Source organism: Cupriavidus necator N-1, from assembly GCF_000219215.1.
Lineage (GTDB): Bacteria > Pseudomonadota > Gammaproteobacteria > Burkholderiales > Burkholderiaceae > Cupriavidus > Cupriavidus necator.
Map to the genome: position 1 here is coordinate 1,566,922 of NC_015726.1, position 112,297 is coordinate 1,679,218.

Below are 112,297 nucleotides of genomic sequence, written 5' to 3' on the forward strand. Positions count from 1 at the left end.
TCTCGCAGCAGGGCAATATCGACCAGGCCCACGTGGCGCTGCGCTTTGTCGACAACTACGGTGCGGTCACGCAGGCCTATCCGCTCAACCCGAACGGCTCGCCCGACGGCATTACCTCGGTGACCACCGTCGATGGCCGCTTCACCGTGCTGATGCCGCACCCGGAACGCGTGTTCCGTGCCGCGACCATGAGCTGGGCGCCGGATGCGTGGAAGCAGGTTGCCGACGGCGGCAGCCCGTGGATGCGGATGTTCCGCAATGCGCGGAAGTGGGTGGGGTAAGCATCAGCCCAGGGCCTGCGCCCTTCGTCCCAACCATAGCCACCGGCAGCGCCGGTGGCTTTTTAGTTTTTCGGCGATGCAAGCAGCCAAAGCCCGGATGGCGACGGCCATTTCGCTACGCATCTTGGAATCTTCCGCATTTCCTGCCGCTTTCGCACTGTTACTCTCGCGCTGACTCACGATCGGATGCAGGACTGGTTCCCTTGCATCCGGGTCGCTCGAACACGGAACGGTGGATTCGGAGATCCCATCATGAATCAGAAGGTGCAGTCGTCCCCGGCAGTCGATGCAGACTATATGTTTACCCCGGTCCCGCCCGACGCACGCAGGACGACCTGGAAACAGGTGGCGGTATGGGTGGGGTTTAGCTACGTTGCCACCGGCCTGTTCATCGGCGGCACGCTGGCCGGGCCGGCGGGCGGCGCGGGTGTTTCCTTCCCCATGGCCTTGCTGGCCATCGCCATCGGCATGGGCATCCTGTTCGTGCTGACGTCGCTGCTGGGCGTCATCGCGCAACGAACCGGGCTGAGCCTGGCGCTGCTGTGCCGCTATGCCTATGGCGCAAAAGGCATGAACCTGCCGATGCTGACGCTGGGCTGGTTCTCCGCCATCACCGGCATGGTGGGCGACATCTGGGGCGCGTTCATCGGCAATCCGAGCGGCATCACCGTGCTTGACCCGGCCCGCCTGGGATTCGACATCGCGCCGATCACGCTGGAAGTGTTCCTGGCATGCGTGACCTGCGGCCTGCTGTTCACCGCGACCTCGATGTCCGGCATGAAAGGGCTGGAGCGGCTGGCGGTGGCGGTGGCGCCCGTCATCATGCTGATCGCGGTGCTGGTACTGGTGTACCTGCTGTTGCATCCGGTCCTGAACGCGAAAGCGCAGCCGCTGGCGGAGAACGCATCATGAAGAAGGTCTTGCTGAATGAGTTCTCCACGGCCGAACTGGAGGCCATGTTTGCCGCTGGCGGTATAGACAGCGACATCACCGTTTTTGGCAGTTGCGAAAGTCACGGCGGGCACCTGCCGCTCGGGCCGAACCTGTTCGTTCCCGCCGAAGTGGCACGGCTGGCGGCGCAACGGCTTGAACGGACCATTGTGGTCCCCGGCGTGCCGTTCGGCACCTCGATGCACTACAACGCCACCCGATGGCGGTCTCGCTGCGCTTCAAGACGGTGACGGCGCTTGCCGAGGATATCTTCGAGAGCCTGATTGCCTACGATATCCGGTACATCTTTGTGCTGAACGGGCACGACGGCAATATTGCGCCGCTCGAGATCGCCCAGCGCAAGGTTAAGCAGCGCTACCCGAAGGTGGTGTTCGCCTTCCTGCCTGCCTGGTGGTCGGTGATCGGCAGCCGGCTTGGCGACGGCTTCTTCGCCGAGTGGAATGGATTGGGCCACGGCGGCGAAGGTGAAACCTCGATCACCATGGCGGTGTTTCCGTACCTGTGCGACCTGGGCAAGGCCATGCGGCAGATGCCGGTAGACAGCATCCGCATCGGCGAGCGCGTACAGATCATGTGGGATATCGCCAAGGTTTCGGCGACCGGCGCCACCGGTGACCCGACCTGGGCCAGCGCGGAAAAGGGCAGCAAGATGCTGGACGCGCTGGTCGGACTGGTTACCGACAGTATCAGGCAGCTCGATGAAACGGGGTGGCGCTACGACCTGCGCCAGTGAAGGCAAGGTTCAGCCGGCAAGCGGAGGGAGCAGGCGTGAACTCCATGACGCATAGGCGTAGGTCAGCATGCGCCCCGATTCAAAACCCGGAGGCGGCCTGATCTCGCCGCGAGCCTCCCTGTACGCCACCACGGCGTGCAGGATCTTCTCGGGCGCGTAACGGTCACGCAGGGGCAGGTAGGGGTGGAGCTGGCGCCAGCCGGGGGCGGCGCCGTCCAGGGTCGCCCAGGCAAGTGCGCAATAGCACATGCCCCGGGACGAGAGATGCCAGAGTTGCCAGTAACGGCCAGTCGACTCCACGCGCTGCATCCTTGAATCTTGCAGGACCGGCGGGGGGCGACCGGACCGTGCCTTACTGGATCTTGGCCTTGTCCTTGAGTGACTTCATCATGGCCTGGAACTGCTCGCGCTGCCAGTTCTGGTCCCCCATCAGCATCTGCGTCAACTGCGGCTTGACCTCTTCGAACGACGGGATCTTGGCGTCGCGCACGTCGACCAGTTCGATGATATGCCAGCCGAACTGGGTCTTGACCGGCGTATCGGTCAGCTGGCCCTTCTTCAGGCCGGTCATGGCTGCCGAGAACTCAGGCACGTAGCTGCTGCTGTTGGCCCAGTCCAGGTCGCCGCCGTTGGCCGCGGAGCCCGGGTCCTTGGACGAGGCCTTGGCCATGTCCTCAAACTTGGCGCCGCCCTTGATCTTGGTGATGATCGCCTTGGCGTCGGCTTCCTTTTCCACCAGGATATGGCGGGCGTGGTATTCCTTGCCGTTGCCAAACTGCGACTTGATCTTGTCGTACTGCTTGCGCAACTCGGCGTCGCTGGCGCCGTGGGTCTTCACGTAGTCTTCGAACACTGCGCCGGCCAGCACGTTCAGGCGGGCCTGTTCCAGTTGTTCCTGCACGTCGTCGCGCTGGGTCAGGCCGCGCTTGTTGGCTTCCTGCGAGAGCAGTTCGCGGTCGATCAGCATGTTGCGTGCGCGCGAGCGCAGCTCCGGGTTGTCGGGCTGGCCGGTGCCGGCGATCAACTTGTCCAGCTTTGCCGATGAAATGGCCTTGCCATTCACGACGGCGGCATTCTGGGCGATGGCCGGCAGGCTGCCGGCAGCAAGCACAGCCGCCAGGCTGAACGAGAGGACGGTGGTCTTCATGGAATCAGGTCTGAGAGTTGCTGGAAGAATAGTGTGATGATGCGCGGGATTGGTACTCTTGGTCGGTGAACGCAGTCACGGCAAGTGCGTGGATCTGCGCGGGGAACAGACCGCGCAGCGCATCATACACCATGCGGTGTCGTGCAACCCGGCTGTGACCCGTAAAGCGCTCGCTGACGATTGTCACGTGGTAATGTCCGCCGCCGGATGCGGCGCCGGCATGTCCGGCGTGCAGCGCGCTGTCGTCGCGCACGGCCAGGTGGCTGGGGGCGAGCGCTTCGCGCAGCATCGCCTCGATAGTAGCGGGATCGGCTGCCATCAATGGTTTCCTTCGGTTTGGGGGTGCGGGGGCGGGGCCGTCAGTCCTGGCTGTTCTCGGGCATGTGGCGCGACAGCCAGACACTCTGGGCGACGATGAACACCAGCATCATCCCCATGCTGCCGAACAGCTTGAAGTTGACCCAGGTCTCGGTCGAGAACTGGTAGGCCACGTACAGGTTCAGCACGCCCATGGCGGCAAAGAAGCCGGCCCAGGCGGCGTTCAGCCGCGCCCACACCGGGTCGGGCAGGGTCACCTGTTTTTCCATCATGGCGCGGATCAGGTTCTTGCGCCAGCCGATCACCGAGCCCAGCAGCGCCACCGCGAACATCCAGTAGAGCACGGTCGGCTTCCACTTGATGAAGGTCTCGTTGTGCAGCACCAGCGTGGCGCCGCCGAACACCGCGATGATCAGCAGGCTGACCCACTGCATCGGCTCGACCTTGCGGTGGCGGAACCAGACCCAGCCGATCTGCAGCACCGTGGCGCCAATGGCCACGGCGGTGGCGGTGTAGATGTCAGCCAGCTTGAAGGCGGCAAAAAACAGGATGACCGGGAACAGGTCGAACAGGAATTTCATGCGGTACCAGGTTGTGTCCGGCGTGCTTGCCGGAGCGTTCAGCGCTGCGGGTCGCGCCGGGGTTTGTCGCCGCTGCCGGCGGCGTGGGCATCATCCGCCGCACGCTGTGCCGGGTCGCGATCATCGAATTTTAGCGCAGCCGAGTTGATGCAATAGCGCAGACCGGTCGGGGCGGGGCCATCTTCGAAGACATGGCCCAGATGGCTGCCGCATTCCTTGCAGCGTACCTCTACCCGCGTCATGCCGTGGCTGTGGTCGACGTGCTCGGCAATCACCTCGCCGTTGATGGCGCGGAAATAGCTGGGCCAGCCGCAGCCGGCATCGAACTTGGTGGCGGATTCGAACAGCGGCGTGCCGCAGCCCACGCAGTGGTAGATGCCGTTGTCCCAGTGGTCCCAGTAGCGGCCGGTGAACGGGCGCTCGGTGGCGGCCTCGCGGGTCACGCGGTATTCGATGTCGGAGAGTTGTTCACGCCACTCGGCGTCGGTCTTGGTGGTGGTCATGGTTTGTCCTCGCAGGGCTTCCTCGGATGGGTTCCTCAGTTAAGGCATTGGTCGTGCGAACTGCGCGAACCTTACACCGGCTGGCGCCGGCGTACCGGGCGCGGATCACATGGCGTCACGACGAGCAACTGACCTCCAGGCCGGACGCCCAGTCCGGCGGCAGCGCCGCGTAGTGTTCTGCCTCCGGCTGTTCGTCGAAGGGGCGCGATAGCACTGCCAGCAGCCGGTCCACTTCGGTGAAGTCCTTCTCGCCGGCGTGCCGGATCGCGGTTTCGGCCAGGTGGTTGCGCAGCACGTATTTGGGGTTGACCGCCAGCATTTCCAGTTCGCGCGCGGCATCGTGCGACTGCTCGGCGCGCAGGCGCACGCGATAGTCGGCCACCCACGTGTCAAAGGCGGCACGATCCAGGAACAGGTCGCGCACCGGCGCGTCGCGCGCGGCATCGGTGGATGAAATGCCGCACAGCTTGCGCCAGAACAGCGTGTAGTCCACGCGCTGGCCGTGCAACAGCTGGAACAGGCTGGTCAGCAGTGGCTCATCGCTCTTGTCGTCGCCGCCGGCAGGCGGGCGCAGGCCCAGCTTGGCGCGGTAGTGGCGGAAGAACGCCGCGGCATAGCGCTCGCGGAACGGGTCCAGCGCCGCGCGCGCGGCTTCCACGGCGGCGTCGCGCGCGCCTTCCTTGTCGGCATCCTCCGGTGCCAGCCACAGCGGCAGCAGCGCCTGGGCCAGGCAGTGCAGGTTCCAGAACGCCACCTGCGGCTGCTGGCTGTAGGCGTAGCGGCCCTGCGTGTCGGAGTGGTTGCAGATATGGTTGGCGTCGAATGCATCGAGGAAGCCGAACGGGCCGTAGTCGATGGTCAGGCCCAGGATCGACATATTGTCGGTATTCATCACGCCATGGCAGAAGCCCACCGCCTGCCAGTGCGCGATCAGGTCGGCGGTGCGCAGCGAGACCTCGCGCAGCAGCGCCTGGTAGGGCTGGGTGTCGTCGCGGCACGCGGGCATGAAGTTGTCGATGACGAAATCCGCCAGCTTGCGCAGCGCGGCCACGTCGTCGTGCGCGGCGAAATGTTCGAAGTGCCCGAAGCGGATAAAGGTCGGCGACAGCCTGGTCACCACCGCGGCGGTCTCGATGGTCTCGCGGCGCACCGGCGCGTCCGAGCCCATGATCGACAGTGCGCGAGTGGTCGGCACGCCCAGTGCGGCCATGGCTTCGGAGCAGAGGTACTCACGGATCGACGAGCGCAGCACCGCGCGGCCATCGGCCATGCGCGAGTAGGGCGTCAGGCCCGCGCCCTTGAGCTGGACTTCCCACGGGCCGGTGGCGGTCTCGGCCTGCGCCAGGCGGATGGCACGGCCATCGCCGAGCTGGCCGGCCCACACCCCGAACTGGTGCCCGGAATATACGCTGGCGAGCGGGTCGGCCCAGTCCGGCACCTGGTTGCCGACAAAGGTCTCGATAAAGTCCTCGCGGCTGCCGATGTTGGCGTCCCAGCCGAGCAGCGCCGCCGCGGCCGGCGCCACCCCCACCAGGTAGGGTGACGGCAGCGGCGTGGGACGCAGGCGCGTAAAGAACTGCATGCCGAGTTCGGCGAAGCCGGGCGCGGTGCGAAAGGGCACGGACAGCGTGGCCGGCGTGGCTGTGTCGGAGGGCTGCGGAGCTTGTGACTGGGGCGTGTCTGGCATCGCGTAGGGGCGCCTCGGGGCGCAAGGGGCGGTGCGAATTCCGTGCGTTCGTCGATGTGCGGCGAACCGCGTAAAAGGCGGTGCAGCGCGGCATGCCGGGCGCACGAAAATGCGATGGTGGCTAGGGAAAACGACATGTTGAGGTGCAACATGCCACGCAGTATTGTACGTCCTCAACGGCACTCGACCGCTCGACCGAGTGAATGCCGCCATGCACCGCACGGTTATTTTCCTCCTTCAGTGCGCACATGAATCCGGTGCATGGGCTTTTCGCAGAATTGCGGCCCCGAATTCGATGGCAATACCGACGGCAACCCCGACGGCAATACGCAACGACAGTACGGCAGTGCACAACGAGATCGGCCGGATGCCGATTTGGTGCATGGAAACGACCGCCAAAAAATAGTACGGTTGTTCGTTTTCAGGCGAATTACACAAGACATTCAGGAGGCAGGTTCATGGCATTGATGGGTCAAATGATGAGCGCGCCGCTGCTCATTTCCTCCATCATCAAACACGCCGCGCGTTACTACGGCAGCACCGAGATCGTCTCGCGGCGCACGGAGGGCGACCTGCATCGCTATACGTACCGCGATTGCGAACTGCGCGCCCGCAAGCTTGCGCAGGCGCTGGGCGCACTGGGCGTGAAGCAGGGCGAGCGCGTCGGCACGCTGGCCTGGAACGGCTACCGCCACCTGGAGATCTACTACGGCGTGTCCGGCATGGGCGCCGTCTGCCATACCATCAACCCGCGCCTGTTCCCCGAGCAGATTGCCTATATCGTCAACCACGCGGAAGACGGCTATGTCTTCTTCGACCTGACCTTCCTGCCACTGGTGGAAGGCGTTGCGCCGCATTGCCCCAACGTCAAGGGGTGGGTGGCGATGACCGACCGCGCGCATATGCCGGCCGAATCCAAGGTGCCGCTGCTGTGCTACGAGGAGCTGATCGACGCGCAGGACGGCAACTACGAATGGCCGCAGTTCGACGAGAACCAGGCGTCGAGCCTGTGCTATACGTCGGGCACCACCGGCAATCCCAAGGGCGCGCTGTATTCGCACCGCTCGACGGTGCTGCACTCGTATGCGTCGGCACTGCCCGACGCGCTGGGCTGCTCCGCCAGCGACGTGATCCTGCCCGTGGTGCCGATGTTCCACGTCAATGCCTGGGGCCTGCCGTACTCGGTGCCGCTGGTCGGCGCCAAGCTGGTGCTGCCGGGTGCCAAGCTGGACGGGGCCTCGATCTATGAACTGTTCGAGCAGGAGAAGGTGACCTTCTCCGCCGGCGTGCCGACGGTGTGGCTCGGCCTGCTCCAGCACGTGCAGTCGAACAAGCTCAAGTTTTCCACCTTCCGCCGCACCGTGATCGGCGGCTCGGCCGCGCCGCCGGCGATGATCCGCGCGCTCGAGGCGCTGGATGTGGAAGTGATCCACGCTTGGGGCATGACCGAGATGTCGCCGCTGGGCACGTCGTGCAAGCTGCTGGCCAAGCACCAGGACCTGTCCGACGCCGACCGCCACAAGATCCAGGAAAAGCAGGGCCGCGTGATCTTCGGCGTCGACATGAAGATTGTCGATGGCGACGGCAACGAGCTGCCGTGGGACGGCAAGGCCTTCGGCGACCTGATGGTGCGCGGGCCGTGGATCATCGACCGCTACTTCCGCAACGATGCCAATCCGCTGGCCGACGGCTGGTTCCCGACTGGCGACGTCGCCACCATCGACGCCGATGGCTTCATGCAGATCACCGACCGCAGCAAGGACGTGATCAAGTCCGGCGGCGAATGGATCTCGTCGATTGATATCGAGAACGTCGCCGCCGCGCACCCCGCGGTGCATATGGCGGCCTGCATCTCAGCCTACCACCCCAAGTGGGATGAACGCCCGCTGCTGGTTGTGGTGAAGAAGCCCGGCGCCGAAGTCACCCGCGAAGAATTGCTGCAGTTCTTCGAGGGCAAGGTCGCCAAGTGGTGGATCCCGGACGACGTGGCCTTTGTCACCGAGATCCCGCTGACCGCCACCGGCAAGATGCAGAAGCTCAAGCTGCGCGAGCAGTTCAAGGACTACAAGCTGCCGACCGCCTGACGCCGGCACGCGCTTTCCGGTGCGCCTTGCCTGCTTGCGGCATGGCGTGTCCGGGGCCGGCTGCAGGGCGTGGCATGGAGGACGCCGCGCAGCCAGCCAAATACGACGACAAGCCAACGACAAGAGTGAAGGAGACAGGTATGACCAAAATGCGTCCGCTGGTGGCCGGTGTGGCCGTGTTTGCCGCACTGGGTTCTGCGCTGGTTTCAGGTACCGCACTCGCGGATACGGTGAAGATCGCCTTCATTGACCCGCTATCGGGGCTGATGGCTCCCGTTGGGCAGAACCAGCTCAAGAGCTGGCAGTATGTCGCCGACATCGCCAACCAGAAGAACTGGGCCGGCGCGCACAAGTTTGAGGTGGTGGGTTTCGACAACAAGCTGTCGCCGCAGGAAAGCCTGACCATCCTCAAGCAGGCGGTCGACCAGAACATCCGCTATATCGTGCAGGGCAACGGCTCGTCGGTCGGGCTGGCGCTGCAGGACGCGGTGGCCAAGCACAACGAGCGCAACCCCGGCAAGGAGATCGTCTACCTGAACTACGCCGCGGTGGACCCGGACATGACCAATGCCAAATGCAACTACTGGCATTTCCGGCTCGACGCCAACTCGGACATGAAGATGGAGGCGCTGACCACCTTCCTGGCCAAGGACCCGAACGTCAAGAAGGTCTACCTGATCAACCAGAACTACTCGTTCGGCCACCAGGTGGCGCGCGCGGCCAAGGACTACCTGAAGCGCAAGCGCCCGGACATCCAGATCGTCGGTGAAGACCTGCACCCGCTGGCGCAGGTCAAGGACTTTGCCCCGTACGCGGCCAAGATCAAGGCCTCTGGCGCCGATACCGTGATCACCGGCAACTGGGGCAGCGACCTGGCGCTGCTGATCAAGGCGGGCAAGGATGCCGGCCTGACCACCAATTACTACACCTACTACGCCGGCACCACCGGCGTGCCCACGGCGATGGGCGCCACCGGCGCCGAGCACGTCAAGTATGTCGGCTACTACAACCCCAACAACAAGGGGTTCAAGGGAGCGGATGTCATCGAGGGCTTCAAGAAGAAGTACAACGATGACTTCTACGTGATGGCCTCCTACACCGGCATTGCCATGCTGGCCAAGGCCTTCAAGGACACCGGCTCGACCGATCCGATCAAGGTTGCCAAGGCGCTCGAGGGGATCAAGGTCGACAGCATGAACGGCACGGTCGAGATGCGCAACTCGGATCACCAGGCGCAGCAGTCGCTGGTGGTCGCCACCTGGACCAAGGTGGATGGCAAGGAAATTAAGTACGACCAGGAAAACACCGGCTACGGCTGGAAGACCAACGCGCTGATGGACCAGTACGTGTCGGCCCAGCCGACTTCCTGCCAGATGAAGCGGCCGGGCTGATCCTGTTCGTGACGGGCCGGCCACGCTGACAAAGTGGCCGCCCGATCCTGCATACTTTCGGTCTTTTTCGGTCGATACCGGGGAGCGTCCGGGGCGGGCATCCGCCCCCGGAGGGGGACGCTCACCCTCAATCCAACCGGACGGATGCCGGCATGCCCACGCATGGCGGCGCCAGCTTGAAGGACACGCTGTGGAATTCTTCGTCATCTCACTGCTGAATGGCATCAGCTACGGGCTGCTGCTGTTCATGCTGTCATCGGGCCTTACGCTGATCTTCAGCATGATGGGCGTGCTTAATTTCGCCCACGCCAGCTTCTACATGCTGGGCGCCTACTTTGCCTACACCATCGCCAGCAAGGTCGGGTTCTGGCCGGCGCTGATCTTCGCGCCGCTGCTGGTGGCGGGCGCGGGCGCGCTGGTGGAGCGCTTCGGCCTGCGCACGGTGCACAAGTACGGCCACGTGGCCGAGCTGCTGTTCACCTTCGGCCTGGCCTACCTGATGGAAGAGGGCGTCAAGCTGGTGTGGGGCCTGGCGGCGGTGCCGTACCGGATTCCCGCGGAGCTGGACGGGCCGCTGTTCACGGTGTTCACCTCGTCCTTCCCCAAGTACCGCGCCTTCATGATGCTGGTGTCGCTGGGCATGCTGGTGGCGATCTACCTGGTGCTGACGCGTACCCGCATCGGGCTGGTGATCCAGGCCGCGCTGACGCACCCGGAGATGGTCGAGGCGCTGGGCCACAACGTGCCGCGCGTGTTCATGATGGTGTTTGGCGGCGGCGCCGCGCTGGCCGGGCTGGCGGGGGTGATCGGGGGCAATGCCTTTGTCACCGAGCCGTCGATGGCCGCGGCGGTCGGGTCGATCGTGTTCGTGGTGGCGGTGGTGGGCGGCATGGGATCGCTGGTGGGCGCCTTCATTGCGTCGATCCTGATCGGCGTGCTGCAGACCTTCGCGGTCACCATCGACGCCTCGCTGGCGGGCCTGATGACCAGCCTGGGGCTGGCCGTCAGCGAGGCCACGCCGTTCTATTCCTTGTGGAAGCTCACGGTGGCCCAGGTGGCGCCGGTGCTGCCGTACCTGTTGCTGGTGGTGATGCTGATCTTCCGCCCGCGTGGACTGATGGGAACCCGGGAGAGCTGACACCATGGAGCAAGCGATGCAACAACCCCGCGAGCCGGTGGTGACCGGCCGCACCCTGCGCTACAGCCCGCTGAATCTGGCGCGCTGGATCATCTGGAGCCTGACCGTGCTGGCCATGCTGGTGCTGCCGCTGATCTTCACCGGGGGCTTCGCCATCACGCTGATGTCGCAGATGGGCATCATGATCATTTTCGCGCTGTCGTACAACATGCTGCTCGGGCAGACCGGCATGCTGTCGTTCGGCCACGCGGTCTACTCCGGCCTGGGCGCGTTTATCGCCGTGCATGTGCTGAATATGGTCGGGGCGGGCAAGGTCTGGCTGCCGGTGTCGATGCTGCCGCTGGTGGGCGGCCTGGCGGGCGCCTTCTTCGGCGTGATCTTCGGCTACGTCACCACCAAGAAATCCGGCACCACCTTTGCCATGATCACTATGGGCATTGGCGAGATGGTGTTCGCCAGCTCGCTGATGTTCCCGGAGTTCTTCGGCGGCGAGGGCGGCATCTCCACCAACCGCGTGGTCGGTGACCCGTTCCTGGGCATCACCTTCGGGCCGGGGCGCCAGGTGTACTACCTGATCGCGGCGTGGTGCCTGCTGTCGATGGTGGCGATGTACGCCTGGACGCAGACGCCGCTGGGCCGCATCGCCAACGCCGTGCGCGACAACCCCGAGCGGGTCGAGTTCATTGGCTACAACACCCAGCGCGTGCGCTACCTGGTGCTGATCCTGTCGGCATTCTTCGCGGGTATCGCGGGGGCCCTGGGCGCCATCAACTTCGAGATCGTCTCGGCCGAGAATGTCAGCGCGGTGCGCTCCGGCGGCGTGCTGCTGGCGGTGTTCATCGGCGGCGCGGGCGTGTTCTTCGGGCCCATCATCGGCGCGGTGGTGTTCGTGCTGTTCGCGGTGGCGCTGTCGGACCTGACCAAGGCCTGGCTGCTGTACCTGGGCCTGTTCTTCGTGTTGATGGTGATGTTCGTGCCGGGCGGGCTGGCCAGCCTGCTGCTGATGCAGATGCCGCTGCTGGGCAAGGGCAAGCTGGGCCCCATGCTGCCGTCCTACGCGCGTGCCGGCGGCGCCGGCGTGGTGCTGCTGCTGGCCATGATCCTGACGGTCGAGCTGGTCTACAAGGTTCAGGTCGATAGCGCCAACGGCACCGCGATGTCGCTGTTCGGCGTCGGCTTCGATGCCGCAACCTGGACGCCATGGCTGGTGGCGGCGGTGCTGTGGGCGGCTGGCCTGTTCGCGTGGCGCCTGGCGGCGGCGCGGGTGCGCGGTGCGTGGGACAAGGTACAGATGGAAATCGCAGGAGGCAGGGCATGACAGCGGCACTGGAACTGACCGATGTACGCAAGAAGTTCGGCCAGACGGAGATCATCCGCGGCGTGAACCTGAGCATCCCGAAGGGTGAGCGCCATGCGCTGATCGGGCCGAACGGGGCGGGCAAGTCGACCACCTTCAACCTGATCTCGGGGCGCTTTGCGCCGACCAGCGGCACGGTGCGCCTGAACGGCGCGGAGATCGGCGGGCTGCAGCCCTTCGTGATCAACCGCATGGGGCTGTCGCGCAGCTTCCAGATCACCAACATCTTCCATCGGCTGTCGGTGTTCGAGAACCTGCGCTGCGCGGTGCTGTGGTCGCTCGGCTACAAGTATTCGTTCTGGCACCGGCTCAAGGGCCTGCGCGACACGCGCGAGCGCGCGGAGGAGGTGCTGGAGCTGATTGGCATGCAGCACCGCCGCGACAGCCAGGCGGGCCTGCTGACCTATGCCGAGCAGCGTGCGCTGGAGATCGGCATCACCATCGCCGGCGGTGCCGAGGTGATCCTGCTGGACGAGCCCACCGCGGGCATGAGTCGCTCCGAGTCCGATCACGCGGTCGAACTGATCCGCAAGGTTACCGTCGGCAAGACGCTGGTGATGGTGGAGCACGACATGAGCGTGGTGTTCGGCCTGGCCGACCGCATCTCCGTGCTGGTCTACGGCGAAGTGATCGCCACGGATACCCCGCAAGCCATCCGCAATAACCGCAAGGTCAAGGAAGCCTACCTGGGCACCACCCTCGACGAGGAAGCCACCGAAGGAGCGCACTGATGGGCAAGCGCATGCTGAACGTCCAGGGCCTGCACGCCTACTACGGCAAGAGCCATATTCTCCACGGCGTGGACGCGCATATCGACGAAGGCGAGATCGTCGCGCTGCTGGGCCGCAACGGGGTGGGGCGCTCGACCATGGCCAAGGCCATCCTCGGCATGGTCAAGGCCGAGGGCTCGGTGCGGTTTCGCGACGAAGAGATCCTGGGGCGGCGTACCTTCGAAATCGCGCACCTCGGGATTGGCTATGTGCCGGAGAACCGCGACATCTTTCCGACCCTGACGGTGCGGCAGAATTTGCTGCTGGGGGAGAAGCGCAACCCACGGCAGGCCAAGCCGCGCTGGACCGTCGAGGACATGTTCAACATGTTCCCGCGGTTGAAGGAGCGCGAGAACACCTCGGCCGGCGTGCTCTCCGGCGGCGAGCAGCAGATGCTGACGCTGTGCCGCACGCTGATGGGTGACCCCGACCTGGTGTTGATCGACGAACCGACCGAAGGGCTGGCGCCGATGATCGTGGCCTTGGTCGGGGACTACCTGAAGACGCTGAAGGAGCGGGGTATTTCCGTGCTGCTGATCGAGCAGAAGCTGGCGATCGCGCTGGACATTTCCCAGCGCGTCTACGTGATGGGACACGGGCACATCGTGTTCGAAGGCACGCCCGCAGAGCTGAAGGCCAACTCGCAGGTGAGAAAGGAGTGGCTGGAGGTCTGATCCGGCGCTTACCATGGATTTGCGCCGGGTCTGCATCGACCCGGCGCCAAGGCCCAGCCGCGCCCTGCGGCACAGCTTCAGCCGGGCTGAAACATCAGAAGAATCAATAGCTTGTCAGCGCCCTGGCGGTGACGGGAAAGCAACGCCGGGCGGACGCTCCCGCACGCGCCATGCCCGCCCGGTAGCGCGAAGTAGACTAGTCAACTAGCTGCCGTGCACCATCAAAAAGTGGCTATATTGTCACGCAAAAATTGATATATGCAGCCATTTCTGCCGTTTCATGCATTGTATTCGGCACTTTTTATAGTTGAATGCGAATGATTCGTGTTTGTGTTTTGATTTGTATCAATCTATAATCGCCCGCCGTTATGGATGACATGAATCAAAGCTTTCGCGCTGCCTGAACTTGTCTTCATGACCATGAATAGATCGAGTCAAGAAAACTACAAAGGGAAGGTAGATCGTGAAACAACAACAGGACACGTTCCGGCTGAATCCGCTGGCCGGGGCGCTCGCCGGCGCCATGGCAGTGTTTGCCATGCAGGGCGCTGCGGCGCAGGAGAGCCAGCCTGCCGCCGTGGCCGGTGCCGGCACCAAGCCCGTGACGCTGCAGAGCGTGACGGTGACTGGGGCGAAGGAGGACGGCTACAAGGTGGATGAGGCCCAGTCGGCCAAGTTCACCGCGCCGCTGCTGGATACCCCCAAGTCCGTCACCGTGGTGCCGGCACAGGTGGTACAGCAGACTGGTTCCAACTCGCTGCAGGACGCGCTGCGCACCACGCCGGGCATCACCTTCGGCGCCGGCGAAGGCGGCAACCCGATCGGCGACCGTCCGTTTATCCGCGGCTTTGACTCGATGTCGAGCATCTATGTCGACGGCGTGCGCGACACCGCTTCGCAGACACGCGACACCTTCAATATCGAAAGCATCGAAGTCATCAAGGGCCCGAGCTCGGCCTTTGGCGGCAAGGGCTCGGCCGGCGGCATGATCAACATCGTGTCGAAGCTGCCGACCAGTGAGAACTTCGCGCAGGGCTCGGTGGGCGTGGGCACGGACTCTTATTTCCGCGCCACGGCTGACGGCAACTACGTGCTCAACGACAATACTGCCGTGCGCCTGAATGCGCTGGGGTATACCGCCAACGTGCCCGGCCGCAACGAGGTCGACCAGAACTCCTGGGGCTTCGCGCCGTCCGTGACCTTTGGCCTGAATTCGCCCACGCAGGTCACGCTGTCGTACTACCACCTGCAGGGCAACGGCATGCCGGACTACAGCATCCCGTATTCCCGTCCTGCCAGCCAGTCGACCAAGGCCAGTCCGTCGCAGCCGGCCAGTGACGACCGCAACAATTTCTACGGCCTGACCGACCGCGATTTCCAGAAGACGCAGTCCGATATCGCCACGGCCACGGTCAAGCATGACTTCCGCAACGGCCTGGTGTTCAGCAACACCAGCCGCTGGGGCCGCGCCAGCAACAACTACATCGTCACCAACCCTGACGACAGCAAGGGCAACGTGCCGCGCGGCTTTGTCTGGCGCAATACCAAGAGCCGCGATTCGGCGACCGAGACGCTGACCAACCAGACCGACCTGAGCGCCAAGTTCGACACCGGCAGCCTCAAGCACACCGTGCTGTTCGGCTTTGAGTTCAGCCGCGACGATACCAGTAACACCCCATACAACGTGGTCTCGGCCAATCCCGCGGCGGCCGCGGGGATCTGCAATGCGTCGCTGGTGGCCAGCTTCGACTGCGCGCCGCTGGCCAACCCGAACCCGAACGACCCGTGGCGCGGCAGTATCACCAAGATGCCCGTCACCACCACCACGACCACCAACACGCAGTCGGTCTACCTGTTCGACACGGTGGAGATCACCAAGCAGTGGCTGGTCAACGGCGGCGTCCGCTACGACAACTACGACACGCACTCGTTCGCCAACGCGTACAGCAACCCGAACACTGGCGCAGCCGTGGCGCAGCTGGATGTCCGCAACAAGTCGCACTTCTTCAACTACCAGGCGGGCGTGGTCTACAAGCCGGTCGAGTACGGCAGCATCTATGTGTCGTACGGTACTTCGTCGACGCCGCCGGGCTCAACCAATGGCGACGGGGCGGACAACATTACCCTGGCGCAGCGCAACCTGGAGCCGGAAACCTCACGTTCGGTGGAAATTGGCACCAAGTGGGACCTGCTGGCTCGCCGTCTGTCACTGACCGGTGCGATCTTCCAGATCGAGAAGAACAACGCGCGGGTCGCGGTTGACGCCAACACCACGATCAATGCCGGCAAGCAGCGCGTGAAGGGCTTCGAACTGGGCTTCGCCGGCAGCCTGACCGACAAGTGGGGCGTGTTCGGCGGCTATACCTACCTGAACAGCGAGCTGATCGACAACGGTCCGCAGGCAGTCAACGCGGCCAACAACGGCAACCAGTTCCCCAATACGCCGAAGAACAGCTTTAGCCTGTGGACCACCTACCAGGTGCTGCCGGCGCTGACTTTGGGCGCGGGTGCGTACTATGTCGACAAGGTCTATGCCAACCCGGCCAACTCGCTGTATGTGCCGTCGTACTGGCGCTTTGACCTGATGGGCGCCTACAAGGTGAACAAGAACCTGTCGCTGCAGCTCAATATCCAGAACCTGTTCGACAAGACGTACTACACCAAGGCGCACAACCACTACGGCGCGCTGGGGGCGGGGCGCTTTGGCATGCTGACGGCGAACTTCAGGTTCTGAGGGGTACTGCGGCCGGAGTTCGGCAACCTCGGCCTGCGCAATCTGTGTGCTCCCTCTCCCGCTTGCGGGAGAGGGGGGTGAGGGCGGGGCGCCCCTACGAAGTCATGCCGGTGGTATGCCAGTGCCTGCCCTCACCCCCTGCCCCTCTCCCGCAAGCGGGAGAGGGGAGCGAACCGGCGGTTTCGGCAAGTCAAACGGCATATCGTCGTAATCAATCAGCCGTGACTTCTTCACGGCCCGGTAGCCCCACCACAGCGCGAGGAACGCCGGCACGCCGATATAGGTCGCCACGATCTCCGGCCACCGGTTCGGAATATCCGCAAACGCCTGGTAGTTCTGCCCGGCCACGATCACCACGCACAGCATCACGGTAAAGATGGGGCCGAAGGGATAGAGCGGCGAGCGGTACGCCAGCATGCCTACGTCATAGCCCTGGTGCACCAGCCCGCGACGGAAGCGGTAATGGCTGATGGCAATGCCCAGCCAGGCAAAGAAGCCGGTCATGGCCGAAGTGTTGAGCAGCCACAGGTAGGCCGCCTTGTTCCCGAACAGCGAACTGAAGAAACACAGCGCGCCCACGGCGGTGGTGGCCAGCAGCGCATTGAATGGCACGCCGCTCACGGTCAGCTTGCCGAACGCGCGCGGCGCGCGGCCGCTGACGGCCAGGCCGTAGAGGATCCGGGTCGACACGTACATGCTGGAGGTGCCGGCCGAGAGCAGCGCGGTCAGCACCACCGCGTTCATCAGCCCCGCGGCAAAGGCCAGGCCGGCGTGGCGGAACACCAGTGCGAACGGGCTCACGCCCACGTCGGTGACGTCGTTGCGCAGTAGGCTGGGATCGGTATAGGGAATCAGCACCCCGATGATCAGGATCGCGATCACATAGAACAGCAGGATGCGCCAGAAGGTCTGCCGGATCGCGCGCGGGATGGTCCTGGCCGGGTTCTCCGCTTCGCCGGCGGCCACGCCCACCGTTTCCGTGCCCTGGAAGGAGAAGCCCGCGATCATCGCCACGCCGATCATGGCCGGGATGCCGCCGACAAAGGGCGCGTCGTCCATGGTGAAGTTTTGCCAGCCCGACTGCGGGCCACCTTTCATGATGCCGAAGATCATTAACAGGCCCACGCCCAGGAACACGATCACGGTCACCACCTTGATCAGCGCGAACCAGTACTCGGCCTCGCCGAAGCCGCGCACCGAGAACGCATTGAGCCCGAACATCAGCAGCAGGAACGCGGCGCTCCAGACCACGCCGGGCATTTCGGGGAACCAGTACTGCATCACCAGCTGCGCCGCGGTCAGTTCCACGGCGATGGTCACCGCCAGGCTGAACCAGTAGTTCCAGCCCAGCGCGAAGCCGAAGCCTTCGTCGACATAGAGCGCGCTGTAGGTGACAAAGGAGCCGGCCACTGGCATATGCACCGCCAGCTCGCCCAGGCTGGTCATCAGGCAATAGACCATCAGGCCGAGCAGCATGTACATCAGCAGCGCGCCGCCGGGGCCGGCCTGCGCGATCGAGGCGCCCGAGGCCACGAACAGCCCGGTGCCGACCGCGCCGCCGATGGCAATCATGGTCAGGTGGCGGGCCTTGAGCTTGCGCTTGAGGTGGTCGTGCTCGACTACCGGGTGCTGGTGCTCGTGAGCGTGGGAATGTGAGGGGGAAGACATCAGGGTCGCTGGACCTTCCGCCGATCCGCATCTTGTGGAACCCGGACGGCAAAAAACGAAAAGCCGCGAGTCTACCGTGTCGGCCCGCGCGATTTGTCCGTGTCGGTCAAATAAAGTCCGATACTGGTTTAGAGGCGGCACTCAGTCGCACTCTGAAAGTGATCTATCAGGCACGTCATGGCGATTTGGCGCTGGGTTAGGTGCCCCCTCCATGCATCGCGATCAGGGGCGGCATTCGCGCCGCGCATGTCGCCGGAATAGTCCGAAAATTGAAATTGAACGACCGTGCTATTTTGTGTATGCTTGTTTCGCCCAAGCGCCGGAAGGCGTTGCGGGACGCGGGAAAGCGGCAGGTCGGGCGGAGGGTTTACCCGCCCATGACAGTCACCTCCCGCAGCAGTCGCCGGCCGCCGCTGGCCGCGCCGTGCAGTAAAAATTGAATTCGAGAATTCGAATCCCGAGACAACTTTTGACACCAAAGGAACCAGCATGACAGCGCAGTATCAGGTTCAGGACGGCGTAGCCGTCATCACGCTCGACAATCCCCCTGTCAACGGCCTGGGTCACAGCACCCGGCTTGGCATCGTCGAAGGCATGACCCGTGCGCTGGACGATGCCGCCATCAAGGCCATCGTCATCACCGGCGCTGGCAAGGCTTTCTCGGGCGGCGCCGACATCCGTGAATTCAATACGCCCAAGGCCATGCAGGAGCCGACGCTGCACTCGGTGATCCGCGTGCTGGAAGGCTCCTCCAAGCCGGTGGTGGCCGCCGTGCACTCGGTCGCCATGGGTGGCGGCCTGGAACTGGCGCTGGGCTGTAACTACCGCGTGGCGTCCAAGGGCGCGCAGATCGCGCTGCCGGAAGTGAAGCTGGGCCTGCTGCCCGGCGCCGGCGGCACGCAGCGCCTGCCGCGCGTGATCGGCCTGGAGGCCGCGGCAAACATGATTGTGTCGGGCACCCCCGTGCTGTCCGAGAAGTTCGCCGGCACCAAGCTGTTCGACGAGATCGTCGACGGTGACGTGCTGCCCGCGGCGGTCAAGTTCGCGCAGAACGTCGGTGCCGCCGCCGGCCCGCACCCCAAGGTGCGCGACCTGAAGGTGCGCCACGAGAACCCCGAAGGCTACCTGGGCTTTGCCCGCAACACGGTGGCCGCGATGGCAAAGAACTTCCCGGCGCCGCTGAAGTGCCTGGAAGCGGTGGCCGGCTCGCTCAAGCCGTTCGAGCAAGGCCTCAAGGAAGAGCGCGAGGGCTTCTTGTTCCTGGTGACCACGCCGGAATCGCGCGCGCTGCGCCACGCCTTCTTCGGCGAGCGTGCCGCCAGCAAGATCCCCGACGTGCCCGAAGGCACGCCGACCCGCAAGATCGAGAAGGTCGCCGTGATCGGCGCCGGCACCATGGGTGGCGGCATCAGCATGAACTTCCTGAACGCGGGCATCCCGGTCACCATCCTGGAAACCAAGCAGGAAGCGCTGGACCGCGGCGTGGCGACGATCCGCAAGAACTACGAGAACAGCGCCAAGAAGGGCAAGCTGACGCAGGAGAAGGTCGAGCAGCGCATGGGCCTGCTGAGCACCACGCTGTCCTATGACGACCTCAAGGACGCCGACCTGATCATCGAGGCCGTGTTCGAGGAAATGGGCGTCAAGGAGACCGTGTTCAAGAAGCTGGATGAAGTCGCCAAGCAAGGCGCGATCCTGGCCTCGAACACCTCCACGCTGGACGTCAACAAGATCGCCTCGTTCACCAAGCGTCCGCAGGACGTGGTCGGCATGCACTTCTTCAGCCCGGCCAACGTGATGAAGCTGCTGGAAGTGGTGCGCGGCGAGAAGACCGGCAAAGACGTGCTGGCCACGGTCATGCAGATCGGCAAGAAGATCAAGAAGACCGCGGTGGTGTCGGGCGTGTGCGACGGCTTTATCGGCAACCGCATGATCGAGCAGTACAGCCGCCAGGCAGGCTACCTGCTGGACGAAGGCGCGCTGCCGGAACAGGTGGACAAGGCCATCGAGAAGTTCGGCTTTGCCATGGGCCCGTTCCGCATGGGCGACCTGGCCGGCAACGACATCGGCTGGGCCATCCGCAAGCGCCGCGCGGTGGACAAGCCGGACATCCAGTACTCGAAGACCGCCGACCTGCTGTGCGAGATGGGCCGCTTCGGCCAGAAGACCGGCGCGGGCTGGTACGACTACAAGGCGGGCGACCGCAAGCCGTACCCGAACCAGCAGGTCAACGACATGATCGTGCAGCATTCGAAGGACCTGGGTATCACGCGCCGCAAGATTTCTGACGAAGAGATCGTCGAGCGCCTGGTGTTCGCGCTGGTCAACGAAGGCGCCAAGATCCTGGAAGAAGGCATTGCTTCCAAGGCCTCGGATATCGACATGGTGTACCTGACCGGCTACGGCTTCCCGCTCTTCCGCGGCGGCCCGATGCTGTACGCGGACCAGGTCGGCCTGTACAACGTGGCGCTGTCGATGAAGCGCTATGCCAAGGGCTACCACGGTGAAGCCTGGCAGGTCGCGCCGCTGCTGCAGAAGCTGGCGGACGAAGGCAAGGGCTTTAACGGTTAATACAGCCACACGGTTCAGCCTGGAGCTGAGATGAACACCACTATCGGACCGGACGATTGCCTGCTGGTGATCGACGTGCAGAACGACTTCATGCCGGGCGGCGCGCTTGCCGTGCCCCACGGCGATGAGGTGGTGCCCGTCATCAACCGGCTGGCGCGTGCGTTCGGTCATGTGGTGCTGACACAGGACTGGCATCCCGTCAGCCACGTCTCGTTCGCGGCCAACCATGCGGGCACGCAGCCGTTCCAGACGCTGACGCTGCCGTATGGCGAGCAGGTGCTGTGGCCGGTGCATTGCGTGCAGGACACGCCCGGCGCTGCGCTGCATGCGGGCCTGCACGTGCCGCATGCGCGGCTGGTGATCCGCAAGGGCCATCACGCCGATGTGGACAGCTACTCCGCCTTCCTGGAGGCGGACCGCGCCACGCGCACCGGGCTAGCCGGCTACCTGCGCGAGCATGGCGTCAAGCGCGTGTTCTGCGCCGGGCTGGCGACGGACTACTGCGTGGCCTGGAGCGCGCTCGATGCGCGCGCCGCGGGCTTTGCCGCCGCGGTGATCGAGGATGCCTGCCGCGCCATCGACCTGGAAGGGTCGCTGGCCAGGGCATGGCAGGACCTCGGCGCCGCCGGCGTTGCGCGCGTCACGTCCGCTGAACTGCTCAAGGGCCAGGGCTGAACCGAACCACCGAACTGAACGACACAAGAGATTCCGAGGAGCAAGACATGAACGAAGCAGTCATCGTATCCACCGCGCGGACCCCCCTGGCCAAGAGCTGGAAGGGCGCCTTCAACATGACCCACGGCGCCACGCTGGGCGGCCATGCCGTCCAGCACGCCATTGCCCGCGCCAAGATCGAGGCCGCCGAAGTGGAAGACGTGCTGATGGGCTGCGCCAATCCGGAAGGTGCCACCGGCGCCAACATCGCGCGCCAGATCGCACTGCGCGCCGGCTGCCCGGTCACCGTGCCCGGCGCCACCGTCAACCGCTTCTGCTCGTCCGGCCTGCAGACCATTGCCATGGCCGCCCAGCGCGTGATCGCCGATGAGGGCGACATCTTCGTCGCCGGCGGCGTGGAGAGCATCTCGTGCGTGCAGCAGGAGATGAACCGCCATATGGTCCAGGAAAGCTGGCTGCTGAAGAACAAGCCGGAAATCTACTGGAACATGCTGCAGACCGCCGAGAACGTGGCCAAGCGCTACAACATCTCGAAGGAGCGCCAGGATGAGTACGGCGTGCGCAGCCAGCAACGCGCCGCCGCCGGGCAGGAAGCCGACAAGTTCAAGGACGAGATCGTGCCGATGACGGTGCTGGCGGGCGTGGCCGACAAATCGACCGGCCAGCTGGTGACGAAGGAAGTCACCATCTCCGCCGACGAAGGCATCCGCGCCGATACCACGCTGGAAGGCGTGGCCAAGATCCGCAGCGCCGTGCCGGGCGGCGTGATCACCGCCGGCAATGCCTCGCAGTTCTCGGACGGCGCTTCGGCTGCCGTGGTAATGAACGCACGCGTGGCCGAGGCCCGCGGCCTGCAGCCGCTGGGCGTGTTCCGCGGCTTTGCCGTGGCTGGCTGCGAGCCGGACGAGATGGGCATCGGCCCGGTCTTTGCCGTGCCCAAGCTGCTGAAGAAGGCTGGCCTGAAGGTCGACGACATCGGCTTGTGGGAGCTGAACGAAGCCTTCGCCGTGCAGGTGCTGTATTGCGCCGATACGCTGGGCATCCCGATGGACCGCCTGAACGTCAACGGCGGCGCCATCGCCGTGGGCCACCCCTACGGTGTGTCGGGCGCGCGCCTGGTCGGCCATGCGCTGATCGAAGGCAAGCGCCGCGGTGTGAAGTACGTGGTGGTGACCATGTGCATCGGCGGTGGGCAGGGCGCGGCTGGATTGTTCGAAGTGCTCTGAAGCAGGGCACGGTCATGGCGCTGGTCCCATGCTTTGCATGGGACCAGGCAGGGCGCGTATGCGCCTTTTTTTGACCACAGCTTTACACCCGACGCCGGTTTGCTCCCCTCTCCCATTTATGGGAGAGGGGCGGGGGAGAGGGCGGGAGTCTCCACGGAGTGAAGCGTTCCGGCGCTTGCCATACGCCGGCCCTCTCCCCCAGCCCCTCTCCCGCAGGCGGGAGAGGGGAGCAAACCGGCGGTTGGTTAGAAGGCAACAAGAATTCACGGCGCGCCACGCAGTGCGCCGCATGGAGACACCATGTCGATGATCCTTTCCCGCCGCGACCTGAACTTCGTGCTGTACGAATGGCTCAAGGTCGACGAGCTCACGCGCATCCCGCGCTATGCCGATCACTCGCGCGAGACCTTCGATGCCGCGCTGGACACCTGCGAAAAGATCGCCACCGACCTGTTCGCGCCGCACAACAAGAAGAACGACCAGCAAGAGCCGCATTTCGACGGCGAGACCGTCAGCATCATCCCCGAGGTCAGCACCGCGCTGAAAGCCTTCTGCGAGGCCGGGCTGATGGCCGCCGGCCAGGACTATGAACTGGGCGGCATGCAGCTGCCAGTGGTGGTCGAGAAGGCCGGCTTCGCCTACTTCAAGGGTGCCAACGTCGGCACCAGCTCGTACCCCTTCCTGACCATCGGCAACGCCAACCTGCTGCTGACGCACGGCACGCCCGCGCAGGTCGAGACCTTCGTCAAGCCGGAGATGGAAGGGCGCTTCTTCGGCACCATGTGCCTGTCCGAGCCGCAGGCGGGCTCTTCGCTGTCGGACATCACCACGCGCGCCGAGTACGAGGGCGAATCGCCGCTGGGCGCGCAGTACCGGCTGCGCGGCAACAAGATGTGGATCTCGGCCGGCGAGCACGAGCTGTCGGACAATATCGTCCACCTGGTGCTGGCCAAGATCCCCGGCCCGGACGGCAAGCTGATCCCGGGCGTGAAGGGCATCTCGCTCTTCATCGTGCCCAAGTACCTGGTCAACGAAGACGGCTCGCTGGGCGAGCACAACGACGTGGTGCTGGCCGGCCTGAACCACAAGATGGGCTACCGCGGCACCACCAACTGCCTGCTCAACTTCGGCGAAGGCATGAAGTACCAGCCGGGCGGCAAGGCCGGCGCGATCGGCTACCTGGTGGGCGAGCCGCACAAGGGCCTGGCCTGCATGTTCCACATGATGAACGAGGCACGCATCGGCGTGGGCCTGGGCGCGGTGATGCTGGGCTATACCGGCTACCTGCACGCGCTGGACTACGCGCGCAACCGCCCGCAAGGCCGCGCGGTCGGCCCCGGCGGCAAGGATGCGGCCAGCCCGCAGGTGAAGCTGGTCGAGCACGCCGATATCCGCCGCATGCTGCTGGCGCAGAAGAGCTATGTCGAAGGCGGCCTGGCGCTGAACCTGTATTGCGCGCGCCTGGTCGACGAGGAAGAGGCCGCGGCGGCCGCCGGCGACGAGGCCGCGCATGCGCGCCTGGCGCTGCTGCTCGACATCCTGACCCCGATCGCCAAGAGCTGGCCGTCGCAATGGTGCCTGGAGGCCAACAACCTGGCGATCCAGGTGCATGGCGGCTATGGCTACACACGCGAGTACAACGTCGAGCAGTTTTACCGCGACAACCGCCTGAACCCGATCCACGAAGGCACGCACGGCATCCAGGGCCTGGACCTGCTGGGCCGCAAGGTGGTGATGAAGGATGGCGCGGCCTTCAAGCTGCTGGGAGAGCGCGTGCAGGACACCATCGGCGGCGCGCTGGCCGCCGGCGATGCCGAGCTGTCGCAGCAGGCAGGCGCCCTCGGCGCCGCCACCAGACGCCTGGCCGAGGTCACGCAGGCGTTGTGGAGCGCGGGCGACCACAACGTGACGCTGGCCAATGCCTCGGTCTACCTGGAGGCCTTCGGGCACGTGGTGGTGGCGTGGATCTGGCTGGAGCAGGCACTGCTGGCGCAAGCCGCGCTGCCGCGCGCGAACGGCAAGGAAGACGAGGACTTCTACCGCGGGAAGCTGGCCGCGGCGGCTTACTTCTTCCGCTGGGAGCTGCCCAAGGTCGGCCCGCAACTGGCGCTGCTTGAATCGCTCGACCGCACCACGCTCGACATGCAGGACGCGTGGTTCTGAGCGGCGCTCGCCCATCCCCGAACACTACAGAACGAAGGAAGACAATATGCGTACCATCCAGCAACTATTTGACCTGAAGGGCAAGACCGCGCTGATCACCGGCGGCTCGCGCGGGCTTGGCCTGCAGATTGCCGAGGCGCTCGGCGAGCAGGGCGCGCGCGTGGTGCTGTCGGCACGCAAGGCCGATGAGCTGCAGGCGGCGCAGGCGCACCTGAAGTCGCTCGGCATCGAGGCCGACTGGATCGCCGCCGACGGCTCGCAGGAGTCGGAGATCGCGCGCCTGGCGGACGAAGCCATCGCTAAACTGGGCCACGTCGACATCCTGGTCAACAACGCCGGCGCCACCTGGGGCGCACCCGCCGAAGACCACCCGGTCGAGGCCTGGGACAAGGTAATGAACCTGAACATCCGCGGCCTGTTCCTGCTGAGCCAGCGCATCGGCAAGCTGTCGATGATCCCGCGCCGCTATGGCCGCATCATCAACGTGGCGTCGATCGCGGGCCTGGCCGGCAACCCGCCGGGCAGCATGGAGACCATTGCCTACAACACCTCCAAGGGTGCGGTGGTCAATTTCACGCGCACGCTGGCGGCCGAGTGGGGCGAGCACAACATCACCGTCAACGCGCTGGCGCCGGGCTTCTTCCCGTCAAAGATGACCAAGGGCTCGCTCGAGCGCATGGGCGTAGAGGCGATGTGCGCCGGCGTGCCGCTGCACCGCCTGGGCGACGACGAGGACCTGAAGGGCGCGGCTCTGCTGTTTGCCAGCGACGCCGGCAAACACATCACCGGCCAGATCTTGGCGGTGGACGGCGGCGTCAGCGCGGTCTGAGCCGGGCCAGGGGCATTCCGGACATGACGCACGGCGCGGCTTGGCGGAATCCCGGATTGCCCTCAAACTTGGGGCCGGCGCGAGGCCTCGGCCTCGCCGGCACCTAATTCTCGGACTCGCAATTGCCATGAACCAGTTCAAAGGCCCCCTGACCCACATTCCCTTCCTCGCCGACCTCGGCGTGACCTGCAACCTTGCCGAAGGCGGCCGCAGCGAGATCGCGCTGCCGATCGAGAAGCGCCACCAGAACAGCTGGGACATGGCCCACGGCGGCGTGATCATGACGCTGCTCGACGTGGCCATGGCGGTGGCCGGCCGCAGCAGCGACGCGGATGGCCGGGGCGTGGTCACCATCGAGATGAAGACCAGCTTCATGACGCCGGGGCGCGGCGCGCTGACCGCGCGCGGCACCACCGTGCACCGCACCACCACCATGGTGTTCTGCGAAGGCGAGATCGTCGATGCCGACGGCAAGACCGTGGCGCGCGGCTCGGGCACCTTCAAGTACATCCGGCGCATGCCGCCGCAGCGCCCGGGTGAAACCGATACCGGTGCCGACGGCTGAGCGCCGGCACCGATGCAGCAGACGGGGCAGCGCGGCTGTCCCTCCCGACGCAGTATTCAAGCCGTTCCATATTCCTACTGAAAGGAATCGATCATGTCCAAAACGTTCAAGCGCATCGTCCTGGCCTCGCGTCCCGAAGGCGCGGTGACGCCGGCCAATTTCCGCCTGGAAGAAGTGCCCGTGCCGCAGATCGCCGACGGCCAGGTGCTGGTGCGCAACCATTACCTGTCGCTGGACCCGTACATGCGCGGCCGCATGAACGACAGCAAGTCCTATGCCGCGCCGCAGCCGCTCGATGAGGTCATGATCGGCGGCACCGTGGGCGAAGTGGTGGAAAGCAAGAACAGCAAGTTCAAGCCGGGCGACAAGGTGGTCGGCATGTTCGGATGGCAGGAGATGGGCGTCAGCGACGGCACCGGCCTGCAGCCAGTCGACACCACGCATATCCCGCTGTCGGCCTACCTAGGCTCGGTCGGCATGCCGGGCGTGACCGCCTGGTACGGCCTGAACAAGATCATCCTGCCCAAGCCGGGCAAGACCATCGCGGTCAGCGCGGCTTCCGGCGCGGTGGGCAGCGTGGTCGGGCAGCTGGCCAAGCTGGCCGGCTGCCGCGCGGTCGGATTTGCCGGCGGCAAGGACAAGTGCGACTACGTGGTCAATGAGCTGGGCTTCGATGCCTGCATCGACTACAAGGCGGCCAAGGATCCCAAGGAGCTCTACACGATGCTCAAGGAAGCCACCCCGGACGGCATCGACGGCTATTTCGAGAATGTCGGCGGCGATATCCTGGACGCCGTGCTGACGCGCATGAACGCCTTCGGCCGCATCGCCATGTGCGGCATGATCGCGGGCTATGACGGCCAGCCGCTGCCGCTGAAGAACCCGCAGCTGATCCTGGTGTCGCGCCTGACCATCGAAGGCTTTATCGTCTCCGAGCACATGGAAGTCTGGCCGCAGGCGCTGAAGGAACTGGGCACTGCTGTCGCACAGGGCAAGCTCAAGTTCCGCGAAAGCATCGCCGAAGGCCTGGCCAGCGCGCCGGAAGCCTTTATCGGCCTGCTCAAGGGCAAGAATTTCGGCAAGCAGCTGGTCAAGCTGGTCTGATCGGCGCATGCAGGGCCGCGGCGCGCCTGACGGGCGCGCCGCGGGCAACGGATTTCACCAAAAAAACGGAGACACCGATGAATGCCGCGCAAGCCCCGCAAATCCAGAGCGACGACGAGATCGGCGCCGGCCTGCCCGAAGAGGTCAAGGCCCGCTACCGCAACCTGCCGCGCCCGCCGCAGTTCGCCACCGCCGCCGAAGAGCGCCTGCACCGCAAGCAGCGCCTGGCCGCGGCCTTCCGGCTGTTTTCCAGGTTCGGTTTCGATGAAGGCGTGGCCGGCCATATCACCGCGCGCGACCCGGAGTTTCCCGATACCTTCTGGGTCAATCCCTTCGGCGTGCATTTCAGCCAGGTCAAGGTCTCCAACCTGATCCGCTGTGACCACCACGGCGACGTGGTCGAGGGTGACTACCCGGTCAATGCCGCGGCCTTTGCCATCCATTCGCGCGTGCACCAGACCCGCTCCGACGCGGTCGCGGCCGCGCATTCGCACAGCACCTATGGCCGCGCGTGGTCCACGCTGGGCCGCCCGCTCGATCCGCTGACGCAGGACGTGTGCGCGTTCTACCAGGACCATGCGGTCTATGACGATTTCGGCGGCGTGGTGGTGGAACTCGACGAGGGCCAGCGCATCGCCAATGCGCTGGGCCAGAACAAGGCCGCGATCCTGCAGAACCATGGCCTGCTGACGGTCGGCAAGACCGTGGACGAAGCCGCCTGGTGGTTCATCACCATGGAGCGCTCCTGCCACGTCCAGTTGCTGGCCGAAGCCGCCGCGGCGCGCACCCAGGCGCCGCTGAAGCTGATCTCCGATGCGGCCGCGCGCCAGGCCTATTCGATCGTCGGCACGGCGCAGGCGGGCTGGTTCCAGTTCCAGCCGCTCTATGCCCGCATCGTCAAGGAACAGCCGGACCTGCTGGACTGAATTCGCACGGCACCCGCTGGCAAACATGGAGGTGGACCGCATGGCTGACATCATTCTTCACCAGTACGCAACTTCGCCATTCTCCGAGAAGGTCCGCCTGCTGCTGGGCGCCAAGGGACTGGCGTGGCAGGCGGTGGAAATCCCCGCCATCCTGCCCAAGCCTGACCTGCTGGCGCTGACCGGCGGCTACCGCCGCACGCCGGTGATGCAGGTCGGTGCCGATATCTACTGCGATACCGCGCTGATCTGCGAGGTGCTGGACGCGCTGGCGCCCACGCCGGCGCTGTATCCGCCGGCCCAGGCCGCGGCGGCGCGGGTCGCGGCAGCCTGGTTCGATGCGGCGCTGTTCACGGCGTCGGTGACCTATGTGTTCCAGCCAGCCGGCGTTGCCAGCATGCTGGGCCACCTGTCGCCGGCGCAGGTCCAGGCCTTTAGCGCCGACCGCAAGGCCATGCGCGGCGACACCAATGCGCTGCGCATGCCGTTGGCCGAAGCCACCGCGCTGCTGCATGAAACGTTCGGTCAACTGGAAACGCAGTTCGCGGCGGGGATCGAGCATGTGGCCGGGCCGGCGCTGTCGGTTGCCGACTTCTCGCTGTACCACAACCTATGGTTTATCCGCCGCGCCGGCGCGCTGGCGCAGCTGCTGGAGGCTTACCCGCGCCTGCAGGCCTGGTATGCGCGCATGAACACCTTCGGCCATGGGCGGCCGCGCGTGATCGACAGCGAGGACGCGATCGGCGCCGCGCGCAGTGCCGATCCGGTCGTGCTGGATGAGGGTGTCATCGCCGATGCCGGCCTGCAGGCCGGCGACCCCGTCACCGTCACGCCCACCGACTATGCGCGCGACCCGGTGGCCGGCGTGCTGCTGTCGCTGACCGCGCGCCGCGTCACGCTGCGCCGCCAGGACCCGCGCGCCGGTGCGCTCAATGTGCATTTCCCGCGGCAGGGCTACCAGGTGCAGCGCGCCGCCTGAGCGCGCGCACGGCACACGGCCCGCCGTTCCCCAAACGAATCACGCAACAGGACAGACGATATGAAGGATTTCTCCAACAAGGTGGCTGTCATTACCGGCGGTGCCTCGGGTTTCGGCAAGGAGTTTGCCCACATTGCCGCCGACATCGGCATGAAGCTGGTGCTGGCGGATGTGCAGGAAGACGCGCTGGACGCGACCGTAGCGGAATTCAAGGCACGCAATGTGCCGGTGATCGGGCTGCGCACGGACGTCTCGCGTGCCGACCAGGTGCAGGCGCTGGCCGATGCTGCCATCGAGGCCTTCGGCCAGGTCAACCTGCTGTTCAATAACGCTGGCGTGGGCGCGGGCGGCCTGATCTGGGAGAACTCCGAGAAGGACTGGGAGTGGGTGCTGGGCGTCAACCTGTACGGTGTGGTGCACGGCGTGCGCATCTTCACGCCGCTGATGCTGGCCGCGGCAGGGAAGGATCCGGCCTACCAGGGCCATATCGTCAACACGGCGTCGATGGCGGGCTTGCTGAACCCGCCGGCAATGGGCGTGTACAACGTGTCCAAGCACGCGGTGGTGGCTTTGACTGAAACCCTATACCAGGACCTGGGCCTGGTGACGGAGCAGGTGCGCTGCTCGGTGCTGTGCCCGTACTTCGTGCCGACCGGCATCAACCAGTCCCAGCGCAACCGGCCCGCCGACCTGGCCAACCAGGCGCCGCCGACGCGCTCGCAGCTGGTGTCGCAGGCTTTGTCGGACAAGGCCGTCGGCTCCGGCAAGGTGACCGCCGCCGAGGTCGCGCAGCTGACCTTCGATGCCATCCGCGACGAAAGCTTCTATATTTATTCCCACCCCCAGGCGCTCGCCCCCGTGCGCCAACGCTTCGAGGATATCGTCGGGCAGCGCAATCCCGGCGATCCGTTTGCCGACAAGCCCGAGGTCCGCGCGGGCCTCGTTGCCGCGTTGCGCGGCTGACGCCAGCACAACGCCACAACGAGGAGGACCGCATATGGAGAACAACATGGCTGCCCCCGCCGCCGTGATCCGCCACCTGCAGTACGCCACGCTGCCCAACGGCACCCGCCTGCACTACGCCAGCGCGGGCGAGCGCGGCAAGCCGCTGATGCTGTTCGTGCACGGCTTTCCTGAATTCTGGTTCGAATGGGAGGCCCAGCTGGCCGAGTTCGGGCGCACGCATTTTGCCGTGGCGCCGGACCTGCGCGGCTACAACCTGTCGAGCAAGCCCGCCGAGGTCGAGGCCTACCGGCCGCGCCATATCGTCGAAGACCTGGTGCAGCTGGTCAGCGCGCTGGGCTATGACCAGGCCGTGGTGGTGGCGCACGACTGGGGCGGGGCGATCTGCTGGAACCTGGCGATCCAGTTCCCGCGGCTGGTGCGCCAGCTCATCATCGTCAACTCGCCGCATCCGTACCTGTTTGCGCGCGCGCTGGCCACCGATCCCGAGCAGCAGGCCGCTTCCGCGTACATGAACTGGCTGCGCAAGCCGGGCGCGGAAAAGGCACTGGCCGCCAACGACTTCGCGCTGCTGGACCGGATGCTGGCCGATGCCGACGGCAAGCCGGCGGCCTGGTACACGCCCGAGACGCGCGCCAGGTACCACGCGGCATGGTCCCAGCCGGGCGAAGGCCAGGACGCCGGCGTCCATCCGCTCACCGGCGGCGTCAATTTCTACCGCGCCTCGCCCATGCACCCGCCGGGCGAGGGCGAGCCGCCACCCGACATCTCGCGCCTGGATTCGGCCGCCTTTGTGGTCAGGGTGCCCACGCTGGTGATCTGGGGCGAGCGCGACCGCGCGCTGCCGAAATCACTGGTGGACGGGCTGGGTGACTTCGTGCCGGACCTGCGCGTGGAACGCATCCCCGAGGGCACCCACTGGGTGATCCACGAGCAGCCGGAGCGGGTCAACCTGCTGATCCGCAGCGCGCTGCCTGTGTCCTGATCCGGGCAAGACCAGCCCCCGGGGGCTGGTCTTGCCTTCTTCCTCTTCCATTACCATCGCGGCGCCGCCCCCCCATCTCCTCTTCCACCTGGCGAACCAGTCATGCTCCAGCGAGTTTGCCGAAATTGGTTCGTACTGGTCCCTTAGTGATATCTAATTGATGCCAATGGTATTGATTGGCCGAAGGGAAGGCAGCGGCCGCGCCAGACTTGAAAGATAACGACTGCCATTCATGGGAAACCAGAGCTCACCGATGCTGCGTTATCACCGCATTTACCTCGTATTGCGCCAGAAAATCCTCAACGGGGTCTATGACGTGAGCGGCCTGCCGCCCGAATTCGGGCTGATGGAGCAGGACCGGGTGGCGCGCGTGACCGTGCGGCGGGCGCTGGCCGAGCTGCACAAGGAAGGGCTGATTTACCGGCGGCCGGGGCAGGGGACCTTCGTCACGCCGCCGGCGGCATCAAGTCGCTGGGCGGCGCCAGGCTGGAAGCGGTGCTGGGCGATGCCGAGTCACAGCCGGAGATCGGCGCAGCCGAAGTCGAGAAGATGAACGAGGCTGGCGCCAGCGCCGTGGTCGGCGCCTATGCCAGCGCGATATGCCTCGACACCGACGCCATTATCCCGTCGCGGGAAATGAAGCGTGTCTCCAAGCACGGGCTGGCCGAGGGCCTGTTCTCCGGCTGGCGCTACCTGGCGGGAACGGACCGCAGCCTCGATCCCTTGTTCGTGCTGAACCAGCCGGCGTACACCGGGGCGTCGATCCTGCTGGCCGGAAGCGATTTCGGCTGCGGCTCCTCGCGCGAGCATGCGGTGTGGACGCTGAAGGAGTTCGGCATCCGCGCCATCGTCGCGCCTGGCTTCGGTGCCATCTTCCACAACAACTGCGTGCGCAACGGCCTGTTGCCGGTGGTGCTGCCGATGGCAACGGTGCAGGCGCTCGCCGACGACTGCGCCGGAGCGCCGGCCACGCATCACGGCACCGCGATCTTCAACAACGTGGAAGCCAGCTTCAAGTACCAGGTGACGCCGGCATTGCTGATGAGCGTGTGGCCGCGGACTATGCCAGGGGCTGCGGCATCAACGACGCTCCAGGCGCACCGAATGGCGATCTACCAGAAGGCATCGGGGATCGATTGCACCGGCCAGCGCGCGGTGGCCGCGATCAACGGCGTGTGTCCGTCGGCCGATGACAGCCAGGCGGTGTTGCCCGTGGGCCTGCGCCACAAGTTCTGACGCAGGCGGTGCGGATCGCGGGGCACGCCCCGCGATCCGTCTCAGGACAACCGCTCGCGGTACAGGCGGTAGTTCTCGTCGTCGAAGCAGACGAAGGTGACCTGCTCGATCTCCGGCGCCCCGGCCAGCGCCTCGCGCACCGCGGCGATGGCAATGTCCGCCGCGCGCTCGCGCGGGAAGGCGTAGATGCCGGTGCTGATATTGGGAAAGGCCAGCCTGCGCAGGTGGTGCTGCGCCGCCAGCCGGATGCTGTTGCGGTAGGCGTTGGCGAGCAGTTCGTCCTCGCCCTGGTCGCCGCCTTGCCAGACCGGCCCGACCGCATGGATCACGTATGGCGCCGGCAGGTGGCCGCCGGTGGTGATCACCGCCTCGCCGGTGGGGCAGCCGCCCTGCGCGTCGCGGATCGCGCGGCAGGCCTCCTTGATGGCGGAGCCGCCGGCCCCGTGGATGGCCCCGTCTACGCCACCGCCGCCCAACAGGCCGCTATTGGCCGCGTTGACGATGGCATCGACCTCCATCCGGGTGATATCGCCATGGACTACCTGCAAATGCTCGCCGCTCATGTTGTCTCCTGCACTGTGGAGGGGAGGGCCGCCGGACAGCCGCTTGGTCGGTCTGACCGGCGGGAAGCTGCTGTGTGCTACATGGACTGCTCAAGCATACGCCGATAATCCGCGGCGCTGGCGTCTTTCGGGTTGGTCTTGTGGCAGTGATCGACCAGCGCACCGGCAATCACCTTGTCGAACATGTCCTCGGTGACGCCCATCTGGCGCAGCCCGGTGGGCAACCCCAGGCGCGCGGTCATGTCGTGCACGGCCTGCGCGATATCGGCGCCGTCGGGCAGGTGCATGGCGCGGCGCAGGCGTGCGTAGCGGTCGTCGCGCACCACCGTGGGCGCGTCGGCATTGAAGCGCAGCACCGCGGGCATCACTACCGCATTGAGGGTGCCGTGGTGCAGGCCGGTGCGGCCGTCGATCTTCAGCCCGCCCAGCGGGTGCGACAGCGAATGCACGCAGCCCAGCCCCTTCTGAAAGGCCATTGCGCCCTGCATCGATGCGCTCATCATGTTCAGGCGCGCGTCGCGGTCCTGGCCGTCGCGGGTGGCGCGCTCGATATGGCCCCAGCCGCGCTCCAGGCCATCCAGCGCAATGCCGTCCGCGGGCGGGTTGAAGGCGGGGGCCAGGAAGGTCTCGATGCAGTGCGCGATTGCATCCATGCCGGTGGCCGCGGTCAGCCCGGCGGGCAGCCCCAGCGTCAGTTCGGGGTCGCAGACTGCGGACTTGGGCAGCAGGTGCCAGGAATGGAAGCCCAGCTTGCGGCCGTCGTCCAGGATGATGATGGCGCCGCGTGCTACCTCGCTGCCGGTGCCCGAGGTGGTGGGCACCGCGATCAGCGGCGCCGCCTTGTCGGTGATCTTGGCGCTGCCGCCTTCGATGGTGGCATAGGTGGTCAGCTCGCCCTCATGCGTGGCCAGGATGGCGATGCCCTTGGCCAGGTCGATCGACGAGCCGCCGCCCACCGCCACCAGCCCGTCGCAGCCGGCCTCGCGGTACTGCGCGGCGGCCTTGCGCACCATGGCCTCGGTCGGGTTCGACGGGGTTTCATCGAACACTGCAACCTGCAAGCCCTGCATCGCATCAACGGCACGCTGCGCCACGCCGGCGGCGACCACGCCCTTGTCGGTCACCAGCAGCGGGCGGCGGATGCCGATGCGCTCGCATTCGGACTTGAGCAGGCTTACTGCGCCGAAATCCAGGTGGATGTGGGTCAGATAGTAGATAAACGCCATGTTTGCTTGTCTCCTGCCGGGATCTGCCGCGAAATTGTCTTTTGCACGGGCCTGGACCGGATACTCGCCAGGCACGCTGTCTTGGGTTTCAATGGGCCTGCATTGCTGTTTCCGGAGCCCTCGGGATCGCTTCAGCCGATCATCGCCCAAAAACTTGCCGCGTGGCAGGCTGACAGGGATTTTTCGGGGTTATCTCGTACTGCCGGGCACCTGGAACATCTGGCATCATACTAAAATCGAACGATCGTTCACAATTCGAACTTCTCCCGATGCGGGCGACGTGCCAGAGCTTCTGCGCGCCGCTGGCGCCGGGTCCGGATCCGCGTTATTCCCTATGTCCGCCGTACCGTCTTCCAGCCCTGATGCGCCCGCCACGCCCGGCCTGCCGTCCAGCCCGCTCGACCCGCAGGTGGCCGCGCTGCTGGAGCTGATCGCGCGCGCCAAGCGGCCGCCGATCCACGCGATGGCGCCGGAGGACGCCAAGATCGCCTACGAGAAAAGCGCGCCGATCCTGGATATCAACCCGCCGCCCGTGCATATGGCGGAAGACCTGCTGGTGCCGGCGTGCGACGGCCACGCCATTCCGGTCAGGCTTTACACCCCGCGCGAGGCCAGCTGGACTGAACCGCTGCCCTTGCTGGTGTATTTCCACGGCGGCGGCTTCACGGTCGGCAGCGTCAATTCGCACGATCCACTGTGCCGGCTGCTGTGTGGCCAGGCGGACTGCATGGTGCTGTCGGTGGACTACCGGCTCGGGCCGCAATGGCGTTTCCCGACGGCGGCCAACGACGCTTTCGACGTGCTGCACTGGGTCTTCGCCGAAGCCGACCGGCTGGGTGCCGACCCGGCGCGCATCGCGCTGGGAGGCGACAGCGCCGGCGGCACGCTGGCCGCGGCGTGTGCCGTGGAGGCCCGCAATACGGGCCTGGCGCCCGTGCTGCAGTTGCTGATCTATCCCGGCACCTGTGCGCGCCAGGACACGCCGTCGCACCGCGCGCTGGCCGATGGCTACCTGCTGACGGCGGACATGATCCGCTGGTTCTTTGCCCAGTACCTGGACCAGGAAGCCAGCCGCGACGACTGGCGTTTCGCCCCGCTGGACGGCGGCGGCACCGGCGCCGAGGTGCGCGGCACATGCCCTGCCTGGATCGCCGTGGCCGGCTACGACCCGCTGCACGACGAGGGCGTGGCCTACGCAGAGAAGCTGCGCGCCGCCGGCGTGGCCGCCACGCTGGCGGACTACCCCGGCATGATCCATGATTTCTTCAAGCTGGGCCGGTTCGTGCCGGCGGTGGCGCAGGCACATGCCGACGCCGTTGCCGCGCTGCGCGCCGCGTTCGGCACACCGCACAACTAGACCAGCAGCCGCGGTCAGCGCCGCACCGGCCCGGCCTTCCATTTTCAGCAGTGACTTGCAGCACAAGGAGACATAGTCAAATGCAACGCCGCCACTTCATCGCCCGCGCGGGCATCGCCGCCGCCACCGCGGCACTGGGCCTTGCCGCCATGCCCGCCCAGGCACAGGCCGACAAGTTCCCGCAGCGCCCGATCCGCCTGGTGATCGGCTACACCGCCGGCGGCTCCACGGATATCCCGTTCCGCGTGCTGGCCGACAACGCCTCCAAGATCCTGGGCCAGCCCGTGATCGTCGAGAACAAGCCCGGCGCGGGCGGCGTGCTGCCCGCGCAGATGATGCAGGCCACCGCGCCGGACGGCTACACGCTGGCCCAGGTGGCCATGCCGGTCTACCGCCTGCCGTACACCACCAAGATCAACTGGGACCCGGTCAAGGACCTGAGCTACATCATCAACCTCGCCGGCTATTCGTTCGGCCTGGTGGTGCCGGCCGATTCGCCGATCAAGACGATGCAGGAGTACATCGCCTACGCCAAGGCCAACCCGGGCAAGCTGACCTACGGCTCGCCGGGCTCCATGACCACGCTGCACCTGACCATGGAAGAGCTGGCCATGAAGCAGGGCGTGCAGTTCTCGCACATCCCCTACAAGGGCAATTCCGAGTCGATGCAGGCGCTGCTGGGCGGCCACGTGATGTCGGTGGCCGACACGCCGGCGTGGGCACCGTATGTGGAGCAGGGCAAGCTGCGCCTGCTGTCGACCTGGGGCGAGAAGCGCTCGGCGCGCTTCCCCAACGTGCCGACGCTGAAGGAACTGGGCATCGGCATCGTGCAGACCTCGCCGTTCGGCCTGGTCGCGCCCAAGGGTACCGACCCGAAGATCGTGCAGAAGCTGCATGACGCCTTCAAGAAGGCCATGGACATGCCGAACTACCGCGAATCGCTGGCCAAGTTCGACATGGAGCCGTACTACATGAACAGCCAGCAATACGCGCAGTTTGCGGCCGAGACCGTCAAGAAGGAAAAGGCGATCATCGAGAAGCTGGGGCTGGCCAAGGCGCAATAACGGCGATCAGCCTGCCGCCACCATCATCGATTCAGGCCGCCGCGCCTGCCGGCCCTGTCCGGCGGGCCGGCGGCCTGGTGCCTTGACAAGCCACGACAAACAAGGAGACCAAGCCGATGGCCAAAGAGGATTTCCGCCACAGCATCCCCCTGCGCGTGCGCTGGGCCGAAGTCGATCCGCAGTCGATCGTCTTCAACGCGCACTACCTGACGTACTGCGATATCTGCGTGACCGAGTACTGGCGCGCGCTGGGCATCCGCTATCCGGAAGACGTGCTGCACGCGCATGGCGTGGACATCTTCGTGGTCAAGTCCACGCTGGAATACCACGCCTCGGCGCGCTTTGACGACGAGCTGGAAATCCGCGGCCGCATGTCGCGCCTGGGGCGCTCGAGCATGCTGTTCCGGGTGGAGATGTTCCGCGGCGACGAGCACCTGATCACCGGTGAGATCGTCTATGTGTGCGCGGACCCGGCCACGCAGAAATCGGCGGCGATTCCGGGGCAGGTAAGGGAGACGATTGAAGGGTATGAGGTGGTGAAGCCGGCGGTGTGAGGCAAGGCGTCACCGAATGACGCCGCCCGCCTTGCCGGTAGCGCGCCGCCGGATTCCAGGTGCAGCAAGAATTATCGGTGTCCTGCATCAGCTGTCGCGACCTGTAACACAAAGATGTTGGTAAGTAGGGATCGCTTGCCTAGAATCGGTGTGAGCCAGTGCTCAAAGAGGATCTTCGTTGCCGAAGCATTCTTTAGGAAGGCAATGTCGAATCACAAACCATGAGGAGACGGCAATGACCATGCGTAAGCTGCCTGCAGTCGGCTTGACAGTGATGATGGTGCTCGCTTTTACGACGGCGAGCGCCCAGCAGAAACCGGAATCAACAGCCCCGCAAAGCGCGGAATCCGCCCAGATTCCGCCAGCGCCATCGACTACCGCCGAAGCCAAGGCCAAAATCTCCGAGCGTTTCAAGATTGCCGATACCAACCACGACGGGAAGCTAAGCCGCGAAGAAGCCCAGGCAGGCGCGCCGGTAGTCTACAAGCACTTTGACAAGATCGATGTCAAGAAGTCGGGTTACGTCACCGAACGTCAGATCGGTGCGTACTGGACATCGAAGTCCAAGGCACAGCAGCAGAAAGAGGATCCCATCTGGAACTGACGTCTTCGCCTCTGCTTGACCCGATCCCCTTTCCCGCGCACGGGAAAGGGGGCCGGCCCGCGGGAGATGCCAGCATGTCGCGAAGGAAGCCGGCCTGGCTTTACTTGCTCAGCCCCGCATCCTCCATATAAGCCCGAATCACCTCATCAAAGCTCGCATCGCTCTGGAACCCCAGCGACTGCGCACGCTCCGCATTCCACGCCGCCGGCCAGGTCCCGACGATGTTCTCCACGCGCGCTTCGCGCTCCCACGTCACGCGGTCCGCCACGGCATCGCCCGCCACGCGGCGCAGGGCGTCGACCATGCCGGCAGCCGTGACCGACAGGCCCGGCAGGTTCACCACGCGGCGGTTGCCCAGCCGTTCGCCGGCCAGTTCGATGCCATTGACCAGTGCCGCCACCGCTGCGCGCGGCGACAGCAGCCACAGCGGCGTGTCCGGTGCCACCGGGCAATTGGCGCTGACACCCGACAGCGGCTCGCGGATGATGCCGCTGGCGAACGACGAGGCCGCCGCATTGGGCTTGCCCGGGCGCACGCTGATGGTGGGCAGCCGAAGCACGCGGCCGTCGACAAAGCCGCGGCGGCTGTAGTCCGACAGCAGCAGCTCGCCGATGGCCTTCTGCACGCCGTACGACGATTGCGGGCTCAGCGCGGTGTCGTCCTGCACCACCGGCGGCAACTGGCCGCCGTAGACCGCGACCGAGCTGGTGAACAGCACGCGCGGCTGGTGGCCCAGCTCACGGCAGGTTTCCAGCAGCGCGCGCGAGGCGTCCAGGTTGACGCGCATGCCGAGATCGAAATCCGCCTCGGCCTGGCCGCTGACCACGGCCGCCAGGTGGAACACGGCGCCGGTGTCCTTGTCGATGGCCTGGCGCAGCACGGCCGGGTCGGACAGGTCGCCCGTCACCACGCGCACGCGCGCATCGTCCAGGCCTTGCGGCGCTACCACGTCGAGCAGCGTCAGGCGGTCGATGGCGACGGGCTGGCCGTCCAGGTTCAGGGTGCCGCGTTGCAGCAGCAGGCGGGCGAATTGCAGGCCGAGGAAGCCGGCGCCGCCGGTAATCAGTACGTTCATCAGACTTGCTCCGAGAAACCTCGCCCTTCAGGGCGGGGAGTGAAAGGAGTGCTGCCGGCAGCAAGCAATCCCATATTAGAATGACCGGCATGCTTCTGGTCTATCGCTACCGGGTGAAGTCGCTGAACGGCCTGCTCAATCAGCAGAGCCGCGCGGTGAACTACGTCTGGAACTTCTGCAACGACACGCAGAAGCACGCACTCAAGTGGGGCAAGAAATGGCCCACGGGTTTCGATCTGAACGTGTTGACCACCGGCAGCAGCAAGGAACTGCGCATCCATTCCGGCACCGTCAACGCGGTTTGCGAGCAGTACGCCAAGTCGCGTAGCCAGCACCGCCGGCCGTACCTGCGCTATCGCGGCCGCAAGTCGCTTGGCTGGGTGCCGCTCAAGGGCCGGGATCTCAAGCCTCTTTGGGTTTGCGCGAAGGATCAGCGGCCGAGGTAAGGCTTGAGCCAGCCCAGGCCCTCGGAAGTGCCGGCGCGGGGGCGATATTCGCAGCCGATCCAGCCTTCGTAGCCGAGCCCGTCGATGACCTCGAACAGATAGGGGTAGTTCAGTTCGCCCAGGTCCGGTTCATGGCGCTCGGGCACGCCGGCGATCTGGATATGGCCAATGCCGGACATGTCGCGCTTCAGTTTCATCGCGATATCACCCTCGACGATCTGGCAGTGATAGCAGTCGAACTGCACCTTCAGGTTGGCCGCGCCGATCTCCTTGCAGATTGCCTGCGCATCGTCCTGGCGGTTCAGGAAGTAGCCTGGCATGTCGCGCGTGTTGATCGGTTCGAGCACGATGGTGATGCCCTGTGCGGCAGCGGCCTTGGCGGCGAAGGCCACATTCTCCAGGTAGGCGGCGCGGTGGCGGGCGCGGTCGGCACCGGCCGGCACTAGCCCCGCCATCACGTGCACGCGGTCATTGCCGATCACGCCAGCGTATTCCAATGCGCGGCCGACGGCGTCGCGGAACTCCGCCTCGCGCCCCGGCAGCGCAGCCAAGCCGCGCTCACCGGCTGCCCAGTCGCCCGGCGGGGCGTTGAACAGCGCCTGCGTGAGACCGTTCGCGTCCAGGCGCGCGCGCAGCTCGGTGGCGGCGTGCTCGTAGGGGAACAGGTACTCTACCGCCCGGAAGCCGTCCGCCGCGGCAGCGGCGAAGCGGTCCAGGAAAGCGTGCTCGTTGTACATCATCGAGAGATTTGCGGCGAAGCGCGGCATGGGAACTCCAAAGCGGTAGTACGGAACCGGCCCGATCGAGGCTAGGTCGAAAGCGGGCCGGCCAGGATCAACGGTTGACCAGTTTAGCGGGCGTCAGCCACACCAGCACGGCGCCGACGACCAGGATCGCGGACAGCACGTACATGGGCAGCTGCGTACTGTGCGTCATGTCCTTCAGCGCGCCGACCATGTACGGCGACACGAAGCCGGCCAGGTTGCCGACCGAATTCACCACGGCAATACCAGAAGCGGCGGCAATGCCCGACAGGAACGAGGTCGGCAGCGACCAGAACAGAGGCGCGCAGGTCAGCACCCCGGCAGCGGCCAGCGACAGTGCGGCGATGGCCACCGTTGTATTGTTGGTGAACGAGGCAGCAATGGCAAAGCCCAAAGCACCCATCAGCGCCGGCACGATCAGGTGCCAGCGGCGCTCGCGGCGGGCGTCGGCGCTGTGGCCCAGGATGTTCATCACGACCACGGCGCAGATGAAGGGGATCGCCGACAGCAGGCCGATGTTCAGGTTGCCGGTCACGCCGCTGGCCTTCACCAGCGTGGGCATCCAGAAGGTCAGAGCGTATTGGCCGGTGACGAAGCAGAAGTAGATCAGGCACATCCACCACACGCGGCGGTCGGAGAACACCGCGCCCAGCGAGTGGCCGTGGGACTTGCCGGCGGCGGTGGCGGCGTTAAGGGCGTTGCGCTGGTCTTCCTCGATATTGCGCTTGAGCACGCGCTTTTCATCGGCGTCGAGCCACGGTGCCTTGTCGATGCCGTCGCGCAGCACGAAGATCGTCACCACGCCGATCACGAACGCGGGCAGCGCCTCGATCAGGAACATCCATTGCCAGCCACGCATATCGTGCACGCCGTTGAAGGCATCCATGATCCAGCCCGACAGCGGGTTGCCGAACATGCCTGCAATGGGGATGCCCGACATGAACAGCGCGATCATCTTGCCGCGGCGGTTGGCCGGGAACCAGTAGGTCAGGTACAGGATCACGCCGGGGTAGAAGCCCGCTTCGGCCAGGCCGAGCAGGAATCGCATCGTGTAGAACTGGGTCGGCGTCTTCACGAACAGGAACAGCGCCGAGATGATGCCCCAGGTGATCATGATGCGCGCGATCCAGATGCGCGCGCCGATGCGGTGCATCAGCAGGTTGCTGGGCACCTCGAAGAGGAAGTAGCCGATAAAGAACAGGCCGGCGCCGAGGCCGAACACGGTCTCGGAGAAGGCCAGGTCCTGGCCCATCTGCAGCTTGGCGAAGCCGACGTTGACGCGGTCGAGGTAGGCGACCACGTAGCACAGCATCAGGAACGGCATGACACGCCAGAACACCTTGCTGTAGGCGCGTTTTTCGATCTGGGCTTCGGTGTCCAGCCGGGCGTTGCCGCCCAGGCTGTCAAGGGCGGGCACGCTCGCCGCCGGTTGGTTTGGATTCACGGTGGTCTCCGGGTATGGTGGTGGGTCTAATGCGGCGGCGCGCGGAATGCAGGCATGCGCGTCCCCCGCACGGTGGCCGCTAGGCAACCGCGCCGGGTGAAGCCGTCGTTTATCGGGGAAAAGCGGTTGTTACCAGCGCGCCTGGAAGGCGTCGCGCAACTCAGCCAGTGCGCCGTCGGGCAGCGCCGCGCGGGCGGCGAAGCCCGGCGTGTCTTTCATCGTCATCCATAGCTTGGCGGTCTCCTCCAGTTCTTCCAGCGCGAACGCGGCGCGCGAGACGCTGGATTCCCACACCACCGGGCCAAGGCGCTCCAGCAGCACGCCACGCACCTGCGCGGCCAGCGTGGCCACGCGCGCGGCCACGGCCGGATCGCCGGGGCGATGGTAGGGAATCAGCGGGATATGGCCGACCTTCATCACGTAATACGGCGTGAGCGGCGGCAGTACGTCGTCCGGTTGCCAGACACCAGCCAGCGTCAGGGCCACGAGGTGCGTCGAGTGCGTATGCACCACGGCGTGCGCCCCGGGGTTGTTGTCGTAGATCGCGCGATGCAGCGTCAGCGTCTTGGACGGCTTGTCGCCGGAGGCCCAGCTGCCATCAGTGGCCACCTTGGCAACCGCGGCCGGGTCCATCATGCCCAGGCAGGCATCGGTCGGCGTGATCAGCCAGCCGTCGTCCAGCCGCGCGCTGATATTGCCGGCCGAGCCCACGGTATAGCCGCGCTGGTACAGGCTGGCGCCGATGCGGCAGATCTCTTCGCGCAGCTGGTTTTCCGTACTCACGACTGGCCTCCAAGCTGGCGCAGCGCCTCGTCAAAGAAGTCCGGGCCGCCGAAGTTGCCCGACTTGAGCGCCAGCGCCAGCGGCTTTGCATCCAGCGTGACGGTGGCCGGCACGCCCGGTGCAATCTGCGCGCCGATACGCAAGGCGCGCACGCCCAGCGCCTGCACCACCGCGCCGGAGGTTTCGCCGCCGGCCACGACGAAGCGGCGCGTACCGCGTGCCAGCAGCCCGGCGGCAACCGTGGCCAGGCACTGCTCGACCAGGTGTCCTGCGCGCTCAACGCCCAGTTCGGCCTGCACGGCCTTGACTTCATCGGGGCTGGAGGTGGCGTAGATCAGCACAGGTTCGTCATGCGCGGCAGCAAAGGCCAGCGCCGAGTCGGCCACGGCTTCGCCGCGCGCCAGCGCGAGCGGGTCGATGCGCAGCGCCGGGCGGCCTTGTTCCAGCCAGCGTGCCACCTGGCCATTGGTCGCGCGCGAGGCGCTGCCGGCCAGCACCACGCCCGGGCCGTCGATGGCAGGCACCGAAGCGGCGTCACCGCGCTGCGGCAGCAGGCCGGCGCGGCGGAAATTCCCGGGCAGTCCCAGCGCGATGCCGGAGCCGCCGGTAATCAGCGGCAGGTTGGCGCAGGCTTCGCCCAGCGTAAACAGGTCCGCGTCGGATACCGCGTCGGCTATCGCCAGCCGCACGCCGTCGCTGCGCAGCGCGGCGATGCGCTCGGCCGTGGCCTGCGCGCCGCGTGCCACCGCGTCGTAGCGCAGCAGGCCGACCTTGCTCTTGCTCTGGCGCTGCAGCACGCGCACCAGGCTGGCATCGGTCATCGGCGTCAGCGGATGGTGCTCCATGCCCGATTCATTGAGCAGCACGTCGCCCACGAACAGGTGGCCGCGGAAGATGGTGCGGCCGTTCTCGGGAAAGGCCGGGCAGGCGATGGTGAAATCGCTGTCCAGCGCCGCCAGCAGCGCCTCGGCCACCGGGCCGATATTGCCGGCATCGGTCGAGTCGAAGGTGGAGCAGTACTTGAAGACAAACTGGCGGCAGCCCTGCGCGCGCAGCCATTGCAGCGCGGCCAGCGACTGGGCCACGGCCTCGACGGCCGGGATGGTGCGGGACTTGAGCGCCACCACCAGCGCATCGGCTTCGCCAATGTCCTGCACGGCGCCCACGTCGGGCAGGCCGATGGTCTGCACGGTGCGCATGCCATTGCGCACCAGCGTGTTGGCGAGGTCGGTGGCGCCGGTGAAATCGTCGGCGATGCAGCCCAAAAGCGGGCGATGGGCGAGGGTGCCTGCGGTCATCGTGCGCCCCTCTTATTCGGCCTTGCCCGGCAGTTCGATGCCCGGGAAGATCTTGATCACGGCCGAGTCGTCCTCGCCGCCATGGCCGGCGGTGGAAGCCATCATGAACATCTGGTGCGCGGCCGCCGACAGCGGCAGCGGGAATTTGCTTTGGCGCGCGGTGTCGAGCACCATGCCCAGGTCCTTGACGAAGATGTCGACCGCTGACAGCGGCGTGTAGTCGCCCTTCAGGATATGGGGCACGCGGTTCTCGAACATCCACGAGTTGCCCGCGCTGTGCGTGATCACGTCATAGAGCGCATCCGGGTCCACGCCTTCGCGCAGGCCCAGTGCCATCGCCTCGGCGGCCGCGGCGATATGCACGCCGGCCAGCAGCTGGTTGATGATCTTGACCTTGGAGCCCGCGCCGTGCGCGGCGCCCAGGCGGTACACCTTGCCGGCGATGGCGGCCAGCACGTCCTCGGCCAGCGAGTAGGCTTCGGCCGGGCCGGAGGTCATCATGGTCATTTCGCCGCTGGCGGCGCGCGCTGCGCCGCCGGAGACCGGTGCGTCCAGCATCAGCAGGCCCTGTTCCGCCAGCCGGCGGCCCAGCGCCTGGGCAAAGCCCGGCGGCACGGTGGCGCTGGCGATCACCAGCTTGCCCGGCTCCATCGCGGCCGCGGCACCGTTGGCGCCGAACAGCACGGCCTCGGTCTGCTGCGCGTTGACCACCAGCGTCAGCACCACGTCGCAACGGCTGCCCAGCTCGGCGGGCGAGGCGCACGGCACACCGCCGGCATCGGCAAAGCGCTGCAGCACTTCGGGGCGCAGGTCGCACGCGTGCACGTTGAAGCCGGCACGCAGCAGCGACTGCGCGACACCAAAGCCCATGGCACCAAGGCCGATGACGCCGATATTCCTGGACATGAAGGGACTCCTGAAACAGATACGGATAATTCGATGGTTCGGGCTTGCGCGCGCGTCAGTTGGTGGCGCCGTGCGCTTCGCCGCTCTCGTCGGCACCAAGCTGGGCCAGCCGGTGCGCGGCGTTGTACATATGGTTCTGCGCGGCATTGCGCGCGGCCAGCGGGTCGCCTGCGCGGATGGCGGCGACGATGGCCTGGTGTTCTTCACGCACCTGGCGCGAAAAGTCCGCGCGGCGCGCCTCGTTGGTCCGGGTCACGCGCGTGGCCGCTTCCAGGTACTGGCTGAGGAAGGCCAGCGTCTTCAGGAAATACGGGTTGCCGGTGGCCTCGGCGATGGCACGGTGGAAGGCCACGTCTTCGGCCACGCCGTCGCCGCCTTGCGCTACCTCTTCGTCGAGCCGGGCCAGCGCGGCGTCGATGGCTGCCATCGACGCATCGGTGCGGCGGCGGGCGGCCTGCGCGGCCACCTCGGCCTCGATCGCGCGGCGCAGCTCGACGATCTGCAGCACCGATTCCAGCGTGCCGGTTTCGGTGTAGTCGATGCGCAGCGGCCGGATGCCGGCCTGTAGCGTCACGAACACGCCGCTGCCCTGGCGCGACTCCACCACGCCTTCGTACTTGAGCCGGGAGATGGCTTCGCGCACCACGGTGCGGCTGACGCCGAATTCCTCGGACAGCACCGCCTCGGTCGGCAGCTTGGCGCCGCGGGCAAAGGCGCCGCTCTGGATCTTGTCCAGCAACTGTTCGGCGACGTTGTCGGTCAGGGCGCGGGCTGGGACTTTCTGGAACACGGAAGTCTCCGGGTCATTGGGTAATAAGGTCATCATACAAATTTGCTAAAGGGATGCCTCCCCGGGCAAACCCTAATCTGGTGCGGAAGATGTCGTCTTTGGTCCACTTTGGTGCAATATGCGCGCCCCGCACCACTGGCGTATGATGAGCGCCCGCCCGGATTTCGGGCGCTGCCATTCAACCAGCCTGATTGCACCGCCATGCCCGTCACCGTCCTGATCTGCCCCTGGTCCGAAGCCCGCGAACGCGCGCGCGCCATCCGCTACACCGTCTTCGTCGAAGAGCAGGGCGTGCCGGTGGAGCTGGAATGGGATGAATGGGACGAGCCGAGCTGGCACGCGCTGGCGCTGGCCGAGGATGGCACGCCGGTCGCCACCGGACGGCTGCTGCCAGATGGCCATATCGGGCGCATGGCGGTGCTGAAGTCCGCGCGCGGCACCGGCGTCGGCGCACTGGTGCTGGATGCGCTGATGCGCAAGGCTGAGGCGCTTGGCTACCCGGAACTGGTACTCAATGCGCAGACGCACGCCGCGCCGTTCTATGCGCGCGTGGGCTTTGCTCAGGTGGGGCCGGAATTCGAAGAGGCGGGCATCCCGCACGTGGAGATGCGCAAGCGGCTGGCCGGCTGAACGCCGGGAATCCGTGCTTCAGCGTGGCGCGGGCACGATGCCGGTGTCGCGTTGCAGGTTCAGCTTGCCGTGGAAGTTGACGTCGCCGATGCGCCCGTCGGCGTCGAAGCTGCGCTCGCTCAGGTCGAAACGGCCATCGTGGCGCACGCGTAGCACCGTGCTGGCGCGCGTGCCGTACAGCGGCGAGCGGATGAATGCCGACGACAGCAGCTTTTCCCATTCCGGCGCCACGCCCGTGGCTGGCAGTTCGAAATCCGCCGCCTGGCGCGCGTCGGCGAGCATTTGCAGGTAGGGCTCGGCGCTGGCGTTGGCCTGGCCGCTGTCGGCGGCCAGCACCTCGGCCAGCGCGCCCACGCGGCTGCGCACCTTGGGCCAGGGCGTGTCGAGCAGGGCGTTGGACAGGCCGTACAGCCCCGGGCGCAGCCGTTGCGGCTGGCGCGAGGCGGAGCGGTTGCTGTACCACCAGAGTTCACGCAGGTCGCTCGCCAGCAGGTTGAAGCCGTTGTAGCAGCCGTCTTCGCCGGCGAGGCCGTCCAGGTAATCGAACGGGGCCGCATGGCCGCGCAGGAAGCCGGCCACCAGCTCGCCGCGCGAGCGCGCGTCGGTGCGTTTTTCGGACGGGGCGCGGTAGTTGGTTAGTGCGGCGAAGCGGCCGTCGGCGTTGACGCCCATCCAGGTGCCAGGCTCGCCGATGACTTCCGCCAGGTCGCGCCCGGCCAGCACCTGCGGTGCATCCTGCCACCAGTGCGCGGCCGCCGCGGGGCGGACATAGAATTCATCGCGGTTGCCGGCGACGACCAGGGCATAGTCCGGGTGGGATTGCCAGGCAACCAGGATCAGACACATCGCTTTGCTTCCTTTGCCGCCGGGGTTGCTGCAGTGGCACCCGGCGTACTTCAGTCCAACGGCAGACGCCTATAGCACGTCCAGGTCCACAAAGTGCTCGGCCCGCCGCTCGCCATCCACCCATTGGTCCAGCCCGCTCTGCCGCCACAGGCCTTCCAGCGTGGCATCGAAAGCAGGCGGCACGTCGGCGTAGCATTCCATCCAGGTCTGCACGCCGGCGCGGGTTTCCGGCCTGCGCATCAGCGTACCACCAATTCCGGTTGCTTCGGCGACCGTCTCCATCCAGCGGTGCCAGTGCGGTAGCGCCTCGGCGGCGACGGCTTCCGGGACGCGGAAATAGACGTAGAGGTGATCGCTCATGGCAGGTCCCTGTGGGTTCAGCCAGCGGCCTGGGCGGCCTCGCCCAGCGGCACCTCGTAGGGCAGGGCGGCGGTGGCCACCGCTGCGCCCTCGGCGCTGCCCAGGCGCAGCGCGCTGGCGGCGGCATCGATCTTCAGCTCGGCCAGGCCGGCCCATCCGCCCTGGGGTGCCGGCGCGGCATTAACGATCATGCCGCACGGCTGGCCCGGATCTTCCGGACGATAGATTTCAGCCGCCGGCGCCGGCACTTCGCCTTCGCCCTGCACCAGCCACATGCGGCGCTTGAGCGTGCCGCGGTACTGGCTGCGCGCCACGATTTCCTGGCCGGGATAGCAGCCCTTGCGGAAATTGACGCCGCCCACCAGTTCGAAATTGATCATCTGCGGCACGAACTGCTCTTGCGTGGCCGCGACGATGCGCGGCAGGCCCGACTGCACTTCCAGCCAGTCCCACAGCACGGGCGACGCATCCTGCAGCGAGGCGGCAAGCGCCGCGCGCACCGCCTCGGCCCGCTCGGCCGGCAGCACCAGCTGCCAGCGCGACTGGCCGGCGCCATCCGGCAGGCGGATCACGGTGACGCCGTCGGCTTCGGCGACGGCAAAGGCGACCTCCGGCATGGGCAGGCCGGCTGCGGCCAGGGCCTTGGCCGCGCCCGCCCCGGCGAGGCCGAGGACAGCATGGGTGTGGGTGATGTCGGACAGCCTGGCCTTGGCGCGCAGCACGAACATCGACAGGCGCTTCTGCACCGGGGCCTGGATGTCGGCCGACAGCTGCAGCACGATGCCTTCGGCATCGCGCCACATCAGGAAGGTGGCGAGCAGCCGCCCCTTGGGCGAGCAGTAGCCGGCCAGGCGGGCCGCGCCGGCCTTCAGGTCTTCGACCGCATTGGTCAGCTGGGTGTGCAGGAAGCTGCCGGCATCGTCGCCGGCCACACGGACCAGGCCGAGGCCGGCCGGGCTGCAGACGATGCCGCTGCCGCTCAAAGCTTCAAGGTTTGCGGCGAGTTCCTGGGCTTGGGCATTCATCACTGACATTGCGTGGCAATCGTTGAGGCAATTCGGGAGAGGGAAGGCACCGGTCGTGCGCCGTGCCGGGCGGGCCGTCAAGCGGCGCCGGCGCCGCGGCGCATGGTCGGTGCGAGGCTGCCGGTTATTATATGGGGCTATGAGATTTTCGGCCGGCGCCGGCAGCACGTGGCGGCAAGCGGTGGCGCGCAAGCCCTCCGACGGATCCGGTCAGCCGCCCCTATTTTTGATACATGAAACGATTTTTCCTTAGTCTTGGCCTGGCCATCCTGGTATTCGCGCTGGCGGCCGTGGGCGCGTTCGCGTGGTGGGCCAATCACCCGCTGCCCCTCAACAAGTCGCCCATGGAGGTGGTGATCAAGCCCAATTCCGGCGTCGCCAGCGTCGGCCGCCAGATCCAGCGCGGTGGCGTCGGCATGGACCCGCGGCTGTTCATGCTGCTGGTGCGCCTGACCGGCCACGGCCCTGACCTGAAAGCCGGCGGCTATGAATTCGAGACCGGCGCCACGCCGCTGTCGATCATCGGCAAGCTGGCGCGCGGCGAGGTTACGCACTATGTAGTCACGGTGATCGAGGGCTGGGAATTTCGCAAGATGCGCGCCGCCGTGGACGCCAGCCCGGCGCTGCGGCACGACACCCGGGACATGTCCGACGCGGAGCTGATGAAGGCAATCGGCGCGGCCGAGACCTCGCCCGAAGGGATGTTCTTCCCGGATACCTACCTGTTCGCGCGCGGCAGCAGCGATGTCGAGTTGTACAAGCACGCCTACCGTGCCATGCAGCGGCGCTTGAACGAGGCGTGGAACGCACGCTCGCCCGACCTGCCGTACAAGACCCCGTACGAAGCCCTGGTGATGGCGTCGATCGTCGAGAAAGAAACCGGCCAGGCCGCCGAACGCCCGATGATCGCCGCCGTGTTCATCAACCGGCTGCGCAAGAACATGATGCTGCAGACCGACCCGACCGTGATCTACGGCCTGGGCGATGGCTTCGACGGCGACCTGCGCAAGCGCGACCTGCAGGCCGACACCCCGTACAATACCTACACCCGCACCGGCCTGCCGCCCACGCCGATTGCGCTGCCGGGGCTGGCCTCGCTGGCGGCGGCCACCACGCCGGCGCCATCCGACGCACTGTACTTCGTCGCACGCGGCGACGGCAGCAGCCATTTCTCCAACTCGCTTCCCGAACACAACCGCGCGGTCGACAAGTACCAGCGCGGCAAATAGGCATTCCATGCGCGGAAAATTCATAACGTTTGAAGGCATCGACGGCGCCGGCAAGAGCACCCATATCGACTGGGTCGCCGACCGCCTGCGCGCACGCAGCGATATTGCCGGCGTCGTCACCACCCGCGAGCCCGGCGGCACGTCGCTGGGCGAAGACCTGCGCCAGATCCTGCTGCATCGCAAGATGCACCTGGAAACCGAGGCGCTGCTGATGTTCGCGGCCCGGCGCGAGCATATCGCCGAGGTCATCGCCCCCGCGCTGGAGCGCGGCAAGTGGGTGATTTCCGACCGCTTCACCGACGCCACCTTCGCCTACCAGGGCGGGGGCAGGGGCCTGGCCACCGAGCGCCTGGAAGTGCTGGAAGACTGGGTGCAGGGCGGCCTGCAGCCGGACCTGACGCTGCTGTTCGACGTGCCGCTGGAAACCGCCAGCGAGCGGCTGGCCGGGGCGCGCGCGCCCGACCGGTTCGAATCCGAATCGCGCGCGTTCTTCCAGCGCACGCGCGACGAATACCTGCGCCGCGCGGCCCAGTCGCCGCAGCGCTTCCGGGTGATCGACGCCACGCGCAGCATTGCGGACATTCGCGATGAACTTGAAAAAATCATCGCAACTGTCTGATTTTTGGCCGATATATGCCTGGCGTGATAGATGTGAATGCCGCGCCATTGTGGAATCGCAATGGCAGGGCGTTCATTAGGTAAAACTTGAAGTTAGATCGCTAATCTACTGATTCACATGCTATATCCCTGGCAGAAGGAAGACTGGCAACGGCTCGGCGCGCTGCGTGAACGGCTGCCGCATGCCTTGCTGATCCATGGCCAGCAAGGCATCGGCAAGCGCGACCTGGCCCTGCATTTCGCGCAGGGACTGTTGTGCGAGGCGCCGCTGCCGGACGGCCAGCCCTGCGGCCAGTGCGCCGCCTGCCACTGGTTCAGCCAGGGCAACCACCCGGACTTCACCGTGGTGCGGCCCGAGGCGCTGGACGCCGCGGCCGAGGCCGAGACCGACGAGGGCGGCAAGAAGAAGGCGCCCAGCAAGATCATCCGCATGGAGCAGGTGCGCGCGCTGATCGAGGCCGTTGGCGTGGGCACGCACCGGGCCGGGCTGCGCGTGGTGGTGGTGTATCCACTCGATGCGCTGCAGACTGAGGGCGCCAACGCACTGCTGAAGACGCTGGAAGAGCCGCCGCCGTCCACCGTGTTCCTGCTGGTGACCGACCGCCTCGACCGCATCCTGCCGACCATCCTGTCGCGCTGCCGCCAGTTCTCGACCCAGCGCCCGACGTCGGAGGCCGCGCTGGCCTGGCTGCGCGGCCAGGGCGTGGCCGATGCCGACGCCCAGCTGGCGCTGGCCGGCGGCTCGCCGCTGACCGCGCTGCATGCTGCCGAGGCCGAGGAGCAGCCGCTGCAGCGCTGGCTGGTCGGCCAACTGGGCGCCGCCGCCGCCTTCGACGCCTCTGCGGCGGCCGAGCAACTGCAGAAGCTGCCGGTGCCTGCCGTGCTTGGCATCCTGCAGCGCTGGACGTACGATCTGCTGACGCTGCGCCTGGACGGCAGTGCCGCGCCGCGGTACCTCCCCAAGGAACGGGCCGTGCTGGCGCGCTGCGCCGAGGCCACCGACGCGCGCCGCCTGCAGGCCTTTGCCACCCGGTTGGCCGCGCACCGCCGCAGCGAGAACCATCCACTGGCGGCCCGGCTGGTGATGGAGGCGGTATTCCTGGAATACCGCCAGCTGTTCCGGTAGTACGCCTGGCAGTCAAAAAAAGCCATAACAACAAGCATTACCGTCATTCAGGGGGTCAACCATGAACACAGCAGTCGCCGGCGCACCGCCCGCTGCGCCAACTGGCAGCGGAGCGGCATCGCGTCCCAATGTGCTGTCCTTGTCGATCAAGGACCAGGCCGGGCTATATGCGGCCTATATGCCGTTCCTGGCGCGCGGCGGCATTTTCGTGCCGTCGAACCGGCCGTTCCGGCTGGGCGAGCAGGTGTTCCTGGTGCTGTCGCTGCTGGACCGGCCGCAGAAATACCAGATCGCGGGCCACGTGGCCTGGATCACCCCGGCGGGCACGCCGATGAAGACCCCCGGCGTCGGCGTGCATTTCCCTGACGACGACAACGGGCGCAACCTGCGCCGCGCGGTGGAGGAGGTCCTGGGCAAGATGCTGGAGTCCGGGCGCCCCACGCAGACCTTATGAACGTTGTGAGGTTGTTCTCACAATATTTTGATTTTCAATGAATTTTTCACTTCGTATTGCCGAGCCCCGCGACCTGCCGGGCATCGTCGCCATCTATAACAGCACCGTGCCCTCGCGCATGGTCACCGCCGATACCGAACCGGTCACCGTGGCCTCGCGCCAGGCCTGGTTCGACGCCCACCAGCCCGGGCGCCGCCCGCTGTGGGTGTGCGAGGACGCCGACGGCCGCATGGCCGGCTGGATGAGCTTTTCAGATTTCTATGGCCGCCCGGCCTACGGTGCCACTGCCGAGGTGTCGATCTACCTGGACGCGCAGCGCCGCGGCCAAGGGCTGGGCCGCTACCTGCTGCAACAGGCCATCGACCATGCGCCCAGGGTCGGCGTGAATACGCTGCTCGGCTTTATCTTCGGCCACAATGTGCCCAGCCTGGGCCTGTTCGCGTCGCTGGGCTTTACGCGCTGGGGCGACCTGCCGCGCGTCGCCGTGCTCGACGGTGTCGAGCGCGACCTGATCATCGTCGGCCGCCGCGTGGACTGAGCCACCCGCCAACAGAGATTCCCCATGTTTGTCGATTCCCACTGCCATATCGATTTCCCCGAGCTGGCCGCGCGCCTGCCGGAACTGCTGGAGAACATGCGCGCCAACCAGGTCACGCATGCGCTGTGCATCTCGGTCACGCTGGAAGACTTCCCGCGCGTGCTGGCGCTGGCCGAGCAGCATCCCAACCTGTACGCCTCGGTCGGCGTGCATCCGGACTACGAAGAGGGCGAGGAACCGACGCTGGAGCGCCTGGTGGAGCTGTCCGCCCACCCGCGCGTGGTCGGCACCGGCGAGACCGGGCTGGACTACTACCGCCTGAACGGCCGCAGCATCGCCGACATGGAATGGCAGCGCGAGCGCTTCCGCACCCATATCCGCGCCGCGCGCCAGACCGGCAAGCCGCTGATCATCCATACCCGCTCGTCCGCCGACGACACACTGCGCCTGATGCGCGAAGAGAATGCGCGCGAGGCCGGCGGCGTGATGCACTGCTTCACCGAGACCTGGGACGTCGCCCGCCAGGCCCTGGACGAGGGTTTCCATATCTCGTTCTCGGGCATCGTCACTTTCAAGAGCGCGGCCGACCTGCAGGAAACCGCGCGCAAGGTGCCGCTGGAGCGCATGCTGATCGAGACCGATTCGCCCTACCTGGCGCCGGTGCCATACCGCGGCAAGACCAACGAACCTGCCTGGGTGCGCCATGTGGGCGAGTTCATCGCGCAGCTGCGCGGGGTGCCGGTGGAACAGGTTGCGGAACAGACGACGGAAAATTTCTTCAATCTATTCAAGCATATTGACAGGGAATCGCATGTTTAACATGAAGTTTGCCCGACGCGCTGCCGGCGCCCTTGCGCTGGTCGCCGCCACGCTGGCGCAGGCCGCGCCTGCCGACGACATGCGCAAGGCCGTCGAATTCGACGACGCCAACACCGTCAAGAAGCTGCTGGCCAAGGGCGTCGATCCCAATCTGGTGGACAGCCGCGGCAACCCGGCGCTGGTGCTGGCGCTGCGCGAGAAGTCGCTGAAGGCGGCCACGGTGCTGATCCGCGCCAAGGACATCGATTTCGACAAGGCCAACCCGGCCGGCGAGACCCCGCTGATGATGGCCGCGCTGCAGGGCGAGCTGGACATGGTCAAGCTGATGGTCGACGAGATGGAGGCCGAGGTTAACAAGACCGGCTGGACGCCGTTGCACTATGCGGCCACCAACGGCCACAACAATGTGGTCAAGTACCTGGTCGACCAGGCCGCCTATATCGACGCCGAGAGCCCCAACGGCACCACGCCGCTGATGATGGCTGCGCGCGGCGGCCATATCGAGACCGTCAAGCTGCTGCTGGACGAGGGCGCCGACATGCGCTTGAAGAACCAGCAGGGCATGACCGTGATCGACTTTGCCGAGCGCTACAACCAGGCCGAGATCGCCAAGGGCCTGAAGGCGCGCTGGCAGAAGCTGTACCCGCAGACGCCGATCGTGGCGGCGCCGCCGCTGAAGGCGCCCACCGGCGAGCCGGGCGGGCAGCGGCCCGCGGCACAGCAACCCGCGGCGCAGCAGCCCAAGACCAAGGGCTGGTAAGCGCTCATGCCGGCGATGACCGTCGGCGCACGCCTGCGCCAGTGGGCGCGCGGGCTCAAGGCGAGCCTGCTGACGCTGTGGTTCTGCAGCCGCCACCCCGGCACGCCGTGGAGCGCGCGGCTGCTGGCCGCGCTGGTGGTGGCCTATGCCTTCAGCCCGATCGACCTGATCCCCGATTTCATCCCGGTGCTGGGCTATGTCGATGACGTGCTGCTGGTGCCGCTGGGCATCTGGCTGACGCTGCGGATGATTCCACCGGCGGTAAAGGATGAATGTCGCGGCCGGGCTCAGGCGTGGCAGGCCACGCATGCAAAACGACCGCGCAATCGCGCGGCCGCCGTGGTCATCGTGCTGGTGTGGGTGTTGCTGGCCTGGCTGGCATGGCGCTGGCTGGCGCCGGCCTAGACATCATCCGCCAGCCGCACCCCGGTAAACTGCCAGCGCTGGTGCGGATAGAAGAAGTTGCGGTAGGTCGCCCGGATATGCGATTCGGGCGTGACGCACGAACCGCCGCGCAGCACCATCTGGCCGCTCATGAACTTGCCGTTGTACTCGCCCACCGCACCCGCGTTCGGGCGGAAACCCGGATACGGCAGGAAGGCGCTGCCGGTCCATTCCCACACATCGCCGAACATCTGGCGCAGCACGCCTGAGGTGTTCTGGCGATCCGGCAACGGCCGCAGCGCGCGGCCTTCAACAAAATTCCCGGTGGCCGGCAGGCTGCGCGCCGCGTGCTCCCATTCGGCCTCGGTCGGCAGCCGGCGTTCGGCCCAGCGCGCGAATGCCTCGGCCTCATAGAAGCTGACGTGGGTGACGGGGCTGTCCGGATCGACCGGATGCATCCCACGCAGCGTCATCTGCCACCACGTGCCTTCGCGTTCTTCCCAATAGAGCGGGGCCAGGATGCCTTGCTCGCACACCCAGCGCCAGCCGTCGGACAGCCACAGCCCGGCCGTCTGGTAGCCGCCATCCTCGATGAATTCAAACCATTGCCGGTTGCTGACCGGGTGCGAGCACAGCGTGAACGGCGCCAAGTAGGCCTTGTGCCGCGGCCCTTCGCAGTCAAAGGCAAAGGTCTCGCCGCGGTGGCCGATCTCCACCAGGCCGCCGTCAAAGCCGATCCAGTCCGGCGCGGGCCGCGGGTCGGCAATCACCGGCTCGGGCAGTTCCGGGGCAAAGGCGGGGCGCAGCGGGTTCTGCGCGAACAGGTGCAGGATATCGGTCAGCAGCAGTTCCTGGTGCTGCTGTTCGTGCTGCAGGCCGAGCATGATCAACGCCGCCTCGTCATCGGTCTGGGCGCTGCCCAGCAGCGTCAGCATCGATTCGTCCACGGCTTCGCGGTAGGCCAGCACCTCATCCAGCGAGGGGCGGGTCAGCAGCCCGCGTTGTGGCCGCGGGTGGCGCGGGCCGACCGCTTCGTAGTAGGAATTGAAGAGGTAGCGGTAGTCCGGGTCCACCGGCTCGTAGTCCGGGATGCGCGCGGCCAGCACGAATTCCTCGAAGAACCATGTGGTGTGCGCCAGGTGCCATTTTGCCGGGCTGGCGTCGTCCATGGACTGCACGGTGGCATCGGCATCGGACAGGTCGGCCACCAGGGTCTCGGTGGCGGTCCGTACGTGGCGATACTGCGAAAGCAGGGCGGGTTCGTGCGGCGGATGGAGGGCGGCGGCTGGCAACAGGGCTGAAGTCATGCGGGCTCCCGGGAGTGGATCGGTCGATGACTGCAGGCGGCGGGACAGCCGCGGGCAAATAGCCGGGGCCGGCGCGCCGCCCATGGCACGCGGGGCGCCGTAGCGCCCCGATCCATCATAGACCTGATCCGTCCGCGGGGCGAGCCGGCGCCGTCCTGCAGCGCCGGCCGGCCCTCGGGACCTCAGGCTGCCAGGCGCCCGGCGTCGTTCAGTGCCGCGATTTCGGTGCGGGCGCTGGCCAGGCCGGCTTCGCGGAACTGCGGACCCATGGCCAGGCCGTGGGCACGCACGTAGCTGATGTCGGTGATGCCCAGGAAGCGGAACACGATGTCGACGGTCTTTTCGTGCAGGTCCAGCTCATTGGCATCCTGGCGCACGCCACCGCGCGACGACACCACGATCACGCGCTTGCCGCCGGCCAGGCCCACCGGGCCGTTCTCCGTGTACTTGAAGGTGCGGCCAGCCTGCGCGATGCGGTCGATCCAGGCCTTGAGCTGGCTGGGGATGCTGAAGTTGTACTGCGGCACGCCCACCACCAGCACGTCGGCGGCCAGGAATTCGCCCAGCCATTGCTCGGTGCGCTGCAACTCGGCTTCCTGAACGGCGTTCAGGCCTTCCTTCGGGCCGCCCAGCACGGGCAGCAGGTTGCCGGACAGGTGCGCCGGAGCGTCCTGGTCCAGGTCGCGCACGGTGACCTGGGCGCCCGGGTTGGCGGCGACGAGGTCGGCTACCACGCTGGCGGTCAGGCTGCGCGAAACGGAGTTGTCGCCAAGGACGCTGGAATCGATCTGCAGGATGTTCATGTCTTTCTCCACAAGGGTGCGGTTGCGATGGATGAAAGATAGCGGCTGGCCATTGGTATCGGTAGTGAGGCAAAATGCAAATGATTGTTCTACCGGCGCAACGCCAGCCTGGCGGGCGCACGGTGATCCCGGAGCCATCCATGCAAGACCTCAACGACTTGTCCCTGTTTGCCCAGGTGGTCGAACACGGCAGTTTTTCCGCGGCCAGCCGCGCCTCCGGCGTGCCCAAGTCACGCCTGAGCCGGCGCATCGCCCAGCTGGAACGTGACCTGGGCGTTCAGCTGCTGCGTCGCACGACACGGCAGGTGCGCGTTACCCCGCTTGGCGAATCCTTCTACGAACGCTGCCGCGCCATGCTCAATGAGGCCAAGGCGGCCCGCGAGGTCATCGAGCAGGCGCGCGAGCAGCCCGGCGGCACGCTGCGCGTGAGCTGCCCGATCGCCATCGCCCAGATCCTGCTGGCGCCGGCCATCGGCCATTTCATGCGCGCCAACCCGGCGGTGCGCATCGAGCTGGAGACCACCAACCGGCGCGTGGACGTGATCGGCGAAGGCTTCGACCTGGCGCTGCGCGTGCGCGAGTCCATGGAGGACTCCAGCCTGGCGGTGCGCACCTTCGGTGAAAGCCAGGTGATGCTGGTGGCCAGCCCCGCGCTGCTGGACAGCATCGGCCGCCCGCGCACGCCGCAGGCGCTGGACGGCATGCCCGGCGTGGGCCAGCCGCCCCACGACGGCAAGCATGTCTGGAACCTGCGCTGCAAGACCAGCGACTCGATCCAGATTGCCTATGAACCGCGCCTGGTCACTGAAGACTTCGTACTGCTACGCGAGGCGGCGATCGCCGGCGCGGGCGTGGCCATGCTGCCGCGGATGTATTGCCGTGATGCGCTGGAAAGCGGCGAGCTGGAACTGGTGTTGCCGCAGTACGACATGCCGGTCGGCACGCTGCATGCGGTTTTTCCGTCGCGCAAGGGCGTGACGCCTGCCACCCGGCGCTTTCTCGACTTCCTTGGCGAGGTCCTGCCCGAATGCGCATACAAGGCCGGCATGCTTGAACCGCGCCAGCCGGCCATGCACCGGGTGGTGTAGCGCAAGCCTCCCGGATGCGGCGCGGCGGGATTGGCGAGGTGGTGTGCCGGTCGCATCCCGGCCAGACGGCAGCCTCGTATTTGCGGCTTTACCTTCACGCCGCCTCGCACTAAGGTACAGGGGCGAGCCTCGCGCGTGAGGGTAAAGGCGCTTGGCTTCAACAACCAACTCGACAGACAACGGCAAGGAGAACGGCCATGGGTGGCTCTCAGGGTTCCCAGGACTTGGGCAAGGCGCTGCTGCGCATCGTGCTTGGCGTGCTGATCCTGATGCACGGTATCGCCAAGCTGACCGGTGCGTCCGGCATGGGCTTTGTGGCGAAGGTGGTCGCCGACGCCGGGTTGCCGGCATGGCTGACCTACGGCGTCTACATTGGGGAAGTCATAGCCCCGATCCTGCTGATCATCGGGCTGTGGAGCCGCCTGGCGGCGCTGATCGTTGCGCTCAATATGCTGTTTGCGGTAGCGCTGGTGCATACCAAGCAGCTCGGCATGCTGGCCGATACCGGCGGCTGGGCGCTTGAGTTGCAGGGGATGTTCCTGGGCGCGGCGCTGGCGGTGGCCCTGCTGGGGGCGGGCCGGCTCAGCGTGGGCGGCATCAATGGCAAGATGAATTAGCCCGTCGGGTCAGATGGCGTACGCTGCGCCGGCGTTCCGGCGCCGGTGGCGCGTGTGCGTGCCTGCATGGCCGCATGTGCGCGCTGCCGCGGACTCATGGAGATGTATCGTGAAACCCTTCCGGCAGCTCTTTCCGGTTGTGGCCGCGGCGCTGGTCCTGTCAGGCTGCGCCAGCGTGCCCGACATCAAGACCGACTACAACCGCAGCACGGATTTCAGCGTCTATCGCAGCTTCGGCTTTGTCGAGCACCTTGGCACCGACCGCCAGGGCTATGAAAGCCTGACCACTCAGTACTTCAAGTCTGCCGTGCAGCGGGAACTGACCGCACGCGGCTACCGCTATGCGGCGCAGTCGCCGGACTTGCTGGTCAACTTCAATGCCCGGCTGCAGGAGAAGGTCCAGGTCAGCCCGGCGCCGACGCCGATGATGGGCTACTACGGATATCGCGGCGGGCTGTATGCGCCGTGGCCGGGCTACGGCTTCTATAACGACGTCTATACCTACACCGAAGGCACGGTCAACATCGACCTGGTCGACCGGCGCCAGATGAAGCTGGTCTGGGAAGGCGTGGCGGTGGGCAGCGTGGACACCAGCGACAAGGCCAGCGCCCAGCAGCGCATCGACAAGACCGTGACGCAGATCTTTGCCAAGTATCCGTTCCGGGTCGGGCAGTAGCGCCGGCTCCGGGCCATGTCAGGCTGCCGGCGGCGTGGTTGCTGCCCGGTCGATGGCATCCGCGACGAAGACCTCGGCCGGCTTGGGCGCGGACCACAGGTAGCCCTGGCCCAGCGGGCAGCGCCAGCAGCGCTGCCCGCTGCGTGTCGGTCTCGACGCCTTCGGCCACACACTCCAGGCCCAGCTCGCGCGCCAGGTTGATCATGTTGCGGCAGAAGGCGGCACGCTGGCCATGCCCGTCGACATCGACAACGAACGACCGGTCGAGCTTCAGCTGCGTGAAAGGCAGGCCCGCCAGCAGCTTGAGCGTGGCGATGCTAACGCCGAAATCGTCGATTGCCACGCCGTAGCCCAGCAGCCGCAAGTGGTTCAGCGCGACCGACAGGGCCAGCGTATCGGGCACCGGACTGCCCTCGGTCAACTCCACCGTCAGCGCCTGCCGCGGCACGCCGCTGGCGGCCACCAGGGCATCAGACGCCTCCAGCACGCCCGGCCGGCACAGGGCTTGCGCCGACGCATTGATGCCCAGCGCAATGTGGATGCCGGCTGCGCGCAGCCGCTGCTGCGCTGCCAGGCACACAAAGAAGAACACCGGGTCGGCCGCATCCAGTGCTTCGAGCCGTGGGATAAAGAGGTCGGGCTGTACCAGGCCGTGCTCGGGATGGCGCCAGCGCACCAGCGCCTCGGCGCCGGCCCGCCGGCGGCTGCAGCATGACCAGCAGGTCCGTGCCTGACTGGGTGGCGGCGAGCAGTTCCGCGTCGTCGGGTGACCACGCCGGCGGGGCGGACTCGCCCGCGGGCTGGCGCACCAGCGCATCGGCCAGGATCTCTTCCACCGCATCGCGCGACAGCGGCTTGCGCAGCGCGTGCACGCGCGGGATGCCGGCGGCGTGCGCCAGGCCGCGGTTTGAATCCAGGATGTCCTCCGCCAGCGCCGTCACCCAGACCCACATCGGCGCCGCCCCGGCAAAGGCATGCTGCCCCGCGCCGGTGCAACTCGGCAATCAGTTCGGGGCCGTTGCCGCCAGGCATCTCGATGTCGCAGAGCACGATGTCGAACGGTTCGCGTGCAAGGATCTCGGCCGCTTGCGTCCCGTTTTCAGCGCAGACCGGGGTCTGCACGCCTAGATGTCGCAGCAGTCCCTCGGCCGCGACGCGCTGGAACGGATGGTCTTCGACGACAAGAGCGCGCAGCCTGGCGTAGCGGATCGGCATGGGGGAGGGGGAGGCGGCGGGCCGCCTGGAGTGCAATTCGATCGGGGGTTGCCGCATGGTAGCGCGGCGCCGCTGCGCCAACCAACGGATGGCGCAAAGTCTGCCGCCGCTGGCATCCGGAATCGCACAGGGATCGAGCGCAATCGCCCCGGAAACACGCTGCGTTACGAATATTTGCGCTTTCCGATTCAATCGCCGCCTGCCATAACCGCTACAATCGCTGCCCGTAGTTTTGAACATGGCATGTCGATAATGGGTTTTGGCTGGTTCGGATTTTCGACTTTCTGGATAGTGCCGCTGGTCTGGCGGCTGGTGACGCGCTGGCTCGCCGGCGAGCGCCGGCTGGCAGGGCCCGGCTCATTGCGCGTCTGGCTCGGCACGCTCGCCGTGCTGTGCGCGAGCGCCTGCCTGGAAGCGCTGACCAGTGGCACCGATCCGGACTCGAGCGCCGGCGGTTCGGCCGGCCGCGCGCTGGCCGGCATGATGGGCAACCTGTTCGGCTGGACCGGTGCCTTGCTGTTGATGCTGGGCGTGCTGGCGCTGGCCGCGCCGATGGTGTTCGGCGAAACCTGGCGCAGCCTGTTCGCGCGCAAGCCGCGCCGCGGCGCCGCGCCCGACGCGGCGCCGGAAGAGCCGCCGGTTTCCTTTGCGCCCACCCAGCCGCTGCGCGAGGCAGAGCGCTGGGAGCCGCCGTCGGCAGGCAACCCCGGCTGGACTGCGCCCGCCACGCGCCATCGCAGCTTTGAGGCGGTCTCGGCGCGCCGCCAGCCCGCCTGGCAACCGCCGCGTCGCACGCGTGAATCCCCGCCGCAGCCGGGCGAGATCTGGCTGCACCATGCCGAGTCGCCGAACGCGGTCAAGCCGACGCGCAGCGCGCCGCCCGCACCTGCCGCACCGGCACCGGCACCGGCACCGCGCCCTGCCCAGCCGGCGGCACGCAAGCCGGCCGCGACGGCAGCCCCTTCACCGGCTCCAGCGCCGCGGCCGGCGCAGCCTCTGCGCGGCACGGTGGTAAGCAGCCCGTTCCGCCAACCGCAGCCCCTGGTGCGTTCGGCGATTACGACGCTGCCTGAGGCTTCCGGCAAGGGCATCGCCGCGGCCGCTGCTTCAGTCACCGTAGCTGCCGCCGTATCCGCGCCGGCCGAAGCCGCCGCCGCTGCGCCGGCGGCCACTGGCGCCACGCAAGCCGTGGCCGCTCCCGCGCAGCCGGTTACCAGCCCGGAACCTGAGGTAGTGGCAGTGCCCGAAGCGCCTGCCATGGAACCAGTGTCCGCAGACACCGATATCGTTGGCGATATTGCGCCGGAAGCAGTGCCGGCCGAAGCCGACGAAGCCACGCTTGCCGCGATCCGGCAGGAAGCCCTTGACCTGCTGGCCGAGTTGCAGGCGCTGGCTGGCAAGTCAGTGGTACCGCAAGCGGCTGCGCCGGAACCGCAACAACTGGAAGCGGCTGCGCCGGATTCAGCGCCGAATATTGCCGACGACGCAGAACCGCAAGCACTGTCTACCGTCACCCTGCCAGCCGAAGCCGAAGCCGAAGCCGAAGCCGAAGCCGAAGCCGAAGCCGAAGCCGAAGCCGAAGCCGAAGCCGAAGCCGAAGCCGAAGCCGAAGCCGAAGCTGGGAGCGGAGATCACGTCGTTGTTATTGGGGAACCCGAAGCGCTGGCCACAGCCGAGCCCGAATTGGATGTCACCGGCGCCGAGGCCGTAGCCCAGGCCGTGGCAAGCTCCGCGATGGAAGAGGGCAGCGCTCTCGATGCCAGCACCCAGGCACCCGCGGAGGACAACGAAACGGACGGATTGATGGACGGCAACGGCCTGATCGCCGAGGAGGCGGAAGCGGATGCGGCCGAGCCTGCTGAGGCAGCAGAACCGCCTGAAGCGACTGAAGCCCCGGAAGCCCCGGAAGTCCCGGAAGTCCCGGAAGTCCCTGAGCCCGCTGAGGCGCCTGAACTGAACCAGGCTCCGGTCTCGGCCGCCAAGCCGCGCATCGTGCTGCCCGCCGTGGTCGGCCGCACTCCGCCGCTGCCCAACGCCCAGCCGGCGCCCGTGCCGGTGCCGGTGCCGGTGCCGGTTGCGCCGCCGCCTTCGCGCCCCTTCGTCGACTACCGCCTGCCACCGGCCGAACTGCTGGAGACCGGGGTCGACAGCGCAGAACAGGTGTCGGAAGAACGCCTGCGCGAAACCGGCGAGCTGATCGCCCAGCGGCTGGCCGAGTTCAAGGTGCCAGTCGCCGTGGTCGGCGCCGGTGCCGGCCCGGTGATCACCCGCTTCGAGGTCGAGCCTGCCATGGGCGTGCGCGGCGCCCAGGTGGTCGGGCTGATGAAGGACCTGGCGCGCGCGCTGGGCGTGACCTCGATCCGCGTGGTCGAGACCATTCCCGGCAAGACCTGCATGGGGCTGGAGCTGCCCAATGCGCGCCGGCAGATGATCCGGTTGTCGGAGATCGTCAACGCGGCCTCGTTCCAGGCGCACCATTCGCGGCTGGTGCTGGCCATGGGCAAGGACATCACCGGCAATCCGGTGGTGACCGACCTGGCCCGCGCGCCGCACCTGCTGGTGGCCGGCACCACCGGCTCGGGCAAGTCGGTGGCGGTTAACGCCATGATTCTGTCGATGCTGTACAAGGCCACGCCCGAAGACGTGCGCCTGATCATGATCGACCCCAAGATGCTGGAATTGTCGGTCTATGAGGGCATCCCGCACCTGCTGGCGCCGGTGGTCACCGACATGAAGCAGGCCGCGCACGCGCTCAACTGGTGCGTCGGCGAGATGGAAAAGCGCTACAAGCTGATGTCCGCGCTGGGCGTACGCAACCTGGCCGGCTACAACCAGAAGATCCGCGCCGCGGAGGCCGCCGAGCGCAAAGTGCCGAACCCGTTCTCGCTGACGCCGGAGGCGCCCGAGCCACTGTCGCGCCTGCCGATGATCGTGGTGGTGATCGACGAACTGGCCGACCTGATGATGGTCGCCGGCAAGAAGATCGAGGAACTAATCGCGCGCCTGGCGCAGAAGGCGCGCGCCGCCGGCATCCACCTGATCCTGGCCACGCAGCGCCCCTCGGTGGACGTGATTACCGGCCTGATCAAGGCCAATATCCCGACGCGCGTGGCGTTCCAGGTCTCGTCCAAGATCGATTCGCGCACCATCCTTGACCAGATGGGCGCCGAGAGCCTGCTCGGCCAGGGCGACATGCTGTTCCTGCCGCCTGGCACCGGCTATCCGCAGCGCGTGCATGGCGCCTTTGTTGCCGACGACGAAGTGCACCGCGTGGTGGAACACTGGAAGCAGTTCGGCGAGCCGGACTACGATGAAACCATCCTTGCCGGCGACCCTGCCGAGGCCGGCAGCACCGACCTGTTCGGCGACAGCGGCGGCGACGGCGAGGCCGACCCGCTCTACGACGAAGCCGCCAGCTTTGTGCTGACCAGCCGCCGCGCCTCGATCTCCGCCGTGCAGCGCCAGCTGCGCATCGGCTACAACCGCGCGGCACGCCTGATCGAGCAGATGGAGGTGGCCGGGCTGGTGTCGCCGATGGGCCGCAATGGCGCACGCGATGTACTGGCGCCCGGGCCGGGCAACTGACAGGCCCCGCAACCACGACTTCCAGGAGGCAGCATGCAGCCTGAACACGGAAACCTGCTGGCGGACGTCCCGGCCGGCGCGGTGCAGGAGTGCTTCCAGCCGCTGCTGGAACGGCCCGGGTTGCGGATCGAGCGCATCGTCTCCAACGGGCAGGCCAGTCCCGAAGGCTTCTGGTACGACAGTGCAGAGGCGGAATGGGTGCTGCTGGTCAGCGGCAGCGCCGCCATCGAGATCGAAGGCCAGTCCGGCCAGCATCCCATGAAGCCGGGTGACTGGCTGCACCTTCCCGCCCACTGCCGCCACCGGGTGGCGTGGACCGATGCTAGCCAGCCCAGTGTCTGGCTGGCGGTGCATCACAACGCGGGCTGAGCGCCCGCGTGCGTTGTGGCTGGCGCCTGACCGCCTACTCCCCGGATTGCTCCGGAAACACCGGCTCGCCGAGGTTAAGCATCAGCCGGTTCGCCCAGGCAAAGATGGCGACCGAGTGGATCAGGTCCAGGATCTCCGCATCCGTGACGCCCGCTTCCCGCAACGGCTTGAGCTGCTCGGCAGTGACTTCGGCGGGCTGTTCGGTCAGTTCGATCGAGAACTTCGCGATTGCCTGCTCGCGCGCAGTCGTGCCGGCGGTATGGGGATCGTCGAACACCTGGCGGATCACCTCGTTGCGCTTGGCCAGCTGCTCAAAGCGCTGGGCATGGACTGACGCGCAGTAGACGCAGCCATTGATGCGGGACACCACCGTGCTGGCCAGTTCGCGTTCGGCGCGCGGCATGCCACCCGGGGCGTACATGATGGCGTTGAAGGCGGTGGAGCGCTGGCGCAGGATCTCGGGCTGGTGCACGAGGAACAGGTAGTAGTCCGATACCTTGGCCTTGGGGTGGCTCTCCTCCAGCACCGCGACCTGCTCGGGCGTGGCGCTGTCGACGGATACCACGTCCAGCCAGGCCTTCCAGTCCAGCACTTCGTTAGTGAAGCCATGCGCGCGGATCGGGCTCTGCAGCAGGGTGCCGGCCGTGGCGGGCACGGTAGTGATCGCTGGGGTGCCTGCGCCCAGTGCCTGCATCGCCTTGAGTCCGGCGACCAGGCGCACCTGGTAGGACAGGAAGGCGATCAGTTGCGCCAGCGTTACCACGTCGGGCGTGGCAAGGCCGGCGGCGGGCAGGGTCTTCAGCGTGGCCTGGTCGCCTTCCACGGGGCGTTCACTCAGCGTGCGGGTGAAGGCCAGGATGGCGCGCAGGCGCGCGTCGGCGAGCGTGTCGGGGTCGCCCTGCTGGGCGAGGGCGACCAGCGCGGCGTCGGCCTCGATGGCCTGCAGGCGGGCGCGGTAGTGGGCCACCAGGTCGGCGGCGCCGGCCAGGCGGGCGGCGTAGAGCGCGACCAGCAGGCGCTCGGCTAGGGTCAGGCCGGGCAGGGCAGGATCGAACAGCCCGTTGTAGCTGCCCTGGGTGGAGGCAACCACCTTGTCGCGTGCGTGACGCAGCGTGTGGATGGCGGAGCCGGCGGCTAGGCCGGCGACCTGGTCGACCACGTCAGTGGCGGCAGCGTTGGCTTGGGTCATTTGAAGACTCCCGGAGTGTCGAAGGATTCGTTGTCGTGCTGGCGCAGCCGTCAGTTCCCGGCGGTTTGCTTGCGCGCGGCCACTGCCCGCGCCAGGAATGCGCGGACCCCGCGCCAGGATGCCTCGTCGGCACCGGCATTGGCCTCGGGCGTGCCGCCAGTAGTGCTGATACGGCGCGATACCGGATGCGCGTAGACCGCTTGCGTGGTGGGCACGTAGGGAAAGAGGATGGCATGGCCGGCATGCTCGAAGTCGAGGTGCTCGACCGGATACGGATGGCCGGTCTCGGTTAGCTTGTCGGTGACCATGCGCGAATACAGGCTGGACGGCCACGAGCCGTCGTCGGTGCCGGACAGCAGCATCACCGGCCCGTGGATGTGCTCGACCCGGATGCGGGCGCGCGCCACGGCCTCGGCATTCTTCAGCGCGGTGAGGATGGCGCGCTCGTGCCGGTGCGGCGCCGGGCCTTCGTCGAACGGTGCCCAGCTGGCGTCGGGGTTGTTCTCCCACACATGCGGCAGCGGCTTGTCATGGTGCAGCCAGGCTGCGCCCTCACGGCCGATGGCCGGGTCGGCGGCATTCTGGGCGCTATGCACCACCGCGCCCGGCACGTAGCCGACCACCGCCGACACCAGATCGGGAAAGGTCGCACCCAGCAGCAGTACCAGCTCCCCGCCGCGCGACTGGCCGGACAGGGCGACAAAGCCATGCGCCGGACGCAGCTCGCGATGCATCCATTGCAGGCCGCGCTCGAAGTATTCCAGCGGCGTGTTGGAGATATAGTCCGACAGGCCCGGCGCCTTGAAGTAGCCCAGCGCCAGCGCGGCATAGCCATGCGAGGCATAGAGCGCGGCGCGCGGTTCGTTGATGCCGCCGCCGGACCCGTTGAGCACCATCACCGCCGGGTGCGGCCCGGCGCCAGGCGGGCGGTACAGCGTGCCGACCAGCCCGTCCACGCGGATGTCTTCGCGCACCACGCCCGGTGCGGCGAGGCGCTGCACCAGCTCGCTGCGAGCCTCGCCGCCGGCGGCCGTGACGGTAATCTCGGTCACCAGCGGCCGGATTGCGTCGGTGTGGAACAGCTCGCGGCTGTCCGATGCCACCGGCCGCTGCGCCCACAGCAAGCCCATGGGCGCCACGCCGTCGTAGCTGCCGCGCACTGGCGCATCGCGCTCCAGGTCCACGCTGCCGTCGCCTGCGGCAATGAAGTCGGCCTGGCTGGCCCAGGCGACGTCGCGGCCGCGTACGGTGCGCGTGCTGACGGCCACGGTCTCGCCGGGCCGCAGGCCGGTGATGGCGATGCGGCGCGGCGCGTCGATGAGCGCATCGGCCGGGGTGATGTCAAGGGTTGGGGCGGTCATCACGGCCATGCTCACTTGCCCGTCCGCGTCACCATCATGGCGGCGGTGCGGTCGCTGGTCATCGGCGTTACCTTCAGGCCCTTCTTTGCCGCCCAGATATTCTGGTAGTGGTACAGCGGCACCACGCCGACGTCGTCGGACACCAGCTTGACCGAGCGGCGCAGGATCGTTTCGCGCTTGGCCGCGTCGAACTCGGCGGTGGATTCCTCCAGTGCGCGGTCTACGGCCGGGTTGCTGTAGTGGCCCCAGTTGGAGGCGCCCAGGCCCTTCTTGGCGTCCACGGTGGCCAGCACGTTGACCAGCGCATAGCTGGCCTCGCCGGTGCCGTTGCCCCAGGCCAGCATGCTGACCGCGTACTCGTTCTTGTTGGCACGGCCGGAGTAGACCGACCAGGGCACCACTTCCACCTGGGTCTTCACGCCCACGCGGGTCCAGAACTGCGCCACGGCCTGCGCCGTTTCCGGGCCCTGCGGGTAGCGGTCGTTGGGGGCATGGATGGTCAGCCTGAAGCCGTCGGGAAAGCCCGCCTCGGCCAGCAGTTTTTTGGCCTGCGCGGGGTCATAGGCGATGTCCTTGACCTCGGGGTTGTAGCCAAAAGTGCCCTTGGGCATCCACTGGTTGGCTACGGTGGCGGTGTTCTGCAGGATACGGCCCACCACGGCCTCGCGGTTGATGGCCAGCGACAGCGCCCGGCGCACGCGCACGTCAAGCAGCGGGTTCTTGTCCAGCGGCTTGCCGGCGTTGTCGGTGATGTAGGGGTTGGGGCCAGGCTTGAAGCTCGGTTGCAGCAGCATCACGCGCAGGCCGTTGTAGGGAAACACGCTGACGGTGGGCGATTGCTTGAGCTTGGCGAGGTCGGACACCGAGACCTTGTCGATCACGTCCACGTCGCCGGACAGCAGCGCTGCCGTGCGCGCCGGGCCGTTGTTGATGTAGCGGTAGTTGACCTGTTGCCAGATCGCCTTGGCGCCCCAGTAGCCGTCATTGCGCGCCATGATCACACGGTCGCCCGGGGTGTAAGAGATGAACTTGTACGGGCCGGTGCCCACCACCGCGCGGCCCGCGTTGTAATCGTCGGTATTGGCCTTGTCGCCCACGTGCTTGCTGACGATATGCACCGAGGCCAGGTTCAGCGGCAGGTCGGGGTTGGCGATGTTGGTCTTGACCAGCAGCGTGTACGGGTCCTTGGCGGTGGCGGATTCGATGGTGCGCAGGTAGCCCGAGAACGAGGCCACACTACCCGGCACGTTGCGTGCGCGCTGGTAGGAGAAGACCACGTCCTCGGCGGTGAAGGGCTTGCCATCCTGCCACTTGACGTCGCGGCGCAGCTTGAATTCCCAGGTCTTGTCGTCCAGCGCCTTCCACGACAGCGCCAGCCCCGGCTGCAGCTTGTTGTCCTTGTTTTCGATCAGCAGGTCCCAGAAGTGCAGGTCCACCGAGCGGTCGCCGGCGTGGTTGTTCAGCTGGGGGTCCAGCGACGACAACGGGTCGGCAAAGCCGATCGTCAGCGACTGCGCGGAAGCCACCGCCGCGGCGGCGCAAAGCACGGCGGCCACGGTGGCGCGCAAGGAGAAGGACGGCGAGCGATTCATGGGGCGATTCCTCGGGGCGGTTTCTGGGATGAAAGGGGCTATACGGTGAGCGTCAGCCTTCGTTGAGATGGCAGGCGCTCAGATGGTTGACGGCGATGCCGCGCAACCTGGGCGGCTCCACCGCGCAGCGCGCCATGGCATGCGGGCAGCGCGGGTGGAAGTGGCAGCCGGCCGGTGGCGCCAGCGGGCTGGGGATCTCGCCGCGGATGGCGGTGAAGGTCTTGTGGCGGGCATCCAGGCGCGGGATTTCGGCCAGCAGCGCCTGCGTGTAGGGGTGGTTGGGGCGGCGGAAGATCTCCGTGGTCGGCGCGCTTTCCACCACGCGGCCCAGGTACATGATCATCACGCGGTCAGAGATATGTTCGACCACGCCCAGGTCGTGGCTGATGAACAGGTAGCTCAGGCCCAACTGCTCGCGCAGGTCCATGAACAGGTTCAGCACCTGGGCCTGGATCGACACGTCCAGCGCTGCCACGGCCTCGTCGCACACCAGCAGCTCGGGCTGCACCGCCAGCGCACGGGCAATGCCGATGCGCTGGCGCTGGCCGCCGCTGAACTGGTGGGGGTAGCGCTGGCGCAGGCTCGGGTCCAATCCGGCGCGCTGCAACTGCGCGCTGACGTAGTCGTCGAAGCCGGCCGCATCCACCAGCCCTTGCAGGCGCGCACCCTCGCCGACGATGCGGTCCACGCGCAGGCGCGGGTTCAGGCTGGCGTAGGGGTCCTGGAACACCATCTGGATCTTCAGGCGCAGTGCCTGCCGCCCGGCGCGGTCCAGGCTGGCGGGGCTGCGGCCGTCGATGTGGATCTCGCCGGAGGAGGGGTCGAGCAGGCCCGCGATCATGCGCCCCAGGGTGGACTTGCCGCAGCCCGATTCGCCCACCAGCCCGAGCACTTCGCCGTGCTTCAGGTCGAGGTCGACGCCGTCCACGGCGTGGGTGACGCGCTCGGGTTCGGACCAGCCCAGGCGCTCCAGCGCCCGGCCGATGCGTCCCGGCTTGCGCTCGCCGAAGCGCTTGGCCAGCGCGCGGGCGGACACCAGCCGCGGCCTGCCGCCTTCTGCTGCCGCCGGTACGGCTTGCGCGTGGCCGGTGTGGGCCGGATGCAATTGGCTGACGGTCATGCCGGCTCCATGCTGACGGCCAGCTGGCCGGGGTGGAAGCAGCGCACCTGGCGCCGCGGCGCGGGGGTAGTGATGGCCGGCGCTGCGCCGCACACGGCGCTGGCGCGCGGGCAGCGCGCGGCAAAGGCGCAGCCGGGCGGTAGGGCGGCCAGGTCGGGAGTCATGCCGGGAATCTGCCGCAGCCGCTGGCCGCGCTGGTTCAGGCTCGGCAGGCTCGCGATCAGGCCGGCGGTGTAGGGGTGCAGCGGGTGGTCCAGCACGTCGTCCACCGGGCCTTGCTCGACGATGCGGCCGGCGTACATCACCGCGACCTCGTCGGCGAGGCCCGCCACCACGGACAGGTCGTGCGTGATCCAGATCAGCGCAGTGCCGTGCTGGCGCGCCAGTGTCTGTACCTCCGAGAGGATCTGGGCCTGGATGGTGACATCCAGCGCGGTGGTGGGTTCGTCGGCGATGATCAGGTCGGGCCGGTGCAGCATGGCGGTAGCAATCGCCACGCGCTGGCGCATGCCGCCGGAAAGCTGGTGCGGGTAGGCCAGCAGCCGTTCGTCCGGGCTCGGGATGCCCATCATGCCTAGGGTGTCGCGGGCCAGTTCGCGCGCTTGCTTGTGGCTGGCCTTGCTGTGCGCGCGCACCGCCTCGATCATCTGCGCATCGATCCGCATCACCGGGTTCAGCGTCATCATCGGATCCTGGAAGATCATGGCGATGCGGTTGCCCTGCAGCTGGCGCAACTCGGCCGGGCGCATGCGCGTCATCTCGCGGCCCTGGAACAGGATTTCGCCGCCGGCGATGTGACCGGGCGCATCCACCAGCCCCATGATGGAGAAGCCGGTGACCGACTTGCCCGAGCCGGATTCGCCCACCAGCCCCAGGATGCGGCCGCGCGGCACGGCAAACGAGACATCGTCCACCGCCCGCAGCACGCCGTTGCGGGTGTCGAAATGGGTGCGCAAGTGGCGCACTTCCAGCGTGGGGATATCGGGTAGCGTGGCGGGCGCGTTCATTTCTGCAGCCTCGGGTTGAGGACGTCGCGTAGGCGGTCGCCCACCAGGTTGATGGCCACCACGGTCAGCAGCAGCGCAATGCCCGGGAAAAAGCTGATCCAGTATTCGTCGGACAGCATGAACTGGTAGCCATTGGCGATCAGCAGGCCGAGCGAGGGCTCGGTGACCGGCACGCCCAGGCCGAGAAAGGACAGCGTGGCCTCCAGCGTGATCGCGCGCGCCACCTGCAGCGAGCCGATCACGATCAGCGGCGGCATGCAGTTGGGCAGGATGTGCCCGACCACGATGCGCCAGTGCGCGATACCCTGGCCGCGCGCGGCCTCGACGTATTCGCGCCGGCTCTCCACCAGGGCCTGGGCGCGGGCCGTGCGGGCATAGTAGGCCCACTCCAGGATCACCAGCGTCAGCACCACGTTGCCCACGCCCTTGCCCAGGAAGGCCAGGATCATCATCGCCACCAGGATGGACGGGAAGGACAGGAGCAGGTCCACGGTGCGCATGATCAGGCTGTCCACGCGCCCGCCGGCATAGGCCGCGAGCAGCCCCAGCAGCGTGCCGAGCACGCCGGCGAGCGCCGCCGAGCCGACGCCCACCAGCAGGCTGATGCGAAGCCCGTAAATGATGCCGGACAGGATGTCGCGGCCCTGGCCGTCGGTGCCCAGCCAGTAGCTGTAGGTGCCGGCACCGTTGGCGGTGCCAGGCGCCAGGCGCGCGTCCAGCACATCCAGTTGCAGCAGGTCATAGGGGTTCTGCGGCGTGAGCCACGGCGCCAGCAGCGCGGTGAGCACCAGCAGCACCAGCACCACCAGCCCGAACACGGCGGTGCGCGAGGCGAGGAAGTCAGCCACCACGCGACGCCACGGCGCTTCGCGCCGTAACGCGGGCGCGGCGGGCGCGGCGGGCGCGGCGGGCGGCGCGAAGGCTTCGGCTGCCACTGCGCTGGTCTTGTCGCTGGCGTTCATGCCGCACCCTCCAGCCGCACGCGCGGATCGAGCAGTTTGTAGAGCACGTCGACGATCAGGTTCAGCGTGACGAACAGGCACACCACGACCACCAGGTAGGAGACGATCACCGGCCGGTCGAGCGCGTTGATGCTGTCCAGGATCAGCTTGCCGGCGCCGGGCCAGGCGAAGATGTTCTCGGTCACCACCGCGAACGCGATGGTGGAGCCGAACTCCAGGCCCAGCACCGTCACCAGCGGGATCATGGTGTTGCGCAGCACGTGGCCGAGCACCACGCGCAGCGGCGACAGGCCCTTGGCGCGCGCGAACCTGACCCAGTCCTGCGGCAATACCTCGCGCACGCCGGCGCGCGTCAGGCGCAGCACCAGCGAGACCTTGAACAAGGACAGGTTGATGGCCGGCAGGATCATGTGGCGCAGCCCGTCGGCGGTCAGCCAGGACCACGGCACGCCCAGCCATTCCGTGGTGGCGCCGCGCCCGCCCGAAGGCAGCCAGCCCAGCCGCACGCTGAAGGCCATGATCAGCATCAGGCCGACCCAGAAGGTGGGGAGCGAGAAGCCGACGATGCTGCCGGTCATCAGCACGCGCGACAGCGGGTGCTCGGGATACAGACCGGCGAACAGCCCGAGCGGCACGCCCACCAGCACGGCCAGCAGCAGCGCCGCCACCGCCAGCTCCAGCGTGGCCGGCAGGCGCTGCAGGATCAGCTGGATCGCCGGCACGTTATAGACAAAGCTGTTGCCCAGGTTGCCGTGCAGCGCGCCGTTCAGGAAACCGAGGTACTGGCGCCACAGCGGCTGGTCCAGCCCGAGCGCGGCGATGATGCGCGCGCGGTCGACCTGGTCCACGTCCTGGCCAATCAGGATGTCGACCGGATTGCCGATGGCATGCAGGCCGGCGAAGACGATCACCGTCATCACCAGCACCACCGCGGCCGCCTGCAGCAGGCGGCGCAGCAGCCAGCGCCAGGGCCAGCGGGTGACGGCGCCTCTTATCGCCCTCATGGCGCCGGCGTCCATTCGTCGCCGAACACTTCGGGCTCGGCATAGGCTTCCAGGTTGGCGTAGTGGATCTCCACGTCTTCCTGGTACAGCAGCCCGGCGATCCCCTGGCCCAGCCGGCGCGCGCCGTCGCTGATGGCCGGGATGTCGCCCGACACCGTGCCGTGCGACAGCGCGGCCGGATAGCAGAAGCAGTGGATGCGCGACAGCCCGGGGCAGGCGCCGGGCGTCTTCTCGAGGAACTCGAAGGCCGGGCCCAGGTCCGGCGAGTCGTCCAGCTCTTGGTCTTCCTGGCCGGGGCGGGGTGTGTAGCGGTCGCGCCAGTAGCGGATTTGCGGGGCGAAGGCGGCGAACTCGGGCCGGGTGTCCAGGGCGATGCGGAAACCGGTGGAGAAGATCAGGAAGTCCAGCTCGAACACGCCCTTGGGCGTGAGCACGCGCAGGCCGTCGCCATGCGGCTCGATCGCTTCGATCGGGCAGCCCAGGTGGAAGCGCGCATTGGCATGGCGCGAGACCCGCAGAGTGCTGCCGCGCGGCGGCGGCACCTGCTGCGCGTTGATGTAATGGCGGATGCGCCATTTCCATTCATCGGACAGCATGGTGTGGCCGTGGACCAGGCCGGGATTGCCCGCGCCCTTGCCCTTGTTGACGCGCGGGATGTCGGCGCGGCGGATCAGCATCTCCACGCAGGCGGCGCCGGCTTCCAGCGCGGTCGCCGCGCTGTCCATGGCCGAAGCGCCTGCGCCGACCACGCCCACGCGCTTGCCGCGCAGCGTGGCGTAGTCCATTTCGTCAGACGAATGCGCCCACAGTTGGCGCGGCAGTTTGCTGGCCACCGGCGGCAGGTAGGCGCCGCCCAGGCCGTCGCGGCCGGTGGCCAGCACCACGCGGCGCGCCAGTACGGTCTGCGGGCCGTCCGGGGTCTGCATCGACAGCGCGACCAGTCCGTCCGGGCGCGGCACGATGGCATCGACCTGGTGTTCGTTGCGAATATCCAGCGCCAGCACCTGGCGGTACCAGCGCAGGTAGTCCATCCACTGCAGCCGCGGGATCTTGTCCAGCGCCTCCCAGGCGGCCGTGCCAAACTGGGCTTCGAACCAGGCGCGGTAAGTCAGCGCCGACAGGCCCAGCGCGGGGCCGGTCAGTTGCTTGGGCGAACGCAGCGTTTCCATGCGCGCGGTGGTGGCCCACGGGCCTTCGAAGCCGGCCGGGGAACGGTCGAAGGCGCGCACGCGGATGCCGAGATGCGTCAGGGTGGCGCTGGCTGCCAGCCCGGCCATGCCGCCGCCGATGACAGCGACGTCCAGGATTTCCTGGCCATCCTGGGTGCGCTGGACGGTCCAGCCCTTGGCTGGCAGTTCCAGCCATGACAGGTCCTGGCGCAGGCGCGCTTCCAGCGCGGCGAGGCCGGCGGCGGGGGTAGGGGCGGAGGCGGATAGGTCAGTCATGGCTTGGAAGTCCGGCATCTTGTGAGAGCGTGTCAGCGTCGTCGCTGGCATCGCCATAGAGCGACTGCAGCAGCGCGCCGTGTTCGGCGGGCTCGCGCCGCACCAGGTCGGGCAACAGTTCGGCGGCGGCGTCGGCCACGGCCTGCACCAGCCCCAGCACCGCGGTGCTGGCCGGGCGGGCCTGCGGCGTGATCACGCCGAAGAAAAAGGGAATATCGGCATCGATGGCCCGCACGGCGATATCGGTCAGCGGCAGCCCGCGCGCGGTCACGGGTTCCAGCACGGCGATGCCCAGCCCCGCGCGCACCAGCGTGAGCGCGCTGATCGAGGTATTGGTGTCGATCACGCCCGCTTCAGGCACGCCGGCGCCGGCAAGCGCCCGGTCGACGCGGCGGCGCAGCCGGTAAGGGTTCTGCATGGTGACGATGCGGCGGCCGCGGCAGTCCTGCAGGGCGATGGCAGGCTGCGCCGCCAGTGGGTCGTCGGCACGCACGGCAGCCACGCAGGCTGACTGGCCGATCCAGTGCACGGTCACGCCGCGGTGTTCCAGCGGCAGGCTGTTCAGGCCGATATCGGCCGCGCCGGTCAGCACCGCATGCACCACTTGTTCCGGCGACAGGTTCTGCACCGATACCCGCTCCGGTGCGCACAGCCCGCGTTCGAAGGCCAGCGCCAGGGCCGGCGGCAGCAAGCCGGCTGCCAGCGCCGGGGTCGCGGCAATGCGCAGGGGCCGGCCATCGCCGCGCGCCAGGGCCGCGGCGCGTGTGCGGATCTGCTGCATGCCGGCCAGCGTCTGCTCGACCTCGTCATAGAGCAGGAAGCCTTGCTCGGTCGGGCTGACGCGCGGGCCGCTGCGGGTGAACAGGGCAAAGCCCAGTTCGGCTTCCAGTTCCTGGATCAGTCGCGTAATGGCGGGCTGCGAGCGGCCCAGCAGCCGCCCGGCAGCGGTGACACTGCCAGTGGTGACCACTGCGGCGAAGGCTTCCAATTGCCGGATTTCCATGGGGGCGCGCTTGGAAAGAATGTGTTTTATGGATTCTGACGCCTTCATCATGCAAATGACAAATACTATTTCTGGATAAGGACATGCGCCAGCTATGATGTAGCGATGCCGGGCGCACACCGGCCCCCTATCGGGACAGACGTTTTGGCTTGGATCCGTAGCAGTCGGGAGATCGGGAGAACTGGGCGCCCGCTGTGGCAGGCAGTGGTGTGGGTGCTGGCTGCCGCACTCGCGGGCGCCATGCCGGCGCGCGCGGCAGATCCGCTGCGCGTCGGCTCCAAGCGCTTCACCGAGTCATACATCCTTGGCGAACTGCTGACCCAGGCCGCGGGGCCGCCCGGCGCCGCTCAACACCAGCCAGGCCTGGGCAATACCGCGATCGTCTTCGAGGCGCTGAAGGCCGGCAGCATCGACCTCTATCCCGACTACACCGGCACGCTCGCCGCCGAGATCCTGAAACTGCCCCCCGGAGCCGGGCTCGATGCCATCCAGCGCGCGCTGGCGCCGATGGGGCTGGGCGCGGCAATTCCGCTTGGTTTTGAGAACACCTATGCGCTGGCCGTGTCCGATGCCCGCGCCGGCGCGCTGCGCCGGCTGAGCGATCTCGCCGCGCAGCCCCAGCTCAGGCTCGGCCTGTCCCATGAGTTCCTGGGGCGCGCCGACGGCTGGCCGGGGCTGGCCAGCCGCTACGGGCTGCCGCAACGCCCGGTCGGGCTGGACCATGGCGTTGCCTACGAGGCCTTGGCCGCGGGGCAGGTCGATGCCATCGACATCTATTCCACCGACGCCAAGATCCGCAAGTACAAGCTGCGCGTGCTGGAAGACGACCGGCATTACTTCCCGCGCTACGACGCGGTGGTGGTCTACCGCCTTGACGTACCGAAGCGTTTCCCGCAGGCCTGGCAAGCGTTGGAGCGGCTGGCCGGGCGCGTCAGCGCCGACGACATGAGCGCCATGAACGCGGCGGCGGAGATCGATGGCCAGTCATTCGACGCGATCGCGCGCGCGTTCCTGGCCGGCACTGCAGGGCAAAAGGCAACGCATGACGGTGCCGAGCCGCGCGGCCGGCTGGCTGCCGCGCTGTTCGGGCCCGACACCACGCGTCTGGCGCGGCGCCATGTCGGCCTGGTGGCGGGGGCGGTCGGCGCCGCCACGCTGGTCGGCGTACCGCTGGGGATGCTGGCGGCGCGGCGGCGCCGCACCGGACAGGCTGTGCTGGGCGTGGTCAACGTGCTGCAGACGGTACCGTCGCTGGCGCTGCTGGCGATGCTGATCCCGCTGCTGGGCCGCATCGGCGTCTGGCCGGCCATGGTGGCGCTGTTTCTCTATGCCTTGCTGCCGATCGTGCGCAACACCACGACCGGGCTGGAGCAGGTGCCGCAGGGCATGCGCGATGCGGGGCGGGCGCTCGGGTTGCGCGGCGGACAGGTGCTGCGCTACGTGGAGCTGCCGCTGGCCTTGCCGGTGCTTCTGGCGGGCATCAAGACCGCGGCCATCATCAGCGTGGGCACGGCGACGATCGCGGCCTTTGTCGGCGCGGGTGGCTTTGGCGAGCGCATTGCCACCGGGCTGGCGCTCAACGACACGGCGCTGCTGCTGGCCGGCGCAATCCCGGCGGCCATGCTGGCACTGGTGGTACAGGCAGCGTTCGAGACCCTGGAGTGGGCGCTGCGCCGCCATCGCGATGCGCGCTAGCTGCCTTGCTGCTGCGCGATGAGCCGCCCAAGGGTGGCGATGGCGGCCTCGGCCTCATCGCTCCACAGGTGCCCGTAGTTGAGCCGGATGCAGTTGCGGTATCCCTGCCGCGCAGAGAAGATCGGACCCGGCGCTATGCCGATGCCTGCCTCCAGTGCGGCATGGTGCAATGCCAGCGCATCGAAGCCGGGTGCAAACTCGACCCACAGGAAGTAACCACCGTCTGGGCGCGACACGCGCACATCTTCCGGGAAATGCTGGCCGATGGCATCGATCATGCGGCCCTGCTGCATCTCCAGCACATGGCGCAGCTTGCGCAGGTGCTTGTCGTAGCCGCCATGCTGCAGGTATTCGGCCAGCGCCACCTGCGTGGGCACGCCGGCCGACAGCGTGGTCATCAGCTTGAGCCGTTGGATGGCCTCGCCAAAGCGGCCCGGCGCCACCCAGCCGATGCGGAAGCCCGGCGCCAGCGTCTTCGAGAACGAACTGCAGTGCATCACCAGCCCTTGCGTGTCGAAGGCCTTGGCCGGCAGCGGGCAGCGGTTGCCGAAGTAGAGCTCGCCATAGACGTCGTCCTCGATCAGCGGCACCTGGTGGCGCGCCAGCAAGGCCACCAGCGCTTTCTTCTTGTCTTCCGACATGCTGGCGCCGAGCGGATTCTGGAACTGCGTCATGAACCAGCACGCCTTGACCGGGTGGCGCGACAGCGCGGCATCGAGCGCGCCCAGGTCGATGCCTTCGGCGGGGTCGACCGGGATCTCCACGGCCTTGAGCCGCAGCCGCTCCAGTGCCTGCAGCGAGGCATAGAAGCCGGGCGATTCGATCGCCACCACGTCGCCCGGCTGCGTCACCGCCATCAGGCACAGGTTGAGCGCCTCGAGCGCGCCGTTGGTGACGATCAGGTCCTCGGCCGGCTGCGGGGCGCCGGCGCCCAGGTAGCGCAGCGCGATCTGGCGGCGCAGCGCGGTATTGCCCGGCGGCAGGTCGTTGACCGAGTACCACGGGTCGAGCGCGCGGCCGGCGCGCGCCAGCGACTTGCCCAGCCGCTCCCACGGGAACAGCTCGGGCGAGGGAAAGGCCGAGCCAAACTGCACCAGCTCGCGGTCACGCGCGCCTTCCAGCACGGCGAAGACCAGCTTGGAGATGTCGACCTGCGTCGACACCTGGCGCGATGGCCGCGCCTGCGGCTGGGGCAGCTCGCGCCGCGCCGGTCCCGCCACGTAGTAGCCGGAGCGCTCGCGCGCCCGCACCAGCCCGCGCTCTTCCAGCCGGTAATAGGCCTGGAAGGCGGTCGAGGGGCTGACGCCATACTGGGCCACGGTCTTGCGGATCGACGGCAGGCGCGTGCCCGGCGGCAGGCTGCCGTTGCGGATATCAGCGGCCAGGGTCTCGGCAAGGGCTTCGTAGCGTTTCATGGCGGGTTGGCGGGGGCGGGGCGGTTGAGCGCATTATCTCCCGTGCAGGCAAACTGATACGTAAATTTTCCTGTTATCTGATGCTGTTATGGCTGGCGCGGACGGCCCATAATCGGCACTCGTACACAAAGGCGTTGTGCAAGGAGATGCCATGAACCCGTTGAGGCTGTTGCGGACCGTGCTGTGGGGCTTCTTTGGCCTGCGCCAGGGGCAGGAGCACCAGCGCGACCTGGACACCTTGCGCCCGGTGCCGCTGATCCTGACCGGCGTGGCCGTCGCCGCCGGGCTGGTGGTGTGCCTGGTGCTTGCGGCAAACTGGGCGGTGTCGGCTGCCTGACCTGAATCTGCTCCCATGCTTCTCCTGCCCCAAGGACCTGGTATCGCCACAGCCCGTGCGCTGCGCAAGCTGGCCTGCCTGACGCTGGCGATGCTGCTGCCCGTGGGCATGGCGCTGGCCGCCACCGACACGCAACAGATCGAGCGCGGCCGCTACCTGGCGCGCATCGCCAACTGCGCCGCCTGCCATACCAGCGAAGGCGGCAAGCCATTCGCCGGCGGGCTGCCGATCCGCACGGCGGTCGGCACGATCCATTCGACCAATATCACGCCCGATGCCGGCAGCGGCATCGGCGCCTATACGCTGGCCGAGTTCGACCGCGCCTTGCGGTACGGCGTGGCGCGCGACGGCAAACGCCTCTATCCGGCGATGCCGTATCCCTCGTACGCGCGCATGCGCGCCGAGGACGTGGCGGCGCTGTACGCCTACCTGCGTGCCGAGGTGGCGCCGGTCACCCAGCGCAACCCCGCACCGCAGATGCGTTGGCCGTTCAGCATGCGCAGCCTGCTGGCGGTGTGGAACGTCCTGTTCGTTGATGACGACCCGGTCCGCACCGACCCCGCGCGCGGCGCAGCCTGGAACCGCGGTGCCTACCTGGTGCAGGCGGTGGCGCACTGCGGCGCCTGCCATACGCCGCGCGGCAACCTGTTTGCCGAGAAGGGGCTGGACGAGCGCAGCCGCCATTTCCTGTCCGGGGCGAGCGTGGAGGGCTGGTCCGCCACCAACCTGACCGGTGACCAGGTCACCGGCCTGGGCGCGTGGTCGCGCGCGGACATCGCCGAGTTCCTGCGCACCGGGCGCAACGGGCACGCAACCTCGTTCGGTCCGATGTCCACGGTGGTCTCCACTGCCACCCAGTACATGAGCGCGCCCGACCTCGATGCCGTCGCCGCCTACCTGAAGTCCCTGCCCGGTGCGCGGGGCGAGGACAAGCCGTTCCGGCACGATGCCGCCACCGCGCAGCAACTGCAGCAGGGCCGCTTCGATGTGCCCGGTGCGCGCCAGTACGCGGTGTTCTGCATGCCTTGCCATGGCGCCGACGGCAAGGGCTTTGCCCGCGTGTTCCCGCCGCTGGCCGGCAACCCGACCGTCGCCGATCCCGATCCGGCCTCGCTGGTGAACCTGTTGCTCGACGGCGCCGTGACCGCGCGTGTGGGCACCGCGCCGGCGGATTACCACATGCCCGGCTATGGCTGGACGCTGGACGACCAGGAACTGGCCAATGTGCTGACCTTTATCCGCGGCAGCTGGGGCAACCGCGCCGCGCCGGTGCCGGAAGCCGCTGTGGCGGCACGGCGCAAGGCGCTGGCCGCGCAGCGCCCGGCCGCGGCAGGCGACGCATCCCGATGAGCACCCGATGACGATTACGCGCAGAGACTTCCTCAACGGCACCGCCCTGACCATTGCCGCCGGCCTTGCGCCCGTGCAGTTGCTGCACGCGCAGCAGGGTGGGGCAGGCGTGGCATACCCGCCCTCGCTGACCGGCCTGCGCGGCAACCATCCCGGCACCTACACGCTGGCGCACAGCCTGGCGCGCGAGGGCGCGAAATACCCGGTCGTGCTGGCACACGAGGCCTTCGACCTGGTGGTCGTCGGCGGTGGCCTGAGCGGGCTGGCGGCGGCGTGGTTCTACCGGCGCCGCTTCGGCGCCAACCGCCGCATCCTGATCCTGGACAACCACGACGATTTCGGCGGCCATGCCAAGCGCAATGAGTTCACGGTGCGCGGCCAGCGGCTGGTGACCTTTGGCGGCAGCGCCGAGATGCCGGCAAGCGCTGCCGGCGACGCCGCGGTGCGCGAACTGCTGGCAGGGATCGGGCTCGACGCCACGCGCGCGCCTGGCACGGCGCCCGCGGATCCCTATGCCGCGCTCGGCCTGGGCCGCGCCGTGTTCTTCGATGCCGAGCATTTCGGGCGCGACCAGTGGGTCGCGGGCGATCCGTTCGGCGAGCTGATCGATGTTCGCAGCGGGCAGCAGGCCGGTGGCCCGGATGCGGCTGCCCTGTCGCGCTTCCTGGACAGCGCGCCTCTGCCTGCGGCGGACCGCGCCGCTCTGGCGCGGCTGGCCGCGGGCACCACCGATTACCTGCCGGCGTTGTCCGGCGCCGAGCGAGCGGCAGCGCTGCGCGCCATGCGTTACGCAAGTTTTCTGCGTGACAAGGCCGGCATCGGCCTGGCCGGGCAACGCTTCCTGCGCAGCCGCAGCAACGATGCCTATGCGCTGGATGCCGATGGGATCTCCGTTGCCGACGCTATTGCCATCGGTCTGCCTGCCGGCGCCAACATGCCCGCGCCGGCGGGAAACCTGCGGCTTGGCAAGTCGCCGGCTTCGCGCCTGTGGTTTCCGGATGGCAATGCCTCGCTGGCGCGGCTACTGGTGCAGAGCCTGATCCCTGGCGTGGCGTCGTTCGCCCGGCCGGCCGATGTGGTGTCGGCCGCGTTCGACTACAGCCGCCTGGACCGCGACGGGCAGCCGGTGCGCCTGCGCCTGAACAGCACCGCGATCGCGGTCGAGCCCGACGGCAATATCACGCGCGTGACTTATGGATTCAGCGGCAATCTGCACCGCGTCGAGGCGCGCCACGTGGTGCTGGCCGGCTACAACATGATGATCCCGTACCTGCTGCCGTCGCTGCCGGCGAAGCAGAAGGAGATGCTGCACAACGAGGCCAAGGCGCCGCTGGTCTACACCAAGGTGGCGCTGGACCACTGGCAGGCGTTCGCGGCGCTGCGCACGCGCCGCATCCACGCGCCGGCCATGGCCTATACCGACCTGTGGCTGGAACCGCCGGCGGGCAAACATCCCTCCGATCCCGCCGTGCTGCATATGCTCTATGTGCCGACCGTGCCTGACAGCGGCATGCAGGCGCGCGACCGCTTCCGCGCGGGCCGTGCCTTGCTGCTCGGCACGCCCTTCGACACGTTGGAACGCGACATCCGTGCGCAGTTGGACCGCATGCTCGGCCACAAAGGCTTTGCTTCGAAGGACGTGATCCGCGGCATCACCGTCAACCGCTGGGCACACGGATACAGCTATATGCCCGACAGCCTGGCGGGTGAGAACGTGGCGCCCGACGCGGCGTGGCCGGGGCTGGCCGGCGTGGGCAATATCAGCATCGCGAACAGCGACAACGCCGGCAGCCCTTCGCTGACCGCGGCGGTGGGGCAGGGAAAGCGGGCAGTCGACCGCCTGCCCGGGTAGCGAGACTTCAGCCGGCACGCGGCGGCATCAGCGCATCGATCTCTGCATCCTTGGCTTCCCACTGGCGTGCCAGCCAGTTGTGGAATTCCCTGCGGAAGGCCTTGTCGCTACCGTAATCAGCCTCGCAGAAGGCCGGCGGCACCGGCAACTGCCGCATGCGCACCAGCACCGGGCCGGCGCGCCCGCAGGCCAGGTCCCAGAAGCCTGGCGCGCCTTCCGGATACACGATGCTGACGTCGATCAGCGAGCGGAACTTGTTGCCCATCGCATTCAGTGCCACCGCCAGTCCGCCGGCCTTGGGCTTGAGCAGATGGCGGTACGGAGAGTCCTGTGCCGCGCGCTTGGCCTCGGTAAAGCGGGTGCCTTCGGCAAACACCATCACGCTGGTCGGCACCAGCGAAAACTTCGCGCAGGCGCGCTTCGCCGTTTCCTGGTCCTTGCGCTGCAACGCCGGATTGCGCCGCAGTTGCGCCTTGCCATGGCGCTTCATGAACGGAAAGTCCAGCGCCCACCACGCCAGCCCGATCACCGGCACATAGATCAGCTGTTGCTTCAGGAAAAACTTCAGCAGCGGGATGCGCCGGTTCAGCGAGCGCTGCAGCACGAAGATATCCGCCCACGACTGATGGTTGCAGTTCACCAGGTACCAGTCGGCATAGCGCAGCCCCTCATTGCCCTGGACATCCCACGGCTCGCGCTGGATCCACGCGAACCAGCCGGTGTTGCCGGAGATCCAGGCGGTCGCGATGCCGTTGAGCAGCGGATCGATGCGCCGCCTGACGGCGGCAAACGGCAGCGCCAGCTTCAGCAGCGCCAGCGGAAACAGCAGCGCGCACCAGAACAGCGTGCTTGCAATCAGCAGAGTCCAGCTGAGAATCCCGGTGATCCAGGCGAAGCGGCCGCGCGGCACCGGAGCCCGGCGGCGGCGAGACAAGGGGGTGGGTTCCCCGGGTGTTGATGGCGCCGAGGGCGTTGAGGCACACGTGCCGGTGGCACGTGTTGACGAGGATGGGACTGAGGTCATGGATGCCAGTCTGCAGGCTTGCAAGGGTTGCGGGCTTGCGCGTGATCAACGCAGGCACTATTGGGTGCGTACTTTAACTCGCCCGATGGGGAGCGTGGGACGCATTCTGCCTTGCCGCCTGGGAACTTGCAGGACTCAGAACACGATGGTCGCCGTTCCCATGAACGTATTCGTGCGCTTCAGGCGGTTCTTGTTGGCCACCGAGGGCACCCAGCGCAGCCCAGCGACAGCAGGCTCTTGGCGCCGATCTTGGTGTCGTAGGTGACGGTCGGGCCCACCGCCCAGTCATGGCCGCGGAAGCCGTTCAGGCGGTCGCCAGCGGGCCGCTGTCATCGCCCAGATGCTGCGTCGTGCCGGCGATCAGCCCGAGGCCGGCACCGTGGCAAAGCGCTTGAGCAGCATGGTGTCGAGCGTGAACAGCGGCGCGTCCCGGTAATCGGTGGCGTTTGGCTTCGGCCATCTCGCGCGGAGTCTCGCAGTCGTCGATGCGCGTGCGGCAAGGCGCATCCACCCCCGCCACGAGCAGCAGCGCCACCGCGGGCAAGTTGCGCACGCTCACCGCCAATGCAGCGCGGTGTAGTCGTTGATGCCGCGCTGCGCGGGATCGGCGCCGAAGTCCAGCAGCAGCCGGAGCAGTTCGACCACGTCCGAGCGTGCGCTGCCGCCCGGCGCGGCGAGCGTGCATGACAGCGCGGCAATCAGCGGCGGAAAGCCCGCTTGATCCGCCGGCCGGGGAGCCGCGCCGGCTTCGAGCGGGGTGCGGATAAAGGGCAGCGGGCTATGGTAGATCGCGTATTCGAGGCAAGCGCCAATCCCTGGCAGCATGGTCCCGTGGGAATGCAGGCCGGATCATCAACCGCTGCTCGCAGCACTTCGATATCGCCGGCACGGAAGGCGGCATGGATCTTTTCGAACTGCCGGTACGCCTCGCAGCGCTCGATGTCTGGGTTCACGGTTTTGCCCGGATGAAGGGCCGGTGCCGGCCTACGCATAATCGAGCGGCAGCGCCGTGGTGTACTTGATCTGCTCCATCGCAAAGCTGGAACTGACGTCGGCCAGCTCGGCGCCCTGGATCAGCTTCTTGTAGACGCGGTCGTAGGCGGCAATATCCGGCACCACCACGCGCAGCAGGTAGTCGGTATCGCCGGCCATGCGGTAGAACTCGGTCACTTCCGGGATCGATGCCACCAGTCCGTGGAATTGCGCGAGCCATTTCACGTTGTGCTGGCTGGTGCGGACCGAGACAAAGACCGTGACCCCGGCATTGAGCTTGTCGGCGTCGAGCAGTGCCACGCGTTTGCGGATCAGGCCGGCCGCTTCCAGCCGCTGGATCCGGCGCCAGCACGGCGTCGAGGTCAGGCCGACCCGTTCCCCGATCTCCGCCACCGGCACGGTGGCGTCTTCCTGCAGGATGGCGAGAATCTGTTTGTCGTAGCGGTCCATGGCGCGTAGCGGGTCAGGTGAGGGTGGGCCGGCGCCCGCACGCGGCGCTGGTACGCGCGGCAGATGCTAGGCGTCGGCGGTCGGCACCAGCAGGTTCACGCCGGTGGCAATGTGGTCGCGGTGCACGCCGTAGAGGTGCAGGGACACTGCGATATCGTCGCTGGCATTGCCCAGCGCATGGATATGCTGCAGCCCGGACGGCACGCTGAAGGTATCGCCGGCCGTGCGCAAGACGGAGTTGGCATGGCGCGCCTGCCTGCTGGCGGGATCCCACCGGTAGTGCTGCTCGCTCAGCGTGCCGCGCAGCACGCGGTAGGCACACCAGGTGCGATGGCCGTGCACGGGGCTGGTCTGGCCCGGGCGCCAGACCAGCACCATCGCCGAGAAGCGCTCCAGCGGGTCGGCATGAACCAGGTGGCGGGCATAGGTATCCGGCCTGCCGAGCAGGGCGCCTGGCGGCAGTGTCGCAAGCAGCGTGTCGGTGTCCGGCAGATGCACGGCGATGTGCCCGGCCACCATGCGCGCACTGTGGGCGAAGGTGGCCTCGAGGTCGAGCGCCAGCTGGTCGAGCGGCGCAGTTGGCGGGGCGGTATGGGGAAACGCTGCCGGGGCTGCGGCAGTCAGGGGGGATCCGGTCATGGCGGGCACCTTGGTCTTGTTCTGGGTACATAGCCATGATATTTGCGGGCCGGAGCACAGGCATGCGAATTGTCGTTCAATGTCGCCGGAGATTGTAATTCTATTTCCCTATTGGTTGGATTTTGAGAATCATATGCTCTAATCGGGCCGGACATGGTGAATGGGTGCTCGCCGATAGCGCCACGGCCGTGCCAGGGTGGCGTACCCGGTGCGCTGTGCAGCGAAGGCATATATGCTGATATGGACAGGCAGCCCGAATGGCCGGGTCACGGACGACGGTGCGGCAAAGGAGCATGATCGATGCGCTCGCCAGCGAGGGACGCCACGCGTGTGAGACGCCTTGCGACCTGGGTTGTTGCCGTCATCGTCGCGCTGGTTGCTGTCGGCCGCGTCACCGGCCTCGTTGTTGACTGGTTGTGGTTTGCCTCGGTTGGCTACGCCGGGGTGTTCCGCACGATATTCGCCACCCAGGCGCTTCTGTTCCTTGCCGTATTCGCCGTTTCGGCAGGCGCGCTCTGGGTATCGGGCTGGCTGGCGCACCGCTGCGCGAGTCAGGCGCAGGCCTGGAGGCCGGAGGTCCTGGGCCAGCCGGTTGGCGAGATTGCAGCGCGCCTTCCGTGGCGCGCCGCCATTGCCGCCGCCGCCGTCCTTGTGGGGCTGCTCATGGCCGTCGGGGAACTGTCGAGCTGGGCCATTGCGCTGCGCTATATCCATCAGGTGCCTTTCGGCAAGACCGATCCGATCTTCGGCAAGGACATCGGTTTCTACGTCTTCTCGCTGCCGGCGTATCTTGCACTCAGGAACTGGCTGCTCCTGCTGCTGGGCTGCAGCGCAGTGGTTGCCGGCGTGGTCTACGGCTTGCGCGGCGACATCGCGCTGGTCCGGTCGCCGCGCGGGCTTTCAATGGCGGCCGCTACCCATGGTTCGGCATTGCTCGGCTTGTTCTTCGCGCTGCAGGCGTGGTCCTACTGGCTCGACCGCTTCATGCTGCTCTACGGCGACAACGGCGTCGTGGTCGGCGCGAGCTATACCGATGTCCATGTCGGGCTGCCGGTCCTGTGGCTGCAAGTCGGCCTGGCTGCCGCGGCTGCCGCCGCTTCATGGGCCAATATGCGCTGGCGGGACTATCGGGTCCCTGCGGCCGCGGCGCTCCTGGTGGTCGGCAGCGCAATACTGCTCGGCACGATCTGGCCGGCACTGTTCCAGCGGTTCTATGTCAAGCCGAACGAGCTGCAACTGGAGACGCCGTATCTCGAACACAATATTGCGCTGACGCGGGAGGCCTATGGCGTGACGCAGATCGAGGTGAAGCCGTTCCCGGTCGAACAGAGCCTGGATCTCGCCTCGCTCCAGGCCAATCGGCCGACCATCGACAACATTCGCCTGTGGGATCTGCAGCCGCTGCGCGATACCTATGCGCAGTTGCAGGAGATCCGGACCTATTACAAGTTCCTTGCGACGGACATCGACCGCTATCAGCTCGGCGCAGGCTACCAGCAGGTCATGCTGTCGGCGCGGGAGCTGGAGCCGGCACTGATTCCGGCCAATGCCCAGACCTGGGTGAACCTGCATCTCCTGTTCACCCATGGCAATGGCGTGGTGATGTCGCCGGTCACCGAGAAATCCGCCGAAGGCCTGCCCTCGCTTTATCTGCATGACATTCCCCCGCTCTCCAACGGCGGCCCGGCCATCCAGGAGCCGCGCCTCTACTTCGGTGAAGGCGGCAGAGGCTATGTCATCGTCAAAGGCAGCGTGCCCGAGTTCGACTACCCCAAGGGCAAGGACAACGTCTATACGGCCTACCGCGGGCGCGACGGCATCGACATCGGCGGCATCGCGCGCCGGACCCTGTTCGCCTGGCAGCTCGGCGATCCCAATATCCTGCTGAGCGGCTACATCACGCAGGAAAGCCGCATCCTGCTCCATCGCAACATCCGGGACCGCGTGCACACGATTGCCCCGTTCCTCACCCTCGACCATGACCCCTATGTGGTCGCGAGCGAAGGGCGTCTTTACTGGATCCAGGACGCCTACACCACCAGCGGCTGGTTCCCTTATTCGCAGCCCGGCACCGGTGGCGGAGACAACTACATCCGCAACGCCGTCAAGGTCGTGATCGATGCGTACAACGGCACGGTCGACTTCTACATCAGCGACCCGGCCGATCCGGTCCTGCAGGTGTACCAGCGCATCTTCCCGGGCGTGTTCAGGCCGCTGGGCGCCATGCCGCAGGATCTGCAGCGGCATATCCGCTACCCTGAAGACCTGTTCCTGATCCAGGCGCAGATCTACCGCGCCTACCACATGGAAGCGGCGGAGGTTTTCTATAACCGCGAGGATCTGTGGGAGTTCCCACGCCAGCTGACAGGCATGAGCACAGGGAACATGCCCGCCGCGCGGATGATGCCCTACTACATGATCCTGCGGCTGCCGGACGAACCGCGCGCCGAGTTCGTCCTCATGCTGCCGATGGTGCCGAGCCAGCGCGAGAACATGATCGCCTGGCTGGCGGCGCGCTCCGATCCCCCCAACTACGGCAAGCTTGTCGCCTACACCTTCCCCAAGGAAAAGCTGGTCTACGGGCCATTCCAGATCGAGGCGCGCATCCAGCAGAATACCGAGATCTCGCAGCAGATTTCCCTGTGGAACCAGATGGGCTCGCGCGTCATCCGCGGCCATCTGCAGGTCGTGCCGATCGAGAACTCCATCCTCTATGTCTCCCCGCTCTACCTGCGCGCGGAGTCCGGCCAGTTGCCCGAACTCAAGCGGGTGATCGCCGCCTATGGCGATCGCGTGGTCATGGAGGACACCCTGGGCGCAGCCCTTGCGGCCCTCTTCAAGGAATCCGCACCGGCGGCGCTACCGGCGCAGGGCGCAGCGAATGCCCGCGCCCGCGAGGCACTCGCGCACTATGACCGTGCCATCGCGCGCCTGAAGGCGGGGGACTGGAGCGGCTTCGGCGCGGAACTCGATGCCTTGCGGCCGCTGCTTGAGGCGCTCGGGGCCGGGGGTGCCGATGAGCGGAAGTGAGCGGCCTGCCGGGAGCCGCCGGCAGGAGTGCCGTCCTATGTCGCCAGCTCCCTGATCTTCTCGACGACCTCCGGATTGGCAAGCGTGGACACGTCGCCAGGCTCCTGGTGGTTGGAGATCGCCGCCAGCACGCGACGCATGATCTTGCCCGAGCGTGTCTTGGGCATGTCGGGAACAATCACGACGCGATGCGGACGCGCAATCGCGCCGATCTGGGACACGACCGAGGCCGAGACCTTGTTCGCGATCTTGGTGGAAGGCGACAGTCCCGGCTTGAGCGACACATAGAGATCAGGCACCTTGCCCTTGATCTCGTCGGCCACCGGCACCACCGCCGCCTCGGCGACGTCTGGCACCAGCAGTGCGGCCGATTCGATCTCCTTGGTGCCGAGGCGATGGCCGGAAACGTTGATCACGTCGTCGATGCGGCCAAGGATGCGAAAGTAGCCGTCCGCCGCCTGCATTGCGCCATCGCCCGCCATATACGGCCAGTCGCGCCAGTCCTTGCTGTCGGGATTCTTGCAATAGCGCGCATAGTACTGGCGCACGTAGCGGTCCGGATCCTTCCAGACGGTCTGAAATATGCCCGGCCAGGGATTGCGGATGCAGATATTGCCCGCCTTGCCCGAGCCGGCCGGGATCTCCTTGCCTTCCTCGTCAAAGATCACCGGATGAATGCCCGGAATCCCCGGGCCCGTGCTGCCGGGCTTCATCGGGTGGATGCCCGGCAGCGTGCTGCAGAGGAAGCCGCCATTCTCGGTTTGCCACCAGGTGTCGACGATGACCGCCTCGCCCTTGCCGACTTCACGGTGGTACCACTTCCAGACTTCGGGCTCGATCGGCTCGCCCACCGTGGTCATGTGCTTGAAATGGCAGTCGTACTTCGCCGGCTCATTGGGCCCGTTGCGCCGCAGCGCGCGGATTGCGGTGGGCGAGGTGTGGAAGATATTGACGCCAAGGCTTTCCGCAATACGCCACGGCCGGCCGGCGTCGGGCCAGGTTGGCACGCCTTCATAGACGACGGACGAAGCGGCGAGCGCGAGCGGGCCATAGACGATGTAGGAATGCCCGGTGATCCAGCCAATATCGGCCATGCACCAGTAGACGTCCTCGGGGTGGATATCCTGAATGTACTTCGAGGTCCACGCCACGTAGGACAGATAGCCGCCGGTGGAATGCTGGCAGCCCTTGGGCCGGCCCGTGGTGCCGCTCGTGTACATCAGGAACAGCGGCGCCTCCGCCGGCATCGGCTCGGGCTCGACACGCCTGCCGCGGAACCCGGCGAGCACGTCATTGAGAATGACATCGCGGTCCTTCACCAGTTTGGCGGCACTGGAATACTTGCCCGGGTAGCGCTGCCAGATCAGGACCTTCTCGACCTGCTGACCGGCGCTGGCGGCTTCTGCCACGGCGATGTCGGCCTTTTCCTTGTGATCGAGCAATTCACCGCCGCGGTAATAGGCGTCCATGGTAATCAGCAGCCGGCTCTCGGAGTCCGCGATGCGCTCGGCACAGGCCTTGCCGCTGAAGCCACTGAATACCTGCGAATGAATCACGCCGATGCGCGCGCATGCGAGCATGGTGATGGGCAGTTCGGCCACCATCGGCATATGCAGCGTGACGCGGTCGCCGGCCTTCAGGCCGCAGAACTCGCGCAGCAGGGCGGCCAGTTCATTGACGCGAACAAAGAGCTCCTGGTAGGTGAGGTGATGCACCGCCTCATGCTCCGGCTCGGGCACGAAATGAATCGCGGTCTTGTTCCTGTACGCGGTGAGGTGGCGATCCACGCAGTTGTGGCAGGCGTTGATCCTGCCGCCGACGAACCAGCGCCAGAAAGGCGGGTTGCTGGTATCCACCGTCGTTTCCCAGTATTTGTACCAGTCCAGCAGGTCTGCGAACTCCTTGAAACACTCGGGGAAACGATCGAGGGAGAAGCGCTCGAAAATGTGGGGATCAGTCAGATTGGCCTGCGCAATGAACTGGCCGGCCGGCGGGACATAGTCCTCCTCAGGCCAATGGACCGCGATTTCGGCCTCGGACACATCGGCCAATTCCTGCTGTGCAGCATGGCGTGGCGATTTGCCTTCAGACATGACGATTCCCCTTCACTTTCCATGGCATCCATCCAGGTAGTGTCGGTGCCACTATCCTGCGATAGCTGCCGGAAACGACTAGTCCATATTAAGTCCGGGCACGGGGAGTTGCCAGGAAATCGGCCTGCCGCTGTCCGCCGAGCCCAGAGCTTGCCTGCCGGCCGCCATACGCTAGATTCGTAGGGGGGGCATTGGAGAATGAGCAATGACCAACGATCTTCTTGTGGAACGCGTGGACGTGTGGGCGGCAACCATACCGGACCGGCCCGGCGGCCTCGCGGAGGTACTGGAGACCTTGCGCGATGCCGGCGCGGACCTGCAATTCGCGATTGCGCGCCGCACGCCGGAGGACCCCGGCAAGGGTGTCGTGTTCGTGACACCGCTGCAGAATGACAGGGAAATCCGTGCCGCTGCCCAGGTCGGCTTCAATGTCACGCACAGCCTACATTCGGTGCGTATCATGGGCGGGGACCGGCCCGGCATCGTGGCTGAGCTGACCCGCAAGCTTGCGCAAGGCGGAATCAACCTGCGCGGATTCTCTGCCTCTGTCATCGGAGTACAGTTTGTCGCGTACGTGTCGATGGACTCCCTCGACGATGCGAACAAGGCAATGGCTATCCTGGGCAAGGGCTGAAGCTCGCCGCGGGGCGAAATACAGACAATCACAAACCGATGGCAATCTGGCCCGGCGGGACTCGCAGATCACGCCCGTAGCGGGCTCCTCGGCATGCGATGCCTTCGCGCCGGGGCCCGGCCATCTCCTATCATGGAATCACGCCTTGCCTCTTAACGAGCAGGCAGATGGGGCCCGGCGCGACCCGGCTGACTCATGTTGATGGCGTCTCCGACGACCTTCTCACGGCCGGTCGCGCCGTGGCGCTTCCTCCTTTGACGATCCTGGCGATTTGCGCCGAAGCCGCACGTCGCCGGCATGCATGTTGGGAGACTTCCATGGGCGACAACCAGCAACAAACTGTCCTCGCGCTCAACCAGCTGATCGAGGCTGGCAAGGACAGCGAACTGGCGTGCATGAGCGGCGCCAGCGAAGTGCACGATGCAGCGCTGCGCGACATTCTGACGAGCACCGCGGAATCGTACCGGGCGTCGGTGAAGGAATTGCAGTCGATGGTCAGCGCCATGGGCGGCGCGCCAACTGACCGGGGCAGCATGAATGGCATGCTGTTCCGCCGCTGGATGGCATTCCGCCACATGCTGTCGCCGAACAACGACGACACCGTGCTGGGAATGTGCGAGCACGAGGAAGATGCCGCCAGGCGCGAGTATCAGTCCGTCATGATGAAGCCGCTGCCACCAGAGGCCAGCGCGGCGCTTCAGCGCCAGTACGAGGCGTTGACGCAGCATCATGGCCGGATTCATGCCATGCGCGGGATGCAGATTCACTGAGGGTCCGGCTTGCGCGATGGGAGAAAGCAATGGCAACCTACGAGTTCAAGGACAAGGATCTCCAGTTCCTTGCCCAGGGCGCTGACTCCTGTTTCCCGTCCCCTGATGCTGCCTTCGTTGAGTGCGCGGACAGCCATCCGGCGTTCCTGGTGACATGGCCGGAGAGCGGACCGACGACGATGCAACTCAAGGTGCAGATTCGGGCAAGCCAGTACGCCAGTTACCTGACGGATCCGTTCAGGGGACGCGAAGTCCTGCGCAAGGCGGTGGAAGATCGCCTTGCGCTGATCCACACGGTGAAAAGCGGGCTTCTGGTCGCCCCCGACATCTAGGAACGGATGCCGAACAAGCCGTGCCAGAACGAATCGAAGGCGCCGGCGTGACGCCTGGGCGGCTTCGCCTCGTCGGGGTTTGAAGCCCCCGCCCCGGCGGGCGCCTGGGCGGCCTCGGTGTCCGGCGCGTGCGCGGCCCGCGCACTTGCCCGCCGCGACTCCTGCAGGGCCCATATGCTGTCCGCGATGCGTGCCGCCAGTTCCGCGTCGCAGTCCCGGCCGAGCAGCACGCCGAAGATAACGTCGCGGTTGTGGCCGTCGTCGGCAAAGCGCATCGCGATACCGAGCATTTTCTCGTAGTGTTCCTGCGCGATGCGCTGGCTCTCGCGTTGCGCCTCGCGCTCCTGTTCTTCCTGGGCCTCGCGCTCGGCCTGCCAGCGCCGCATCTCCCGCTCGAATACCTCGTCGTAGATCTGGCGCTGCCCGGCATCGGAAAGAATGGTGTAGGCGTCGCGGATTTCCTGGAATGCCGCATGCGCCTCAGCCTCGCGGCCAAGGTTGCGGTCGGGGTGCCACTTCATCGCGGCGCGGCGGTAGGCGCGCTTGATCTCGTCCAGGGTGGCGTCCGGTTGCACGCCGAGGGTCGTGTAGAGGGTGGTCATGGGCCGATTGGGCGTCTGTCTGCTGGGCGGCTGCCGGGCGGGCATTCATCCTAGCATGGGGTGACCCGAAGCCATGGCATGCGAGATCGATCCCGGCCCCCGGTTCATGGGCACGCAAGCGCCGCAGCAGCGTACAGGAGCAGCGCCACCAGCACCACCGCGGTGAATCCGACGTGGATCGCGACCAGCGTGGCAAGGACCGCCGCCACCACCGAGGCGCAGGCGTTGATGCCCCATGCCCAGGGCACCAGCGTTTCGTCGCGGGCCGCGACCCGGGCCAGGCCGAGCGGGAACGGCATTCCCATCAGGAACGCCAGCGGCGCGATCAGCAGCACGGAGACACCTATCCTGGCCGGGTCCGGCAACCCGATCAGCAGCCTGAACACCGTCGGCAGCGCCACCAGGTAGACCAGCGCGGCCACGCAGATGCCGCTGACGGCCAGCGCCGCCTGCCGCCTGCCGCGGTCATCGCCAGCGCGCGCGGGCATGCGCTGGGCGTATCGGCTGCCCAGTCCCGCAAAGCAGAGAAAGGCGCACAGCACCACCGCGACCGCATAGAGCGGGTGGCTCAGGAACAGGATGAATTTCTGGATAAAGGCGATCTCCACGAACATGAAGCCGAGGCCGACCGCCAGGAAGTAGAAGCCGGCTCGCCATTCGGGCAACCGTCGCACGGCAGCGCCATTGCCGCCAGGCCCCGCGGCGGGCTGCGGCCGGGGGCGCCGCCGCAGGATCCAGAGCGGGACCACGATCAGCAGCAAGGCCAGGGCGGTGGCCTGCAGCAGCGTGGCCACCAGCACCGGATAGCCCCATTCCAGCAAGGGCAGGCCGCCCTGCGCCTTGAGCGACAGCAGTTCAGGCAGCGTGCGCCATTTGAAGAAATGGAAGAAGTACGGCCTGTCGTCGGTGGCGGGCCGCACATCGAATTTGTAGCGGGACAGGAAGCGGCCGCGCTCGGGGCCGAGCAGGGCTTGCGCGGCGTCGAAGAAGTAGGGCTGATCCAGCACGTTGTAGCGATTCGCCTGGCCGGGCTGGATGCCGGGAAAGTACTCGACGTCGAAGGAACGGGCGCGGCAGAAGCCGACGACGGCGGCAAGGTCCGCGGCACTGAATTCCCCGTTCTTGACCACCAGCGTGGCCGTCTTCCAGCCACGGACCAGCGCCAGCCGCCGGGATGGCTCGGGCACGCCAGCGCCTTCCATGGCGGCCACGGCGGTGGCGAGCAGTTTGGGTATGTCGCGCGGCGGCAGCGTGACCCAGCGCGTGATCGCAAGCAGGCCGCCGGGCCGAAGATGGCGCAGGTAGCCCTGGAAGGCCTCCACGGTATAGAGATAGCTTTCGGAGAGCGCGTACAGTCCGGCCGATGAGGTGCTGAATGAATCCAGCAGGGCCACCTGGATGAGGTCGTAGCGTGCCGTGCTGGCCGCCAGGAATCCGCGCGCCTCGCCGGTAAAGACACGGACGCCGGCCGCACTGTACGGCTTTCCGGAAAACGCGGCGAAGCGGCCCTGCACCAGGTCGATCACCTGCGGATTCAATTCCACGGCATCGACCGCGCTGGCGTGGTGATAGACCGCCTGCAAGACGTCCGCCCCCGCACCGCTGCCCAGCACCAGCACCTTCGGATCGCGCAGCAGGTGGTAAGGCAGGGCAGAGGTGAGGTCGCCCAGGTAGGCCAGCGGTTCGCGCCGGCCGTCATAGCGGTTGAGCGCACTGAGCCCGTCGCCATCGGTAAACACGGCCAGTTGCGCTGGCGGCTCCTGGCTGGCATTCAGGCTCAGCCCAGGCGCGTGCCGCAACGGGATCGAAGGGCTCTCGACCACCGTGACCAGGCCAAGCGGACTGGAGCGCTGCGCCACCACGCGCGCGTTGCCGATGCGCAGGGCCTGGCTCAGCTCTTTGTACTCGGACGGCCGCAGCGCAATCCAGTCACCTGGCACGCCGGCCGGCACGATTGCCGCCAACAGCAGGAGCGCCGGCAGCCAGGGCCGATGCCAGCGGCATTCCACGCATGCCAGCGCCGCCGCCGCCATGCCTGCCGTACCGACCAGCCGCAGGGCGTCGACCGGGTGCAGCGCGAACAGCGCCACGATGATGCCCAGGCAGCCCAGCCCGGCGCCAAGGATATCGAAGCTGTAGATGCGGGGAACCTGCTCGGTGAAGCGGGAAAAGCTCAGGCAGATACTGGTGGCGGCGCAAAAGAACGGAACGAATAGCAGCAGGTAGATCAGCAACAGGCGCAGCGGCTGCGAAGGCTCCCACAGGATCTCCAGGGGATTGAACGCCACGTGCTGGGCCAGGGCGAAGCAGGCCATCGCGCTGACGCCGAACAGCAGGGCTCCGCCCGCGAACACGGGGACAAAATGGCGGAGCAGCGTTCGCTGCGCCAGCGCCACCAGCGCACCCGCCGCGCCATAGCCCAGCAGTGCCACGCTGATCATCATGTAGGCGAAGTGATGCCACTGGATGATGGAAAGCAGCCGCATCAGCAGGATCTCGTAGCCCAGCGCGGCGGCAGAGAGCAAGGCCAGGGCGAACAGCGGGGGACGTGGCATGGCGTCAGCTGGCAGGGCTGATGCCTCAGTGCTTGCCAACCAGCGGCACGAACCTGACCGGCAGGATCTGCCTGGTGGAAACGGTGCCGTCCGCGGACTTTTCTACCAGCAGCAGGTACTGCGTCAGGAACTGGGCGCCCACCGGGATCACCATGCGGCCGCCTGGCTTCAGTTGCCGGATCAGCGGCGGCGGCACATGGCTGGCCGCCGCGGTGACGACGATGGCGTCAAAGGGCGCGTGCTCGTCCCAGCCGTAGTAGCCGTCGCCCACCTTGCACGCCACCTGCCGGTAGGCCAGCCGCTTCAGGCGGTCGCAGGCCTGGCGTCCCAGTGGCTCGATGATCTCGATGGTGTAAACCGCGCGTGCCAGCCCGGTCAGCACCGCGGCCTGGTAGCCGGAGCCGGTGCCGATCTCCAGTACGGTGTCGCCAGGCTTGACCATCATCAGGTCGGTCATCAGGGCGACGATATACGGCTGCGAAATGGTCTGGCCATGGCCAATCGGCAGCGGCCGGTTCTCATAGGCGTGCTGCTTCTGCTCGTCCGGAACAAACTCGTGGCGAGGCACTTGGCCCATCACGGCCATGACGCGCGGGTCGATGGCATGCCTGCCGCTCTGGGCGGCGGCCGCTGCCGCGACCGCGGCGATCTCCCTGACCATGTCGGCGCGCTGTGGGGCAAGGGCGTCGTCGGCGGCGGTGGCCGAGCAGAACAAGGCCAGCGCGATGGTGGCAATCGGGATAGGGAAGGGTGGGCGGGGCGCTGACGGCTTCACGAGTGGGGCAGGCAAGGAGCCTACCGTCATCGTAGATCATCGGTCTGGCTGGCGCAGATAAGTGACAAAAGAGGCTCCTGCCAGTCGCTTCGCGCTAGTCCGCTACCCCGCGATTAGCTTGAGGCCGGCGGGCAGCGCCTCCCCAAACACCCGCCCCTCGTCCGCGGTATTGAGTTCCACCACTTCGCGCACCATGGCAATCCAGCTTGGCGGCGCGTTGGCGGCTTCCAGCCGGCGCACCACGGTTGCCCGGATCTCGTCAGGCAGGTCGCGGCTGCGATCGCCGGTCATGCGTGCGATCTGCACGGCGGCGAACGCGGCCGGTTCGACCTTTTTCCAGTCGAGGGCCAGGATCGCGTCCACCCATTGGGCGGCTGTCCCGGCCGGCACGACGCTGTGCGCGCTGCCGTAGAACGGCCGGCGCGCGCCGATGCGGCCCACGGCCCACCAGCCCTGGCTGTTTTCGGATGGCTTGCGCAGCCGGGCCAGCAGCCATTCGGCCAGCTCGATCTTGGCGTCGGCGGGAATGCGCTCGAGCGAGCCGGCAAGGCGCACCATATCGGCATAGCCGCCCCTGGCGGGCCCGGCGGGCTTCTTGTAGCGGGTGCTGCCGGGCGGCTGCAGGTAAAAGGCCATGTCTTCCAGCAGGCCCAGTTGCGCGCTTTCGTCCAGCCCGCCTGCCGCACGCCGCCACAGCGTCCACCACTCCGACCAGTTCTGGCTTTCGTTGACGTACTGGATGCCCTGGTCGTACTGCGACCAGAGCTGCTCGACGCGCCATTCGTCGAGCGGATAGCCGAACCCCGGGCGCACGCAATAGCCGGCCAGGTTCAGCCACAGGCGTTCATGATCGGCAGTGCGGCGCCGGCGCCGGGCGCGCTCCCAGAAGGCGCCGAACAGCTCGCGCAGCAGGGCGCTGTCCCATTGCTCGCGCGCACCCAGCAGCTGTTCCAGCTGCGCACGCAGCCGCTTGACTTCCTTGGGACCGACGTCCTGCGAGCGCGCGCCAAAGGTGCGGTCGATCGCCTCCAGGGCCTGCGGCAGGGACGGGTGTGCCGTATCGGGCGCCGGTGCTGCCGACCGGGTGTCGTTGCCGCGCAACTGGAATTCAAGGCGCCATCGCTGCGAGGCATCCGCAATATTGATGCAGTGGACCTCGAGCGTGCCGACCTCGGTCAGCGAGGTGGTGATCTGCACCGGCGTTTCCCGCGGGCCGCTGGCGCCGCGCGGCTGCACGACAGTCGCGATCGGTGGCAGGCGGACGAAGTCGCCGGTCGACAGGTCGGTCAGTTGACCGGGCTGATAGGCCGTGTCGGCGACGGAGGACACCAGGTGGAATTGCACCGGATGGCCGAGCCGCAAGGCGAAGGTGCGGTCGCTGAGGTGGATCTCGTGGCCTTCCTCAGTGCCGCGCGGCAGCAGGCAGATCCCTTGCTGCCCCGACGCGCCATCATCGAGAACCAGAAAGTAGCTGCGCGGCGAGCCACCGCCGATGCGCGGGGCCTGCCCGGCACGTGCCCGGGCATACGCGACCGCGCCCCGGGCCACGGCAACGTCGGGATTGTCGTTGTGCAGGACCTGCAGCGGCGCGCCGCGCCACGTGCCCAGCGTGTCAGCGATGCGGCCGGCCAGCGCCTGCGCCCGGAATACGCCGCCGTTGAGGAGCAGGGTGTCGGGCATCGGCAAGGCATCGGCCGGCGCCTGTGGTGCGTCCAGTGCCGCCCGCGACTGCGCAGCGTGCTGGCTCAGGAACGCCGCAACATGCCGGGTAACGGCGGGGTCGGACGCATATGGCAGGCCGAACTCGACAATCGCGCCCCGTGCGCGCCCCGGCCTTTCACTGGCCGGCACCTTGGGGAAGAAGCCGTCGACGACAAGCTGTTCGACCTCCTGCCGCGTCACTTCCACCGAGCGCGCGCCGCCGATCAGCCTGGCGCCCGCGCCCAGCAGCGTCACCGCGACCGAGTCCGGCGCCTGCGCGCCGAGCAGCTGTTCCTTGGCGGCACGGCAGCGCGCGACCAGCTGCGACAGGCCGGCTGCCGACAGCCGCGGCTGCGCGGCCCCGCCGGCCCCGAGGCGCGCCTCGACCAGATGTGCCAGGCCAAGATCCATGTTGTCGCCGCCGAGCATCAGGTGGTTGCCCACGCCGATGCGGGTCAGCTGCGGCTGCCCGTCCTGCATGTCCACCCGGATCAGGGTGAGGTCAGTGGTGCCGCCGCCCACATCGCAGATCAGCACCAGGCGGGTTTGCGCCAGGTCGGTGTCCAGGGTCTGGCGATGATGGAACAGCCAGTCGTAGAGCGCGGCTTGCGGCTCTTCGAGCAGGCGCAGGGCGGGCAGCCCGGCCAGGCGCGCCGCCTCCAGCGTCAGCGCGCGCGCCCCTTCGTCGAACGAGGCGGGCACGGTGAGGATCACGTCCTGGTCCTCGAGCCGGGCATCGGGAAAACGGTGGTTCCATGCCGCGCACACATAGCCCAGGTAGCTGGCGCTGGCGACCACCGGCGAGATCTTGTCGAGATCGTCATCCCCGCCCCATGGCAGGATGGCCGCGGTGCGGTCGACCGAAGCATGCGACAGCCAGCTCTTTGCGCTGGCTACCAGCCTGCCGGGCACTTGCGCGCCGAGCGTGGCCGCCAGGCGGCCGAACACGGTCCGGCGCGCGGCGGCGCTGGCGGCGGATTGCCAGGGCAGTTGCAGGTCGTCGCCGCTGAGCTCGCCTGGTGCCGCGTGGTAGCGCACCGAGGGCAGCAGGGGACGGGCCGCGACCTCGCCCGGGCTGACCAGCTGGTCGATATCGAAGACGCGGATATCGTCGGATCCGGCCTTCGCGTAGGCGACGACGGTGTTGCTGGTGCCGAGGTCGATGCCGACGACGTATTGCTTCGTCGCCGGCCCGGCCGCTTGCTCAGGCATCGGCGCTGCCGCGCACATCGAACTCGACCTTCCAGCGCTCAGCGCTGCCGCCGGGCACGGCTTCGAGTTCCAGGGTGCCGGCCTCGGTCACCCGCGCATGCAGCCTGACCGGTACCACTTCGCCTGCGGTGCGGCCTTCGGCTGGCAGGGTCGCCTGGATTTCTTCCAGCTCCTGCAATTCTTCCGGTCCCCAGTAGTCCAGCAGGGTGCCGACCTGGTCCTGGCGGCGCACCGACGAGCCAAAGAAGCGGAAGTGCACGGGTTCGCCCACCACCAGGCCGAATTCCTGCGGCGGCAGCGCGGCCTCGGTGCCTTCCTCCATGCCGAACGGCGCCACACACAGGGCCTGGATCGGCGGTTCGAAGCCGGGCACGGCGGGCATCGACGATTCCACGGCGATATAGTAGGCGCGCGCGGTGCCGCCACGAATCCGCACCCCCTTGCCACGCCGCACGTAGCCGTAATAGGCGGCGCCGCGTGCCACGGCCAGGTCCAGCTCCGCGCCGTCAAGCAGGCGGGCAGGGGCCGCGCCTTCCGCGGCGAGCCAGCCGTTGAGGGTCTGCAGGATGCGGTCCGCCAGCAGGCCGGACTTGAACACGCCGCCATTGAAGAGGACGGCGGTCGGGTGCAGGAAGGTCGCGCCTTCCGGCTGTGCGCCCTGCAAGCCTTCGATTTCGGCCAGCGCCGCCACCTGCCGCCCCAGGAACGCTGCCAGGTGCCGCGTGATGGCCGCATCCTGCGCATAGGGCAGACCAAGCTGCGTCAGGCCGGCGCGTGCCCGGCTCACCGGGCGGGCCGAGGCCTCGACTTGCGGGAAGAAGCCTTCCAGGATGGTCTGGGTCAGCTCGGCGCGGGTCAGGTCCGTGCGGATCGAGCCGCCGATCAGCTTCGAGCCGCGGCTGGGCACAACCAGGGGCACGGTATCGGTAGCCGGGTCGGTGAGCAGCGTTTCCTTGGCCGCGCGGCAGGCATAGGTCAGCGCGCGCAGTTGCCAGGGATCGGCCTGCGTGCCCTGGGCCGCCAGCTTGCGCGCCACCACGTGGGCCAGCGCCAGGTCCATGTTGTCGCCGCCGAGCAGGATATGGTCGCCGACCGCGATACGATGCAGCTCAAGGTTGCCTTCGCGCTCGATCACGGCGATCAGCGAAAGGTCGGTGGTGCCGCCACCCACATCGACGACGAGGATGATGTCGCCGACCTTTACCTGCTTGCGCCACTGGCCGCCGCTTTTCTGGATCCAGCTGTAGAGCGCGGCCTGGGGTTCCTCGAGCAGGGTCATGCGCGCATACCCGGCCGCGGCGGCCGCCTCGGCCGTCAGCTCCCGTGCGGCCGGGTCGAACGATGCGGGAATCGTCACGGTGACGTCCTGCTCGCCAAACGGCGCTTCGGGGTGGGCCTGGTCCCAGGCTTCACGCAGGTGCGTGAGATAGCGCACGGAAGCCTCCAGCGGCGACACGCGCGTCACCTCGGGCGGTGCGTCGTTGGGCAGGACCGGCGAGCGGCGGTCGATGCCGGGATGGCACAGCCAGCTCTTCGCGCTCGACACCAGGCGGATCGGCGTGGCCGCGCCGCGGCTGCGCGCCAGCTCGCCCACGGCGAAGTCGCGCCCGGCGTTCCACGGCAGCGCCAGGTCGCCCGGGGCGAGTTCGCTGGCGTGCGGCAGGTACAGGAAGGAGGGCAGCAGGTCCAGGTCTTCGATGGCCCCCGGCGCGGTCAGCTGCGTGATGGGCAGGACGCGCTGGCTGGTCTTCTCGCCATCGCTGGCGGCCAGGTCGACGTAGGAGACCGCGCTATGGGTGGTGCCCAGGTCGATGCCGATGGCATAGCGTGCTTCGCTCATCAAAGCTCCACCTCGGCGGGGGCAATCACGGTGGCGTCATGGCGTTCGGCCACACGCGGCAGGCGGACTTCCTCGACCTTCCAGCCGCGGTGGCTGATGCTGCCATGGAACGGCGCGCTGCCCACCACGTTGCCGGTCAGGCGGATGGCGGTGGCATCGAAGCCGTCGGCCAGCGTGACACGGCTGCCTTCGGCTTCCTCACGCACCGGCCGGATGGTGAAGTGCTCGCGCAGCACCCCGCGGCAGCCATCGTGCACCAGGCGGGCGGAGGCACCGATCTCCGTGTCGGAATAGCGCGCGATGTCTTCCTCGACGAAGTCGATGAAGCGTGCGTCGCGCTGGAGCAGTCCCAGCAACTGCAGCGCCGCCACCGGGCTGGCTTCCTTCAGCACGGGTGCGGCAGCTTCCACCACCGGGGCGGGTGCGGGTGCGGGTGCCGGTACAGGCGCCGGCGCCAATCCCTCACCGTCACGCAGGCGCCTGACGCCGGCTGCGAGTTCGCGGTTGCCAAGGATGGCGAAGAAGGTGCCCATGGCAAGCGAGACCCTGCCGAAGAAAGATAGGTTCGAGTCAGTCATCCGAAAGCTCCTGTCTGCTCTGTGTCAGTCGACCAAGCGGCTGTTGCCGGCAGGTGTCAGGCGTCACGCAGGTAAGTGATCAGCTGGTCTGCTCGGCTGGGATGCCTCAGCTTCTTCATTGCCTTGCTTTCAATCTGGCGGATCCGCTCGCGCGTGACATCGAACTGCTTGCCGACTTCTTCCAGCGTGTAGTCGGTGGACATGTCGATGCCAAAGCGCATCCGCAGCACCTTGGCTTCACGGGGCGTGAGCTCATCGAGCATCTCCCGCACGACGGCACGCAGGCCCGCCTGCAATGCGGCATCGGCGGGCGTGGCCGTGTCCGAGTCGGCAATCATGTCGCCCAGGCTGGTATCGCCGTCCTCGCCAACCGGGGTTTCCATCGAGACCGGTTCTTTCGCGATCTTCATGATCGAGCGAACCTTGTCTTCGGTCATCTCCAGGCGCTCGGCCAGCACCGCCGGATCGGGTTCCTTGCCGGTCTGCTGCATGATCTCGCGCGACAGGCGATTGAGCTTGTTGATCTGCTCGATCATGTGTACCGGGACGCGGATGGTGCGGGCCTGGTCGGCGATCGCCCGCGTGACGGCCTGGCGCACCCACCACGTCGCGTAGGTGGAGAATTTCCAGCCGCGGCGGTATTCGAACTTGTCGACCGCCTTCATCAGGCCGATGTTGCCTTCCTGGATCAGATCCAGGAACAGCATCCCGCGGTTGGTGTACTTCTTGGCAATCGAGATCACCAGCCGCAGGTTGGCCTGCGTCATCTCATGCTTGGCCTGGCGCATCTGCCGCTCGGCAGCCAGCATCTTGCGGTTGACGCCCTTCAGGTCGGGCAGCGACAGCGCCGCCCGGGCCTGGATGTCGATCAGCTTTTGCTGGTGCGCCTCGAGGTCCGGCAGGGCCCGCGCGACCGCCGCGCTGTACGGACGGGACTGGGCGACCAGCTCCTGCCCCCAGGCCAGGTTGGTTTCATTGCCGGGGAAGCGGGCAATGACCTCCTCACGCTCCATGCCGCAGCGCTCGACCAGCAGCTGTACCACCTGGCGCTCGACCGTGCGCACCTCGTCGACCATGGCCTGGACGTTGGCGCACAGGCGCTCGATGGTTTTCGCGGTAAAGCGGATCGTGCGCAGTTCTTCGCGCACCGCATCCCTTGCGGCCAGGAAGGCTGCCGAGCCCGCGCCATTTGCGGCGCTTTCCTGGCACATCAGCTCGAATTGCGCGGTGACGCGCGCGAACCGCTTCAGGCATTCCTCACGCAGCTGGGCCAGGGCCTTTTCGTTGCTTTGCTGGGTCGAGCCTTCGTCGTCGGAGTCTTCGGAATCGTCTTCGGCCTCGTCGGCACTATCGACGCTGTCGTCGGTCTCGTCAGCTGCCGCCGCCACGGCTGCTTCGGCAATACTCTCGTCGCTCAGGCCATCGACCAGGTCGTCGATGCTGATTTCATTGCTGGCGACCTTGGCCGACAGCTCGAGAATCGCGGCGATGGTGAACGGGCAGGCCGAGATGGCATGGACCATATTGTTCAGGCCTTCCTCGATCCGCTTGGCGATCTCGACTTCCTGCTTGCGCGTGAGTAGCGTTGCCGAGCTCATTTCGCGCATGTACATGCGCACCGGGTCGGTGGTCCGGCCGAACTCGGAGTCCACGGTCGCAAGCGCTACCTCGGCCTCCTCATCGGCCTGGTCGTCCGAGGCCACCACCGGGCCGTCGCTCAGGAGCAGCGTCTCGGCATCCGGCGTCTGCTCATAGATCTTCACGCCCATTTCAGCGAACGTGCTGACGATGCTCTCCATCGCCGCCGTGTCCGTGAAGTTCTCCGGCAGGTGGTCGCTGATATCTGCGTGGGTCAGGTAGCCGCGCTGCCTGCCCAGCTGGATCAGCGCACGCAATTGCTGGCTACGCGCGGCGGCTTCCGTCGATGGATCAGGCTGCGCCGTTGACCCTGCGCTGGTCTGGCCAAGGTCCTTGACTACGCCTGCTTCTCGTGTTTTAGCTGCCGTTCGTTGTGCGCCGCTTGTCATTTACTACTGTTTCCTTCGTGAATCGCGTTTCGACAGCAGCGCGCACGCTGTGCGTGCGCTATCGGGCCTGCTGTCAAGGCTCGTGAGGGTACCGGTGCGGCGCGGGCCGATATCGGACGCCGTGACCATTGGAATCGGGGAGGACGCGTATTCTACAGCCATTGCTGATTTGCAGCGCCAACTCGCCGTATCCGGGTGGGCCCGGTGCAGGTTTGAGGGTGGCCGGTGCGTCACAGCTAGCGCGTGCTTTGCGTTCGCGCGTTGCCGTCCTACAACTGGAAGTGTGGGCCGGAAGCCACCGGGCAGCACCGGTCAAGGAGGAGCATCATGTGCCGCTGGCTGGCTTATTCGGGCAAATCCGTTCCGCTGGAAACGGTGCTGTTCCAGCCGGAACACTCGCTGATCGACCAGAGCCTGAATTCGCGGCTGGGTCATACCACGACCAATGGGGATGGGTTCGGCGTCGGGTGGTACGGACGTCACTCGGAGGTGCCGTTCCGCTACCGCTGCCTGCACCCGGCCTGGAGCGACACCAACCTGCGCGAGACGGCGCGGGCGGTGAGGGCGCCGCTTTTCGTTGCGCACGTGCGCGCAGCCACCGGCACCCCGACGCAGGAGACCAATTGCCATCCGTTCCGCTTCGGCCGCTGGCTGTTCGTTCACAACGGCCTGATCCGCGACTATCCCCTGGTGCGGCGCGACCTGATGATGGCCGTGGCGCCGCACCTGTTCCGCTGGATCGAGGGATCGACCGATTCCGAGGTGATGTTCTTCCTGGCCCTGAGTTTCGGCCTGGAGCGCGACCCGGGCGGCGCGCTGGAACAGATGGCCGGCCTGATCGAGGACGTTGGCCACCGCTACGACGTGCAATTTCCGCTCAACATGACCGTTTGCGTGACCGACGGCCAGCAGATCGTGGCGGTGCGCTATTCGAGCGAGGCGGCCTCGCGCTCACTGTTCCACAGCACCTCGTTCCGGCAATTGCGCGCGCTTTACCCGGACGATCCGCGCATCATCGCCGCCGGCGACAATGCCTTCCTGGTACTGTCCGAGCCGCTGATCGAGGTGCAGGGGGTATGGGAGGAGATTCCTGAGGCGACCATCCTGGTGGCCCGGGGTGGCGAGATCGAGCGCAGCTGCTTCGTGCCGCGGCTGCCTTCCCAGTCGGCCTGAGGGCATAAGGGCGTAAGGGAGCGCGGCAGGATCCGGCTCTCCGCAGGATAAGTTGTCCTTACTCGTGACCGCTCACGGCCTTCTTGGTCGCGTGATAGCCCTGTTTGGTGGTATCGGCAATCGCATGGCCGGCCGCCTTTGCGCCGCGGCCAATGGCATGCGCGCCGTCGCGCACCGCATGCCCGGCCTGCTTGCCAGCCGACTTGACGCCGTTCTTGAACCCGCGCGCGTCCTCGGCCACGCTCGCGTGCGCCATCGGGGTGGCCAGGGTCACCAATACGAATGCAATGATCGAGGCTCTTGCCTTCATCGTGACAACCTCTTCGATTCTGACTGAACCGGGGTCGGGGCCTGAAAGTGATCCCGACGTGGTTCCCATGACTATATTCTAGCCGTGCCCGTGTCTGTCCCCCGAAGCGTCTGCTCGCCGGGCCGCGCCGGCCTGGGGGAATCAGTTCCGGTCCGCGATGGACAGGCTGACCGGCGCCGCAGGCAGCCCGGCGCTCATTTCGCCGTAGTGGGCCGATGCTGACCGCCTGTGATCGATCAGCAGGACCGCGCCCATGCCAATCACGGCCGGAATGGCGATCGCGATGAAGTTCTGCTGCAGCGGGAGCTCCATGGCGACGAGTACCCCGATGACGATTGGCGCGAGGATCGCCCCGCTGCGGCCGATGCCCAGGGCCCATCCAAGACCGGTGGAGCGGATGGCGGTCGGGTAGAACTGCCCGGTGTAGGCATTGGCGACGATCTGCGTGCCGATCGTCGACGCACCGGCCACGCCCACCACGACGAATAGCAGCTCAGTCGGCATCCTGAATCCGAGCAGCGTGATCGAAACCGCGGCCAGCGCGTACATGGCGGCGAGCACGTACTTGATGTGGTATCGGTCGGCGAGCCAGCCGCCACCCACGGCGCCGATCATCGCGCCGAGGTTGAGGACCAGCACGAACGTCAGCGCGGAACCCAGGCTGTAACCCGCGCCCGCCATCAGCCTGGTCAGCCATGAACTGAGCGCGTACACCATGAACAGGCACATGAAGAACGCGATCCAGAACATGATGGTGCTGAAGCCACGGCCCTCGTGGAACAGGTGCCGGATCGGTGCGCTGGCCGCCTTGTCCTGCGCCGGCACGGCGAAGCGGTCGGTGGCCGACCACCGTTGCTCCGGTGCAAGCTTGGAGACGATGCGCCGCAACGCTTCGTCATCGCCCCTGGCCAGCAGGAAGGGCATCGATTCGGGCAGCGACCTGAGAATGACAGGAATGAGGAGCACAGGCAGGCCGGCCGCCAGGAAAACCGACTGCCAGCCGTAGGCCTCGATCAGGCTCTTGCCGAGGAGCGCCGCCAGGATCCCGCCCACGGCATAGCCGCTGAACATCACGGTGACCAGGGTCGCCCGGATCTTCTTCGGCGCGTACTCGGTCATTTGCGCGACCACATTCGGCATCACGCCACCGATGCCGAGCCCGGCCAGGAAGCGGGCCATGCTGAACAGCAGCGGGTCCTTGACCAGTCCGGCCGCGGCGGTGAAGACGCTGAACAGGGCCACGCATATCACGATTGTCCAGCGGCGGCCGATCCTGTCTGCCATGGTGCCGAGGAAGATCGCGCCAAATACCATGCCGAACAGCGCGGAACTGACCATGAGCCCCGCCTGGGTCGGGGCGACGCCAAGGTCCTTCATGATCGAAGGCAGCGCGATACCCACGACCGCGAGGTCATAGCCGTCGAAGATGATGATGAGTGCGCACCAGAACAGCACGAGCGCATGGAAGCGGTTGAAGCGGGCGGCGTCGGCCAGCTTGTGGATATCGATTTGCTGCATGAGGGCTTGTCTCCGGTCGGTCTGTTCTTATGGTTGGGCTTACTGCCTGGACATCGGCACGCTCGGGTCGGCAAGGCGGCTGGCATCGACCGGCTTGCACAGCTCGATGTGGCGGCGCGCGAAGCGCAGGTCGCGCGCGGCGTTGGACCCGAGCGCGGCCTTGACCACATCGCCGTCGAGGTAGAACAGCACGAAGCTGTCCGCGCCGGGCGTGCCGCGTGCCACCACGCGGTGCGAGGGAAGGGGGATGCCATGGATCTGCAGGTTCATGCCGTATTGGTCTGACCAGAACCACGGCAGCGGCTGATAGTCGACCGCGAGACCGAGCGCCGCGCGCGCGGCGGCAATGCCCTGTTCCTGGGCGTTCTGCCAGGATTCCAGCCGCAGGCGCCGGCCGGCCCACGGGTTGGGCGTGACCGCGACGTCGCCCGCGGCGAAGATGTCGGGGTCGGAGGTGCGGCAACCTGCGTCGACGACCACGCCGCCGTCGCACTCCAACCCGGCTTCCCGGGCAAGCTCGTCGTTCGGCACGAGACCGACACCCGCAACGATGGCGTGGCAAGCCAGCGTGCTGCCATCGGCCAGCGTCACGACGGACCGGCCGCCGGTACCGGGGGCGATGCCGGCGATGTTGGCGCCGAGCATGACACGGGTGCCATGCGAGGCATGCAGCCCGAGCAGGTGTTCAGAGACTTCCGGCGGCACGGTGCGCTCGCACAGCCGGCTCTGCGCTTCGAGCACGGTCACGTCGGCACCTTTGCAGCGCGCCGTGGCCGCGACTTCGAGGCCGATCCAGCCACCGCCGATCACCACGATGCTGCGCTCGGGCCGCAACGCCGGTGCCAGGGCCAGGGCATCGCCAATCGTGCGCAATGTATGCACGGCAGCCGTGTCGACGCCCGGGACGGTGAGCGCGCGGGCCCTGCCGCCGGTGCACAGGATCAGCTTGTCGTAAGACAGCAGCTCTCCATTGGCTGTCTCCAGGCGCTTGGCGGCCCGGTCTATGCGGGTGACCCGCGTGTCCAGCCACCACTCCAGCCCAAGCGCTGCGAACGCCTCGGGCTTGAGCAGCCACGTGCTGGCGGGCGCGGCCTCGCCGGCCAGCACGGCCTTGGACAAGGGCGGCCGCTCATGCGGTGGATGGGCCTCGTCGCCGATCAGCACGAGCCGGCCGGTGAAGCCCTCGTTGCGCAGCGTCTGGGCGGCCCAGCCGCCAGCCTGGCCGGCACCGATGATGACGATGGTGGCGGTTGGCGCTAGGGCAGTCGCGGTGTCTGAGCGCTTGGAATCCATGCCTGTCTCCTCTGGTTGGTGACGCGGCCTCTCAGCCGAGGTCGAGGTACACCTTGTCGCCGTCGATCCGAACCGGGTAGGTACGAATGTTCTCGGTCAGCGGGGCGCACTTCGCAGCGCCGCTGCGGATATCGAACCTGCCCTGGTGGAGCGGGCACTCGATCTCATGTCCCTCCAGGAAGCCTTCGCACAGGCGCGCATGGCCATGCGTGCAGATGTTGTCGGTCGCGTAGACGTCGCCGTCCACGCCGTACAAGGCGATCTCCTGGCCTTGCACGGCCACGGCGATGACATCGTCCTGCGGGACGTCGGACAGCAGCGCTGCCTCGATCCAGCTTTCGGTCATGAATGACTCCTGATAGAGACTAGATTGGGTAGATCAGCGAGTTGGGGATCATCTCGCTATCGAATACGCAGATGCGCGAGGCGAAGCGCAAGCCCGCCGGCGTCCGGACGATGATGTCGAGGTAGCGGCCTACGTTGTAGACATCGGTCATCTGGTCCGGCTTGGTGCGCAGCACCGCGTAGTTGGTCTCGGCCACGACCCTGTCGCCGTCGGCCTCCCTGATCAGTGGCGCGCCGACGATGTGGCGCTGGTAGTAGGGATCGTGGAACAGGGTGTCGCGAATACCGTAGATGCGGTCCTTGAGCATGCCCTTGCTTTCGAGCGAGAGCGTCGCCAGCGGCAAGCCACGCTCGTGGTTCTCGCGGGGCTGGACCCGGTAGAGGCAGTCTTCGGTGAAGAACTCGGGCCAGCGGTCCCAGTCGCCGTTGTCCACGGCGCTGGTGTAGTCGGCGAGCAGGGAGAGCAGGGCGTAGTAGTCAGTGAAGTTCATGGCATCAGACCTCCATCACCTTGCGCCAGTAGGCGTACATGCCGCGGATCAGGGTCTCGGTCACCATGTGGTCCGTGTTCTCCGCGGTCTTGCCGCCCAGTTCGGCGAGCACGCGATGCCAGGGCTTCTGGGAGAAGCCTTCCTGCGAGCATTCGATGGCTTCGCCGTCGTCGGCCGACACGAAGCCGGCGGGGCCGAAGAGATTCGCCTGGCGCAGGCGGCGCCGCGTCATCTCCTCGGTGTCGTCCTCGAAGCCGAAATGCGTCCAGACGAAATCGAAGGAATCCGGCCCATGGGGCTGGATATGGCGCGTGGACACCGAGTTGACCTGCTGCTGGAAGATCACGCTCGGGAACACCGTCATCATCACGGCGGTCGGCTCTCCCCACCACGGCTCGTGGACGATGTCGAGGATGCGGTCGTCGTGCAGCGCCATCTGGTCCTTGAAGCTGGACACACCGGAGGTCACGTCGCTCTTGCCGCCCTGGCCGCGGGTCGACACCATCGCGGCATGCCGGAAGTGCGGGTCCATCACGAGGCGTGCCTTGTTGTCGGCGCGCCAGAGGCCGAACGTGACAAACCAGGTATGCAGCAGGCCGGGGTGGTAGGGGTCCTTGATGTTCTCCTGCATGAGCTTCCAGTTGCCCGGAATGCGCTGCTTGTTGTAGCCGAGGACCTTCAGCTTGCGGCCATTGAAGAGCCGGTCGAAGTAGCCGAGGATGTCCGGCCCGAGGTATTCCTCGAGTGAGGGAGCCTCATGGTCGAACGAGGCAAACACGACCCCACCACGCGTCGCGACCTTCAGTTGCGTGAGCCCGTGCTCCTGCGGCTTGAAGTCGGCGGGCATGCCGCCGTTGACCTTGCCGTCCTGCTTGACCCCGCGACGCAGGGGCACGCCTTGCAGGTTGCCCTTCAGGTCATAGTTCCATTGGTGGTAGGGGCAATGGAAATCCTTACGGTTGCCGCTGCGCTCCCGGCAGAACTTCATGCCGCGATGGGCGCACACGTTTTCGACGACGTTGATCTCGCCGTCCTGGTCGCGCACCAGGATCACGGAGCGCTCGCCAAGCGTGGTGCGCTTGAAATCGCCGGGATTCGGGATCTCCGCCTCGAGCCCGACGTAGTTCCAGTGACCGCGGTAGAAGCAGCGTTCGAGTTCACGCTGGTATAGCTGCGCATCCGTATACACGCGGAACGGGATGCGGCTGATGCTGTCGTCGGCCCAGACCGGGCCGGCTTGTTGGGAGTCGATTGCCATGCTTGTCTCCGGCTATGTCTCTTCGTATGGGAAGGATCATGGTGCACGGAGGAAAATTAACCAATAGAATCCTGGCTATAGTAAATATTCACCAAATCAATAAGAGGCGGCGCGATGGAGCTCAAGGACGTCGATCTGAACCTGCTGGTCGTGTTCGATAACCTGCTGCGGCAGGGCACCGTTTCCGGTGCCGCTAAGACCCTGAATCTCAGCCAGCCCGCGGTCAGCAACGCGCTGGCCCGCTTGCGCACCTTGTTCGGTGACCCGCTGTTTGTGCGAAGCAGCAAGGGCATGCTGCCGACACCCCTTGCAGAGGAACTGGCGGAACCGGTTGCCTATGCGCTGGAGTCGCTGCAGGCGGCGCTCAGCCACAAGGTGTCGTTCGATCCGCTGCGCAGCGCGCGCGCCTTCCGCATCGCCATGACGGATATCGGCGAGGTGTACTTCATCCCGCCGTTGATGGGCGCGCTTGGCGATCGCGCCCCGGGCGTCACGGTGACGACCGTGCGCAATACGGCAGTGGACCTGGCGGCGGAGATGAGCCAGGGAAAGATCGACCTGGCGGTTGGCCATCTTCCTGAACTCGGCACTGCGTTCTTTCAGCGGCGGCTATTTCGCCAGCAATACGTTTGCCTGTTCCGGCCCGGTCATGCCATGGACAAGAAGACGGTCAGCATGCGCGACTTCGAAGCGGCGGAGCACATCGTGGTCACGGCGGCGGGGACGGGGCATGCCCGGGTCGACGAGATCCTCGCCCAGCACGGCGTGCAGCGGAAGATCCGGCTGCGTGTCCCCCATTTCGTCGCACTGGCGGACATCATTGCCACCACCGACCTGGTAGCCACGGTGACCTGGACGTTTGCGGAGCGATGCGCCAAGTACTTCGGGCTCAGGTATGTCAAGCATCCGTTCGCGTTGCCGGAAATCCAGATCAACCTGTTCTGGCATGCCCGGTATCATCGCGATCCGGCGAATCAGTGGCTGCGCGACCAGTTCGTCGGCTTGTTTTCGGATTAGGCAATGGTCCCGGCCGGGCGCGCCTGCCTTTCCACCGATGTACTGTGATCCGTCTGGCGCTCCCGATGCTATTCCGGTCTCCGTAAGGATTGCCCTCGCACCTTAATTGATGCTCATTGTCTGCCACCTTATTCTTGGCTCAAAAGCAAGACTCAAAAATGGCGCCGACTTGAAGCATTCAAGCGAGGCCATATCCACAAGGAGACGCATGTGACGGCCTACCCCTTCCACACCTTGCCGTAGCGGCGCATCACCTTCGGCAGTTCCAGCCGAAAACCAATCCCACGCAATTCCTACCAAGCGATGGGCGCCCCGGCGCGCCTGCCGCGACGGAGCCGCTATGTCGCAACACCTGATTTCCATCTCTGTCCTGGGGCTGATGTTCGTCATCGCCACGGTCCTGCCCATCAACATGGGCGCGCTGGCCTTTGTCGGCGCGTTCCTGGTCGGCACCCTGGTTGCCGCCATGCCGGCCAAGGCTATCCTGGCCGGCTTCCCCGCCGACCTGTTCCTGACGCTGGTCGGCATCACATACCTGTTCGCCGTGGCGCAGAACAACGGCACCATCGACTGGCTGGTGCGGCTTGCTGTGCGCGCCGTGGGCGGCCGGATCGCGGCGATCCCGTGGATCATGTTCATGATCGCGGCGGTGCTGACCTCGGTCGGCGCGGTCAGCCCGGCAGCGGTGGCAATCATCGCGCCGATCGCGCTGGGCTTTGCCGCGCGCTACGGCATCAACCCGCTGCTGATGGGCCTGATGGTGATCCACGGTGCGCAGGGCGGCGGCTTCTCGCCGATCAGCATCTATGGCGGCATCACCAACAAGATCGTGCAGAAGGCGGGGCTGCCGCTGAACGAGATGGCGACGGCCTTTGCCAGCCTGGGTGTCAACCTTGCCGTGGCCGCGGGACTGTTCGTCGCATTCGGCGGCCTGCGCCTGATGCGGCAAGCGGCGCCGGCGGCGGCAGCGCCGCACGTGGTCGCCGACGGTGTGCTGGCCATGGGCCAACCCTTCGGTGCACACACCGTGCCGGCACAGGGCGCGCAGATCTATGGCGATGCCGAGGCCGAGGCCGGCATGGAAGAGCGGAAGACGATGGCGCGCGACCGCGGATCGATGCTCGAGGGCGATGCCGCCAGCACCGCCGAGGCGCCGGCCGGCCTCTACCAGTACCTGACCGTGGCCGGCCTGGTGGCACTGGCCGTCCTCACGCTCTACTTCAAGCTCGATATCGGCTTCGTTTCGCTGACCATCGCGCTGGTGCTCACGCTGATGGCACCGGAGCTGCAGAAGCGCGCGCTGGGCCAGGTGTCGTGGCCCGAGATCATGCTGATCGTCGGCGTCAGCACCTTTGTGGGCGTGATGGACAAGATGGGCACAATCGATTTCGTCGGCCATAGCGTGGCCCACCTGACCTCGCCGCTGATGGCGGCGCTGCTGCTGTGCTTTGTGGGTGCGGTGGTGTCGGCGTTTGCATCGTCAACCGCGGTGCTCGGCTCGCTGATCCCGCTTGCCGTGCCGTTCCTGCAGCAAGGCTCCGACGTCAGCGCGATCGGCTTTATCGCGGCGATGGCGGTGTCTTCGACGATCGTGGATGTGAGCCCGTTTTCGACCAACGGTGCGCTGGTACTGGCCAACGCACAGGGCGTGGACCGGCAGGCCTTCTTCCGCAAGCTGATGGTCTATGGCGCGCTGGTGACCGTGATTGCGCCGGTCGTGCTGTGGTTTATCTTCGTTGTGCTCTGAATTCCGGTCGCGATCGCTCGGCCAAGCCAGTTAGTCCACTAACCATGCGAACTGGCCGCCACGCGGCTAAGATAGGAGGCCACCCCCACACCCGAGCCCAGAACCATGAGAATCCGCATTGGCGAAGAGATCACCTTCCGCAAACTCGAAGCCCTGCTGGCGTTCATGGAATCCGGCAACCTGGCCAAGGCGGCCGAGATCCTGGACACCAGCACGGTCAGCGTGCACCGTGCGCTGCATTCGCTGGAAGAGGGCACGAGCTGCGCGCTGTTCCGGCATGAGGGCCGCAACCTGATCCCGACCGATGCGGCCTATGTGCTGGCGGATACGGCAAGGGAAGTGCTCAAGGCCATGGCCGACGGCATCCGCGCCACGCGCGAGGCCGCCGGCTATTCGGCCGACCAGCTCAAGATCGGCTCGCTCTACTCGCTGACGGTCCAGACCGTGCCCAGGATCGTGATCGGGCTGAAGCTGCGGCGCCCGGAAATGCAGACTGAACTGGTGCTGGGCTCCAATGCGGACCTTCTGCACAAACTCAAGCAGGGCTCGATCGATGCCGCGTTGATGGCCGTGCCCGAGCCCGATCCGGAGATCGAGTCGATCCCGCTGTTCGAGGACGATATCTTCTTTGCGGCGCCTGCCGACTCGCCCTACGCCTCGATGCCGGCGGTCGACCTGCGAGCCTGCCGCGACGAGCCATTTGTGGCATTGAGCGAGGGCTTCGTCACTTATCACGGCTTTGTCGAGGCCTTCCGCATTGCCCAATTCACGCCAAACGTGGTGATGAAAGTCGGCGATATCTTCTCATTGATGAACCTGGTGGGTGGTGGCATCGGCTACACGCTTTTGCCGGGGCGGGTGAAAGGGGTGTATTCGCGCAACGTGGCGTTCGTGCCACTGGCCGGCGAATACGACATCAAGCAGACCATCGGCCTGAGCTTCCTGCGCCGCCGCGAGCGCGATCCCAACCTGCTGGCGCTGGCCGCGGTGTGCCGCATG

At 66.9% G+C, this 112,297-nt stretch carries 102 protein-coding genes and 5 pseudogenes (2 of these 107 running past the window's edge); 55 read left to right on the top strand and 52 right to left on the bottom strand.

The window, feature by feature from the left end:
* The 3 genes and pseudogenes from purL to CNE_RS07500 all read left to right on the top strand — a co-directional run.
* A protein-coding gene (purL, locus tag CNE_RS07490) for a phosphoribosylformylglycinamidine synthase (RefSeq protein WP_013956517.1) crosses the window boundary here: on the top strand, positions 1-281 show its 3' end. It extends 3,766 nt beyond the left edge of the window; 281 of the gene's 4,047 nt are visible here — the last part of the coding sequence; its start codon lies beyond the left edge, outside the window; the stop codon is at positions 279-281.
* 252 nt (positions 282-533) lie between these two features.
* Positions 534-1,193, top strand: coding sequence for a cytosine permease (locus CNE_RS07495; RefSeq protein ID WP_013956518.1), 660 nt, complete (start codon positions 534-536; stop codon positions 1,191-1,193).
* A gap of 44 nt (positions 1,194-1,237) precedes the next feature.
* Positions 1,238-1,965: pseudogene (locus tag CNE_RS07500) on the top strand (creatininase family protein).
* A gap of 9 nt (positions 1,966-1,974) precedes the next feature.
* Here CNE_RS07500 and CNE_RS07505 read toward each other — a convergent pair.
* From CNE_RS07505 to CNE_RS07530, 6 genes are all read right to left on the bottom strand, one after another.
* Entirely contained in the window at positions 1,975-2,274 is a 300-nt protein-coding gene (locus CNE_RS07505; RefSeq protein ID WP_013956521.1) for a hypothetical protein, read from the bottom strand.
* Positions 2,275-2,317: 43 nt separating this feature from the next.
* Positions 2,318-3,112, bottom strand: a complete 795-nt coding sequence (locus tag CNE_RS07510) for a peptidylprolyl isomerase (RefSeq protein WP_013956522.1) — start codon at positions 3,110-3,112, stop codon at positions 2,318-2,320.
* 4 nt (positions 3,113-3,116) lie between these two features.
* Complete coding sequence (locus tag CNE_RS07515; RefSeq protein ID WP_013956523.1) at positions 3,117-3,431, bottom strand: BolA family protein; 315 nt, start codon at positions 3,429-3,431, stop codon at positions 3,117-3,119.
* 40 nt (positions 3,432-3,471) lie between these two features.
* Positions 3,472-4,011, bottom strand: coding sequence for a septation protein A (locus tag CNE_RS07520; protein ID WP_013956524.1), 540 nt, complete (start codon positions 4,009-4,011; stop codon positions 3,472-3,474).
* A gap of 38 nt (positions 4,012-4,049) precedes the next feature.
* Positions 4,050-4,514, bottom strand: a complete 465-nt coding sequence (gene msrB / locus CNE_RS07525) for a peptide-methionine (R)-S-oxide reductase MsrB (RefSeq protein ID WP_013956525.1) — start codon at positions 4,512-4,514, stop codon at positions 4,050-4,052.
* Between the two features lie 115 nt (positions 4,515-4,629).
* On the bottom strand, positions 4,630-6,201 hold the full coding sequence (locus CNE_RS07530; protein WP_013956526.1) for a protein adenylyltransferase SelO: 1,572 nt from the start codon (positions 6,199-6,201) through the stop codon (positions 4,630-4,632).
* A 458-nt stretch (positions 6,202-6,659) separates the two neighbouring features.
* On the opposite strand from CNE_RS07530, the gene CNE_RS07535 reads away from it, so the two are divergent.
* The 7 genes from CNE_RS07535 (at position 6,660) to CNE_RS07565 (ending at position 16,349) form a co-directional block, all read left to right on the top strand.
* A complete protein-coding gene (locus CNE_RS07535; protein ID WP_013956528.1) occupies positions 6,660-8,285 on the top strand; it encodes a 3-(methylthio)propionyl-CoA ligase in 1,626 nt (541 codons plus the stop codon).
* Positions 8,286-8,425: 140 nt separating this feature from the next.
* A complete protein-coding gene (locus tag CNE_RS07540; protein WP_013956529.1) occupies positions 8,426-9,676 on the top strand; it encodes a branched-chain amino acid ABC transporter substrate-binding protein in 1,251 nt (416 codons plus the stop codon).
* Positions 9,677-9,866: 190 nt separating this feature from the next.
* Positions 9,867-10,814, top strand: a complete 948-nt coding sequence (locus CNE_RS07545; protein WP_010810051.1) for a branched-chain amino acid ABC transporter permease — start codon at positions 9,867-9,869, stop codon at positions 10,812-10,814.
* Positions 10,815-10,818: 4 nt separating this feature from the next.
* Positions 10,819-12,132, top strand: a complete 1,314-nt coding sequence (locus tag CNE_RS07550; protein WP_013956530.1) for a branched-chain amino acid ABC transporter permease — start codon at positions 10,819-10,821, stop codon at positions 12,130-12,132.
* Complete coding sequence (locus tag CNE_RS07555) at positions 12,129-12,902, top strand: ABC transporter ATP-binding protein (RefSeq protein WP_013956531.1); 774 nt, start codon at positions 12,129-12,131, stop codon at positions 12,900-12,902. Before CNE_RS07550 ends, CNE_RS07555 begins: the two co-directional genes overlap by 4 nt.
* Positions 12,902-13,615, top strand: a complete 714-nt coding sequence (locus tag CNE_RS07560; protein ID WP_013956532.1) for an ABC transporter ATP-binding protein — start codon at positions 12,902-12,904, stop codon at positions 13,613-13,615. The genes CNE_RS07555 and CNE_RS07560 overlap by 1 nt, the downstream gene beginning before the upstream one ends.
* Positions 13,616-14,078: 463 nt before the next feature.
* The gene (locus CNE_RS07565) at positions 14,079-16,349 is read left to right on the top strand and encodes a TonB-dependent receptor (protein ID WP_013956533.1); all 2,271 of its coding nucleotides are present in this window, start codon (positions 14,079-14,081) and stop codon (positions 16,347-16,349) included.
* 102 nt (positions 16,350-16,451) lie between these two features.
* Here the strand turns inward: CNE_RS07565 and CNE_RS07570 are convergent, their stop codons facing one another.
* Positions 16,452-18,017, bottom strand: a complete 1,566-nt coding sequence (locus tag CNE_RS07570; protein ID WP_013956534.1) for an amino acid permease — start codon at positions 18,015-18,017, stop codon at positions 16,452-16,454.
* 489 nt (positions 18,018-18,506) lie between these two features.
* Between CNE_RS07570 and CNE_RS07575 the strand changes: the two genes are divergently transcribed.
* From CNE_RS07575 to leuD, 13 genes are all read left to right on the top strand, one after another.
* On the top strand, positions 18,507-20,588 hold the full coding sequence (locus CNE_RS07575; RefSeq protein ID WP_013956535.1) for a 3-hydroxyacyl-CoA dehydrogenase NAD-binding domain-containing protein: 2,082 nt from the start codon (positions 18,507-18,509) through the stop codon (positions 20,586-20,588).
* Positions 20,589-20,618: 30 nt separating this feature from the next.
* Positions 20,619-21,263: a bifunctional nicotinamidase/pyrazinamidase gene (gene pncA, locus CNE_RS07580; protein WP_013956536.1), complete on the top strand. Its 645-nt coding sequence runs from the start codon at positions 20,619-20,621 to the stop codon at positions 21,261-21,263.
* A 47-nt stretch (positions 21,264-21,310) separates the two neighbouring features.
* Positions 21,311-22,489 carry an acetyl-CoA C-acyltransferase gene (locus CNE_RS07585; RefSeq protein WP_013956537.1) on the top strand — a complete coding sequence of 393 codons (1,179 nt, stop codon included), beginning with the start codon at positions 21,311-21,313 and terminating at the stop codon, positions 22,487-22,489.
* Between the two features lie 300 nt (positions 22,490-22,789).
* Complete coding sequence (locus tag CNE_RS07590) at positions 22,790-24,652, top strand: acyl-CoA dehydrogenase (protein ID WP_013956538.1); 1,863 nt, start codon at positions 22,790-22,792, stop codon at positions 24,650-24,652.
* A gap of 46 nt (positions 24,653-24,698) precedes the next feature.
* Complete coding sequence (locus CNE_RS07595) at positions 24,699-25,481, top strand: SDR family oxidoreductase (protein WP_013956539.1); 783 nt, start codon at positions 24,699-24,701, stop codon at positions 25,479-25,481.
* A gap of 127 nt (positions 25,482-25,608) precedes the next feature.
* Positions 25,609-26,046, top strand: a complete 438-nt coding sequence (locus tag CNE_RS07600; RefSeq protein ID WP_013956540.1) for a PaaI family thioesterase — start codon at positions 25,609-25,611, stop codon at positions 26,044-26,046.
* Positions 26,047-26,139: 93 nt separating this feature from the next.
* On the top strand, positions 26,140-27,150 hold the full coding sequence (locus CNE_RS07605; protein WP_013956541.1) for an NADP-dependent oxidoreductase: 1,011 nt from the start codon (positions 26,140-26,142) through the stop codon (positions 27,148-27,150).
* Between the two features lie 77 nt (positions 27,151-27,227).
* On the top strand, positions 27,228-28,076 hold the full coding sequence (locus CNE_RS07610; RefSeq protein ID WP_013956542.1) for a class II aldolase/adducin family protein: 849 nt from the start codon (positions 27,228-27,230) through the stop codon (positions 28,074-28,076).
* A 40-nt stretch (positions 28,077-28,116) separates the two neighbouring features.
* The gene (locus CNE_RS07615) at positions 28,117-29,052 is read left to right on the top strand and encodes a glutathione S-transferase family protein (RefSeq protein WP_013956543.1); all 936 of its coding nucleotides are present in this window, start codon (positions 28,117-28,119) and stop codon (positions 29,050-29,052) included.
* A 60-nt stretch (positions 29,053-29,112) separates the two neighbouring features.
* Positions 29,113-30,015 carry an SDR family oxidoreductase gene (locus CNE_RS07620; RefSeq protein ID WP_013956544.1) on the top strand — a complete coding sequence of 301 codons (903 nt, stop codon included), beginning with the start codon at positions 29,113-29,115 and terminating at the stop codon, positions 30,013-30,015.
* Positions 30,016-30,049: 34 nt separating this feature from the next.
* Positions 30,050-31,000, top strand: coding sequence for an alpha/beta fold hydrolase (locus CNE_RS07625; protein ID WP_013956545.1), 951 nt, complete (start codon positions 30,050-30,052; stop codon positions 30,998-31,000).
* Between the two features lie 253 nt (positions 31,001-31,253).
* On the top strand, positions 31,254-31,553 hold the full coding sequence (locus CNE_RS39115) for a GntR family transcriptional regulator (protein ID WP_238553063.1): 300 nt from the start codon (positions 31,254-31,256) through the stop codon (positions 31,551-31,553).
* Positions 31,550-32,236, top strand: coding sequence for a 3-isopropylmalate dehydratase small subunit (gene leuD, locus CNE_RS42690; RefSeq protein ID WP_013956547.1), 687 nt, complete (start codon positions 31,550-31,552; stop codon positions 32,234-32,236). The genes CNE_RS39115 and leuD overlap by 4 nt, the downstream gene beginning before the upstream one ends.
* A gap of 41 nt (positions 32,237-32,277) precedes the next feature.
* Here leuD and CNE_RS07635 read toward each other — a convergent pair whose 3' ends face one another.
* Positions 32,278-32,799, bottom strand: coding sequence for an O-acetyl-ADP-ribose deacetylase (locus CNE_RS07635; RefSeq protein ID WP_013956548.1), 522 nt, complete (start codon positions 32,797-32,799; stop codon positions 32,278-32,280).
* A gap of 77 nt (positions 32,800-32,876) precedes the next feature.
* Positions 32,877-34,025 carry an iron-containing alcohol dehydrogenase gene (locus tag CNE_RS07640; protein WP_013956549.1) on the bottom strand — a complete coding sequence of 383 codons (1,149 nt, stop codon included), beginning with the start codon at positions 34,023-34,025 and terminating at the stop codon, positions 32,877-32,879.
* A 334-nt stretch (positions 34,026-34,359) separates the two neighbouring features.
* Between CNE_RS07640 and CNE_RS07645 the strand changes: the two genes are divergently transcribed.
* The 4 genes from CNE_RS07645 (at position 34,360) to CNE_RS07660 (ending at position 37,604) form a co-directional block, all read left to right on the top strand.
* A complete protein-coding gene (locus CNE_RS07645) occupies positions 34,360-35,382 on the top strand; it encodes an alpha/beta hydrolase (RefSeq protein ID WP_013956550.1) in 1,023 nt (340 codons plus the stop codon).
* A gap of 80 nt (positions 35,383-35,462) precedes the next feature.
* Positions 35,463-36,446 (top strand): tripartite tricarboxylate transporter substrate binding protein, encoded by a 984-nt coding sequence (locus CNE_RS07650; protein WP_013956551.1) that lies wholly within the window; start codon positions 35,463-35,465, stop codon positions 36,444-36,446.
* A gap of 116 nt (positions 36,447-36,562) precedes the next feature.
* Positions 36,563-37,000, top strand: a complete 438-nt coding sequence (locus tag CNE_RS07655) for a YbgC/FadM family acyl-CoA thioesterase (protein ID WP_013956552.1) — start codon at positions 36,563-36,565, stop codon at positions 36,998-37,000.
* Between the two features lie 235 nt (positions 37,001-37,235).
* Positions 37,236-37,604 carry an EF-hand domain-containing protein gene (locus tag CNE_RS07660; protein ID WP_013956553.1) on the top strand — a complete coding sequence of 123 codons (369 nt, stop codon included), beginning with the start codon at positions 37,236-37,238 and terminating at the stop codon, positions 37,602-37,604.
* 100 nt (positions 37,605-37,704) lie between these two features.
* Here CNE_RS07660 and denD read toward each other — a convergent pair whose 3' ends face one another.
* Complete coding sequence (gene denD / locus CNE_RS07665) at positions 37,705-38,679, bottom strand: D-erythronate dehydrogenase (RefSeq protein WP_013956554.1); 975 nt, start codon at positions 38,677-38,679, stop codon at positions 37,705-37,707.
* Between the two features lie 89 nt (positions 38,680-38,768).
* Here denD and CNE_RS07670 point away from each other — a divergent pair.
* Positions 38,769-39,086, top strand: a pseudogene (locus CNE_RS07670) (RNA-guided endonuclease InsQ/TnpB family protein); the annotation flags it as partial.
* A gap of 23 nt (positions 39,087-39,109) precedes the next feature.
* Here the strand turns inward: CNE_RS07670 and otnI are convergent.
* The 6 genes from otnI to CNE_RS07700 form a co-directional block, all read right to left on the bottom strand.
* The gene (gene otnI, locus CNE_RS07675) at positions 39,110-39,892 is read right to left on the bottom strand and encodes a 2-oxo-tetronate isomerase (protein WP_013956556.1); all 783 of its coding nucleotides are present in this window, start codon (positions 39,890-39,892) and stop codon (positions 39,110-39,112) included.
* 67 nt (positions 39,893-39,959) lie between these two features.
* Entirely contained in the window at positions 39,960-41,333 is a 1,374-nt protein-coding gene (locus tag CNE_RS07680; RefSeq protein ID WP_013956557.1) for an MFS transporter, read from the bottom strand.
* Between the two features lie 129 nt (positions 41,334-41,462).
* On the bottom strand, positions 41,463-42,116 hold the full coding sequence (gene otnC, locus CNE_RS07685; RefSeq protein ID WP_013956558.1) for a 3-oxo-tetronate 4-phosphate decarboxylase: 654 nt from the start codon (positions 42,114-42,116) through the stop codon (positions 41,463-41,465).
* Positions 42,113-43,414, bottom strand: a complete 1,302-nt coding sequence (gene otnK / locus CNE_RS07690) for a 3-oxo-tetronate kinase (protein WP_013956559.1) — start codon at positions 43,412-43,414, stop codon at positions 42,113-42,115. The genes otnC and otnK overlap by 4 nt, the downstream gene beginning before the upstream one ends.
* A gap of 12 nt (positions 43,415-43,426) precedes the next feature.
* The gene (gene ltnD, locus CNE_RS07695) at positions 43,427-44,320 is read right to left on the bottom strand and encodes an L-threonate dehydrogenase (RefSeq protein WP_013956560.1); all 894 of its coding nucleotides are present in this window, start codon (positions 44,318-44,320) and stop codon (positions 43,427-43,429) included.
* Between the two features lie 55 nt (positions 44,321-44,375).
* Positions 44,376-45,110, bottom strand: coding sequence for a FadR/GntR family transcriptional regulator (locus tag CNE_RS07700; protein ID WP_013956561.1), 735 nt, complete (start codon positions 45,108-45,110; stop codon positions 44,376-44,378).
* Between the two features lie 201 nt (positions 45,111-45,311).
* Here CNE_RS07700 and CNE_RS07705 point away from each other — a divergent pair, with 201 nt between their 5' ends.
* Positions 45,312-45,740 (top strand): GNAT family N-acetyltransferase, encoded by a 429-nt coding sequence (locus CNE_RS07705; RefSeq protein WP_013956562.1) that lies wholly within the window; start codon positions 45,312-45,314, stop codon positions 45,738-45,740.
* 18 nt (positions 45,741-45,758) lie between these two features.
* On the opposite strand, the gene CNE_RS07710 is transcribed toward CNE_RS07705, so the two are convergent.
* The 3 genes from CNE_RS07710 to ygfZ all read right to left on the bottom strand — a co-directional run bounded on the left by CNE_RS07710 (position 45,759) and on the right by ygfZ (position 47,980).
* Positions 45,759-46,586, bottom strand: a complete 828-nt coding sequence (locus CNE_RS07710) for an NRDE family protein (RefSeq protein WP_013956563.1) — start codon at positions 46,584-46,586, stop codon at positions 45,759-45,761.
* Between the two features lie 69 nt (positions 46,587-46,655).
* Complete coding sequence (locus CNE_RS07715; RefSeq protein WP_013956564.1) at positions 46,656-46,946, bottom strand: DUF4936 family protein; 291 nt, start codon at positions 46,944-46,946, stop codon at positions 46,656-46,658.
* 17 nt (positions 46,947-46,963) lie between these two features.
* Positions 46,964-47,980, bottom strand: a complete 1,017-nt coding sequence (gene ygfZ, locus CNE_RS07720; RefSeq protein ID WP_080569536.1) for a CAF17-like 4Fe-4S cluster assembly/insertion protein YgfZ — start codon at positions 47,978-47,980, stop codon at positions 46,964-46,966.
* A 224-nt stretch (positions 47,981-48,204) separates the two neighbouring features.
* Here ygfZ and mltG point away from each other — a divergent pair, with 224 nt between their 5' ends.
* From mltG to CNE_RS07760, 8 genes are all read left to right on the top strand, one after another.
* Positions 48,205-49,200 carry an endolytic transglycosylase MltG gene (gene mltG / locus CNE_RS07725; protein ID WP_013956566.1) on the top strand — a complete coding sequence of 332 codons (996 nt, stop codon included), beginning with the start codon at positions 48,205-48,207 and terminating at the stop codon, positions 49,198-49,200.
* Between the two features lie 7 nt (positions 49,201-49,207).
* Positions 49,208-49,819, top strand: coding sequence for a dTMP kinase (gene tmk, locus CNE_RS07730; RefSeq protein ID WP_013956567.1), 612 nt, complete (start codon positions 49,208-49,210; stop codon positions 49,817-49,819).
* Between the two features lie 117 nt (positions 49,820-49,936).
* Positions 49,937-50,944: a DNA polymerase III subunit delta' gene (locus tag CNE_RS07735; RefSeq protein WP_013956568.1), complete on the top strand. Its 1,008-nt coding sequence runs from the start codon at positions 49,937-49,939 to the stop codon at positions 50,942-50,944.
* 61 nt (positions 50,945-51,005) lie between these two features.
* Positions 51,006-51,398, top strand: coding sequence for a PilZ domain-containing protein (locus CNE_RS07740; protein WP_013956569.1), 393 nt, complete (start codon positions 51,006-51,008; stop codon positions 51,396-51,398).
* Positions 51,399-51,435: 37 nt separating this feature from the next.
* A complete protein-coding gene (locus tag CNE_RS07745) occupies positions 51,436-51,936 on the top strand; it encodes a GNAT family N-acetyltransferase (protein ID WP_013956570.1) in 501 nt (166 codons plus the stop codon).
* Between the two features lie 24 nt (positions 51,937-51,960).
* The gene (locus CNE_RS07750) at positions 51,961-52,755 is read left to right on the top strand and encodes a TatD family hydrolase (RefSeq protein ID WP_013956571.1); all 795 of its coding nucleotides are present in this window, start codon (positions 51,961-51,963) and stop codon (positions 52,753-52,755) included.
* A complete protein-coding gene (locus CNE_RS07755) occupies positions 52,748-53,515 on the top strand; it encodes an ankyrin repeat domain-containing protein (protein ID WP_013956572.1) in 768 nt (255 codons plus the stop codon). Before CNE_RS07750 ends, CNE_RS07755 begins: the two co-directional genes overlap by 8 nt.
* Positions 53,516-53,530: 15 nt before the next feature.
* A complete protein-coding gene (locus CNE_RS07760; RefSeq protein ID WP_041228373.1) occupies positions 53,531-53,920 on the top strand; it encodes a YkvA family protein in 390 nt (129 codons plus the stop codon).
* Here CNE_RS07760 and egtB read toward each other — a convergent pair.
* Both egtB and CNE_RS07770 read right to left on the bottom strand, forming a co-directional pair.
* Positions 53,917-55,206: an ergothioneine biosynthesis protein EgtB gene (egtB, locus tag CNE_RS07765; protein WP_013956574.1), complete on the bottom strand. Its 1,290-nt coding sequence runs from the start codon at positions 55,204-55,206 to the stop codon at positions 53,917-53,919. The two genes, CNE_RS07760 and egtB, sit on opposite strands and share 4 nt — an antisense overlap.
* Before the next feature lie 182 nt (positions 55,207-55,388).
* Complete coding sequence (locus CNE_RS07770; RefSeq protein ID WP_013956575.1) at positions 55,389-56,009, bottom strand: FMN-dependent NADH-azoreductase; 621 nt, start codon at positions 56,007-56,009, stop codon at positions 55,389-55,391.
* A gap of 140 nt (positions 56,010-56,149) precedes the next feature.
* Here CNE_RS07770 and CNE_RS07775 point away from each other — a divergent pair, with 140 nt between their 5' ends.
* From CNE_RS07775 to CNE_RS07785, 3 genes are all read left to right on the top strand, one after another.
* A complete protein-coding gene (locus CNE_RS07775; RefSeq protein ID WP_013956576.1) occupies positions 56,150-57,097 on the top strand; it encodes a LysR family transcriptional regulator in 948 nt (315 codons plus the stop codon).
* A gap of 197 nt (positions 57,098-57,294) precedes the next feature.
* Entirely contained in the window at positions 57,295-57,714 is a 420-nt protein-coding gene (locus CNE_RS07780) for a DoxX family protein (RefSeq protein WP_013956577.1), read from the top strand.
* Between the two features lie 109 nt (positions 57,715-57,823).
* Positions 57,824-58,390 (top strand): DUF4136 domain-containing protein, encoded by a 567-nt coding sequence (locus CNE_RS07785; protein ID WP_041227891.1) that lies wholly within the window; start codon positions 57,824-57,826, stop codon positions 58,388-58,390.
* A 175-nt stretch (positions 58,391-58,565) separates the two neighbouring features.
* Here CNE_RS07785 and CNE_RS42865 read toward each other — a convergent pair.
* Positions 58,566-59,231: pseudogene (locus tag CNE_RS42865) on the bottom strand (EAL domain-containing protein); the annotation flags it as partial.
* 77 nt (positions 59,232-59,308) lie between these two features.
* On the opposite strand from CNE_RS42865, the gene CNE_RS42870 reads away from it, so the two are divergent.
* The gene (locus tag CNE_RS42870; RefSeq protein WP_330995906.1) at positions 59,309-59,518 is read left to right on the top strand and encodes a hypothetical protein; all 210 of its coding nucleotides are present in this window, start codon (positions 59,309-59,311) and stop codon (positions 59,516-59,518) included.
* On the opposite strand, the pseudogene CNE_RS42875 reads toward CNE_RS42870, so the two are convergent.
* A pseudogene (locus tag CNE_RS42875) lies at positions 59,432-59,845 on the bottom strand (hypothetical protein); the annotation flags it as partial. The gene CNE_RS42870 and the pseudogene CNE_RS42875 overlap by 87 nt on opposite strands.
* A 12-nt stretch (positions 59,846-59,857) precedes the next feature.
* Here CNE_RS42875 and CNE_RS42695 point away from each other — a divergent pair.
* The gene (locus CNE_RS42695; protein ID WP_013956580.1) at positions 59,858-63,190 is read left to right on the top strand and encodes a DNA translocase FtsK; all 3,333 of its coding nucleotides are present in this window, start codon (positions 59,858-59,860) and stop codon (positions 63,188-63,190) included.
* Between the two features lie 33 nt (positions 63,191-63,223).
* Positions 63,224-63,559: a cupin domain-containing protein gene (locus CNE_RS07800; RefSeq protein WP_013956581.1), complete on the top strand. Its 336-nt coding sequence runs from the start codon at positions 63,224-63,226 to the stop codon at positions 63,557-63,559.
* Between the two features lie 34 nt (positions 63,560-63,593).
* On the opposite strand, the gene CNE_RS39120 is transcribed toward CNE_RS07800, so the two are convergent.
* Genes CNE_RS39120 through CNE_RS07845 form a run of 9 tightly spaced genes read right to left on the bottom strand, consistent with a single transcriptional unit; the run spans position 63,594 to position 74,242 of the window.
* On the bottom strand, positions 63,594-64,748 hold the full coding sequence (locus CNE_RS39120) for a CMD domain-containing protein (protein ID WP_013956582.1): 1,155 nt from the start codon (positions 64,746-64,748) through the stop codon (positions 63,594-63,596).
* 50 nt (positions 64,749-64,798) lie between these two features.
* Positions 64,799-66,109: an acyl-CoA thioesterase/bile acid-CoA:amino acid N-acyltransferase family protein gene (locus CNE_RS07810; RefSeq protein WP_013956583.1), complete on the bottom strand. Its 1,311-nt coding sequence runs from the start codon at positions 66,107-66,109 to the stop codon at positions 64,799-64,801.
* An 11-nt stretch (positions 66,110-66,120) separates the two neighbouring features.
* Positions 66,121-67,701, bottom strand: coding sequence for an ABC transporter substrate-binding protein (locus tag CNE_RS07815; protein WP_013956584.1), 1,581 nt, complete (start codon positions 67,699-67,701; stop codon positions 66,121-66,123).
* Positions 67,702-67,753: 52 nt separating this feature from the next.
* Positions 67,754-68,821: an ABC transporter ATP-binding protein gene (locus CNE_RS07820; RefSeq protein WP_228772496.1), complete on the bottom strand. Its 1,068-nt coding sequence runs from the start codon at positions 68,819-68,821 to the stop codon at positions 67,754-67,756.
* A complete protein-coding gene (locus CNE_RS07825; protein ID WP_013956586.1) occupies positions 68,818-69,828 on the bottom strand; it encodes an ABC transporter ATP-binding protein in 1,011 nt (336 codons plus the stop codon). Before CNE_RS07825 ends, CNE_RS07820 begins: the two co-directional genes overlap by 4 nt.
* Positions 69,825-70,790 carry an ABC transporter permease gene (locus tag CNE_RS07830; RefSeq protein WP_013956587.1) on the bottom strand — a complete coding sequence of 322 codons (966 nt, stop codon included), beginning with the start codon at positions 70,788-70,790 and terminating at the stop codon, positions 69,825-69,827. Before CNE_RS07830 ends, CNE_RS07825 begins: the two co-directional genes overlap by 4 nt.
* On the bottom strand, positions 70,787-71,794 hold the full coding sequence (locus CNE_RS07835) for an ABC transporter permease (protein ID WP_013956588.1): 1,008 nt from the start codon (positions 71,792-71,794) through the stop codon (positions 70,787-70,789). Before CNE_RS07835 ends, CNE_RS07830 begins: the two co-directional genes overlap by 4 nt.
* Positions 71,791-73,239, bottom strand: coding sequence for an NAD(P)-binding domain-containing protein (locus tag CNE_RS07840; protein ID WP_013956589.1), 1,449 nt, complete (start codon positions 73,237-73,239; stop codon positions 71,791-71,793). Before CNE_RS07840 ends, CNE_RS07835 begins: the two co-directional genes overlap by 4 nt.
* Positions 73,232-74,242, bottom strand: coding sequence for a LysR family transcriptional regulator (locus tag CNE_RS07845; RefSeq protein ID WP_013956590.1), 1,011 nt, complete (start codon positions 74,240-74,242; stop codon positions 73,232-73,234). Before CNE_RS07845 ends, CNE_RS07840 begins: the two co-directional genes overlap by 8 nt.
* A gap of 240 nt (positions 74,243-74,482) precedes the next feature.
* On the opposite strand from CNE_RS07845, the gene CNE_RS07850 reads away from it, so the two are divergent.
* Positions 74,483-75,937: an ABC transporter permease/substrate-binding protein gene (locus CNE_RS07850; RefSeq protein ID WP_153954837.1), complete on the top strand. Its 1,455-nt coding sequence runs from the start codon at positions 74,483-74,485 to the stop codon at positions 75,935-75,937.
* On the opposite strand, the gene CNE_RS07855 is transcribed toward CNE_RS07850, so the two are convergent.
* Complete coding sequence (locus tag CNE_RS07855; RefSeq protein WP_013956592.1) at positions 75,934-77,352, bottom strand: aminotransferase-like domain-containing protein; 1,419 nt, start codon at positions 77,350-77,352, stop codon at positions 75,934-75,936. The genes CNE_RS07850 and CNE_RS07855 overlap by 4 nt on opposite strands.
* A gap of 151 nt (positions 77,353-77,503) precedes the next feature.
* Between CNE_RS07855 and CNE_RS07860 the strand changes: the two genes are divergently transcribed.
* Genes CNE_RS07860 through CNE_RS07870 form a run of 3 tightly spaced genes read left to right on the top strand, consistent with a single transcriptional unit; the run spans position 77,504 to position 80,891 of the window.
* On the top strand, positions 77,504-77,689 hold the full coding sequence (locus CNE_RS07860; protein WP_010811552.1) for a DUF2970 domain-containing protein: 186 nt from the start codon (positions 77,504-77,506) through the stop codon (positions 77,687-77,689).
* A 15-nt stretch (positions 77,690-77,704) separates the two neighbouring features.
* Positions 77,705-79,039, top strand: a complete 1,335-nt coding sequence (locus CNE_RS07865) for a cytochrome c (RefSeq protein ID WP_013956593.1) — start codon at positions 77,705-77,707, stop codon at positions 79,037-79,039.
* Positions 79,040-79,046: 7 nt separating this feature from the next.
* Positions 79,047-80,891, top strand: coding sequence for an NAD(P)/FAD-dependent oxidoreductase (locus CNE_RS07870; protein WP_013956594.1), 1,845 nt, complete (start codon positions 79,047-79,049; stop codon positions 80,889-80,891).
* 7 nt (positions 80,892-80,898) lie between these two features.
* On the opposite strand, the gene CNE_RS07875 is transcribed toward CNE_RS07870, so the two are convergent.
* From CNE_RS07875 to CNE_RS07890, 5 genes and pseudogenes are all read right to left on the bottom strand, one after another.
* Positions 80,899-81,801, bottom strand: a complete 903-nt coding sequence (locus CNE_RS07875) for an acyltransferase (protein ID WP_041227893.1) — start codon at positions 81,799-81,801, stop codon at positions 80,899-80,901.
* 249 nt (positions 81,802-82,050) lie between these two features.
* Positions 82,051-82,362, bottom strand: a pseudogene (locus CNE_RS39125) (transporter); the annotation flags it as partial.
* 108 nt (positions 82,363-82,470) lie between these two features.
* Complete coding sequence (locus CNE_RS38665) at positions 82,471-82,740, bottom strand: ankyrin repeat domain-containing protein (RefSeq protein ID WP_013956596.1); 270 nt, start codon at positions 82,738-82,740, stop codon at positions 82,471-82,473.
* A 159-nt stretch (positions 82,741-82,899) separates the two neighbouring features.
* Positions 82,900-83,358, bottom strand: a complete 459-nt coding sequence (locus tag CNE_RS07885; protein WP_013956597.1) for an Lrp/AsnC family transcriptional regulator — start codon at positions 83,356-83,358, stop codon at positions 82,900-82,902.
* Between the two features lie 66 nt (positions 83,359-83,424).
* Positions 83,425-83,997, bottom strand: coding sequence for a cysteine dioxygenase family protein (locus tag CNE_RS07890; RefSeq protein ID WP_013956598.1), 573 nt, complete (start codon positions 83,995-83,997; stop codon positions 83,425-83,427).
* A 300-nt stretch (positions 83,998-84,297) separates the two neighbouring features.
* Between CNE_RS07890 and CNE_RS07895 the strand changes: the two genes are divergently transcribed.
* Positions 84,298-87,027, top strand: coding sequence for a UPF0182 family membrane protein (locus tag CNE_RS07895; RefSeq protein ID WP_013956599.1), 2,730 nt, complete (start codon positions 84,298-84,300; stop codon positions 87,025-87,027).
* Positions 87,028-87,062: 35 nt separating this feature from the next.
* Here CNE_RS07895 and acs read toward each other — a convergent pair whose 3' ends face one another.
* Positions 87,063-89,120 carry an acetate--CoA ligase gene (acs, locus tag CNE_RS07900; RefSeq protein ID WP_013956600.1) on the bottom strand — a complete coding sequence of 686 codons (2,058 nt, stop codon included), beginning with the start codon at positions 89,118-89,120 and terminating at the stop codon, positions 87,063-87,065.
* Between the two features lie 205 nt (positions 89,121-89,325).
* On the opposite strand from acs, the gene CNE_RS07905 reads away from it, so the two are divergent.
* The 3 genes from CNE_RS07905 to CNE_RS07915 all read left to right on the top strand — a co-directional run bounded on the left by CNE_RS07905 (position 89,326) and on the right by CNE_RS07915 (position 90,856).
* The gene (locus CNE_RS07905) at positions 89,326-89,754 is read left to right on the top strand and encodes an ACT domain-containing protein (protein WP_013956601.1); all 429 of its coding nucleotides are present in this window, start codon (positions 89,326-89,328) and stop codon (positions 89,752-89,754) included.
* A 317-nt stretch (positions 89,755-90,071) separates the two neighbouring features.
* Positions 90,072-90,524, top strand: a complete 453-nt coding sequence (locus CNE_RS07910; RefSeq protein ID WP_013956602.1) for a PA2169 family four-helix-bundle protein — start codon at positions 90,072-90,074, stop codon at positions 90,522-90,524.
* Positions 90,525-90,553: 29 nt separating this feature from the next.
* Positions 90,554-90,856 carry a hypothetical protein gene (locus CNE_RS07915; protein WP_013956603.1) on the top strand — a complete coding sequence of 101 codons (303 nt, stop codon included), beginning with the start codon at positions 90,554-90,556 and terminating at the stop codon, positions 90,854-90,856.
* Here CNE_RS07915 and CNE_RS07920 read toward each other — a convergent pair.
* The 7 genes from CNE_RS07920 to rpoD all read right to left on the bottom strand — a co-directional run bounded on the left by CNE_RS07920 (position 90,853) and on the right by rpoD (position 102,146).
* Complete coding sequence (locus CNE_RS07920; protein ID WP_041227895.1) at positions 90,853-91,458, bottom strand: J domain-containing protein; 606 nt, start codon at positions 91,456-91,458, stop codon at positions 90,853-90,855. The genes CNE_RS07915 and CNE_RS07920 overlap by 4 nt on opposite strands.
* Before the next feature lie 104 nt (positions 91,459-91,562).
* A complete protein-coding gene (locus CNE_RS07925; protein ID WP_013956605.1) occupies positions 91,563-94,013 on the bottom strand; it encodes a spermine/spermidine synthase domain-containing protein in 2,451 nt (816 codons plus the stop codon).
* 25 nt (positions 94,014-94,038) lie between these two features.
* Positions 94,039-94,818 carry a protein-L-isoaspartate(D-aspartate) O-methyltransferase gene (locus tag CNE_RS07930; RefSeq protein WP_013956606.1) on the bottom strand — a complete coding sequence of 260 codons (780 nt, stop codon included), beginning with the start codon at positions 94,816-94,818 and terminating at the stop codon, positions 94,039-94,041.
* Positions 94,819-94,890: 72 nt separating this feature from the next.
* A complete protein-coding gene (locus tag CNE_RS07935) occupies positions 94,891-97,719 on the bottom strand; it encodes an Hsp70 family protein (protein ID WP_013956607.1) in 2,829 nt (942 codons plus the stop codon).
* Positions 97,694-99,541: an Hsp70 family protein gene (locus CNE_RS07940; protein WP_013956608.1), complete on the bottom strand. Its 1,848-nt coding sequence runs from the start codon at positions 99,539-99,541 to the stop codon at positions 97,694-97,696. The genes CNE_RS07935 and CNE_RS07940 overlap by 26 nt, the downstream gene beginning before the upstream one ends.
* Positions 99,541-100,119, bottom strand: coding sequence for a DUF2760 domain-containing protein (locus tag CNE_RS07945; RefSeq protein WP_013956609.1), 579 nt, complete (start codon positions 100,117-100,119; stop codon positions 99,541-99,543). Before CNE_RS07945 ends, CNE_RS07940 begins: the two co-directional genes overlap by 1 nt.
* Positions 100,120-100,175: 56 nt before the next feature.
* On the bottom strand, positions 100,176-102,146 hold the full coding sequence (gene rpoD, locus CNE_RS07950; RefSeq protein ID WP_013956610.1) for an RNA polymerase sigma factor RpoD: 1,971 nt from the start codon (positions 102,144-102,146) through the stop codon (positions 100,176-100,178).
* A gap of 327 nt (positions 102,147-102,473) precedes the next feature.
* Between rpoD and CNE_RS07955 the strand changes: the two genes are divergently transcribed.
* Entirely contained in the window at positions 102,474-103,319 is an 846-nt protein-coding gene (locus CNE_RS07955; protein ID WP_013956611.1) for a class II glutamine amidotransferase, read from the top strand.
* A gap of 58 nt (positions 103,320-103,377) precedes the next feature.
* Here CNE_RS07955 and CNE_RS07960 read toward each other — a convergent pair whose 3' ends face one another.
* The 6 genes from CNE_RS07960 to CNE_RS07985 form a co-directional block, all read right to left on the bottom strand.
* Positions 103,378-103,629, bottom strand: coding sequence for a hypothetical protein (locus tag CNE_RS07960; RefSeq protein WP_013956612.1), 252 nt, complete (start codon positions 103,627-103,629; stop codon positions 103,378-103,380).
* Between the two features lie 141 nt (positions 103,630-103,770).
* Positions 103,771-105,147 (bottom strand): MFS transporter, encoded by a 1,377-nt coding sequence (locus tag CNE_RS07965; RefSeq protein WP_013956613.1) that lies wholly within the window; start codon positions 105,145-105,147, stop codon positions 103,771-103,773.
* Between the two features lie 39 nt (positions 105,148-105,186).
* Positions 105,187-106,440 carry an NAD(P)/FAD-dependent oxidoreductase gene (locus tag CNE_RS07970; RefSeq protein ID WP_013956614.1) on the bottom strand — a complete coding sequence of 418 codons (1,254 nt, stop codon included), beginning with the start codon at positions 106,438-106,440 and terminating at the stop codon, positions 105,187-105,189.
* 31 nt (positions 106,441-106,471) lie between these two features.
* Positions 106,472-106,786, bottom strand: a complete 315-nt coding sequence (locus CNE_RS07975) for a non-heme iron oxygenase ferredoxin subunit (protein ID WP_013956615.1) — start codon at positions 106,784-106,786, stop codon at positions 106,472-106,474.
* A 19-nt stretch (positions 106,787-106,805) separates the two neighbouring features.
* Entirely contained in the window at positions 106,806-107,276 is a 471-nt protein-coding gene (locus CNE_RS07980) for an aromatic-ring-hydroxylating dioxygenase subunit beta (RefSeq protein WP_013956616.1), read from the bottom strand.
* Positions 107,277-107,280: 4 nt separating this feature from the next.
* The gene (locus tag CNE_RS07985) at positions 107,281-108,534 is read right to left on the bottom strand and encodes an aromatic ring-hydroxylating dioxygenase subunit alpha (RefSeq protein ID WP_013956617.1); all 1,254 of its coding nucleotides are present in this window, start codon (positions 108,532-108,534) and stop codon (positions 107,281-107,283) included.
* 114 nt (positions 108,535-108,648) lie between these two features.
* Here CNE_RS07985 and CNE_RS07990 point away from each other — a divergent pair, with 114 nt between their 5' ends.
* The 3 genes from CNE_RS07990 to CNE_RS08000 form a co-directional block, all read left to right on the top strand.
* Positions 108,649-109,551 (top strand): LysR family transcriptional regulator, encoded by a 903-nt coding sequence (locus CNE_RS07990; protein ID WP_013956618.1) that lies wholly within the window; start codon positions 108,649-108,651, stop codon positions 109,549-109,551.
* A gap of 340 nt (positions 109,552-109,891) precedes the next feature.
* Positions 109,892-111,298: an SLC13 family permease gene (locus CNE_RS07995; protein WP_013956619.1), complete on the top strand. Its 1,407-nt coding sequence runs from the start codon at positions 109,892-109,894 to the stop codon at positions 111,296-111,298.
* A 105-nt stretch (positions 111,299-111,403) separates the two neighbouring features.
* Positions 111,404-112,297, top strand: the 5' portion of a protein-coding gene (locus tag CNE_RS08000) for a LysR family transcriptional regulator (RefSeq protein ID WP_013956620.1). It continues 24 nt past the right edge of the window; only the first 894 of its 918 coding nucleotides appear in the window; its start codon is at positions 111,404-111,406; the stop codon falls past the right edge of the window.

Bases quoted from the DNA above. Each gene is read 5' to 3' on its own strand.
- CNE_RS07640 (WP_013956549.1), bottom strand. From the start codon at position 34,025: ATGGCGTTTATCTACTATCTGACCCACATCCACCTGGATTTCGGCGCA.
- CNE_RS39115 (WP_238553063.1), top strand. From the start codon at position 31,254: ATGCTGCGTTATCACCGCATTTACCTCGTATTGCGCCAGAAAATCCTC.
- CNE_RS07540 (WP_013956529.1), top strand. From the start codon at position 8,426: ATGACCAAAATGCGTCCGCTGGTGGCCGGTGTGGCCGTGTTTGCCGCA.
- CNE_RS07760 (WP_041228373.1), top strand. From the start codon at position 53,531: ATGACCGTCGGCGCACGCCTGCGCCAGTGGGCGCGCGGGCTCAAGGCG.
- CNE_RS07590 (WP_013956538.1), top strand. From the start codon at position 22,790: ATGTCGATGATCCTTTCCCGCCGCGACCTGAACTTCGTGCTGTACGAA.
- CNE_RS07645 (WP_013956550.1), top strand. From the start codon at position 34,360: ATGTCCGCCGTACCGTCTTCCAGCCCTGATGCGCCCGCCACGCCCGGC.
- CNE_RS07960 (WP_013956612.1), bottom strand. From the start codon at position 103,629: ATGAAGGCAAGAGCCTCGATCATTGCATTCGTATTGGTGACCCTGGCC.
- egtB (WP_013956574.1), bottom strand. From the start codon at position 55,206: ATGACTTCAGCCCTGTTGCCAGCCGCCGCCCTCCATCCGCCGCACGAA.
- CNE_RS07750 (WP_013956571.1), top strand. From the start codon at position 51,961: ATGTTTGTCGATTCCCACTGCCATATCGATTTCCCCGAGCTGGCCGCG.
- CNE_RS07745 (WP_013956570.1), top strand. From the start codon at position 51,436: ATGAATTTTTCACTTCGTATTGCCGAGCCCCGCGACCTGCCGGGCATC.
- CNE_RS07835 (WP_013956588.1), bottom strand. From the start codon at position 71,794: ATGAGGGCGATAAGAGGCGCCGTCACCCGCTGGCCCTGGCGCTGGCTG.
- leuD (WP_013956547.1), top strand. From the start codon at position 31,550: ATGAACGAGGCTGGCGCCAGCGCCGTGGTCGGCGCCTATGCCAGCGCG.
- CNE_RS07770 (WP_013956575.1), bottom strand. From the start codon at position 56,009: ATGAACATCCTGCAGATCGATTCCAGCGTCCTTGGCGACAACTCCGTT.
- CNE_RS07985 (WP_013956617.1), bottom strand. From the start codon at position 108,534: ATGGCAATCGACTCCCAACAAGCCGGCCCGGTCTGGGCCGACGACAGC.
- CNE_RS07925 (WP_013956605.1), bottom strand. From the start codon at position 94,013: ATGCCACGTCCCCCGCTGTTCGCCCTGGCCTTGCTCTCTGCCGCCGCG.
- CNE_RS07610 (WP_013956542.1), top strand. From the start codon at position 27,228: ATGAATGCCGCGCAAGCCCCGCAAATCCAGAGCGACGACGAGATCGGC.
- CNE_RS07845 (WP_013956590.1), bottom strand. From the start codon at position 74,242: ATGGAAATCCGGCAATTGGAAGCCTTCGCCGCAGTGGTCACCACTGGC.
- CNE_RS07505 (WP_013956521.1), bottom strand. From the start codon at position 2,274: ATGCAGCGCGTGGAGTCGACTGGCCGTTACTGGCAACTCTGGCATCTC.
- mltG (WP_013956566.1), top strand. From the start codon at position 48,205: ATGAAACGATTTTTCCTTAGTCTTGGCCTGGCCATCCTGGTATTCGCG.
- CNE_RS07515 (WP_013956523.1), bottom strand. From the start codon at position 3,431: ATGGCAGCCGATCCCGCTACTATCGAGGCGATGCTGCGCGAAGCGCTC.
- CNE_RS07595 (WP_013956539.1), top strand. From the start codon at position 24,699: ATGCGTACCATCCAGCAACTATTTGACCTGAAGGGCAAGACCGCGCTG.
- CNE_RS07660 (WP_013956553.1), top strand. From the start codon at position 37,236: ATGACCATGCGTAAGCTGCCTGCAGTCGGCTTGACAGTGATGATGGTG.
- CNE_RS07625 (WP_013956545.1), top strand. From the start codon at position 30,050: ATGGAGAACAACATGGCTGCCCCCGCCGCCGTGATCCGCCACCTGCAG.
- CNE_RS07570 (WP_013956534.1), bottom strand. From the start codon at position 18,017: ATGTCTTCCCCCTCACATTCCCACGCTCACGAGCACCAGCACCCGGTA.
- CNE_RS07535 (WP_013956528.1), top strand. From the start codon at position 6,660: ATGGCATTGATGGGTCAAATGATGAGCGCGCCGCTGCTCATTTCCTCC.
- CNE_RS07940 (WP_013956608.1), bottom strand. From the start codon at position 99,541: ATGAGCGAAGCACGCTATGCCATCGGCATCGACCTGGGCACCACCCAT.
- CNE_RS07850 (WP_153954837.1), top strand. From the start codon at position 74,483: ATGCCGGCGCGCGCGGCAGATCCGCTGCGCGTCGGCTCCAAGCGCTTC.
- CNE_RS07520 (WP_013956524.1), bottom strand. From the start codon at position 4,011: ATGAAATTCCTGTTCGACCTGTTCCCGGTCATCCTGTTTTTTGCCGCC.
- CNE_RS07995 (WP_013956619.1), top strand. From the start codon at position 109,892: ATGTCGCAACACCTGATTTCCATCTCTGTCCTGGGGCTGATGTTCGTC.
- CNE_RS07815 (WP_013956584.1), bottom strand. From the start codon at position 67,701: ATGAATCGCTCGCCGTCCTTCTCCTTGCGCGCCACCGTGGCCGCCGTG.
- pncA (WP_013956536.1), top strand. From the start codon at position 20,619: ATGAACACCACTATCGGACCGGACGATTGCCTGCTGGTGATCGACGTG.
- CNE_RS07585 (WP_013956537.1), top strand. From the start codon at position 21,311: ATGAACGAAGCAGTCATCGTATCCACCGCGCGGACCCCCCTGGCCAAG.
- CNE_RS42870 (WP_330995906.1), top strand. From the start codon at position 59,309: ATGTCCTCCGCCAGCGCCGTCACCCAGACCCACATCGGCGCCGCCCCG.
- CNE_RS07905 (WP_013956601.1), top strand. From the start codon at position 89,326: ATGACCAACGATCTTCTTGTGGAACGCGTGGACGTGTGGGCGGCAACC.
- CNE_RS07780 (WP_013956577.1), top strand. From the start codon at position 57,295: ATGGGTGGCTCTCAGGGTTCCCAGGACTTGGGCAAGGCGCTGCTGCGC.
- CNE_RS07620 (WP_013956544.1), top strand. From the start codon at position 29,113: ATGAAGGATTTCTCCAACAAGGTGGCTGTCATTACCGGCGGTGCCTCG.
- CNE_RS07615 (WP_013956543.1), top strand. From the start codon at position 28,117: ATGGCTGACATCATTCTTCACCAGTACGCAACTTCGCCATTCTCCGAG.
- denD (WP_013956554.1), bottom strand. From the start codon at position 38,679: ATGAACGTACTGATTACCGGCGGCGCCGGCTTCCTCGGCCTGCAATTC.
- CNE_RS07510 (WP_013956522.1), bottom strand. From the start codon at position 3,112: ATGAAGACCACCGTCCTCTCGTTCAGCCTGGCGGCTGTGCTTGCTGCC.
- CNE_RS07655 (WP_013956552.1), top strand. From the start codon at position 36,563: ATGGCCAAAGAGGATTTCCGCCACAGCATCCCCCTGCGCGTGCGCTGG.
- CNE_RS07920 (WP_041227895.1), bottom strand. From the start codon at position 91,458: ATGACCACCCTCTACACGACCCTCGGCGTGCAACCGGACGCCACCCTG.
- CNE_RS38665 (WP_013956596.1), bottom strand. From the start codon at position 82,740: ATGCTGCCAGGGATTGGCGCTTGCCTCGAATACGCGATCTACCATAGC.
- CNE_RS07605 (WP_013956541.1), top strand. From the start codon at position 26,140: ATGTCCAAAACGTTCAAGCGCATCGTCCTGGCCTCGCGTCCCGAAGGC.
- CNE_RS07635 (WP_013956548.1), bottom strand. From the start codon at position 32,799: ATGAGCGGCGAGCATTTGCAGGTAGTCCATGGCGATATCACCCGGATG.
- CNE_RS07830 (WP_013956587.1), bottom strand. From the start codon at position 70,790: ATGAACGCCAGCGACAAGACCAGCGCAGTGGCAGCCGAAGCCTTCGCG.
- CNE_RS07755 (WP_013956572.1), top strand. From the start codon at position 52,748: ATGTTTAACATGAAGTTTGCCCGACGCGCTGCCGGCGCCCTTGCGCTG.
- tmk (WP_013956567.1), top strand. From the start codon at position 49,208: ATGCGCGGAAAATTCATAACGTTTGAAGGCATCGACGGCGCCGGCAAG.
- CNE_RS07775 (WP_013956576.1), top strand. From the start codon at position 56,150: ATGCAAGACCTCAACGACTTGTCCCTGTTTGCCCAGGTGGTCGAACAC.
- CNE_RS07930 (WP_013956606.1), bottom strand. From the start codon at position 94,818: ATGACGGTAGGCTCCTTGCCTGCCCCACTCGTGAAGCCGTCAGCGCCC.
- CNE_RS07740 (WP_013956569.1), top strand. From the start codon at position 51,006: ATGAACACAGCAGTCGCCGGCGCACCGCCCGCTGCGCCAACTGGCAGC.
- CNE_RS07555 (WP_013956531.1), top strand. From the start codon at position 12,129: ATGACAGCGGCACTGGAACTGACCGATGTACGCAAGAAGTTCGGCCAG.
- CNE_RS07715 (WP_013956564.1), bottom strand. From the start codon at position 46,946: ATGAGCGATCACCTCTACGTCTATTTCCGCGTCCCGGAAGCCGTCGCC.
- CNE_RS07945 (WP_013956609.1), bottom strand. From the start codon at position 100,119: ATGACTGACTCGAACCTATCTTTCTTCGGCAGGGTCTCGCTTGCCATG.
- CNE_RS07550 (WP_013956530.1), top strand. From the start codon at position 10,819: ATGGAGCAAGCGATGCAACAACCCCGCGAGCCGGTGGTGACCGGCCGC.
- CNE_RS07840 (WP_013956589.1), bottom strand. From the start codon at position 73,239: ATGACTGACCTATCCGCCTCCGCCCCTACCCCCGCCGCCGGCCTCGCC.
- CNE_RS07650 (WP_013956551.1), top strand. From the start codon at position 35,463: ATGCAACGCCGCCACTTCATCGCCCGCGCGGGCATCGCCGCCGCCACC.
- CNE_RS07800 (WP_013956581.1), top strand. From the start codon at position 63,224: ATGCAGCCTGAACACGGAAACCTGCTGGCGGACGTCCCGGCCGGCGCG.
- otnK (WP_013956559.1), bottom strand. From the start codon at position 43,414: ATGACCGCAGGCACCCTCGCCCATCGCCCGCTTTTGGGCTGCATCGCC.
- CNE_RS07560 (WP_013956532.1), top strand. From the start codon at position 12,902: ATGGGCAAGCGCATGCTGAACGTCCAGGGCCTGCACGCCTACTACGGC.
- CNE_RS07980 (WP_013956616.1), bottom strand. From the start codon at position 107,276: ATGAACTTCACTGACTACTACGCCCTGCTCTCCCTGCTCGCCGACTAC.
- CNE_RS07710 (WP_013956563.1), bottom strand. From the start codon at position 46,586: ATGTGTCTGATCCTGGTTGCCTGGCAATCCCACCCGGACTATGCCCTG.
- CNE_RS07935 (WP_013956607.1), bottom strand. From the start codon at position 97,719: ATGTGCGCGGCAGCGCCGATGCCTGAGCAAGCGGCCGGGCCGGCGACG.
- CNE_RS07860 (WP_010811552.1), top strand. From the start codon at position 77,504: ATGAACCCGTTGAGGCTGTTGCGGACCGTGCTGTGGGGCTTCTTTGGC.
- CNE_RS07975 (WP_013956615.1), bottom strand. From the start codon at position 106,786: ATGACCGAAAGCTGGATCGAGGCAGCGCTGCTGTCCGACGTCCCGCAG.
- CNE_RS07810 (WP_013956583.1), bottom strand. From the start codon at position 66,109: ATGACCGCCCCAACCCTTGACATCACCCCGGCCGATGCGCTCATCGAC.
- CNE_RS07965 (WP_013956613.1), bottom strand. From the start codon at position 105,147: ATGCAGCAAATCGATATCCACAAGCTGGCCGACGCCGCCCGCTTCAAC.
- CNE_RS42695 (WP_013956580.1), top strand. From the start codon at position 59,858: ATGGGTTTTGGCTGGTTCGGATTTTCGACTTTCTGGATAGTGCCGCTG.
- CNE_RS07865 (WP_013956593.1), top strand. From the start codon at position 77,705: ATGCTTCTCCTGCCCCAAGGACCTGGTATCGCCACAGCCCGTGCGCTG.
- CNE_RS07820 (WP_228772496.1), bottom strand. From the start codon at position 68,821: ATGACCGTCAGCCAATTGCATCCGGCCCACACCGGCCACGCGCAAGCC.
- CNE_RS07910 (WP_013956602.1), top strand. From the start codon at position 90,072: ATGGGCGACAACCAGCAACAAACTGTCCTCGCGCTCAACCAGCTGATC.
- CNE_RS07600 (WP_013956540.1), top strand. From the start codon at position 25,609: ATGAACCAGTTCAAAGGCCCCCTGACCCACATTCCCTTCCTCGCCGAC.
- CNE_RS07915 (WP_013956603.1), top strand. From the start codon at position 90,554: ATGGCAACCTACGAGTTCAAGGACAAGGATCTCCAGTTCCTTGCCCAG.
- CNE_RS07885 (WP_013956597.1), bottom strand. From the start codon at position 83,358: ATGGACCGCTACGACAAACAGATTCTCGCCATCCTGCAGGAAGACGCC.
- rpoD (WP_013956610.1), bottom strand. From the start codon at position 102,146: ATGACAAGCGGCGCACAACGAACGGCAGCTAAAACACGAGAAGCAGGC.
- acs (WP_013956600.1), bottom strand. From the start codon at position 89,120: ATGTCTGAAGGCAAATCGCCACGCCATGCTGCACAGCAGGAATTGGCC.
- CNE_RS07495 (WP_013956518.1), top strand. From the start codon at position 534: ATGAATCAGAAGGTGCAGTCGTCCCCGGCAGTCGATGCAGACTATATG.
- CNE_RS07575 (WP_013956535.1), top strand. From the start codon at position 18,507: ATGACAGCGCAGTATCAGGTTCAGGACGGCGTAGCCGTCATCACGCTC.
- CNE_RS07735 (WP_013956568.1), top strand. From the start codon at position 49,937: ATGCTATATCCCTGGCAGAAGGAAGACTGGCAACGGCTCGGCGCGCTG.
- CNE_RS07870 (WP_013956594.1), top strand. From the start codon at position 79,047: ATGACGATTACGCGCAGAGACTTCCTCAACGGCACCGCCCTGACCATT.
- ltnD (WP_013956560.1), bottom strand. From the start codon at position 44,320: ATGTCCAGGAATATCGGCGTCATCGGCCTTGGTGCCATGGGCTTTGGT.
- CNE_RS07825 (WP_013956586.1), bottom strand. From the start codon at position 69,828: ATGAACGCGCCCGCCACGCTACCCGATATCCCCACGCTGGAAGTGCGC.
- msrB (WP_013956525.1), bottom strand. From the start codon at position 4,514: ATGACCACCACCAAGACCGACGCCGAGTGGCGTGAACAACTCTCCGAC.
- CNE_RS07890 (WP_013956598.1), bottom strand. From the start codon at position 83,997: ATGACCGGATCCCCCCTGACTGCCGCAGCCCCGGCAGCGTTTCCCCAT.
- CNE_RS07970 (WP_013956614.1), bottom strand. From the start codon at position 106,440: ATGGATTCCAAGCGCTCAGACACCGCGACTGCCCTAGCGCCAACCGCC.
- CNE_RS07530 (WP_013956526.1), bottom strand. From the start codon at position 6,201: ATGCCAGACACGCCCCAGTCACAAGCTCCGCAGCCCTCCGACACAGCC.
- CNE_RS07855 (WP_013956592.1), bottom strand. From the start codon at position 77,352: ATGAAACGCTACGAAGCCCTTGCCGAGACCCTGGCCGCTGATATCCGC.
- otnI (WP_013956556.1), bottom strand. From the start codon at position 39,892: ATGCCGCGCTTCGCCGCAAATCTCTCGATGATGTACAACGAGCACGCT.
- CNE_RS07955 (WP_013956611.1), top strand. From the start codon at position 102,474: ATGTGCCGCTGGCTGGCTTATTCGGGCAAATCCGTTCCGCTGGAAACG.
- CNE_RS07705 (WP_013956562.1), top strand. From the start codon at position 45,312: ATGCCCGTCACCGTCCTGATCTGCCCCTGGTCCGAAGCCCGCGAACGC.
- CNE_RS07895 (WP_013956599.1), top strand. From the start codon at position 84,298: ATGCGCTCGCCAGCGAGGGACGCCACGCGTGTGAGACGCCTTGCGACC.
- CNE_RS39120 (WP_013956582.1), bottom strand. From the start codon at position 64,748: ATGACCCAAGCCAACGCTGCCGCCACTGACGTGGTCGACCAGGTCGCC.
- ygfZ (WP_080569536.1), bottom strand. From the start codon at position 47,980: ATGTCAGTGATGAATGCCCAAGCCCAGGAACTCGCCGCAAACCTTGAA.
- CNE_RS07990 (WP_013956618.1), top strand. From the start codon at position 108,649: ATGGAGCTCAAGGACGTCGATCTGAACCTGCTGGTCGTGTTCGATAAC.